Source organism: Pseudoalteromonas sp. 2CM28B (genome assembly GCF_023161935.1).
Genome location: NZ_JALNTH010000002.1, coordinates 1 through 115,343 on the forward strand (window position 1 = coordinate 1; position 115,343 = coordinate 115,343).

The window sequence follows — 115,343 nt, forward strand, 5'->3', positions numbered from 1 at the left end:
CGGGTCATTAGCTCAGTTGGTAGAGCAGTGGACTTTTAATCCATTGGTCGATGGTTCAAGTCCATCATGACCCACCACTTCTAAAAAATCTCAACATTCCCCTTATTATATTTAAATTAGTTTGTTATTTTTATTTATAAACAGCATGCCCAGATAGCTGTTATTTACCTGCGTATTCTCGTATAATTTGCCGTAATTAATGCACTGTAGATGAAGTGGTCGAGAACATGAGTCTAGCTCAAACTATTATGCCTGAAGGTTATATCTTTCCTCCTAAGCCAGCGCCGTTAACTAAAGACGAGCAAGGCGAATATAAAGCACGTATTAAGCAACTACTGCAAGATAAAAATGCAGTGCTTGTAGCCCATTACTACACAGATCCTGAAATTCAGGCACTTGCCGAAGAAACAGGGGGCTGTGTTGCCGACTCATTAGAAATGGCACGTTTTGGTGCTCGCCACGATGCCGATATGATCATCGTTGCAGGCGTACGTTTTATGGGTGAAACCGCTAAAATTTTAACCCCCAATAAAACTGTGGTTATGCCAACACTTGAAGCGACTTGTTCATTAGATATTGGTTGCCCTGTGGATGAGTTTTCAGCATTTTGTGATCAACACCCAGATCGCAAAGTGGTGGTATACGCTAACACCTCTACCGCGGTTAAAGCGCGTGCTGATTGGATAGTTACCTCATCGTGTGCACTTGAAATAGTAGAGCACTTAGATGAGCAAGGCGAAAAAATTATTTGGGGCCCAGATAAGCATTTAGGTAGCTACATTCAAAAAAATACCGGCGCCGATATGATCATGTGGAACGGCGCATGTATCGTACACGATGAATTTAAAACCAAAGCGCTTAAAGATATGAAAGCCCTACACCCAGACGCAGGTGTATTGGTTCACCCAGAGTCACCTGCCGAAATAGTAGCACTGGCAGATGCGGTGGGTTCAACAAGCCAGCTAATTAAAGCTGCGCAAACTATGCCTAATAAAAAGTTTATTGTAGCCACCGATCGCGGTATTTTTTATAAAATGCAGCAACTATGCCCAGAGAAAGAGTTTTTTGAAGCGCCAACGGCTGGTAGCGGCGCTACGTGTAAAACTTGCGCTCACTGCCCTTGGATGGCAATGAACGGCTTACAAGCGATTGAGGAAGCACTGATTGATGCTAGCGGCAAAGAAGTATTTGTTGATATGGACTTACGCGAAGGCGCACTTAAATCATTAAATCGCATGCTTGATTTCACAGCCAACATGGCAAAGTAAACATCACTTTGTATAAAAACGGCTAATCCTACTGGGTTAGCCGTTTTTTTATGTCTAAAGTAAATTGCTGATTGATTATTAGGCACTTAGCAGCACAAATTTAAAAATGCCTTGCACCTATGTAACCTATTTCATATTATAACGCGCTGTTGCAATGCAACACCGTGGAGGAATGGCTGAGTGGCTGAAGGCGCACGCCTGGAAAGTGTGTTTAGGTTAATCCCTAACGAGGGTTCGAATCCCTCTTCCTCCACCATTATTCAATATTAGGACGCTTTTTAGCGTCCTTTTTTGTGCCTGTCATAAAGTTTAGCCTGTTAGCCTATCGCTTGCGCGACTCGATTATTTTTATGCCGATGTTTTAACGTATACATGCTCGGCTAAGGTTAAACAGGTTGGGTAAGTGGGGGCGTTCGTTTTGCTGCTGGGCAATTATTAATACCCATAAAAATGGCTGAGGGGCGTTTGAAGTTTAATGTAATAGCATAAAGCAGAGCTTAATGGCTATGTAGCCATCAAGCTCTACTAACAGCTTGTTATTCAACCGTGGCTGTTAAACCACGACGTTTAAGTAAGGCTGATGTATCTGGCTCTTGGCCACGAAATGCTTTAAACGATTCCATCAGGTCACGCGAGTTACCGACTTCTAAAATTTCTTTACGGTATTTGTCACCTAGTTCACGTTTTAAGCCACCTTGCTCTTGTACATAAGCAAAAGCGTCAGCTGCTAAAATTTCACTCCACATGTAGGCATAGTAGCCTGCAGAGTAACCGCCCCCCATTGAATGAGAAAAGAATGCAGACTTATAACGCGGCGGCACAAATGGCACGTTAACGCCGTGTTTTGTTAAAACATCTTGCTCAAATTTTTCAATATCTTGCAGTGGGGCATCTGCCGGTAATGAATGCCATTCCATATCTAATAAAGCGGCAGATACATATTCTAATGTATCAAAACCTTGGTTAAAGCTTCTTGATTTAATTACTTTTTCAAGTAATTCATCCGGAATCGGCTCGCTTGTTTGATAATGTTTAGCATAGTTAGCAATTACTTCAGGGTGCATTGCCCAATCTTCTTCAAACGTAGACGGGAATTCAACAAAGTCTCTTGATACTGACGTACCAGATAAGGTTGGGTATTTTACTTTTGAAAGCATACCGTGCAAGCCATGGCCAAGCTCATGGAACATAGTGGTTGTTTCATCGTAGCTAATAAGTGTTGGCTCACCTTTGGCGCCTTTTTGAATGTTCATAACATTCACGACAACAGGTTTTTGCCCATGCAAACCAGACTGTTTAACAAACGAGCTCATCCATGCGCCGCCACGTTTACCTTCACGCGCAAAATAATCAGCAAAAAAGATAGCTAGGCTTTCACCATTTGCGTCAAATACTTCATATGCTTTTACATCTGGGTGATACACAGGTAGATCGTTACGTGGCTTAAATGTAATGCCATACAAACGATTCATGGTAAAGAATACACCGTCTTCTAATACACGGTTAAACTCAAAATATTCTTTTACTGCTTTTTCATCAAGGTTGTACTTATCTTGACGTACTTGCTCGGCGTAATATAACCAATCCCATGGTTTAAGTTCGAACTGCTCTGCAGATGCATTTATTTTTTCTTGAATATCGGCAGCTTCTAACGCTACATTTTGAGTTAGCCTTGGCACCATGCTAGCAAACATATCAAATACAGCTTGTGGTTTTTTAGCCATTTGCGACTCTAAACTAAATTCAGCCCAGCTGTTGTAGCCAAGTAGCTTTGCTTTTTGTGCTCTTAATTTAACTAGTTGTGCAACAATGTCGCGATTACTAAATTCACCATCTAGCGCGCGCTCTGAAGATGCACGCCACACTTTCTCGCGTAAATCACGGTTTTGTAATGAAGCTAAAACAGGCTGGCGAGTGGTATTGGTGATTTTAATTAAATACTGCCCTTCGTGGCCGGCTTCTGTAGCTGCATTAGCAAATTGTTCAATTTGACCTGCCGATAAGCCAGCTAACTCTTTTTGGTCTTTTACGATGACAACATTACTTTTACTTAGCGCAAGTAAGTTTTGTGAAAACTGTGTCGTTAAGGTTGATAGCGATGAGTTAATATCACGTATTTGCTGCTTTTGTTCATCATTAAGCTGAGCGCCTGAGCGCACAAAACGTTTATAGTAAACGTCTAATAGTCGTGTTTCTTGCGCTGTTAATGCTAAAGAGTCTATTTTATCAAAAAGTGTGGCTACTTTTTTAAATAACGCATCATTTAAAAAGATGTTGTCTCTGTGCGCTGCAAGCTTTGGTGCAAGTTCTTTTTGAAGCTCACGACGCGCTGGGTTTGAGTTAGAGCCCGCAAGGTTGTAAAAAATGCTGCTTGCACGCGTTAATAACTCGCCACTTTGCTCAAGTGCCACGATGGTGTTTTCAAAAGTCGTAGGGGCTGTGTTATTAATAATGTTTTGTACTTGCGCCATTTGCTGCGCCATACCTTGATTAAAGGCAGGTAAAAAATGCTCATCTTTGATGACTGCAAAGTCAGGGGTTTCGTACTGTAGTGTGCTTTTTTCTAATAATGGGTTGGTAGCTTGTTGTGCTTGCGCTGAAACACTTTGCGCAGTAGTTTGCTGTTTGTTGTCAGCGTTTACATTTGGCTCAGAGCAGCCCGAAAGTAATAACGCAGAGCTGATTGCCGTGGCGAGTAAAGTTTTCATATTTACATTCTCTTATTATTGTAACCTGTCGTTACCTTGTCATTAATCATGTAAGAGTACGTTGACTTAAATGTAACTACACTTAGGTTGCGATAAAGTCTTAATTAACTGCGACGAGCTGTTAATTTATATGCCCCATAGTACATTTTTTGACGAGCGAGTAAAATATAAAGCAGTAAATAGGAGGGGCGTTGAGTGACTTAAATACGCCAGCGATGCTTAATTTATTTACCTATCTAGTTATTTATCGACGCACGTCTTTTGGTGCACCACCTTTTGGCCAGTCATCCGCTTTATTGGCAAAAATAGGGCGTTCTAAATGTGAAAAGTAATAAGCAATATCGACAGCTTGTTGCTCGGTTAACATGCCTTCTTGGCCCAATGGCATATTTCCTTTAATAAATGCCGCTGCGGTGTAAGTGCGTGCCATACCTGCACCATCATTAAACGACTGACTGCCGGCAATGGCTGGGAACATGTAAGTATTATTAGGATATAAGCCTTGACCGTCTAGTTGGTGACAGCTTGCACAGTGCTGAACGTAAAGAGTTTTTCCGTTATCGGCGTTTGGTACTAGCTCTTTATTAATAGTGACAAAACCTGTGTTGTCTTGCAGATCGTTTTTGTTTTTATATTTTGTGATAAAAAGTTCATGTAGCTGACAATAGCCTGCATATGCACTGAATTAGTAGGCAGTGGCTGACCGTTCATTGAGCGTTGAAAACAGCCATTAATTCTGTCTTCAATGGTGTTTATTTTTGCATTACGAGAACGATACTTTGTATATACCACATTCATGCCCACATAAGGCGCGGCTTTGGCTACACGCCCTGCATTAAGATGGCAAGTGCTACTATTGAGCTTATTATTTACGTTATTGGGAAGTTGTTTATAGGTATCAATAATTAATAAGCGCCCATAATGAATTAAATCCGACTTTTGATTATTGAACAGCATTGCTTAGGTGGAGGTGTCATTAGTTTGTGATTAATTTATATAAGTTTGGTATGCATAGCCAAATGATTTTGAATCATAACGCTATGCAAAGTGAGGTTTTTTTGACTATTTTATTTACAGTTATAATCCATAATTTTGTGTGATAAAGCGCTAAGTGTGTCCACTACTTTAAAACTTGCTTGCTCCATAAGAGATACTTTTTCTACAGCAGTATTGATATCGCCTAATTGGAATGCTTCTAAAGCAGCAAAGCCATTCTTATGGACATCTTCATGTGGTTGCTCTAATGCTTTAAAGTCGTTAATGCTTGAATATTTTAATGCACCTTCACCTTGGTAATACCATTTACCTAAACGACACATGGTATGATCAGAAAAGTCTTCTGCAGTCTTATTTGATTGGCCTAAAATGACTTTATAAATATCGTATTTCCATACAATGTGATCCATTTTTACTGTTTGAATAAATGCATCGGCACTTGAATTAACAATAACGCTATACATATTTTGTGATAGTTCAACCACCTTTTTAGCGGTAGCATCAATTTCTGATGAGCTATTTGCAATGCCATTACTTTCTTCGCTAACGCTAGTAATGTTAGTTACAACGCTTTGCATTTGCTCATTGACCTTAGCTATTAAATTAGAGATCTCGTTAGATGCATCAGAAGAGCGCTGAGCGAGCGTTCTTACTTCATCTGCCACAACAGCAAAGCCTCGTCCTTGTTCTCCGGCTCTAGCGGCCTCGATGGCCGCATTAAGTGCAGTAAATTTGTTTGATCAGAAATCCCTTTAATTATGTTTACAAAATCATTAATTCCGGTTGTTACTGACTGCAATTCTTTAACGGATTTAGTGGCTGATTTTGTATCTCTTGAGATATTATGTGTTGACGATGAAGTCGTTGCTAACATATCTAAAATTGTATCAAGTAATTCTTGGGATGACTTAAATGACGTAATATCATTAATTAGTTTATGTGAAGTTGAGGCTAAGCTTTCTCTGATGTCACTCATTAAATAAGATGACTGTAATGATAAGGTGTTTAATTCACGCTGTTTTACAAAGGCTGTATTGTTTGCTATTTCATTGTCGTTTTGTTGTGATTGCTCGCTGTTTGCTGCTAACAATTGCGCCTCAAGTTTTTCATTGGTTTTTTTTAATTGCATTAACTCGTTATTTAACTCATTAATTTTGTTTTTATATTTTGTATTGACAGCATGTAGACCCCAATTTAAACACAGAAAATAAACGTATATTTTTTATTAAATTTACCTGAACATTGATTACTTTATTCGATTTTTTACAGGGGTGGAATTGACGTCCACCCAGGTCGATTTTTATAAAAGTAAGTTACAACACTATAATAAATGCTTTATAACCTTTTGGTAAATAAACTTTTCTTTTAATGCTTAAGGGCCTGTTTATCTTTCGAGGTTGAATTTTCAGCAGTCTGTTTGGTATTTAGGCAAGGCAGAGCCTATGTGGTGTGGTTATTCCCCATAAATAGGCGATAACGCAGCATCAATGCCAAACAGGCGCTGCCCGAAGGGTTTCTGCCTAGGGGTCATTTACTCTTTGTTGCCTACATGGATGTAGGTAAGGGGCGTGAGCAGGACGCGGAAGCTTTGCTCGGTTTTTACTTAGCCCACTAGGTTACAAACCTCGCGCCGCGATTAAATGGCCCCTAGATTGAACAAATTTTAATCCTGAAAGGTCAACAGGCCCTAAAATTTAGTACTTTCTAATTGATTTACTCAACTGGGCTTGAAACTCATCAGGGAATAAAATTGTGCCGTCGTCTTCTTCGGTAGGGAACACGGCCACCAGTAAGTCGTCTTCTTCAAGGCCAGGTGTCCAGCGGCTAAACCAATCTGCAGTTGGAATTGCTTTAGGTGTACATCCTTGCCATTCGCCGGTTGCCCAGGCTTGTGCGAATTCTCGTGTTGGCCATACCGGCACGCAATCGTCGTCCTCGTTAGTGAGCATTACGCAGCCGTCGTCATCGTTTAAAATCCACACTTGCTTAAATTGCTGCACGGTTTCGTACATGTATGCGAGTCGTTTTTTTGCGCCAAGGCCTAAAATTACGTCGTCTTGCTTTGATAAATTGTCAGTGGTCATTTTTGGCTCTCTCTCACTGTGGAGTATACAAAGAGCAGCGAGCTGCTGCGCTTTAAAATTTAGTTTAGCTGATGGCTGCTAGTAGCTCATTGGCTAGTTGGTTTAGTGCGTCGGGGTCTTGGTTTGTTAATGCGTAGGTGCGTAATCCATATATACCCATAACACAAAATCGTGCCAGCTCTATGGCACTTCGGCCATTGGTAATTTCTTTATTATCAATTGCTTTTTGTAACTGCTGCGCAAAAGCATGCTCATATGCAGTTAAATTAGTACGCAATACGTGGCAAATTTGTGGATCGTTACCCTCTACCTCGCTAATGCTTTTTGTGAGTAGGCACACTTTGGTTGCTTCACCGTCAACGCATTCTTGCACAATGATATTAAGGTATTGTTTCAGCGTATCTAAAATACAACTGCTGTGCTCAAACAGCGCCGTAAACTGTGTATTGCGATCGGTTTGGTATTGCTCAGTAGCGGCTAAAAAAATGCCTTTTTTACTTCCAAATGCCGCGTATAACGAGCCCGGATGTAAATGGGTGGCTTGAGTCAGTTTTTGCATACTGGTTTTTGCATAGCCATGAAGCATAAACATGGCCATAGCTTGGCGCAGTACAAACTCTGTATCAAATTCTGCAGTTCTCATAATGACTCTTTTAGTGGAGAGAGTAGTAATGAATAAATTTATTTTTCTTAGGCCTAGGTGGAGTTTACGCAATCTTAAACAAAGTTTCAAAATTATACTTGAATATTCATTCAAGTGACCTTATCTTGAATGTACATTCAATAAAGGATAAATATTATGTCGATTGACTTACTTTCACCTTTTAAATTAAATAACAGCATAGAACTGCAAAACCGCGTACTTATGGCACCAATGACCCGTTGTATGGCAGATGACAATTTAGTGCCAACACAAGCCATGGTTGATTACTACGCTCGCCGTGCTGATGTAGGCTTAATTATTAGTGAAGGCATTATTATCCGTGCTGATGCTCAAGGTTATCCAAATACACCTGGGCTTTTCACTAGCGAACAAATTCAAGGTTGGAAAAAAGTCACTGATGCAGTACATGCCAATGGCGGAAAAATGTTTGCACAACTATGGCATGTTGGCCGTGTTGCTCACCCTCACTTTTTTGGTGGTGATGTTTTGGCGCCATCTGCAATAGAGGTTGAAGGTTCAGTACCGCGTATGCGCGAGCTAACTTATATTACGCCAAAAGCTGCCACTAAAGATGATATTAAAGGCTTAGTGGCCGATTACGCTAAAGCCGCAGAAAATGCGATGGAAGCGGGTTTTGACGGCGTGGAAATTCATGGTGCTAATGGCTATTTAATTGACCAATTTTTACATTATGCGGCAAATAAACGTGATGACGAGTACGGCCAAACACCAGAAAACATGTCGCGCTTTGCACTGGAAGTAACCGATGCAGTTATTAATGTAGTAGGCAATGAACGCACCGCAATACGTTTAACGCCAGGTGCTTATTTTAATATGAGCGAAGACAATCGCGATAAAGCAGTATTTGACTACTTATTACCAGAGCTTGAAAACCGCAAGTTAGCTTATTTACATGGCGGTATTTTTGACGACAGCATGCGTTTTGATTCACTAGAAGGTAAATCAACCTCTGAATTTTTACGAGCTGGTTATGCAAGTACCTTAGTGGGGGTAGGTAGTTATAGTTTTGAAACTGCCAAAGAAGCGATTAACGACAATAAATTTGATTTAATTGCTATTGGTCGTCCGCTAATTGCTAACCCAGATTACATTAGCAAAATTAAAAACGGCGAAGAAGTCACAGCTTACAGTGATGAAATGCTAGCTGAATTGAAATAGCAGCTAATTTAGTAAAAACCATAGGACACTCATGGACAACTGTGAGTGTCTTTTTTTATACATTTATTTGCCATAATTTACTCATAATTGTTTAATCTTGCTGTCAATAAAATTGCCCCTCGTTGTCATATTTAAAAAATAGACTGTGCCCGCTTTCATCATTACCTTTTATAATTAGAAACAAACGGGACAACAATGTGCGCTTTAAAAAATAAATCGATTTTGAGCATGGCTGTGGCCATGGCGGTATCAACATCTGCTTATGCTAACGATGACGTGATAGAAGAAGTAACCGTTACTGCAAAACCAACCAGTTATGCAAACAACGTTATTGAGCCTGCCATGCTTGAGCAACAAAGCTCGGTATCGAGCGTGTTATCAGTAATAGATAACTTACCTGGCATTAGCATAAACGAAGGCGACGCATTTGGCGGCGACGATTGGTCAACAACTATCACCATGCGTGGTTTTAGTATTGACTCTAACCAACAGCAATTAGGTATGACGATAGACGGCATTCCTAATGGTGGCTCTAATTATGGTGGCGGGGCTAAAGCGAATCGTTATCTCGATAGCGAAAACTTGGTGACAGTGGAAGTTGGCCAAGGTACCTCAGACATTAAATCGGCCTCATTAGAGGCATTAGGCGGTACCTTTAATTTTGTAAGTAAAGCACCGAGTTTAGATAAAAGCACCACTTTTGCTTATACCTCAGGCAGTCACGACGCTTCGCGTTATTATGTTAAGCACGAAACTGGCACCATTTTCGAAAATACCCAAGCGTACGTGAGTTACTCACAAACCGATACCAGCCGCTGGATTGGCTCAGGCAGCAATGGCGGAAAAGATAACCAACACGCTGAAGCGAAATTTGTTACCACCTTGGATGAGTTAACTATTACAGGGCGTTTATCGTACGACGATGTAAGCGAGACCAACTACAATAGTGTGAGCCTAGAGCAATTTGAACAAACCCCTAATTGGGATCAGTTAACATGGAACTGGACAGGCGTTCCGCACTTTGACCAAATGTTTGCAGAAGGTTGGGGCACCTTGCGTGAAAATACCCTAGGCTATTTAAAATTTGAATACGCGATTTCTCCAACATCATTATTAACCGTTAGCCCGTATTATCATAAAAATTCTGGTCGTGGCGATTGGATCCCACCTTATTTAACGTCCCCTGTAGATGAAAATGACAACCCAACCACCGAGGGGGGCACAAACGCAGGCTCTTATGGCTTTACAGATAGCAACGGTAATCCACTTGCACCGAACGCAGGTTGTACCGCAAGTTTAAATTGGCCGTGGGAGTCGGGCCCTGAGCTTAATCCTGCGTGTTACGACGCTGATGCAACGCCTGTTATGTCTTATCGTCATACTCATTACAATAAAGATCGTTTAGGGGTAACTGCTAATTATCAGGCTAGCTTTGGCATGCACGATATAGAAGCGGGTTTTTGGTATGAGCAAAGTGACCGTGATGAGTCGCGTGATTGGCATAAAGTAATCGATGCCCGTATTTATCATCATTTTGATAACACCCCATACTGGACGCAATACAAAAACACCTTTGAGACTGATACGCTTAAATGGTATGCACAAGACTCAATGACACTAGGTGACCTTACCTTAAACCTAGGGGTAAAAAAATACTTAGTGGATATAGAAAAGTATGACCACTATAAAAACGCCACAACAGCTAAAGTAAACAGTGATTCAGACCTACTATTTAGTGGCGGCATTTTGTATCAGCTAAATAGTAATACTGAGTTATTTACCAGCTATAGCGAAAACTTTGCCGCCATTAAAGACGGTGTGCTTGAACGCGATAGCTCTGACTTATCAGCTATTAAGCCAGAAACCGCTGAAAATATTGACCTGGGTGTACGCTATCAAAATAGTGCACTTAAATTAACAGCAACGGCCTATTCAATTGAGTTTGATAACCGCATCACCTTTATAGCACCTGGCAGCGATACCGGCGGTATAGACTACACCATAGGCACAAACGGCTCATACCTCAATGTGGGCGGTATTGAGTCCAAAGGTCTAGAGCTGTCAGCAAGTTATATGCTTAATAATGAGTGGAATGTATATAGCTCATACACCAATAATAGCTCTGAATACAAAGGCGATGCGCCAGGCTTTGAGGCAGGAGGCAAAGTAATTGACTCAGTGGATGATTTATTTGTGCTATCAACCGATTACTACAGTGGCGATTTCCGCTTTGGTTTATCGGCTAAATACACCGGTGAGCGCGGCGACGTTGATGGCTATACCGTGCTTGATTTAAACGCAGGTTATTCAGCCGAAGTTAACGTAGGCCCGTTTAAAGCCGTTGATATTGCCTTTGTGGTTTATAACATTACAGATAAAAGTTACTTGGCAGGTGGTACGGGCAATGGGAGTACTTACTTTATTGGCGCCCCACGCACAGCAGCCGTGACGTTAACGGCTACTTTTTAAACCTAAAGTAATCTTATATAAGCCCATCATCGATGGGCTTTTTACTATATAAAGTTGATGAGAACACCATGAAAAGCATGATAAAAATTATCGGGTTAAGTTTAATTTTATTGTTTAATAATGTGGCATTGGCTGCACCGCAAAATGTAGTGTTAGTCACCCTTGACGGCGTGCGCTGGCAGGAAGTATTTAATGGTGCCGATAAAAACCTGCTCAATAATAAAGAGTTTGTTAAGCAACCAGCACAGTTAAGCAATGAATTTTGGGATGAAAGTGTGCAACAGCGCCAACAGTTGTTAATGCCATTTTTAACTCAAACTATCGCAAAACAAGGCGTTATTATTGGCAATAGGGCTAAAGGCTCAACTATGTCGGTGAGTAATCCGTGGTATTTTTCATACCCTGGGTATAACGAAATTCTTACTGGTGAAATGGATGAAAGTATCAACAGTAACGACAAGGTATTCAACCCAAATAAAACTATTTTAGAGCGTTTAAACGCCCAACCTGAATTTAAAAACAGCACCGCATTATTTGGTAGTTGGGATGTGTTTCCTTACATTGTAAATACTAAGCGTAGTCATGTGTATGTAAACGCAGGATTTATGCCTATTGCCGATGATTTATTTGCCGATGCGCCCCTGTTAAACGCATTACAAACAGAAATACCCAGCCCATGGCACAATGTACGGCTTGATAGTTTTACCTATCGTTTTGCCAAAGCGTATATGCTGGCGAAAAAACCAAGACTACTGGTGATTAGTTTAGGAGAGACTGACGACTTTGCTCACGATGGGCATTACGATGCCTATTTAAAGTCGGCCAAACAAAGCGATGCATTTTTAAATGATTTGTGGCAAACCATTCAAAGTACCCCAGGTTATAAAAATAATACTACGTTAATTGTTACCACCGATCATGGGCGTGGCAGCTACGCAAACGATTGGCAACATCACAGCTCTAAACGGGCATTAGCAAAGTCGGAGCAGGGTAAAAAGGCATTTCCTGAGGGAATTATTGGCTCTGAGCATATTTGGCTGGCAGCTATTGGCCCTGCAATTAAAAATAACGGTTTAATGAAAACTAAAAACGAGCTTAAACAAGCGCAAGTTGCCGCCACCGTTTTAAAAGCACTTGGGCAAAATCCACACATAATTAACCCTAATATGGCACCGGCTATTAACGAGATTTTAAAATGAAACAGTTACTAAAAACCCTTACCTATTCTGCACTGTCACTGACTATTGTGATTAGCAGTGGAGCAATGGCTGCGCCGTCTAAAATATTATTTGGTTCTTGCGGGCATCAAGATAAAGACATTCCTATATTTAATGCGATAAATAAAGAGCAGAGTGATTTATTTATTTTTTTAGGCGATAACATTTATGGCGATACTAACGACATGGCTGTACTTAAAAATAAATACCAACGCCTTGGGGCAAAGCCTGGCTTTAAAGCACTACGCGCAAAAACACCAATAATAGCCATGTGGGATGATCACGATTATGGTCAAAACGATGCGGGTAAAGAGTATCCGCATAAAGAAGCATCGCGGCAAATTATGCTCGACTTTTGGCAAGAACCTGCTAATTCAAAACGCCGTACCCGCCCTGATGGTATTTATACCTCGTACATGTATGGCAAAGGCGAGCAAACCGTGCAGGTGATCATGCCTGACTTACGTTTTAATCGCGATAAGCTTAATTCAGTGAGCGAACTTGAGTATTTTACAAAGCGTAAAGCAAATAACCAAGGCCCGTACAGTCCAACTGAAGTTAAAGGCGCATCAATGCTAGGAGAGGCACAGTGGCAATGGCTTGAAGCCGAGCTTAAAAAGCCAGCGGCAATAAAGCTAATAGCGTCAAGCTTGCAGTTACTGCCTGATTTTACCGGTTGGGAGTCGTGGGCAAATTTTCCTGAGGATCGAAACCGTTTATTTGAGCTAATTAAAAAACACCAAGTAAATGGCGTGGTGATCATCAGCGGCGATACCCATTGGGGCGAGATTTCAAGGTATCAACACAATCTTGATTACCCGCTTATTGAAATGACCAGCTCAGGCCTGACAGAAAAGTGGAAAGACGTTAGCCCTAACCAGCATCGTGTCGGTGATTACACACATAATGTTAACTATGGTGATTTAAGTATAGACTGGCAACAAGTCGACCCTGCTATTTCATTAAAGCTTAAAGGCATTGATGGGCAAGTTATTATGCAAAGTGACTTTAGTCTTTCAAGTATTAGTCCTTATAAATAGCATCACCATTTAAATAATAAACGCACTGCGGTTAAAGCTGTGCGTTTAAAAGTTCATCTATCGGCGGGCTAACTTGCTGATTTATTAACGCCAATGTCTCCTTAGCGCTACCGCTTAAATTGAAAATATCTTACACTGGCTTTATCTCAATTAAGGCTGGTATCGTATGCTCAATATTATTCAATCAAACCGTATGGAAGCCCTGCAAGCGCAGTTTCATCAGCTATTAAAAATAAACCCATTGCAAAGCCCATTTGATAAAGAAGTGGTGTTAGTGCAATCGCCGGGTATGTCGCAGTGGCTAAAAATTGGTTTAAGTGAAAATTTAGGCGTGGCTGCGCAGGTAGACTTTCCGCTGCCGTCGAGCTTTATTTGGCAGTTGTACCAGCAACTATTGCCAAACGTGCCTAAAGAGTCGGCGTTTAATAAACCGAACCTTGCTTGGAAACTGTTTGCAATTTTACCTACTTGTATTGACGAGCCACTGTATTTACCCCTAAAAACCTATTTAGAGGGGGATATTGACGGCCAAAAAACCTTTGCCCTATGTGAAAAAATAGCCGATGTGTACGACCAATATTTAATGTATCGCCCCCATTGGATAGCCAAATGGGATACCGGCACCGATGAGCTTGATGATGTTGATATAACGATTGCTCCTTGGCAACCCGATTTGTGGCGCCGCCTTGTCAAATTAAGCAAACAGCTAGGGCAAAGCCAATTTCACCGCGCCAACATGCAAGGACAATTACTCAGCGCCCTTGAGAGTATGGATAGCAGCTTATTGCCAAAGCGTATTAGCCTATTTGGTATATCTGCTATTGCCAGCTCACAGCTTGACGTGTTTGAAGCCTTGAGTAAAAAAACTGAGGTGTTTTTATTCTTTTTTAACCCCAGCGAGCATTATTGGGGCGATATAATCGATGAAAAAACAGCGGCTAAAATAAACGCTAAATACGCCAAAATGCCGCTGGTGGAAGCGCAGCAAAAAAAGCAAACGAATCCTGATGAAGAATACTATTTTATTGGTAATCCGTTGTTGTCGTCGTGGGGTAAACTCGGCCGCGATTATTTTGAGCAACTGGTGCAGCTTGATGCCCGTTGGATTGATGGTTTTATTGATGCGTTTGACGATACCTTACTTGGGCAAGTGCAAAGCGAAATATACCAACTTGCCTTTAAAGGTGAATCGCTTACCGATAACAAAGAATGGTTTATAAACGATGAGGGTAAACTGCCCATAAGTGCACACGATACCAGCATTACGTTAAGTGACTGCCACACACCATTAAGGGAAGTCGAGCGCCTGCACGACTACTTACTCAATTTGTTTAATCAAAACCCAACGCTTACCCCCAAAGATATCATTGTGATGATGCCTGATGTAGGTACTTATAGCCCTTACATTGAGGCCGTTTTTGGTGGTGCGCAGGGCAGCCGATTTATACCATACGCCCTTGCCGATTTAGCCATAGAGCAAGAAAAACCAGTACTGAGCTCGTTTGCCAGTTTAGCTAATTTACCGTTTTCGCGCTTTGGCGTGTCGGATATTCTTGATTTATTACAGGTTACGCAAATTGCCGAAAAATTTGGCCTAGAGGCCCATGAATACGAGCAAATACATTATTGGCTTGAGCGAGTAGGGGTAAAGTGGGGTATAAACGCTGAGCATAAACAAAGCTTTGATTTACCCGCCATTGATTTAAATACCTGGCAACATGGCTTGAACCGTTTATTACTGGGGATTGCCATGCGCGACGAACAGTGCCCATTTAATGGTATTTACAGCGCCGATGAAGTAGAAGGTATGGCGCTTGATACTCTCAATAAGCTGGTGCATTTTATTGATGTGCTTCAAGACTTTAAAGCGAAACTCACCCCTGATGATACGCTTTCTAATAAAGCCCATATATTAAGTGAATTACTCAATGCCGTGTATGAGAGCGAAAGCGATGATAGCTGGGATTTATTACTGCTGCAAAAGGTGCTCGAAGACATTGCGAAGCACCACGACAACGGTGACTACAGTAAAGCCGTTTCGCAGCGCATAGTGAGCTATCTAATAAAACAAGGTATACAAGAAAAAGGTGTAGGTCAGCGCTTTTTAGTAGGACAAGTGAACTTTTGTACTCTCATGCCTATGCGCGCCGTCCCTTTTAAAGTGGTGTGTATGCTAGGCTTAAACGATGCCGATTACCCGCGCACGGTGCAGCCAATCGGATTTGATTTAGTGCCGTATTCTAAAAAGCAAAAAGGTGACCGTTCACGTAAACTCGATGACCGTTACCTCTTTTTAGAAGCGCTCTTAAGTGCTCGAGATAATTTATATATGAGCTACATTGGTCGCTCATGTTTTGACAACCAGCCGCGCATGCCATCAACGCTTGTCAGTGAGCTTTTAGAATACATAGGCCGCAGTTTTAAACTTAGCGAACCCAGTGATAAATCCTTGCCAGATTGCCTTATTAGCCAACAACATTTACAACCTTTTAATAGTCAGTATTATTTGCCAGCTAGCACTGAACAGGCGGGAGTAAATAATCACAGCTATAACCCAATTTGGCTGCCTAGCGAGGCTATTGAGCCAAAAGCAATCACTGCGCTTAATGTAACGCCCCCAGAGCTACTTGATCTTGATGTGTTTATTCGTAGTGTATGCCATGCCCAAGAGAGCTTTTATCAACAAAGTTTAGGGTTACGCTTGCCGCAATTTAACGATATAGCGAAAGACGAAGAACCGTTTAGCTTAGATGCGCTGCGCCGTTATTTTTACCTTGACGAAATACTTGAAGCAAACATTAACAATACGCCGCTCAGTACCGAGCAAATACTGCAGCGCGGTGAGTTGCCCCAAGCCAATGTAGGCAGCTTAATTTATGAGGGTATGCAGCACCGAGTTGATGCGCTTGCAGGGCAAGTAAAAGAGCAAATAAAAGCCGGTAAAAGCGAACCGATAGAAGTGTTACTTGCGCTTGAAAATACCACCATTGAAGGCTGGCTTAACCATGTGTATATGCAAAAACAAGTGTTTTACCGCAGTGCCAGTATTAAAGCCAAAGATTTAATAAAAGGCTTTCTTTATCACCTGGCAGCTCAAAGCATGCAACAAGAGGTTGAAACCTTATTACTGGGTTTAGATAAACAAATTAGCTTTGCCCCTATGAGTAAAGCCAATGCTGACTTGCTGCTTGCAGATTGGTTTGAACTATACAAAGCACTGCGAAATGCGCCGGTGGCGTTTTTTCCGGTGAGCGGTTATGAATACGTGAAAAGCGGTGGCGACATGGCAAAAGCTAACAGTAAATTTAGCCCACAGTATATTGGCCGAGGTGAAGGGGAGAATCCCTATATTCGTTTAACGGTGCAATCGCTCAATGATTGCCAAGAGGAGTTTATTAAGTGGAGCGAAAAATTACTCGCCCCGTTATTTGAGCATGCCAAGGAGAGTGACTATGCAAGCGCTTAACCCACTCACTATGCCTTTATCAGGCCAAAGTTTGATAGAAGCCAGTGCGGGTACAGGTAAAACCTACACGATCACGGGTTTGTATTTACGCTATTTATTAGGCATGCAAATACCCGGTGAGCTGAGTACGCCATTGAGTGTTGAGCAAATTTTGGTGGTTACCTTTACCGATGCTGCAACACAAGAAATTAAAGACCGGGTACGCAGCCGTATTATTGCCGCGCGCGATGCCTTATTGGGGCAACAGCCAAACGATGAATTAATAGAAGGTATAATAGCCGCAGTAGATGATAAACATCGTGCGTTTGACTTACTCGATGCAGCAGCTAAATCAATGGATGAGGCGGCTATTTTTACCATTCATGGTTTTTGTCAGCGGATGCTAAAACAACACGCGTTTGAGTCGGGGGTCGCGTTTAACTTAGAGTTTATTTTAGATGAGCGCGAGATACTGCTTGAGACCATAAAAGATTTTTGGCGCGCGTTTGTCTACCCGCTTAATAAGCAAAAAACAGATGCGATTTTAGAGGTGTTTGCCGCACCTGAATCATTATTTAGCCAAGTAAGCAGTATTTTAAATAAAGCTAACGCCGAAATAACGCCGCAAATAAATTTAGAGGATGTGTGGCAAGCGCGAGATGAATATTTAGAGCTTATACCCGCTTTTAAAAAAACGTGCCTAGAGCAAGAGTTTATTGGTGCTGTTAAAGCATCTGATTTAAGTGGCTCAAAAACACCCGGGCGAAAAGGCAGTTTAGCGGCGCTTGAAGCATTTTGCTTAGGCAATGATGACTTTTTTGAATTTGGTACTAACAAATATTCGTTTGAGGTTTGGAGCAGCGAGAATTTAAGTAATACCGCTAATTATAAAAAAAATGGCACATTACTGACTCATCCACTTATTAGCCAATTCGATGCCTTAGCCGCACTTAACAATACCATTAAACAAGGGCTAAAAATTGCGATAGTGCAATATGCGGCGAGCTGGGTAAAAGCGGCCATAGTTAAACGCAAACAAGAACAAAGCGTGATCACCCCTGATGACCTACTCACTAATTTACATACAGCCCTTAATAGTGAGCAGGGTGACGTATTGTCGCAAAAAATTGCGCAGTTATTTCCGGTGGCAATGATTGATGAGTTTCAAGACACCGACCCTATTCAGTACGGTATTTTTAGTAAAATTTATGCTCAAAGCAATACCACTTTAGCCATGATAGGCGATCCCAAACAAGCTATTTATGGCTTTAGGGGCGCAGATATATTTACCTACATTGGTGCCAAAGAGGCCGTAGAGCAGTCGCAACAATTTACATTGGGCACTAATTTTCGCTCCAGCAGTGATATCGTCAACAGCGTAAATAGCTTGTTTGGTAAATACGACAACAGCTTTATTTATAACGATGCCATTCCTTTTAATAAAGTGAAAGCCAAGGGTAAAAAAGCCGAAGATACATTTTTAATTGCTGGCAAGCCGGCCACCGCCTTTGAGTTTAATGTGTTTGTAGATGAAGCCGGCGATGAAAAAGGCAAACCGACCAGTAAAGGCTTAGGGCAAGCTCATTTAGCCACCCATTTTGCCAATAAAATTGTTACTTTACTTGAGCAGGCAAACCAAGGAATAGCCTGTATTGGCAGTACGCCGGTAAGCGCTGCTGATATTTGTATTTTGGTGCGCGACCGCGTTGAAGCGCAAATAATGAAGCAGGCCTTGAGCAAAGCCAATATTGCCAGCGTGTATTTGTCTCGTGATAGTGTATTTAGCCAAGAGCTAAGTCACCATTTACTCAACTTTTTAACCGCATTGCACGGCCAGTACGACGAGTCGCTTCTACGAGGTGTACTCGCAGGGCCATTATTCTGTTTAAGTTATAACGATATTTTTGCTTTGGCCGATGATGAAAATGCATGGCAAGAACACTTAAACTTTTTTGCTCAACTTAGTCATATTTGGCACAAGCAAGGGGCTATGGCCATGCTTGAACGCTTACTGAGTCATAATCAACTCAGTGCCAAATGGCAAGGCTTGGGCTATAACGTAGAACGTTGGCTTACCGACTTTAGACACCTTGGCGAAATACTGCAGCAAAAACAAATAGAGCTTGAAGGGACACTTCGTTTATTGCGTTGGTTTGCGCAAAAGGTGAGCCAACAAGATGGCGAAACTGTGCAAGTACGTTTAGAGAGCGACGCAAACTTGGTTAAAATTGTCACTATGCATGCCTCAAAGGGGCTTGAATATCCATTGGTATTTATGCCCTTTGCTAGTGGCTATCGTGAAACTAAAGACGCGCTTTATCACCATAACGGCAAGTTAATTTTTGATTTAAGTAAAGACGAAGACGCCTTGCAACAAGCAGAACAAGAGCGTCTAGCCGAAGATTTACGCCTATTGTATGTCGCATTGACCCGTGCAGTGCATTTTTGTGCCTTGGGTGTATATAACATCGGGCAAGGGCAAAGTAGCCGCTTAGCGATTCAAAGTAGTGCGCTTGGGCATGTGTTGTTCTCAGGGTTAGCGTTAACCAGTAGCCAAACATGGCGCACTCATTTAAGTGAGTTTTGTGATGCCAATGATTCGATGGAATATCTGCAATTTACCTCGGGTGAATTACTCGAGCAGGGCATACTTCGCTTTAATAATGAACACGTTGAAAAGCAGGCGCTGAGTATTAATACTGTAACCACGCAGATTGAACGCGATTGGCGGGCAACCAGTTTTAGTGCCTTGAGCTTTAAAAAGCATACTGACCAACTGGCACCTGGGCGCAGCGATGAAGATCATCAAAGAGATGAATTTGCAGTGCAACAAGATGAACTTCTCTCACCGTATAGTTTTCCAAAAGGTGCAAAACCAGGAAGTTGCTTACACGAAATATTCGAGCAACTTGATTTTATCAGCCCGATTGTTCACCCCTCAAATCCAGAGCAAAACTTATCGGCAGTAATTAAATGTGCCTTTGAAAAATACCATATTGATGAGCAATGGCAGCAAATTACCGAGCAATGGATACTCGATGCGCTTAATTGCCCGTTAAATAGTGAAAATAATTTAAGCTTGAGTCAATTATCACCGAGTGATTGTCTTGTTGAAATGGAGTTTAACTTACCGCTTGCTAGCCTAAGTGCGCCTAAACTCAACGAAATGCTGATTAAACACTTTGGTTTTAGCCAAAGCAAACTTGAATTTGCCCATGTAAAAGGCTTACTAAAAGGCTTTATAGATTTAATTTTTTGCTACCAAGGCAAGTATTATATTTTAGATTATAAATCGAATTATTTGGGCAGTACCCCCGCAGATTATGAGCCAGAGCAGCTTGAGCAAGCCATGACCAGCCACCAATATCATTTACAGTATTTAATTTATACCGTAGCGCTGCATCGATTACTTAAACAACGTATTCCTGACTATGCCATAGAGACGCATTTAGGCGGCGTGTATTATACCTTTTTACGCGGTATGCCAGCGGGTGAAGGGGTGTACTTTAAACAGTTAAGTACAGAGCAAGTTATTATTTTAGATGGTTTGTTTAGCCAAGGAGCGATGCTATGAGTGATTTAAACCAACAACCCGGTTTGTTTGATGACTTTGACGACGCGCTTGTTGATGAGTCGGCGCTACTCAATGAACAACTAGCGGACTCTGTTACTCAAACACCTAAAGTTGTGCCGCTGCTTAGCTATTTAACTGAGCAGCATCGCGTACGTGTTGTGGATGTAAAGCTGGCCGAATTACTCAGTGGTAACAATACTGAGCATGATTATGACGAATTATTTTATATTATTTTAATGCTGTGTTTATCACAGCAAAGCCAGCATAGTTGTTTAACTCTAACAGAGATTGATTGGGCTAATCCGTTTAATTTACGCCAAAGCGACTTTACTAAATTAGAAGGCACCGTACCTGACACTCTCACCCCATTTAGTGACGATTTTACGACTGAGGCAGCAATAAGTTACTTACACGCGCATCATAGTGTGGGGGATCACAAGCCGCTGCAATTGTTTAATCAGCGGTTGTATTTTTCGCGTTTAGCAGGGTATGAGCAAACTTTAGCGCAGCGATTACTGGCAATGAGTGAGCGACAACTCAATATTGATGATGCAGTACTTGCTCAGTTATTAACTCGCTACTTTCCTGATAATCCAACGCTTGATATTGATTGGCAAAAGGTCGCTTGTGCCATTGCTGCAACAAAGGGCTTTAGTGTGATCACAGGCGGGCCTGGCACAGGTAAAACCACCACGGTGACAAAGCTGTTAGCGATTTTACAATCGTTATATCAAGCGGCGCCATTGAGCATAAAATTAGTGGCACCGACCGGTAAAGCAGCGGCGCGACTAACCGAGTCAATTTTAGGGGCTAAAAATAAGCTCACAGAAATACCGGCTGATATTAATGCGTTGATCCCGCAAAGTGCGCAAACTATTCATCGTTTGTTAGGAGTTAAGCCATTTACCAATAAATTCAGGCACGATAAAAGCAATCCGTTGCATGTTGATGTATTGATTATTGATGAGGCCAGTATGGTCGATTTATCGCTCATGGCTAAATTAATTGAGGCCTTGCCAGCGCATGCCCGATTGATTTTACTCGGCGATAAAGACCAACTCGCCTCGGTTGATACTGGCAGTGTAATGAGTGATTTATGCCAAGGTTTAGTACTTGGGCAAACACCGCAGTATTCAAAAGCACGCTGTGAGCAATTAAATAAGGTGTGTTTTAATGGCGCAGCTAAACTTGGCGCGCAAAATCAGAGTGAGTTTAAACTGGCTGATTGCATTGCCTTTTTACAACATAGTTATCGCTTTGATGCCCAAAGTGGCATAGGCCAATTGGCTTTGGCTGTTAATACCAATGATCGGGGTATTTTAAATTATGTTGAACAACACAGTACGCAAGGGCATTTTAGCGATGTTATTTTAGACTACGATTTTGTCTCTACACCGATTGAAAAGCTTATAAACAGCGCAGCAAGTCATTACGGTGATTATTTAACACTGATTGCTCAAGGGGCTAGTGTTGCCAAAGTGCATGAGGCTTTTGCCCGCTATCAATTACTTGCCGCGGTGCGTGAAGGCGATTACGGCGTTAATAGTTTAAATCAACGTATTGAGCGGGTATTGCAACAGCAAGGGTTAATTAGCGTTAACCCTAATCAGCGGCATTACACGGGTATGCCTATTATGATTAGCCAAAACGATTATCAACTTAAACTTTTTAACGGCGATATAGGTATTTTAATGCCTGATGACAGTGGCCAACTCAAAGCACTGTTTATTGATGAGCAGGGTAATGAACGTGCATTTTCACCTGCACGACTCCCAGCGCACGATAAGGTGTATGTTATGACCATTCATAAATCGCAAGGCTCAGAGTTTAGTTACACTGCTATGGTATTGCCACCACTTAAGCAAGCGAGCGTCGGTATTAATCGGCAATTAGTGTATACCGGTATTACCCGCGCAAAGCAGACCTTTGAGCTGGTAGCAGATAAAAAAGTGCTGCAACTGGCGATGGGTAAAAGTGTGTCACGGGCATCAGGACTCTATGAGCGATTAGTGTAACGCAATGCTTATACTAATCGTTTATTTTTGGTGTTCTTTTTCTAAATAGATTGGGCTGCCAGCCAAAATGGAGCGCGCCCAATCTTAAAAAAACACTGACCAACAGCGAACCAAGAATGCACCATAAATAAGGGGTTTCTAATAAAAATAGCGCGGCATAGGTCAAGCCTCCTGCAAAACAGGCGGTGGAGTAGAGCTCTTCTCGCATCACCAACGGCACTTCTCGACAGATCACGTCGCGTATTAAGCCACCAAATATCCCCGTAGTCATGCCCATTGTAAGTGCAACCATCATGGTGGTGCCTTCAATTAATGCTTTTTCGATACCGACCACATTAAAGATAGCCATACCAATTGCATCAACCAACAACATGTAATAGTTAGACACATCGGGTAAGTGGCGAATAAACATAACAGTGACAAAAATAGCGCCATAGGTGACATATAAAAAATCGGGGTTGGCTATCCAAAAAACGGGTTGGTTAAGAAGTATGTCTCTGAGCGTGCCACCGCCAAGCGCAGTGACTGAGCCAACAACCACCACTCCAAATCCGCCAATATCTTTATCATGGCCTAATAACGCACCTGAAATTGCAAAAAAAGCCACACCAATTAGGCTTAAAAAATTAAAATATTCTGCTGTCATTAAGGTGTCCTTACCTGATTGAGAATTTATATAATTAAAGGTAAGCGAAAGGGGATTTATATTAGCTGAATAACACTCTCTAATAAAACAAGCACAAGGTTATTACCCCTGTGCTTGTTACGTTGAGTTGTTATTGTAAGTAGTCAACAACCAGTTGAGATAATGACTCTACGCCGAGTTGTAAGGCGCTTTCGTCAACATAAAACTGAGGTGAATGATTACTTGCTGCCGTTTTAGCGTTTTGATCTTTTGGAGTGACGCCTAAAAAGTAAAACAGCCCAGGGGTTTCAAGCGCATAGTAACTAAAGTCTTCTGCGCCGGTAATTAAATCGGTGGTAATAATATTGTCAGCACCAGCAATACGGGCAAGCGTTGGGGTCATTTTTTGGGTGAGTGCTACATTGTTTACTGTGACAGGGTAGCCGTGATCTATATGCACATCGGCTTTAGCACCAGCGGATTCGGCAACCAGCTCAGCGGTTTTAGCTAAACGTTTTTTAATATCGGCGCGCATAGTTTGATCAAAGGTTCTAATGGTACCAATCAGCTCTACATTATCAGGGATTATATTTGAGCGTATGCCGCCATTAATTGCGCCAAACGAAATGACTGAAGGTGCTTTAGTTACATCAACTTGGCGAGAGGCGATTGTTTGAGTTGCCATAATAATTTGTGATGAAGCAACAATTGGGTCTACGCCATTCCATGGACGTGAACCATGTGTTTGACGCCCCGTTACGTTAATTGTGAAAGAATCTTCACTGGCCATTAGTGGCCCTTCACGAAAGCCAATTTGCCCTGTATTGAGTGAGCTCGTGACATGTAAACCAAACACGGCCTCAGGCTTTTGCTTAAATAAGCCTTCTTTTAACATCAGCTCAGCGCCACCTTCTTCGCCCTCGGGGGCACCTTCTTCAGCCGGTTGAAATACAAACAGTACTTCGCCCGCTAACTGATCTTTTATTTTTACCAGTGACTCTGCCACGGCCATTAAAATAGCAACATGAGTGTCGTGCCCGCAGGCATGCATAACGCCTACTTCATTGCCACGATAGGTTGATGTTTGTTTAGAGGCAAAGGGTAAATCAACTTGTTCGGTAACCGGTAAAGCATCCATATCAGCACGCAATGCGATTAGAGGGCCTTTTTTACCGCCACTTAATTTAGCCACAACACCGGTATGCGCAACACCAGTTTGCACTTCAAGACCTAGTGATTTTAAATGTTGAGTAATGTACTTGGCGGTTTCAAATTCGCGATTACTCAGCTCTGGATATTGATGTAAGTGACGACGCCATGTAATGACTTTTTCACTCACACTTTGTGTTGCTTGTTCAAGTTGGGTGTTAACACTCGCGGCAAAACTAGGGGCGGAAATGGCGGTTAATAAAAAGCCACCACATATTATTTTTTTTATCATTATGATTCCTCGGTTGTTCGTATGTAACTAACTTACGCTATTACGCTGATAAAAAGTAGTGCAGTGCGATAGTTAACAAAAAAGCTCACGGTGTTTTCAATGGCGGTTTATAAAGCCCATAAACTGTTCCAAATAGCACAATAGTTTAGCGCTTTTGTCGTATTTTAACGCAGATATTTAGCCTTAACAGTGAAAATGATAACAAAATGTTGCATTTTTTAACTTTGTTCCCAATACTGGTCAATGCGTTGCTTTTACCATGCACCGACAACAGCGTGTAACAAGCTAAGCATAATAAAAATATTGAATCAGTTAAGGATTAATATGAACAACACACACATATTTAAACGCGTCTCTTTATTTGCAGCAGCATTAAGCCTGCTAATGAGTTTTTCTGCGCTCAGTAAAGAGTATAAGGTAATTTTAATTCATGGTTTGCAGGTATCACAACTTACCAATAGAGCAGCCAGTGATGTGGTAAACGATGGACAAAGCTATTGGCAGTCTTATTGGGTGAACCGCGCAGACGAGCGCATCGATTGGCCTGCATATGAACGAATAGAAGGAAAAATCACCACCGATTGGATATGGCCTAAACTACAGCAAATTTCTCGCTCAAATCTATGCGAGCCAGGCTGTGTATTTGTGACTCATTCAACCGGTGACTTAGTTGCCCGATATATTATAGATAACCAAGAAAACTGGCTTGCAAATGCCGGATTACAGCCGCTTAATATTATTGCCACCTTTGATTTAGCCGGTGCTGGTGGCGGCAGTGAATTGGCCGACTTAGCGGTGAGTACATTAACAGGCGCATCGTGGAATTTTGCTGTAGATGCCGCGCTAACGTGGTGGTTAGGCAGTGAAGTTAATGAGGCGGTAGGCGTATTGCACGATTTAAAAGTAAATAATGCACGCAGAATTGCGCCATTACCTGATGCACGCACACCTCGTTTACGTTTTGTAGCCGATGGTAATGCTTACTTAGGTTTAACGGCTGGATTTTTACGCGGTAATGACGACTCGGTGGTGGCTACTCACTCATCATGTGGTGCAAGCTCGGTAAACTCATTTGGTAGCTGTAGCACCAATATTGACACTAATGGGCGTTTAAAATCGCAAAGTGATGCTGTTAATAGTTTTATGCCATATCATTATCCATTAATGATGACTAACAGTTACAGTCATAATGAGATTCAACAAGCGCAGCGCCAAGGAAATGTAACGATTGCGATGAATAACATTACGGTAGCTGACGACACGCTAGGGTTTGAAACCGTAGATGAAACCACAGGTAGTTGGTTTTGGAAGAAACAATATCGTTATGTAAAAGACTCAGATAATTTGAGTGCATCGGCACTTATATATAATGTGATCCCGTGATATAAGCATACTTAAAACATCGTGTAGTATACGTACTACACGTTTTATATAGGATAACTAACCGATGAAAAAGTCCTACGTGATTGGCTTTGTTATCAGCATGGGCCTACTTATGTGGTTTTTAATTGATGAGGGTCATGCAAGTTACCCCCTAAAACAAGCCCCTCTCAATGATAAAAAGCCGATATCGACACCTCCAGCTCAGCAGCGCACGCTAAGCCAACCTGTGACAAAGGCAACAACAAAAACCAGCTCAGTAACTCAGTCAGCATTTGATGAAGACTTAGCCAAAGCGGCATCGGCGGTGGCACAACAGTATCAACAAAGTTTGGCGTTTCCGCCTTATTCACAACCATTAACGGTATATGATGAGGACAGACTTAAGCCAAATCAGTTCTTTCCTGTTAGCAGCCCAGTGGGTGAGCAAGGAGGGGAGTTAACAGTGAGCTTGTCTCAATATCGGTATGTGTATCCACAAGCTATAGAGCTAACCGTAAGCGCCCCAAATTTAGGTAAGGCGGTAGTAACACTCAGTAATACAGACACCAAAAAGTCGCTAAAAACGCAAAGTGGTGTGGCTCGTCAAAATGAGCTGGCAATGACATTTAAAAGTGAAGAAGACTATCCACGTAATTTACAATTATTAGTTGAAGCCGATATCGCGGGTAAAATAGTCCCGGTGGTGGCACAAATACATTATATGCCGCCTAGTGCAACCTTAACTGGTTTTGAAAACGCCTATCCACGTAATGAAAACATGATAGTACCGGCCAATTTAACAGTTATAAAAAGTGGCTTATACCGTTTAAGAGCTAACTTATACAGTGGAACTTCGCCATTAGCACATTTAGTTGCTAAAGCACGTTTAAATGAGGGCAGTCAGCAAATTGACTTTAAAGCGCATTGGTCTGTTTTGCCCAAGCAAACGAATGACTTACGGTTAAGCGATTTTGTTGTTGAGCGTATGTCGCCAAGCCCAGGTGAGCTTAACAGTTTTGGTGAAAGTGAAATTAGCGAGTTTACTATTGATGATTTTGCTTACGACAGCTTACAACAGTTGCCTTATCAGGCAAACAAACAAGAAATGCAGAGTTTAGAGTTTTTACAAGGATTAGCTGCTGGTCAGTAGCAGCATAGAACAAAGTGAAGGGTTTGCATTACTGCAAACCCTTAAAAATTAACTTAAATTAATGGTAACCACGTCGGCTTGGTTTGTTTCATCTTGTTCATGATTAACTGGCACTTTTGGAATATCTGGTTTATCGAGCGCGATATCGCCCCCATCAATAACGTCACCCGTTTGCAAGTTGGTAAAATCAAATAATTGATTATCAGCTAAGTGTGAAGGCACAACGTTTTGCATGGCGGTGAAAATACTCTCTATACGGCCCGGGTGCTCTTTATTCCATTGCTCCAGCATATTTTTAGTGTGTTTACGCTGTAAGTTTTCTTGTGAGCCACATAAATTACACGGAATAATAGGGTAGCCTTGGCTGAACGCATATTTGCTTATATCGGCTTCTTTACAATATGCCAGTGGGCGAATAACCATATGCTCACCGTTATCGCTCATTAGTTTAGCCGGCATACTTTTTAGTTTTCCGCCATAAAACATATTTAAAAACAAGGTTTCTATCATATCATCGCGGTGATGACCCAGTGCAATTTTAGTCGCACCTAACTCTTTAGCCGTGCGATATAAAATACCACGGCGCAAGCGAGAGCAAAGCGAGCAGGTTGTTTTACCCTCAGGAATAATATCAGTAACAATACTGTAGGTATCTTCTTCTACAATTTTGTATTCAATATTTAAATTATCAAGATACTCAGGAAGCACATGCTCAGGAAAACCAGGTTGTTTTTGGTCGAGATTTACTGCAAATAAATCAAACTTGATAGGTGCAACACGTTGTAAATGTTGCAACATGTCGAGCATAGTGTAACTGTCTTTGCCACCCGATAAGCACACCATAATACGGTCACCTTCTTCAATCATGTTAAAGTCCATGACAGCTTGACCTGTGAGGCGGCGTAAACGCTTTTGAAGCTTATTTAAGTTGTATTGAGCTTTGGCTTGAGCAGAATGAGACACTACGCCCCCTTGTAAATAGTACGACAAAATTAATTGCTAAAAATAAAGGGGCGTATTATATGCCATATGTAATATGGGAGCTACTGCAAACGCTAACTTTCTGCAAGCGGGCTTACGTACCCATCAGGTTTAAGTGCAAGTACATCACAATCAAGGCTGTCAATAACATGCTCAGCAGTGTTGCCTACTAAGGCAGCGCTTAAGCCAGTCCGTCCCACAGTGCCAATAACCACTAATTCGCTGTTTAAGCGTTTTGCAACATCCGGTATCACATCTTCTGGCAATCCCTCTTCAATAAAGCATTGATCAGAGGTTAGGTTAAACTCATTAGCGAGTTCATTGGTTGATTCAATATGATGTTTTTTAACTGATTCGTTATATAACCCTGGGTTAAACTCAGGGATCTCTATGGCTATATTAACCGGTGTAGCAGGGTATGCATTGACTAAGTTAAGTTTAGCATTAGCCAGTTCACATAAAAATTGTGCATCTTTAATTATGCGTTTATTAAGTGACAGGTGCTGATCGTTTTCACTGACTGCATTAACAGCCGCTAAAATATTCCCATGTGCTGGCCACGCCATATCTTTTACAAATAATACAGGGGTTGGGCATTTTCTGACTAAGTGCCAGTCTGTTGGCGTGAAAATAACCGCTTTAAGCGCACCATGCTGATGAGTACCTTTGATCACTAGGTCATATTTATCATTAATAACGGTATTAATAATGGCTTCGTAAGGGCGGTTATGCCAAATGACTTGGGTATTAATATTAATGTTTTGATAAGGAGAGACAAGATCTTTTAACCATAGTTCGCGATCTTTTAACACCGCTTTACGCATTGCTTCACGTTCATCACCAGAGAGCATAGTAGTCATTTCGTAAGAGAAATCGTACACCGTCATAAAGGCGGTAATGCTAGCCCCTGATTTTTTGGCTAAATCTATTGAACGCGCGAGGGCATTTTGATCGTCTTTAGTTGGGTCAATAACCGCGATAATACGTTTAATCGTTTCCATTGTGCTACTCCATTCACTTAACAGTTATACCTTGAGTGTAACGCAAATACACAACAGTTAAAGGGGTAGCACTAATATTCTTGTTCTATATCAAGAAATAAAGCTTCTCTAATTTTGAAACCCTTATCCTGCATGAACGTGTGTAGAGCTTTACAAAATTTAATTATTTTCAGGCTTTATTAAAGTGTTGTCTTCCACAGTGAATCCACTCGTTTTTTTCACAAAGTCTACTTCAGGTAGTAAGTTATAAACATTATCTTTGATTGTAGAAAATAGATAACTTTTTCCGTCTCGAGTAAATAAATTAATAAGATCCCAGTATTTCTTTTCAGGATAAACAGTCATATCAATATCAATAAAATGGTTGTTATTGATATGAATGCCTCTTATAAAAATATCGTCGATGAGCTCATCAGGCACATCAGAAAGTATTCTAATTCCCCCTTTAGCACGTAAAACGGTGTTGTGAGTAAAATAAATATTTCCCCAATTAAAAGGCTCGGTCACACTCCTTGGTTTATTTGGGTAAGCATTGAGGATAAACTTATCACTGTCTATAAAAGTGTTAGCAATTATTTTAACATCCGAGTAATAGGTCAGCTCAATTGCAGTGCCTTTAGTTTTTTTAAAGGTATTATATTTTATTAAAGCTTTAGAAACAGGTTTTCTAGTGGCTAGTTTTAAGGAACCTTTCAGACCTTCAAATACATTGCTTTCAACAGTAATATCATGTGTACCACCATAGTTTCCACTCCATGGGTGAGTTGTGGTCACTTGGGTAACATTATTAAAATAATTATTACTAATTTTTACTCTGAAAGAGTTGATAGGGGCATTATATGATGAACGCTTTGAGGACGTTGCTCTTATAGCCGCATCGCCAAAATCAAAAAATTGATTATGTTTAATTGAAATATCTTCGGAGCCGGCAAAAAGGATACCTTGCTCACCCCAAACATAATTAATTTTGTCTGTGGTTAACCCTCTAAAAATAAAACCATTAATTTCTATGAAGCGTGAATTATAAAAGGATAAAATATACTCTCCTTCAAATTGGTCACACTTTTTTAGTATAACGCCAGTATTAGCTGTAATAACAATATTGTTAAGATTTCTAACAATAATAGCTGAGCAGATGTCATAAACTCCTGGCTTGTCTATTTTAAGCTCAGAATTTTCTGCAGTGTTTAAAATCAAGTCTTTTAGTGCTTCTGAGTCATCAATGCCGTCATCGGGGATCATTGAGCTCGATGCTTGGCAACTAAATAAAATACTTAAAGAAAGAGCGATAAATAGAAATAAAGATTTAGGCATAAGATTGTCCTTCTATGTAAGAGTTTAATAGGACGTAGTTGCTTTTATATTAAAAAATGAGCCAGACAATTCATTCATCGACTCTTAAAAGTGAATGGTTAATACCTCTACTCAAAGTGTTAGTAGAGATAGAGCATAATTGCAATAATTACGCTCCAATTCAGGGTAGGATTAATTTTAAAATGAGAAATGATTATTAACGAGGCTTAACAATCGCAGCCGTTTTGGCTAAAGCGTCATTATCTAAAATAGTAATAAATTTACCTTCTACTTTAATTAAGTCGGCTTTTTGAAAACGGCTTAATAAACGGCTGATAGTTTCTACGGTTAAACCTAAGTAGTTACCAATTTCGCCGCGAGTCATAGTAAATCTAAATTCTTTTCGTGAAAAACCACGCTCACCAAAACGCTCTGATAAGTTATAAATAAAGCTAGCAAGACGTTCTTCAGCTGACTTTTTATTAAGTAATAATAGCATTTCCTGATCGTAGGTTATTTCACTACTCATTAAACGCATTATTTGTTGGCGCAATTTAGGCAGTTTACCGGCTAGTTCGTCAAGAGTTTCAAAGGGAATTTCACATACCATTGAGGTTTCTAGTGCTTGAGAAAAACTTTGATGTTGCATTTTATTGATGGCGTCAAAGCCAACAAGGTCACCCGCTAAATGAAAGCCTGTAATTTGTTCATCGCCTTGCTCTGACAAGGTATACGATTTAAACGACCCCGAACGAACTGCATAAATTGCATTTAAAGGTGCGCCCGACTCAAATAAGTAGTCACCCTTGTGTAATGGTTTTTTTCGCTCAATGATCTCATCAAGTTTATCCATTTCTTGGCCATTTAAAGAAAATGGTAAACATAACTGGCTAATACTGCAGTTATTACAGCTAATGGCACAATTACCTTTAGCACGACTTTGAGAAAAATCCATAAGTTCAATCCGTTAAATTTCTATGCACAACATTTACCAATGTTAATGCACTAGCTTGTCTGTTGCAATGATCAGAAGGTAGATACCATACCAAATGATAACACTGCCTAATATTATTCGCGTCCAAGGGTGATTAAAAAGCGTATTGAGCTTTTGTGCAGCCACACCTAAGGTGATCATGGCAGGGAACGTCCCTAGGGCAAATGCCAGCATAACCAGAGCACCATTTATGGCAGTGCCACTGGTCATCGCCCATGTGAGCGCAGAATATACTAAGCCGCACGGTAACCAGCCCCATAGTGCGCCATAACCAAGCGCTTTTAATGGGGAATCAATGGGCATTAAATATTTATTAAGTTTAATTAAGTGCTGCCAAATGAGGGTTTTGCCGAGTTTTTCGAGCCATTGTAATGTCGCGGCTAAGCGCATGATATAAACGCCGACCAGTAACATAAACACGCCCGCTAAAAATGATAAAAACAGCGCAAAGGCCGAGTTTTGTGTGGCAAATTGACTACTAATACCGGCGACTAGGGCACCAGCAAGCATATAACTTAGCGCTCTGCCGCTATTATAGGCTAGAGAATACAACCAAGTTTGGCGCTTGTTACTGGCTAACTGTAATGAGCTGGCAATGCCGCCGCACATAGCAATGCAATGGCCACTGCCAATCAACCCCATTAAAAAAGCACTAACAAAAATTGGATCAATCATTACTTTTATTATGTTGCTCTTTATCGTCTTCAAACAAAATACTGTGGCCTTGCTTGTTTAAATCAGAGAATTGCTCGCCTTTTACTGCCCAAAAAAACACGCCAATGGCAATTAGTACAAACAAGATAGCGATAGGAACTAAAATATAAATTATGCTCATAACTTTAATAGCCTTAGTGAATTACATATCACAATAATAGAGCTGGCAGACATACCAATTACCGCCATCCAAGGCGCAACTAAACCCATAGCAGCAAGCGGTAATATAGAGCCATTATATAATAAAGAAAGCGCTAGGTTTTGCTTAATTATACGCCGTGTTTGCTTAGCAATCGTCAACAAATGATCAATAGAGGCTAAATCACTGTTAAGCAGCACAACATCGGCACTGTTTTTAGAGATATCAGCCCCTGTTTCCATGGCGATTGATAAGTGGGCGCTGGCAAATACTGGGCTGTCGTTTACGCCATCGCCAACCATAGCAACAACTTCACCTTGAGTTGACCAATGATCAACGGCGTCTTGTTTATCTTTTGGACTACAACTGGCTTGTATTGAATCAAGCTTTAATTTTTTTGCCACCTTGGCACCGGCATCTGAGGCGTCACCTGTTAGCATATGACAACTTAGATTGGCAGCCTTTAACGAGTTAATGAGTTTATCGGCATCTGTTTTTACTTTATCAACAAAGTAAAAGCGTGCAACGGGTTGCTTGTTTATGTAAAGGGTAGCTTGCGCATTGGTTTTTTTGGTATCAAACCAGCCACTTTTACCAATGGCGTAGTGCGTATTATCGTATTGAGCGCTGATCCCAACCCCTGGATGGAGCTGTACATCGTCAAATTTACGCTGACCTTTAAACTCTTTAAAGGCACTAGCAATAGGGTGCTCAGAATAGCTCTCAAGCTGTGCTGCAATATCAAGAATTTGCTCTTTGCTGTAGTTATCATCAAGTATGTCAACAACATCGAGGCTAAATTTACCTTGCGTAAGCGTACCGGTTTTATCAAAAGCAACTAAAGTAAGCTTTGAGAGTGTTTCGAGCACATGTGCTTGCTTAATTAATATTCCTTTACGAGTTAAGGTAGCCACAGCACACGTTAACGCGGTTGGAATAGCTAAACTCAATGCGCACGGGCAAGTGGCCACTAACACCGATATAGTGATCCAAAAAGCGACATCAGGGTCAATTTGATACCAGCCAATGGCGGTTAGAGAGGCAAATACCAGTAATACGGCAACAAACCACTGCGCGACTTTGTCGGTAATTTCTACTAACCGTGGGCGTTTTGTTAGGGCATTATGTTGCAGGCGAATAATTTGATTAAGCAGGGTATTTTGGCCCAGCTTATTGATTTTTATTTCAATAATACCATCATGATTAACCGTGCCCGCATACACGTTATGATCAATATACTTTCGTACTGGCTGATGTTCACCAGTCATCATAGACTCATCAACACTGGTGCTGCCTTTGACTAAGATGCCATCGGCAGGGATAGTTTCGCCTGCTTTTATTAAAACGATATCGTTAAGCTTGAGCTTTTTAGCGGCAATTATGTGCTCTTTGCCGTTTTCATCGAGTGTACGGGCTGTCAGTGGCAGTAGCTTTTGTAAGTTGGCTGTAAATTCACTGGCCTTTAAGCGCGCTCTAAATTCTAAGTATTTACCTAATAAGAGTAAAAAGGTAAACATACAAATAGATTCAAAGTAAACTTCACCGACTTCCATTACGGTGGCGTAACAGCTTGCACCATAGGCACCAAAAATCGCCAATGATACCGGTAAATCCATATTCAGTTGTTTTGCTTTTAAGCCGTTAATTGCATTACTTAAAAAGGGCAGGGCGCTGTATAAAATAACGGGCGTTGCAAGGATCAAGCTGATCCATCTAAAGTACTGTTCAAAGTTGCTGTCCATCCCAGAGAACATGCCAAAGTACATAGCAAAGGCAAACATCATCACTTGCATGGTCATTAAGCCTGCCACGCCGAGGCGGCGAATATAGGCTTTAGCTGTTTGTTGTTTTTGCTGGGCTTCTACATCTGATTGGAATGGATAGGCTTTGTAGCCTATTTCAGCCAGTGAGGTGATTAGCTCACTTAAAGGGGTTGCGCTTTTATCCCATTGGATCATAGCGCGATTAGTTGAGGTGTTTACATCAACGCGCTTTACCGATTTAAGGTTAAGTAATTGCTTTTCAATAAGCCAGGCACAGGCGGCGCAGGTAATGCCCTCAACACTGAGAAGCACCTCAGAGTTGTCGTTATGCGTACTGATAAACTCATCTTGAATATCTTCATTGTCATAGCTTTTAATAAAAGCGAGTTGTTCAGGGACGAGTTGCTCTACTTTACCGGCACTAACAGTGCGATATTTGTAGTAGTCGGTCATCCCTTGGTCAATGATATTTTGTGCAACAGCTTGGCAGCCAATGCAACACATTGGCTCAGCGGTATTGTCTATAACAACATGTGCGCTAAATCCAGCAGGCACACTTTCAAGACAATGAAAGCAATTTTTAGACATACTAAATACTACTTATAGTTAGGAGTCACTAAAACGGTGGCGGTGGTTGGTAAACTAACGTTTTCTTTCATTTTCCAACTGTTATCAACGGGTTCAATAAACACCGAATATGCGCCTGGTGTATAGCTTTCTAATAATGCAGTGAACTCTTGATTAGCATTTGGGGTGAGAGTGGCCTCAAAATCGTGCGCTTTTATAGTACGGTGAAAAAACGACAATCTTAATGCGTGTATATTACTGGTATCGCCTTTGGTAAATTTAAAGCTTACACGCTCATCTGATACATTTAGGTCGCCATGTAAATACAACGCTTTTGCTTTATCAAACTTAACGAGTTCTAAGTTGATTGCTTTGCCTTTTTTATAGTAATCATCTACAACCATATCTGGGCCGTTACCAATGGCTGTAATAAATAAACTAATGCAGCCAATAATTGCAGCTAAAGGAAAGAAGATTAAAAACCAAGGCCAAAAATTTTTATACCACGGAGTCGGTTGCATAGTCGCTCTAAAATTAATTAATGTGCGACTATATTATAATAAATAGAATGAAAAGACTAAAAAAAAGCCTCCGAGTGGAGGCTTTTTTGATCTGAATTAATCTACTGAAATAAAAAGATTAAAACTGAAACGTTTTGTTAACTTTATCGTTATTTATCTTGCGATAAGCTGTAAACGTAAGCAGTTAATAGGTGAATTTTATCTTCGCCTAAAATCTCTTTCCATGCAGGCATTACACCAGCACGGCCATGGTTAAGTGTTTCTTCAACAGCGCGTTGAGAACCACCGTATAACCAAATGTTATCAGTTAAGTTTGGTGCACCAAACGGTAGGTTATGGGCAACTGAACCTTTACCATCTGGACCATGACACGCAGCACACATAGCAAATTTTGCTTTACCTGCATCGGCATCTTTTTGGTTAACAGTACGACCAGATAGGCTAAGTACGTAAGCCGTCATTTCTTTCACGCCTTGCTCACCTAATGCATCACCCCAAGGTGGCATTGCTGCAACACGACCTAAAAGTAATGTTTCTCTGATCTTGTCAGGAGAACCACCGTACAACCAATCGTTGTCAGTAAGGTTAGGGAAGCCAGTACCACCACGAGCATCAGAGCCATGACATTGTGCACAGTTTTGTGAGAACAAACGTTGACCAATTTCAACTGCGAGTTGACCTTGAGTTTGCTCATGTTTAGTGCCGTTTTCTAGCGCAACTTGCTGTGCTGCATCACCAGCAAATTTAGACTCTACTAAATCTAGAACAGGTATTTGAGCCAATTCATTAAAAATAGGACCAAAACGTTCTTCAGCAGCGCGGTATTCAGCATCTAGCTTTACAAAACGGCCATCTTCTTTCGCTTCAATGACTGCTTCTTTCGATTCAGTTAAAGAGGTAATACCTTGGTTTGAGCTTGTCCATTTTGCTAAACCTTCCCAATTACCTAAACCTGGGTAGGCTGCTAAGTAATAAACAGACCACACAAACGTTGCGAAGAACATGTAAGTCCACCATTTCGGTAGTGGATTGTTTAATTCTTGAATGCCGTCAAACTCATGTCCACAGCTTTCACCTTCTTTTACACCTACATAGTTTTTTAAGTTCCAAACTAGTAGACCAAAGATAATGATTAAGCATGCAAGGGTTAATACAATAACCCATATACTCCAAAAGCTAGTCATTTCTCAGACCCCTTTTCCTCGTTAGAGAGTGTATTGTTGTGTTTTTTTTCATCTTCAAATATGACATTAGCAGCGTCTTTAAAACGACTTTTACTACGCTTGCTATATGCCCATCCAACAATCACAATAAATAATACTAAAATTACCAGAGTCAAAATGCCTCTGTATGTCCCGTAGTCCATAATAATCTACTTCAAATGTGTGCCAAGTTGTTGCAAATAAGCGATAAGGGCTTGCATTTCTGTTGCACCTTTACCGTCATTCATTGCATCAACCTTAGCAATGTCAGCGATTAATTCCTCGTCACTGCCATAACCTAGACCCGGGTGTTTTGGGTTTTCTGGATTAATAGCAAACGTGTCACGGAAAATTTGTAGTTTTTTCAGAGTCAGACTTGTATCAAGCGTGTTCTCTGCTAACCAAGGGAAACCTGGCATATTAGACTCAGGAACCACGGCACGTGGATCCATTAAGTGCGCATAATGCCAATCATCTGAGTAACGTTTACCTACTCGTGCTAAGTCAGGGCCAGTACGTTTAGAACCCCAAAGGAAAGGGTGATCCCATACTGACTCGCCTGCTACAGAGTAGTGACCGTAACGCTCAACTTCATCACGAAATGGACGGATCATTTGAGAGTGACAGTTAGCACAACCTTCACGTACATAAATGTCGCGACCTTCAAACTCTAGTGCGTTTAACGGGCGTAACCCATCAACTGGCTTGGTTGTATCGTCTTGGAACATTAGCGGCGTAATTTCTACTAATGCACCGAAGCTGATTGCGAAAACAGTCAAGATGGCCATGAGGCCAATGTTTTTCTCGATAATTTCGTGTTTGTTTTGTGAATTTTTATTGCTCATTATCTAACTCCGTTATGCTAACTGCGCTTGTTCATCAAGTTCTAACGAGTTATTTTTCGCTGAAACTGTACGATAAACGTTATAAGCCATAACCAGCATACCTGTAACGATGAATACACCGCCTAAGAAACGCATAACATAGAAAGGATGAGAGGCTTCTAACGACTGTACAAAGCTGTACATTAATGTACCGTCAGAGTTAACTGCACGCCACATTAGACCTTGCATTACACCTGAAATCCACATTGCAACAATGTATAAAACAACACCCACTGTGTGTAACCAGAAGTGTGTATTGATTAATTTAATGCTGTACATACGACCTTGCGAGAATAACGCAGGGATAAGGTGGTAAATAGCACCGATAGAAATCATCGCAACCCAACCTAATGCACCTGAGTGAACGTGACCTACAGTCCAATCTGTGTAGTGCGATAACGCATTAACAGATTTAATTGCCATCATCGGGCCTTCAAACGTCGACATACCGTAGAAAGACAATGAAACCACTAAGAAACGTAAAACAGGGTCAGTACGTAGCTTATGCCATGCACCTGAGAGCGTCATAATACCGTTGATCATACCACCCCAAGACGGTACGAATAAGATAATAGACATCACCATACCTAAGCTTTGCGTCCAATCAGGAAGCGCAGTGTAGTGAAGGTGGTGAGGACCTGCCCAAATGTAAAGAGAGATAAGTGCCCAAAAGTGAACAACCGACAAACGGTATGAATAAACAGGGCGACCCGCTTGCTTTGGTACAAAGTAATACATCATACCCAAGAAACCCGCAGTTAGAAGGAAGCCTACTGCGTTGTGGCCATACCACCACTGAACCATTGCATCTACGGCACCTGCATAGATTGAATATGATTTAGTCAATGAGACTGGGACTGCCATGCTGTTAACAATATGTAGAACAGCAACGGTAATAATGAAACCAGCATAGAACCAGTTAGCTACATAAATATGCGCTACTTTGCGTTTTGCAATAGTGCCCATAAATACAATAGCGTAAGTTACCCAAACAACAGCAATTAAGATATCGATTGGCCACTCAAGTTCTGCATACTCTTTAGAACTTGAAATACCCATAGGTAGAGTAATTGCTGCTAGAACAATAACTAACTGCCAACCCCAAAAGGTAAAGGCGGCTAATTTGTCTGAAAGAAGGCGCGTTTGACATGTACGTTGTACGACGTAATAAGACGTCGCAAAAAGTGCACTTGTACCAAATGCGAAAATTACTGCGTTCGTGTGTAACGGACGAAGTCGAGAGTAAGTTAACCATGGTGTGTCAAAGTTAAGAGCTGGCCAAGCTAATTGGGCAGCTATCAGAACCCCAATACCCATGCCAACGATGCCCCAAATCACTGTCATAATAGCGAATTGGCGTACAACTTTATAATTGTACTCAGTTTGTGATGCTACTGTTTGGCTCATTTTCTGGCTTCCGCTGCAATAAATGCGTTTAGAAATGAATTACCTACTTGTAAAAGTAGGACCTACTATTATTCCAAAGTATACTATCTAAAACCCACAATATGTGGTTGTTAAAGATAATAATCTCAAGAAATACTTGTTTTTTTTGCGGTTGAAATGATAAATTTTTTGGCCTTAAAAAGATAGGTCAATTGCGTAATAATATGACATCAATCAAACTTTATTAACTTGCTGTCTATTTTTTGAGGTGATTTGTACCTTACTTGCCCATTAAAGCCGATAATCAACCAACGTGCCCAAATGTTGGGCTAATACATTAGATACTTTGAGAACCTGCATGTATATATATAGAGTATGTTTACTTTCTTTTCTACTATTCTTACTAGGTTGTGACTTTTCTGGATCAACATCAACACCAAAAGTAAATCAATCACAAACAGAGTGTAAAAATAACAACCCGTGTATTTTTCCAAATCAAGTTAAAGTTTGGCTAAGCGAAGAAACCCTATCACCAGAGACACCGTTTTCAATTTACACTCAGTTACCGACTGGTGTAACAATAACTGCAGCTAAATTAGAAGGCGTTAGCATGTATATGGGTTACATTCCCGTACAATTTAAAAATCAGGGCAGCGTTTGGGTAGCTAATACTATGGTAGGGATTTGCTCAGAAAAAAACATGGTGTGGAAGCTTATTCTTACTACTGTCGATACAAACACTGGCATAAGTGAAAATGTTGAATATTTTTTTAACGTTACCTAATAAAGGCTTTCTACTCAGGCGTGGTTTTTAACTGCGCCATTCCCGTAAAATTATAGCGGCAAAGCCAAATGCCTCACATTTAATAGTTATCTGCAATTAAAGTCTATCTGATAAAATAACCATTCTTAATATAGCTTTTACATATCCATTTACCTTCCAAGTTTATAACTTAAGCTCTGCTTGGCTTACTTATTCAATTGTGCTCATACGTGCAATAAAGCACCCATGTCATTAATATGTAGATTTATCTAATGGATCCACTTTGATAGCCGTTTTTAGTTTAATTGGCAGCCCGTCTTAAACCTTCAATACACATAAAATTTGCATGATTAAAACTTATAACAAAAAAAATCAGACTAAATAAACAATCTACTTGCATAAATATGGTTAGTAATTAACACCTAGTTTTACCGTTTTAATAACGAGCTGTGATTAACATGTTAATTTTCCTGTTTAGGGCACATTATTGTAATAATTACATTTGATTACAAACTCTACTCATTTGATTTCAGCTGTGTTTTTTATGTGATTGCTTGGTCTTTAGTTTATGATTTCTAAATGTTTTTATTAATTAACAATGAAACATACTGTAACCTTTGTTCCTTTCGTGGGACGTCTTAATTTTCATTGATTGCATAGTGATCGTTCGTTAAGTTTTCGTTCAGTTAAAGGCGCCTAAGTTGCTCCCGCTCACTCAAAATTCTCATAAAAGTGAGCATTACCAATTTAGGTAAATTTTCAACAAGTAGGGTTCATCCATGAAAAAATCAACTCTTGGTTTAGCTGTAATTGCAGCGATCCCAATGTTCTCAAGTGTTCAGGTTTTAGCTGCAGACGAAGCAGCAAAGTCAATTGAAAAAATTCAAGTAACGGGTTCTCGTATTAAGCGTTCAGATATGGAAACTGCTAGCCCAGTTACACTTATCGGTGCCGATGAAATTAAAGCATCAGGTGCAACATCTGTAGATAGCGTATTACAACAAATGACGGCTACGGGTGGTGCAATGACAAACCCTGGCGTTAATAATGGCTCTGGCGGTGGTGCATCTATAGATTTACGTGGTTTAGGTTCACAGCGTACTTTAGTACTTGTTAATGGTCGTCGTATGATCAATTCAGGTACTGGTGCGGCTTCAACGGTTGATTTAAATACTATTCCAGTATCAATGATCAAACAAATTGAAGTACTTAAAGACGGTGCTTCTGCTGTATACGGCACAGATGCTGTAGCGGGTGTAGTAAATATTATCCTTAAAAATGACTTTGAAGGTTTAGATTTAAACGTCAACACAGCCATGACTTCAAAACATGATGCGTCAGAAACATCAATCGACTTTACCTTAGGTACAACATTTGACAAAGGTAATATGGTTTTTGGTATTCAATACACTGATCGTGGTGAAGCAAGTCAAGGTGATCGTGGTTTCTCATCATGTCCTTTATTTGAAGGCGAAAATGGACTTTTCTGTGGCGGTTCTTCATTCAGCGAAGGCGGCCATATTTACAATGTTAATACAGCTAATATCATCAACGATAAAGGTGAAATCGAGAAGCAGGGTGTTGCTGACGATGCTGGTTTAAGTGGCCTTGGCGGTAACTTACACCGCTATACCGATGAAAACGATGCATACAACTATGCGTCTAAAAGCTACCTATACACACCTATGGAACGCTTAAACATCACAGGTTTAGGTAATTATGAACTAAATGATGACACAATGCTTTTCAGCGAGTTTACCTATACTAAGCGCTGGTCAGAGCAAAAGTTAGCACCACAGCCTATCAACTTTGGCTTTAAATATACCGAAGATATGGGTGACAGCTTACTGTCACAAACTTATGATAAGCGACAAGTCGTTAACGGTGCATTTGTAAAAGATGCTAATGATAATTACGTTACAACACCGACTAATTACGCCTATGGTGATGAAATAAGCTACCGTCGTCGTATGGCTGAAAGTGGTACTCGTGACTTATCGCAAACAGTTGATACTGTTCGTGTTGTTGTGGGTGCTGAAGGTATTATTGGTGATTATTCATGGGATGCATCAGCAAACTTTGGTCGCAATGATTCTGTTGATAAAATGAGTAATCTGCACAACGTTTCTGCAATCACAGAAGACTTAGCTGCAGGTACATTTAAGCCTTTAAATGAGGCATCTTGGTCACAAGAAAACATTCAAGATTATATATACACAGAGCAAAACTCAGGTGGAAGCCAGTTATTTATTTTGGCAGCTTCATTATCTGGTGAAATGTTTGAGCTACCTGCAGGTTATGCTGCATTTGCAGCGGGTGTAGAGCGTCGCCAAGAAAAGGCATGGTATAATCCTGATTCAATTGCTGCTCAAGGTCTAGGTAACGATCCACGTGTAGATCCAACAAGTGGTGGGTTTGATGTGAATGAGGCTTATGTTGAGTTTGCATTACCCTTACTATCTGAGCTTCCATTTGCAGAATATGTTGAATTAAGTGCGGCAATCCGCGCGTTTGATTACAGCACTTTTGGTTCTGATGAAACATGGAAACTTGGTTTTACTTGGAAAGCAAATGATGAATTGATGTTCCGTGGCGTACGTTCAACCGCATTCCGTGCTCCAACGGTAGATGAGCTTTACTCAGGTAATGCGCCATCTTATGAGCAAGTAAAATACCCAGGTGCTGATAGCCAGGCAGAAGTAACTGTGGGCGGTAATCAAAATCTAACACCAGAAGAAGCTGATACTTTAACGTTTGGTGTGGTGTACGAACCACAATGGTTTGAAGGTTTCTCAATGACCGTAGATTACTACGACATTGAAATCGAAAATGCTATTTCAACATACAACAACCAATTCGTTGTTGATCAATGTATTGGTAATTCAAACAGCAGTTCAAACGAACTTTGTGCAAGCACAGGTGCAATTTTACAAGCTGATGGTCGCATTGTTTTCAATAATCAGCTTCGTAATATTGGTTCTGAAAAAACATCTGGCATTGACTTAAATCTGAAGTATTCATTTGATGCATTAGGCTTAAGCTGGAGAGCTGGCCTTGATACAACATATTTAGATGAATACGTTGTTGATACGGGTGCTGTTGTAGATTACGCTGGTTACATTACGGGTGGAGCTGGTAGTTACGCAGATATCAAATCAAACTTTAACTTAACAGTTAAAGGAGATAACTGGGATGCAACTTATGAAGCACGCTACATTGCTGGCCTAGATAGCTTCGCATGTATTGATGGTGAGACATGTTATGCACCTTCAACGCCTTCAGTTGTGTACCATGACATTAGTGGATCTTACTTAATTAATGATACAGTGACATTGTCTGCAGGTGTTAATAACTTATTTGATAAAGAGCCACCGTATTACTCAGGTAATAACGATTCAAACACTGACCCGTACACGTTTGATACGTTAGGTCGTCGTTTATTCGCTGGCGTAAACGTTAAGTTCTAATTTTAATTCATTAGAACTATTAAAAGGCCTAGTTTTTACTAGGCCTTTTTTGTTGAACAAAATTAAAGAGGCACGTAAACTCAGGTAGATAACCGAAGGAGGCATCATTGTTAAAGCAAGACGAAAATTTATCGTTTGTTATTGAACCGCAACTATCACCGCGTGCAGAGCAGCGTCTCGATCTTTATTTTTCTATCCCAAACGAAATGGGTATTAACGCGCAAACACTCAGCGAAGAGTCTTACTTTAATAACCAATTTAAATCTTTTGTAGCCTATAACGCGAATAACATTCATCTTCCATTGGTACGAAGCCGTTTTGTTAGTAAAAACAAAGGTGAGCAGCAAGATTACCGACAAAATTTAAATTTATATTGCTATCAAGTGCGTCTGGCAATTGATGCCGATATTAAAGATGCGTTAAAAATTCAAGAAAGCGATGAGTTTTATCAACGAGCCATGGAACTCTGTGAACAAAGCCAAAGCCTACTTAGAAAACTCAGACGTTACACCCCAGATAACGAAAAGCTGATCCCGTTTTATACCAATGCTGATAACTACCTAAGCTGGCAAGTTGAACAAACTTTTTTAAAGCTACTTGATGAAGGCCCGCGTAGTAGCGATCACGCTAAAGAGCGAAATGACTTATTAAACTTTTGTAAGTCAGAGAGTGAGTATCGAGCAGAGCAGCAATATAATTCTGATTCAACGCTTAAAGACGCCAACAGAATTACTAATAAGATGCGTTTACTCCAGCGTTTAATAGAGCATGGAGTGATTTTACAGCGCCAAACACGCTATCTTAATAGCTATTTAAAGCGGTTGGTAAAAGGCTCTGTAACAGCTGTTATAATGGCTTTTGTGATGGTGGTAATACTCAATGCGCGTTCTACCTTCACTGAAATAACCGCTTCATTAATTCTAATTTTAGGGGTTATTTACGGGCTAAGAGAAATATTTAAAGAAGATATTACCCGTATTATTTGGCGTGCTATTGTGCGAGGGCGGCCAAAATGGCGCTTTATTTTTAAAAACAGTATCACAAAAGATAAAGTGGCGAGTCAGTTTATTTGGTTAGAGTACACCCGGTTTAAAAAAATCCCCAAAGAAGTGAGGAAAATTTTTTCTAAGCGTCGTCAGCAAAACAAACAGGCGGCGCAATGGCTGCATTTTGCTAGTGAAACCCGGGTAAGTGCGAAAGAATTTTTGCCAGGCTACGATAGCTTGCAGCAAACGCTGCAATTTAATCTCGCGCCGTTTGCACGTTATTTAAAAAAAGGGGAAGGGAAGCTCTATCATTTAGAAAACAATAAAATTTCTAAACAGGGAGTAGAAAGGCGCTATCAGTTAAACATGGTATTGGTTCTAACCGAACCGGATAAAACGCTCTATCAGCGTTACAAAATCACTTTAAACCGCAGTAAAATAGTCAACATAGAGCTTATTTACACCAGCGATGCAAAAAAAGAGGAATAACATACGTTATTCCTTTGTTGTCCTTATTTATCCGTTAGCCCTTTTTTGCTGTAAAGCGTTACTTTGTCTGATACCAGGGTAATTTCGATGTTTTTAGCGTCATCACCCCAAGTACAGCTAGTATGTAATGTTTTTTCTACACAGTTATCAGCACTGCCTAAAAGTGCTTCAACTTCTGTTTTGTCCATACCAATTTTAATTTTTTCGTAATTTTCCATGCTTACTTTTGAACAAGCAGCAAGACTCAGTGCTGCAGCAATTATTAGGAGCTTCTTCATTATTATTTTCCTACTGTTAATGGTTAAATTTTCGAATTTGTACAATCATACCCATATGAGGATGATCAAAGTAATGAATATCTTCGCTGAAAACGCGTCTAAATTGTGAAAAACGGGCTGATTCTAGCTCACCATTATCTTGCTTTTCACTAATATCGAAATCCGCATTAATGTATAAATAATGGCGTAAATGTATTTTCAATAAGCCATCTAACTCCCATTTCATGGTCGGAGACTGTGCTTCATTAAACAATGGCTCAGGAGTATCAAGTAAGCTAATAAAGTCGGAATTGGCGTAACTAAAACCGGTGTTCATATTGTTTTTTAATTGGTTGCCTGCAAATAAGTGCATACTAGGGGAGCGTGATTTACTTGCGCCTTCAAACCGCCAGCCGGTATGTAATATAGGGGTGAGTCCTTTTCGGTCTAAAGCTTGGCGTTGTTGTTCAAACTGCAGTTGTTCAGGAGCGAGCAGGTAAGTTTGCTCCATCGTATCTTGTACTGGTGCTTGAGGGGTTACTGGCAGCACATCGTAACTTTTTACATAATCAATGCTGTCGTTACACGCTGCAGACTGTGGGTTTGAATTAACCAAAGTGTCAGCAAATGTACGTGTTTGAAAGCGTGGGTCACCGTTTATACACGCGTCCATTGCTTGGTTTTTATAAGCAGAGGCCAATAAATCTAAGGTGTTTTTATCTTCAATGGCGTCATGCTTTAAGCTAAAGTCTTCTTGTAAGTAAGGAGCAGGGTGCTGTTTAAATATTAACACCTCTACTTCAAACCAGCGCTCTGCAAATGCAGTACTGCTAAATAAGCAGAATAAAATAACCAGCGATTTTTTCAGCAACATTAATGGCTAACCTTTTTTTCGAAATCTGCAATCATAGCAGTGATCATTTTTAAGCGTTCACGGGCATTCGCCTCGCTAATGGCAAAGCGTAATTTATTTGCGCCATCCATTTTATAAATGTGTGGCGCACTTTGTATCAAACCAATAATGAAGCTAGGATTAACCTTGGTATTTTGACTAAACTCAAAGTAGCCTCCTCTCGGGTTAGCTTCTATTTTGGTTATGCCCAAATTGCTCGCCTGCATTTTTAGTTGTTGTAAACTAAATAGGTTTTTAGCTGCATCAGGTAATAAACCAAATCGATCTATCAATTCTACTTGCAGTTCATCAATATCAGCAAGGTTAGCACAACTTGCTACACGCTTGTACATACCTAAACGCGCGTTAACATCATGAATATAATCATCAGGTAACAAGGCAGGTAGCTTTAAATCAACTTCGGTTTGTTTTTGTAATAAATTTTCAAGGGTTGGCTCTTGACCATTTTTAAGCGCGTTAACAGCCTGTTCAAGCATTTCCATGTATAAATTAAAGCCAATGGTTTGCATTTGTCCAGATTGATCGTCTCCTAATAGCTCACCGGCACCACGAATTTCTAAATCGTGGGTTGCTAAGGCAAAGCCTGCGCCTAAATCTTCTAATGAGGCAATGGCATCTAAACGCTTTTTCGCATCTTTAGAGAGCGCTTTAGGGTTACCTGTGAGTAAATAAGCATAGGCTTGGTGATGACTTCTACCAACACGTCCGCGTAATTGATGCAGCTGAGCAAGACCGAGTTTATCGGCTCTGTCCATAATAATGGTATTTGCTGTGGGTACATCAATGCCGGTTTCAATAATCGTAGTACATACCAGTACATTGTATTTTTGGTGATAAAAATCGGTCATGATCTGCTCAAGCTCTTGCTCTCGCATTTGCCCGTGGGCTGAGGTAACTGTTGCCTCAGGCACCCATTCGCTAATTTCCTGAGCAACACGCTCAATGGTTTCTACATTGTTGTGTAAAAAGTACACCTGGCCGCCGCGTTTAATTTCACGCAGTACCGCTTCGCGAATAAGCTCTTCTTCGCGTTGGCGCACAAAAGTTTTAACAGCTAAGCGTTTAGCCGGTGGGGTAGCAATAATAGATAAATCGCGCATACCACTCATGGCCATATTTAAAGTACGGGGGATAGGGGTTGCGGTCAGGGTGAGTATGTCAACATCAGCTCTCAGGGCTTTAATTTTTTCTTTTTGGCGCACCCCAAATCGGTGTTCTTCATCAACAATTAACAGGCCTAAGTCTTTAAAATTGATGTCTTGTTGAATTAGTTTATGCGTGCCAATAACCACATCAAGCTTGCCATTACTCATTTTTTCAAGGGTTTCTTTTTGCTCTTTGGTCGAATTAAACCGAGACAATACGCCCACTTCAATTGGAAAATCAGCAAAGCGGTCTTTAAAGTTATCGTAGTGTTGTTGAGCAAGTAGGGTGGTAGGGACTAAAATAGCAACTTGCTTATTATCGTTAACCGCAACAAACGCTGCACGCATTGCTACTTCGGTTTTACCAAAGCCTACATCACCACAGACTAAGCGATCCATGGCTTGTTTTGATTGCATATCACCCAGTACAGCTTCAATAGCGTTACGTTGATCATCCGTTTCTTCAAACGGGAAGCTATCACTAAATTGACGATAAGCTTGGCCATCCAGCGTAAATTTATTACCCGGCTTTGCTTGGCGCTGAGCGTAGATATCGAGCAATTCAGCAGCGACATCGCGTACTTTTTCAGCGGCGCGTTTTTTTGCCTTATCCCACGCATCAGAGCCGAGCTTATGCAGTGGGGCACTGGCTTCTTCACCGCCTGAATAACGACTGAGCATATGAAGCGCTGATACCGGCACATAGAGCTTTGCTTCACCGGCATAAATAATGGTTACAAATTCAGTAACCACACCGGCAGCATCAATTGTTTGCAGTCCTTGATAACGGCCAACACCATGGTCAAGGTGCACAACCGGTTGGCCTTCTTTTAACTCTGCTAAGTTACGAATTAGCGCATCTTGGCTTGCTTCATACTTGTGCTTACGGCGTCTGCGTTGTGATACTTTAATTCCAAGCAATTCTTGCTCAGTAATAATGCTCAGGCTAGGTTTTGTGCTAAGCACGACACTTTGTTCAAGTGGGCTTACAATTAAACCAACGTCACTACTGCTGTTGGTAAATTGCTCAAAAGTATCAAACTCTTTAAATTTTAAGCCGCTGGGTTTTAATATACTCAGTAATGATTCACGTCGACCATCCGACTCAACACTAATGACAACTCGGCCTTTTTTCTTTTTTTGTTCTGCCACATAGCTAATGAATGCGTTGTAGGGTTCATGTTGTTTATGATCAATGCGGACATTGGGTAATTCATTAACGGCAAGGTTTTTATTGCCTGCTTTAGTGCCCAATTTTGCTTGCGATAAACGAATGCGGCCATAATTACCTAAGTTTGAAAATAGCTCATTGATTGGCTGGTACAATTCATCCGGTGGTAAAAGTGGGCGCAAGGGGTCCACACGGCGGTTTTCATAGCGTACATTAACATCGTGCCAAAAGTTATCCGCCGCATGTTCTAAATCGCCTAGCTCCATCACGGTTGTTGATTCAGGCAAATAGTCAAAAATAGTCGCCAAGCCATCAAAAAATAATGGCATGTAGTATTCAATACCTCCAGGCCAATTACCTTTACTAACTTGCATATAGACAGAGTCTTGCTCTGCGCTTGCGCCAAACTTTTCACGATAGTTTATTCTAAAGCGTTCAATATCCGTGTCGTTAGTGGGGAATTCATGGGCTGGAAGTAACTCAATTTTTTCAACTTTTTCGTCTGAGCGTTGTGTTTCCACATCAAATAAGCGAATGGTATCAAGCTCGTCATCAAAAAAATCGAGCCTAAATGGGTGTTTACTGCCCATCGGGTATAAATCAACAATAGAGCCACGTATTGCATATTCGCCATGCTCCATAACTTGTTGCACGTGCATGTAACCCGCTTGCTCTAAGTTTTCACGCAAAGCGTGGGTGTCTAATCTATCGCCCACTTTAAAATTAAGCGTTGAACCGTATATAAACGAAGCAGGGGCTGTGCGCAGCATCAGCGTTGATACAGGCATAATAAGCACGCTTTGTTGCTCGTTTTTCAGGGTATTAAGCGTTGCTAAGCGTGCTGAAATAATATCTTGATGGGGAGAGAAATGATCATAAGGCAATGTCTCCCAATCCGGAAATATCATTACCGGATTATCAGGAAGCAAATACTCTAATTCGGTTTCAAGGCGCAAAGCACTTGGTGTATCTGGCGTAACTATTAACACTAAGTTATCTTGTTGTTTTACACCTTGTGCAATGGCAATGCTCAAGCCACTGCCTAAAAGCTCGCCCCATTGAATTTTATCTTTTTGAGATTTTACCCAAGGCAAGGCTGCCCATTGCTCAAACGCCATTAATTACTCCATTAAATTAGGCTCTTAGCTGCTAAGAGCCATACTATTATTTAGTCGCGATAGATTTTTGTTAAATCTTGATAATGATCAATTCTGCGGTCGCGTAAATACGGCCAGATACGTCTTACGTTCTCGCTGCGTTTTTGATCAAGTTCAACCATTAATATTTGTTCACTTTGATTATCGGCCTCTGCCAATATTTCGCCTTGGGGACCTGCAATAAACGAGTTACCCCAAAATAGAATGCCGTCACTTTGTCCACTCGGGTCGCGCTCAAGACCAACACGATTACAGCTAATCACTGGAACGCCATTGGCTACCGCATGGGCTCGCTGTGAAATAACCCAAGCATCTTTTTGGCGGGTTTGCTCGTCTTTATCATCGCGTGGATCCCAGCCTATGGCCGTTGGATAAATTAAAATCTCGGCACCTGCCATCGCCATTAAACGCGCCGCTTCAGGAAACCACTGATCCCAACACACCAGTACGCCAAGTTTGCCCACTGAGGTTTGAATAGGCTCAAAGCCTAAGTCGCCTGGGGTAAAGTAAAACTTTTCATAAAAGCCAGGGTCATCCGGTATGTGCATTTTACGGTATTTACCGGCAATACTGCCGTCTTTTTCGAGCACCACTGCGGTATTGTGGTAAAGGCCTGTAGCGCGCTTTTCAAATAAAGACGCGACAATCACAATACCAAGCTCTTTAGCAAGTTCACCTAACGTATTACTACTCGGCCCAGGTATTGTTTCGGCTAAATCAAAGACGTCGACATCTTCGGTTTGGCAAAAGTATAAACTACGGTGTAACTCTTGTAGCACAACAAGTTGTGCACCTTGACTGGCTGCATCGCGAATGCCAGCAATTGATTTTTCAATATTGTGTTCAGCGTTGTCACTGTTGCTTTGTTGCACTAAGGCAACTGATAAATTTGCAGGGCTTGTCATTGTGCTGCTCCAGCTAAAAATCCACGAGGTAATTGCATTGTAATGCAGTGAAGACTGCCAAATTGCTCAATAATAGGTAAACAATTTACCCCAATAATTGTGTGATCTGGGTATGCTTTTTGAACCTGTGCTAACGCGCGTTGGTCGTTTACATCGTTATAAGTAGGCACTAATACCGCATTGTTAATAATTAAGTAATTTGCATAGGTGGCGGGTAAGCGCGTGTTTTCATCATCGTACACGGCTTTTGGCCATGGCAACTCAATTAGCTTATATGGGGTGCGATCGGCAGTTTTAAAGCTTTGTAGTTGCTTTTGCATGGCATTAAGCGCGCTGAAGTGCTCATCGCTTTTATCGTCACATTGCACATACACTAGGGTATTATTTGGTGCAAAACGCACTAAGGTATCAATGTGGCTGTCGGTGTCGTCACCAGCTAGATAGCCATGATCAATCCATAAAAAGTCTGTTGCGCCCAAGTGCGCTTTTAAAAGCGCTTCTATGTCACTTGGGTTTAAATTTGGGTTACGGTTTTTATTAAGCAAACATTCGCTGGTTGTTAGCAACACACCATGCTCGTTTATTTCAATACCGCCTCCTTCAAGTACCATATCGAGCGCTTGATAGTGGTTGTTTTTGCTACTTAACTCTTTTACCAAAGTACGATTAATTTGATTATCTAATGCGCTTTCAAATTTATTGCCCCAACCATTGAAAGTAAAATCATATACTTTTAGTTGCTCGGGTGAGTCAATAGCGCTACAAGTAAGCGGGCCATGATCGCGAGCCCACGTATCATTGGTAGGGGTTACTACAAAATGAACACGATTCAAAGAGATGTTAGCGCTATTTAGCAATGCTGTAATATGCATTTTTAAGGCACTATTATGCGCCACAATAACAAGCTTTTGCTGCGTTGTTATATGCTTAGCAAGCTCAATATATACAGGTTCTACACGGGCTAAATTATCAGCCCAATCTGTGTCTTTATGCGGCCATGTAAGCATAACAGCGTCTTGCTCGGCCCATTCAGGTAAAAGTCTAAAGTTCATGGATTTTTAATACAAATAAAGATGGGGCTAGTTTAGCAGTTCAATTACTGCTAAGTCACTTCTAAATGAGCGTTTGGCTCACAATTTTAAAGCGATTTGAGAAGTAAATAAACGCTAGCTTTTATCGTTTGTACTCTCTTTGGCTTTTTCAAGTTGCTGGCGCTTTTTAAGCTGGCGAGTTTGCGCATGTAAGCTGGCTCTTACAACCAGCTCTTGGTCGCTGTCTCTTATTGATACAAATAACAGAGTATATTGGTAGTGCTCATTATCTTGTTTTTCAATGGCAACCACTTCGCTATAACAATACACCGCAGAGGCCTCGTGTTGTAAAAAAAGTTTAGTACGAAACTTTTGCCCTAATGTATACAAATGTTCACTGGTAAACTTAATGCCGCCACCGCCGTAACTGTCGCAATAGATAGAGTTATCTTCTGGTTGTTCAGAGGCTAAAATATGACTCATGATCAAATCTATTTTGTGCGACTGAGCTTGTAAAAAAGTAGTTAGTTCTTGGGCAATATCACCTAAATTACGCAAAGGGCCTAAGGCGCTTTGCTCTAAACTGCTTACTTCGTTAGCAAGTTTAAATAAAGGCGGAATATCAGCGTCAAGTTCAGCTAAGCTTTTTGGCACAGCCGAATCATCCACGGCAAACAGATTGACGCGATTACTTTCCTCAATTTGAAAGTAAAGCTCAAAATCTGATAATTTTTGATTATTCATATGTAACTCCTATCCGTTAATAGTAGCGTTGCGACTACTAAATTACTACACAACACGCCAATAAAATTAAGCTAAATATCTGTTTGCCCTCATTATAAAAAGCCAAATCAACTAAAATTGCGCGAACTTTCAATATTTACCAAACAGGCATAATGATTAAAAAAGTTTTAAAAGGTAATACGTTTACATTGCACTATGTATGTTAGCAACTAATAAATAACCAATAATTAACAAAACTCCTTGTAATTAGCCCTAAAACTCGTAATCTTACGGTAATAATAATAACAAGGGACTACCCACGTGGCTCGAGGACTTAAATTAGCCAGTACATTCTCAGACATATCCACGCAACTGCGGCGTTTCGTGTCTAAAATTGTGTTGCCTGACGATGTTGATGATATTGTTCAAGAAACCTTTGTTAAAAGTTATGAAGCTGAATTAAAGCAAGATATTCAATACACCCGTAGCTACATGTTAAAAACAGCTAAACACCTAGCACTTAATCATATAGCTAAATGGGATAATAAATTTAGTACCCCTTTGAATCACGAAACTGAACTCCCCAAATTGCTTAAATCAATGCAATTAGAAGACGAATACACCTCTAAAGAGCGTTTTTTATTATTTTGTCGGGCGACTGAGCAATTAAGTCCTGTTGTAAGAAAGTGCTTTATTTTAAAAAAAGTCTATGGAATGAGCCAAAAAGAGATCGCACAGCAAATGCAGCTAAGTCAAAGTACGGTAGAAAAACACATTGCCAAAGGGTTATTAAATACCATGCTATATATGCGCGAACAGTCACACGATGAGAGCGACCATTGCCAACAAAGTGCGGACATAATGAGGGCAGCAAAATGAATAACATCCATCAATTTACCTCAAAAGAATTAATATTAGAAAAAGCATCGCAATGGATCAGTGCTATTGACCGTGGCCTTACAAAAGAAGAGCAGGAACAATTTAAACTGTGGATGCTACAAAGTACTGCTCATCAAAATGCGGTGTATGAATTAGCTCAGCTTTGGGATGACCTGAGTGTACTTAACGAACTCAGCGTATTATTTCCAAATAAACAATCGGCTAATAGCAAAACAAAGCCTGCGTATGTATTTGGCATGGCAGCAAGTATTGTTGCTGCATTAATGATGTGCAGCTATTTATTGCTAAATATAGATAGCAATTTCAACAAAAATTTAGCCAAGGTAAATTATAAAAAAATTTATAAAACAAAAGTTGGTGAGCAAGCAACCTATGTTTTACCAGATGGCACAATTGTACAACTTAATACCAATAGCTCATTGGAAGTCGCTTATAGCCAAGGCCGTAGGCAATTGTTACTAAGTCGTGGCGAGGGCCGTTTTAATGTTGCTAAAGATGCATCACGCCCATTCAGCGTGATGGCCGGTGATAAAAGCTTTACCGCTCTCGGTACTGTATTTAATGTGCAGCGCAATACTTCGTCAGATCTCGAGCTGGTTGTTACTGAGGGTAAAGTGATGATCACCGATCCTAGCGTTGCTGTTAATGCTGATGATTTTAAAGCGTATCAACAAGCTGATAATAACAATCATGAAATTCGTCAAATTAATGCCAATATTGTGATTTCCGGTGAAAAAGCAATTATTGAACAAAGCGTTACCAAACCAATCACACAGTTATCGGTTGATGATGTGCAGCGTGACTTAGCTTGGCAAAATGGCATGTTGATATTTAATGGTGAGCAACTGGTTGATGCCTTAAACGAAGTTAGCCGTTATACCGCTACGCGGTTTGAACTATCATCTGATGAGTTAGCCCGTATAAAAGTGGCCGGTGTTTTTAAAGCGGGTGATGTGGCAGGGCTGTTAGAGAGCTTACAAAATAATTTTTCGATTGAACATGAACGTTTAGGCGAGCATGTTGTTAGCCTAAAATATCAAAAAAAATCATAGGTAATCGTAATGAAAATCACACCATTGTTAATCAATGTTGCTCGTAAGGGTGTAAAAAGTAATTTAAAGATTAAAAAAATGATAAAAAACTATAGAGGATTTTTGTTTGCTAACTGTTTATATAAGTTGCGCAGTAACCATACGTGCCATTTAACTCAATTTGGCCTTGTTGCACCGCTGTTTTTAAGTATCAGTGTGTATGCAAGTCAAACCGAGGGGAAAATGATGCAATTTGATATAAAAGCGCAACGAGCAGACAAAGCCTTAATAGAATTTGCTAAGCAAACAGAACAAACTGTGGTTTTTTCGTATGAACTTGCCAAGCAATACGAAGCAAATTCGTTGTATGGATTTTATTCTCAACTTGATGCACTAAAAGCATTACTGGCTGAGACACAGCTCGATGCGGTTGTTGATCAAAATGGTTTACTGAGTATTAAACTCAAACAAATCAATAGGAAAGATAACAACATGATGAAGCTTTCAGGAGTTAGTGCAGCTGTATTACCTGCTTTACTTGCAGTTAATTCACAAGGAATCAAGGCCGCTGAACAAAGCGCAGAACAAAACATCGAAAAAATTGCTATTGTAGGTAGTCGTGTGGCAGGGCGCTCAGTTGAAGACTTACCTGTCCCCGTTGATATTTTAAGTGCAGAAGCACTCGAAAATACCGGCCAAACAGAAGTTGGCCGCATGCTTCAAGCTATTGCACCTTCTTTTAACTTTTCAAGTTCATCTATCAGTGATGGTACTGACGCATTAAGACCAGCAACGCTACGTGGCCTTGGGCCAGATCAAACGTTGGTATTGATCAATGGTAAGCGTCGTCACCAAGCCAGTATTATTCATATTAATACTTCGGTGGGGCGTGGTACGGCGGGTACCGATATGAACGCTATTCCAGCCTCAGCAATTAAACGTATTGAAGTACTGCGTGATGGCGCTGCGGCTCAATATGGTTCTGATGCAATTGCCGGTGTTATAAATATTGTGCTCAAAGATGGCAGCGAAGGTGGTAAAGCCGCTATTAACTACGGTGAGTATTCAGAAGGTGATGGCGAAACTGTTAACATCGACTTTAATAAAGGCTTTGCTTTAGGTGACAATGGTTATTTAAATACAACTATAAACTACCGTGACCGCGCACCAACTAACCGTGCAGGGCTTCATGGTTCATGTCAATTTTATGGTTGTACTGAGCTCAGTGACGGCACGTTACTGGCAGGCGACCCGCGTGAACTAACCGCGCCACGCGATACATTTAGAATTGGCGATGCCGACTCTCAACAATTTGGTTTAACGGTTAACACCGGCTACGAATTAGGAGCGGGTGAACTATACGGTTTTATTACCTATTCAACGCGTGATAACGAATCAGCAGCATTTTTCCGTCATAATGCCAATGCCGGTGGTAACCCAGTATTACAAGATGGTGATGCGACAGTTCCGGCTGGCTTTTTACCAAAAATAAACACTACGATTGACGATATTTCATATAACTTTGGTTATAAAACGCAGTTTGATAACGACTCAAGCTTAGACTTATCGTACACCTATGGTGAAAACAGCATTGATTACACCACTAGCGATACGATTAATGCCTCTTATGCCAACTTCTTACGTTACGACCAAGGCTTAAGCGCCGCAGATATTCGCGCCACTATTCCACGTGAAGGTTACGCGTATGGTATGGAGCTATCACTGCAAACGATTAATCTTGATTTTACTCAAAATTTTGATGATTACTCATTAGCAATGGGCGCAGAAATACGCACCGATGAGTACCGTATTTTAGAGGGCAGCGAATACGCATACCGTGATTACGATACCAACAATGGTGTTAATATTTATGATGGACTAAGCGGTGGTATTGGTAGCGAAAATGCATCAGGTGGCACACAAGGCTTTGGTGGTTCATCGCCAGCATCGTCGGTTGATGAGTCGCGCGATGTGATCTCGTTTTATTTAGACGCTGAAGCTTACGTTATTGAAGATGTGATTATCTCAGGGGCGTTACGTTACGATAATTACAAAGGATTTGGCGATACAGTTAACTTTAAACTCGCGGGTAACTGGTCACTAACCGAAGATATTTCACTTCGTGGTGCATTAAGCTCAGGCTTTAGAGCGCCTTCAATGCAGCAGTTGTACTTTAACAATATCAGCACGCAGTTTGTTGTTGGTCCTAATGGCAATTTAGTGGCTGAAGAAGTGGGCACGTTTAGAAACGATTCAACCTTGGCGCAAAGTTTAGGTATTCCTAAGTTAACAGAAGAGAAATCTCAAAACCGCAGTTTAGGTATTGTTTATAATGTAAGCGATAATATTAATGTAACGCTTGATTACTACTCAATCGATATTGACGACCGTATTGTAATTAGTAATCGCTTAGGCAAAGGTTTATCAAACAGTCTTGATGCCGCGTTATTGAGCTCGGGTGCTGGTGCAGGACAGTTTTTCTTAAATGGGGCTGACACAGAAACGCAAGGTATCGACTTTGTGGCTACATGGAATACAGAAGGCCTAGGCGGCACACTTGATTTTACATTAGCGGCCAACTTTACCGAAACCGATGTTGTGTCGTTATTTACACCTGCAGGTTCTGGTCTTGAAACCGTGCCAGTCGATGATGTGTTTTCTGATCAAGAAATTTCTATCATTGAAGAATGGCAACCAGAAGATCGCATTAACTTAAGTGCGCTTTATCGCCGTGACGATTGGACTGTTAATTTATCACTTAATCGTTTTGGTGAGTATACAGTTGAAGATGGCGGCCGCCAGACTTACGGTGCTGAAATTTTAACTGACATTAAAGTTAATTACTTTGTAACTGATAATTTATCGGTAAATATTGGCGCAAATAACTTATTTGATGTTTATCCAGATGAAAACACCATAGGTAATTCACGTTCAGGCACTATTGTAGATGCTCAAGGTAATACCATTGTCAGCAGTGATGGGGTATTTAAGTACTCTCGTCGTTCAGCGCCATTTGGTTTTAACGGTGCTTACTACTACGTAGGTGCAGAATACCGCTTTTAATTAATAACTCTCCTATTGTTATTTAACAACCAAAGGGCCGCAAGGCCCTTTTATAGTTTTTAAACTTAATGTTTTTGCATTTTACTCATTTCAGCATGACAGCTTTGCATGGTAAGCAATACCTTTGACAGCGCCGCTTCACAATCATGTGATTGAGGCTTTTTTAACGCTGTTTTAATTTCTTCTAAGGTTTTATCTTCTACTTCTTCAAGCTCTTTAATGTAGGTTTGGTCGTTATCGCTAGTGAATGTACTGAGCAAAGCGGTAAATGCTCTGCGTGCTTCTACCGCGAACGAAGAGCCATCTTCACGTGCACCTTGTTGATTAATTGCATAGGGTTGTAAGCTTTCAACACTTACTTTGCGGGCGTCGATCATGCGCTGAAATAATGCACTTACGCTAGGATCTTGTACTTTATCTTGTGCTTTTTCGTAAAAGTCGATACCGCTATTCATTACTTGGATAATGTCGGTGATATGATTTATCTCTTGTCCTTGATGGGTGCTCATAATAATGACCTCTGTTAATTTAAAATACATAGATAACTAAGCAAGCGGCATTCCAACGCGGTTTTATTTTTTAACTAATTGTTTTTCATGGTTTTATTATTATGGGGAGGTCTAGGCAAGCTTGCTAACATGCTGCTAGCAAGCAAAATTTACATAAAAGCATGTAAGAAGGTTATTTAAGCTCTTCAGCTACTTCGGCTACTTTTTGACGTAACCAAATATGGCTAGCATCTCTGTGTAACAAAGGGCTCCATATCATATCAAGTTCAAATGGTGGAATTGGAAAGGGTGGTTCAAGTATTTTAAGCCCCGGATCGTCTACATAAATATTGGCCGCTTTTGAAGGTAAAGTCGCCACGAGGTTTTTTTCTTTCGCTAAATGAATCGCAACATGGTAGTTACGAGTAAAGGTGGCAATATTTCGATGCTTCCCAAAATGTGCGAGCGCTTCGTCAACCCAACCCAGCTTTTGCACATCTTTAGGATCCATGCCAACCCCAACACCAAAGCCTGTTTTACTTACCCAAATATGGCGGGCTTTTAAATAGCTATCTAGGCTAAAGTTTTCAATAATAGGGTTGTCGGATCTTACTAAACAGCAAAAGCTATCTTTCCAAATTCGCTTATGATGAAACGATTGCGGTAAGTTCTCGAAGCGGTTAATTGCCATGTCTACTTTACCGTTTTCTACATCATGAAAAGTTACATCGCTGGGCGTTAAAATATCTAATGTGGTGTCTGGGGCTTCTTCATGTAATTTCCCTAACAAACGCGGTGCCATGGTACTGGCTGCATAGTCACTGGCCATAATTCTAAACACGCGTTTACTTTGTTTAGCTTCAAATTCGCGATTAGGTGCTAGCGTTTCTTCAAGCGTCATCAAAATACCGCGAATAACAGGCTGTAACTCAATAGCACGCTCGGTCGGCACCATACCATCGCTGGTACGCACTAAAATAGGATCGTTAAAAAGGTTACGTAGGCGTTTAAGTCCATTACTCATTGCCGGTTGAGTAATACTAAGCTGGTTAGCAGCACGAGTAACGTTACATTCGCGCAGTAATGTATCGAGGTAAACCAGTAAATTTAAATCTATTTTACTTATATTCATTGTGTGTCCTTAACGTTTACCAGTAATGGATAAAACGCTGTGCTGTAGGATAGGGATAAATATGACTCACCTTTCCATTTTTTATATTTTGTTGTGCTTGTTTCCAAAAGCTCACATCAAGTAGTTCAGGGTGCGTACTGGTTAAAAATTGTTTATATGTTGGGTTAGGCATTACAAAGGTACATAATTGCTCTGGAAATACATCTTGCGGAGCAACCGAGTAACTTTGTTCATCCATCAAATAATCATCATAACTTTTTGCTTTGGGTAGTGCTCTAAAGTTCATGTCTGTTAAATATTGCACTTCATCGTAATCATAAAAAATAATACGTTTGTGCTTACTTACACCAAAGTTCTTTAACAGCATATCGCCAGGGAAAATATTCACGGCAATCATTTCTTTAAGCGCCTGGCCATACTCTTCAATGGCATCGGCGGCACTTTTTTCGTCTGCATTTTCTAAAAACAAATTAAGCGGTGTCATTCGCCGTTCAATGTATAAATGTTTTATGATTAACCAGTCACCCTCAATCACCATCGATGAGCCAATGGTTTTGTGCAACTGTGCTAACAAGTTACTATCAAATCGTGCCAAAGGAAATACGACGTTTGAATACTCTATAGTGTCAGCCATTCGGCCAACACGGTCATGACTTTTAACCAGTTGATAGCGTTTTAATACCGTATCGCGACCAAACGGCTTACTTTCGCCAAATTTATCTTTAATAACTTTAAATACATAACCAAACGAGGGTAGGGTAAATACCATCATCACCATACCCGGTGTACCGGGAGCAATGGTAAATTCGTCATTAGAATGGGTTAAATGATTCAAAAACTCGCGATAAAACTCGGTTTTACCTTGTTTATGAAAGCCTATGGCGTTGTAAAGCTCGGCGAGGGTTTTATTAGGCATAAGTTGATTTAAAAACCGCACTAACGCTGAAGGAGCATGAGTTTCTACCATAAAATAGGCACGCGCAAAGCCAAAAATAACGCGCATTTGTGACGACTTTGTAAGTAAGGCATCTAAATAGAGGCCTTTATCTTCATGGTGTAACACGGCAATAATAAAAGGCTGAACGCCACTTTGTGATACAACGCGCCCCACAATGTAAGCGGCTTTATTACGATAAAACGGGGTATGTAATATATCAAAACGCATTTGCCAATGCTGGTGGTGTGTATCGGGTGCTTGTTTATAAAAGGCTTTAACTAATAAACGAATATCACGTTCTAGATTGACAAAGTCGGCTTTAAAATCAAAGTGATTAATAATGCGCTTAATGGTGGGCTTTAAACCATCTACAACAGGAAAATAACTACGGTATTCAGCTTCAACAGGCACAGAAGGCGCATCTTTGAGCGTGGCTTCTACAAAAATAAAGTCATTGTGAAAATAGCGGCGGTGGTACAGGCGGCAGAATACTGAATTATAAAATGTTTCAGCAAGTTCTGCTTGCGGATGAAAACATAAAAAGTGTTGGTAAAGCTTTTTCACTTCAAGCCATAAGCTCTCGTTTAGCGCGTCTGTTTGCTGGCGTTCTCTTAGTGTTTTTGTTGTTTCGTTTACCCGATCATCGTAATAGCTTATACGCAGGCGACTTATATCATTAATAGCTTGCCAGTCTCTTTTAGCAAAAGCGTAGGGAGCCTTGGCTGTTGTTCTTTGAAACAGCAAATAATGTTTTTTAAAACCGGTTAAAATTAATTCAGCAATTTGGCGTGGTTGCATCAGTACTCCTTAATAGACGCCTTTAGGTGTTTAGGATAATGCCGGTGGTTATACCAATTTTATTAAAAACATGATCATTCTAGCGTTTTAAATAATCCGCTAGCTGCGTTAAAAATTATTTATATAGAACAACTATGTATCATAATTTTCGCCTTGTTATCGACTTATTTCTTTGTCGCTATAATAGATCACTAATTTAATGCAATTGGTATTAGTATTAAATCCGAAAAAGGTGGTCAAAGGAAATTACACCACTAAACACACAATAGAGTTTATGCTCTATAGATGTTAAGGGTATGTTATTTTATATTTAAAACCAAGCTAATTAAGATGATATTTATTGAAGTTAGTCTGATTAAGGTTGATAGGCATCAATCTTTTTTTGTAACTTTTTAATACGCTTTTCAATCAATGCTTTATCTTTTTTATATTGCTTATCTAATTTTTTCTGTGTGTTTCTAATATCTTTGCTAATACGCTTTTTATCATCTGCGCTCAATATATGATTTAAACGCTGCTGTTGTTTAAAATCAGCCCTGTCTTTTTCTCGTAAAAGTATTGCTAACTTATGCTGATTACTGCGCAGCTCTGCTTCTAGGTTGGAAATAATCGTATCTCGTTCCAGCTCGTTTAACTGTTTGGTATAGTTTATTTCTTTACCGGTTTGCTTAGGCTCAGTGGCGGTTATTGTGTGTGAGGTAGCATTATCACTACAGGGAAATTGAGAGAAAGTGGTGCCTTTGGGAGTGACGCACTTGAAATAGGTGGTTTGAGCTAATGCAAGAGAGCTAAAACATAAAATACAGACAGTAATGATCAGATTAATAACGCTGAACATAATGATTATCCTTTGTATATTCTGATCGAGTTAATAATTTTTAATAATAAAAACTATAACCTAGCTTGGGGGGATAGCAAGTGCAAAAGAGTAATAACAGAAACTAAGCGAGTCAGTTTTAATGACTCGCTCGTATTATGAGGTGCTATTGAGAAAATGTTTTAAGCTTTTTAATACCATGCACTAAGAATGGAATATCAAGCCCTTGTTCAATTGAAAACCCTTCAGCGGCAGAGATATTTCTAAAATTTCCATCACGATCAATAAGCGTGATTCTATCTTTTTTATAAGCAATCACCACGCCTTGCGAGTAATTAACCCCAATATTATTACTTTTACTGTACAAGTTTTCACCCAGCATAGTTTGCTGCGCAAGCGCATTACAGTTTAAGTATTGGCCAAGGCTCGTAGCGATAATATCGCTGGGCTGAATTAAACCGTTCACCTTAGAAATAAATTTATCGGAGCTGTACAATGTTGACGTGGTTACAATTTCATTGCTATTTTGCGAGATACTAAAAGCAAAAAATTCAGTAGCGTCATCACGTACAGTGGCGTTTTCAGCCCCTTTGACAATTCTTATTGCACTGTCTTTGTGTGCTTGCTCGTTAATAAAGCTCAGCTCATCAATACCGGCCACTTCCACACTACGACGTTGGCTTTGCCAAACGGGTAAAGTTTGCTGCTCAATAATGTTCGTTTTGTAAAATGCTGGCAAGCCGTACACAAGCCCAAATAACATATCACTATGATCGGTGGGTTGTAAAAATTGCGTGTTTTTATAAATACTTTGTTGGCTGGCAACAAATTTTGCTAGCTGCTCGTCATTATCAAACACCAAGATATCAACTTTTGCTGCGCTGTAATCTTCACATTTTTCTAATGGAGCAGGTGCTTGATAATTAATACCTTGGTTATTAATTTTAACGTTGTGCGCTTGCTCGTAGCTTTCAACATCCAGCAAATCGTTTTTAGCGAGTAAGCTTTTTGCCGTAGTCGGGTACGAAAGCGGTAGTACATTATCTTGTTTAGTGATATCAAATTTTAAATTGGCATCAGCCCAAATATGAATGCTGTGGCTTAGCGCAAAACAAATCACTAAAAATGAACCAGCATAACGGGCAAATTTAAACTGTTTCAAACGCCCTAAATGATGCCAAGTAAAATTACTAACAGTCAATTGAAACGCTAATATTGCTAACACTATGCTGCCTGCTAGCAAGGTAGTAAGTGCGGGTGAGTTTGTTACACGATGCCACAACAGTGAAATAATTTCAGGCAGTGCAGAGGCATTTAAATGATAACCTAAGTTAAAGTAGACGTAAGCGTCTAAAGTCAGTATTGAGGCCCCGACAGTTGCAATCACTGCTGCCATACCACGTATATGCCGTGGGTAGGGGAATACTAAACTCAAAGGGAAAACCGTCAGCACAAACGCTAAAAATGCAATAAAGCTAGTGTGGCTTAGCCAAGTAACCATCATATAGGTTATACCCATATAAGTGGTCGGTGGCGAATCGGCAAATAAATAGCTTAAGCTAATTAAAAGCGCTAAGCCAATATTGGCAAATGTAAACCAATGACCCCAACTTAATAATTGACTCGCTTTCGATGAAAACTGGTTGTGCTGCGATAAATTCATAGAGTTTACTTAACCGACTGCGCGAGTGCTTTTGCAAAGTTCTCGGTAACGGCTTGTCTTTTCCCTGTTGGTACATGCTCTTTTAAGATATGCGTGATAGAATTTCCTAAACACATAAGACTTAAATCAACCGGCGCATTATGTTTTGATAAAACATCAATAAGCTGATCGACGATTTGTTCTACTTCTTCATTAGAGTATTTTGATAAGATTGGCATCAGTTGGTTCAATAAAAAGAGTTATATTCCCGTATTTTAACACCAGAGGCGTGAAAAACAAAGATGGCAATAGATGTTAAAAAATTAGTCGTTCACTATGTAGACAAAAAAGACGACGACACTCAAATTCACCTTCGTAACGACGAAATGACTATCAACGATAAAGTGGCTGTATTCATTGAGCAATTACACCATGCCTACAATGGCAAGCCAGGCAAAGGGTTTTGTGCTTTTAGTGGCGAAAAAAACAGTATTGTAGCCTCTACCATGCAAAGCTATCGCAATAATGAGCTTGGCTTTTGGCACATGACCGAGCAAGCATCAACGGTATTAAAAGAAGAGTTAGATAAATACGCCTTTAATGAAACCGGCTATTTAGTATTTTGTCATTATCAGTACGTGGCGACTGATTATATGTTGATTGCCATGATCAATATCAAAGAGCATTACTCAATGACCTCTGAGCTTGATTTAGCCGCATCGCGTCATTTAGATATTTCGCGTATGCAATTGGCTGCTCGTATTGACTTAACCGCATGGGATACCCAGGCAGACGACAATCGTTATATTTCATTTATTAAAGGTCGTGCAGGGCGTAAAGTCGCTGACTTTTTCTTAGACTTTTTAGGTTGTGAAGAGGGCATTGATCCTAAGCAGCAAAGTCAAGTGATGCTCAATGCGGTAGAAGACTACTTATCAGAGCAAGAGTTTGATAAATCTGAAAAAGACGAGTTACGTAAGCAAGTATTTGATTACTGTAACGACTGTGTTACCACGGGTGAAGAAGCTAATGTGAGTGAACTTTCAGCAACGCTTACTAAAGGCGACGACAACCCGTTTGAAAGCTTTTGTAAAGAGCAAAGCTATGACTTAGAAGAGTCATTCCCGGTTGATAAAAAAACGGTAACCAGCATGGTTAAATTTTCAGGCTTAGGCGGTGGAGTCAGTATCAGTTTTGAGCGTAAGCATTTAGGCGAGCGTGTAACTTATAATGAAGCCACTGATACGTTAGTGATCAAAGGTATTCCACCAAACCTAAAAGATCAACTACAGCGCTATATGGAACAACAGCAAGATTAAACTTCGTTAAACACTGTTTGATTAAACCAAAATCACGATATTAATGTCGTGCTTTTTTGTGTCTAAAGTAGAGCTTAGAGCCTTCTAATAAGTGGGTATTTACCTTGATTTTTTAATTCAAACGCGGGGTGAACCCGCTGCTACAAGGTTTAGGTGTAGCAGCGACTTTATGTCGCGTCATTAAAGATAGTTTTGGCGGGCAACGAGCTACGGGAACAGGCTCGAAGCCCGATCCCCATAGCTCGCTAGCTTTTTTGCCTCTAGTCTTTGATTTTTAATCACAGAGAACACCGAGACGCTCCGAACTGCACTGAGAATACAAAACAAAAACTAATATCCCCCTGTGTCAGGGTAGTTTTAACCTTTAACCTTCAGTCTTTAATCCTTACCCGATCCTCGTAACCCGATCCCCGTTGCCAGTTACATAAATGCCAGACAAAAAAACCGCGTTAAAATAAATTAACGCGGCTTTTTTATGCATTGAGCTAAACTCAGTGCTTATTCAGCACTCAGCGTTTTAGTCATTGCTGAGCTTGCACGACCGGCAGGTTTTACCGAGCCAGGGCGAAGGCCGCTGTCAGGGATTAACTCACGTTTGTCATGTGCCATTGCAACCGATGTATGCTTGGTTTCGCTATCGGCTACAGGCGCAGGCTGTGCCATTGGCGCACTTGCATGTCCTGCTGTAATCACTGTTTTAGCGTTTACATTAGCTGAACTCGTTTGCGAAACTGCCTTAGGTTTATTTTCAACCACAGGTGCTTCTTTCGCTTCTACAGGTGTTTCAGTAGCGCTAACCGGTGCTGTTTCAGCTTCAACAGCAACTTCTTCAGCTGGTACTGATTCTTCAGCTTTTACTGGTTCTTCAGCTTTTACTGGTTCTTCAGCTTTTACTGGTTCTTCAGCTTTTACTGGTTCTTCAGTTTTCACTGGTTCTTCAGCTTTCACTGGTTCTTCAGCTTTCACTGGTTCTTCAGCTTTCACTGGTTCTTCAGTTTGCACTGGTTCTTCAGCTTTTACTGGTTCTTCAGCTTTCACTGGTTCTTCAGTTTTTACTGGTTCTTCAGTTTTTACTGGTTCTTCAGTTTTTACTGGTTCTTCAGCTTTTACTGGTTCTTCAGCTTTTACAGGCTCTTCAACTTTCGCTAATTCTTCTTCAACAATGTTTTGTTCAACTGCATCAGAGGCATCAACGGCCGTTTTATGTGCTTTTGCTTTTAGCTCTGCTTCGTATTCAGCAGCGGCTTGATCCGCAACTGGAATGAAAGCAGGCGCTTCATCAGACTTCTCTTGCGTGCCTTCACCTTCAGGACGACGACGACGTTGGCCAGATGCACGAAGATGACGCGGTGAACGACGTGAGCGAGTACGTGTTTGCTCTTGCTCTTCATCTTGTGTTGCCACGTTATCGTTTGCATCAACAACAGCCTCAGCTTGTTCTTTAGCAGGTGCAGGTGCTTTTTCATCAGATACCGGCGCTTGCTTTTCAACAACAGGAGCTTGCTCTTTCACTTGTGGCTTGTCTTCTTTAACCACTGGTTGCTCAACAGCTTGCTCAGTTGTTTGAACTTGCTCTGTGCTTTCGTCTTGTACGCGAACTTTTTTACGTAAATTACGACGTTGACGACGTACCTTAGGCTTTTGCTCTTTTGGCTCAGCATTCTTATCAGATTTAACTGCAGTATCCGTATTTTGAGTTGCCTCTGCTTTTACTTGCGTTTTATCTTCAGTTTTATGCTCAGGACGTTTACGCGTATTTGAATTACGACGGCGCTTATTGCGATTCTCATTCTTTTCTTGCGTATCATTTACAGGCGCCGACTCATTTTTAGCTTCAGCGTCTGCAGTACGTTCGTTACGCGGTTTATTACGAGGGTTATTATTACGACGACGTTGGTTGTTATTACGACGACGATTATCATTACCACGATTATTACTAGGGCGATCTTGCGATTGCTTTTCAGTCTGTTTTTCTGATTTTTGCTCAGTATCAGACCCAAATAACGACTTAATCCATTTACCTAATGCGGCAAATAAACCAATTTCAGCTTTTGCTTCTACTACCGGCGCAGCTTTTGCTGCCGCTTGTGGCGCAGGCGTTGAAGGCATAACGACGCCTTTAAGCTTCGGCTCTTCACGAACAGGTGCCGCTGGCGATTTAGACATTTCAAATGCTTCAGGCTCAGGCGCAACAACTTGCTCGTAGCTTACAGTTTCAAGTGTTTCGTCTTTACGTAAACGCATTACTTCGTAGTGAGGTGTTTCCATGTGTTGATTAGGAATAATCACTACATCACATTTATGATGCTTTTCAATACGGTGAACGCTACGACGTTGCTCATTCAATAAATAAGCGGCAACAGCAACAGGCACTTGAGCATTAACTTGAGCGGTGTTGTCTTTAATCGCTTCTTCTTCAATTAAACGAAGAATAGACAATGCGATTGATTCGTTAGAACGAATAGTACCTTGACCACTACAACGTGGACAAACACCTTGGCTTGCTTCACCTAGTGAAGGGCGAAGGCGTTGGCGCGACATTTCAAGTAAGCCAAAGCGAGAAATTTTACCAATTTGTACGCGCGCACGATCTGGGCGAGCAGCATCTTTTAAGCGGTTTTCTACTTCACGTTGATGACGTGGAGGTGTCATATCAATAAAGTCGATAACAATTAAGCCACCTAAATCACGTAAACGAAGTTGACGTGCAATTTCATCTGCCGCTTCTAGGTTGGTGTTAAGCGCTGTTTCTTCAATATCGCCGCCTTTTGTTGCTTTAGACGAGTTGATATCGATAGAGGTAAGTGCTTCAGTAGGGTCAATTACAATAGAACCACCTGAAGGTAAGCGCACTTCACGTTGAAACGCAGACTCAATTTGGCTTTCAATTTGGTAATGTGTAAATAACGGTGTATCACCTTGATAAAGCTTAACGCGACTCATGAAATCAGGACGAAAACGCTCTATGTGCGCTTTAGCTTCTTCAAAAACACGAGGCTTATCAATTAAAATTTCGCCAATGTCACGACGTAAATAATCGCGAATTGCACGGAAAATTACGTTGCTTTCTTGGTGAATTAAAAATGGTGCTTTAGCACTGTCTGCCGCTTGTTGAATGGCTTCCCAGTGGACTAATAATGCTTTTAAATCGTAGTTTAGTTCTTCAAACGATTTACCAACACCCGCGGTACGTACAATTAAGCCCATACCTTTAGGTAGTTCTAAGCGGCTTAGCGACTCTTTAAGTTCAGTACGCTCATCACCCTCAATACGACGAGAAATACCGCCAGCGCGAGGGTTGTTAGGCATAAGTACTAAATAACTACCTGCCACGCTGATAAAGGTAGTCAGTGCTGCCCCTTTTTGGCCGCGCTCTTCTTTATCAACTTGTACAATAACTTCTTGACCTTCTTTGATCACGTCGCGAATATTCGGACGACCATGAAAGGTGTAACCTTGCGGGAAGTAAGTACGGGCAATTTCTTTTAAAGGAAGGAAACCATGACGATCAGCACCGTAATCAACAAATGCTGCTTCTAAAGATGGTTCAATACGTGTGATTTTACCTTTGTAAATATTGGCTTTTTTCTGTTCGTGACCTGGGCTTTCTATATCTAAATCATATAGGCGCTGGCCGTCAACCAGTGCTACGCGCATTTCTTCTTGCTGCGTTGCATTGATTAGCATACGTTTCATAATGTTACTCTACTAGTTTGTGTCGCTGACATGACGATGTTTTCTCGCCTGTTCAGGTGTTCCTATTTTTAGAATGTGCAGCCTCACGACTGGGTCTTTAACGGAACGGCTCTGTATTTAGTAAGCAGTATTTTAAATGCCGGCAAACAATAGGGTGTAATCACGCTATTAAATTCTAAGGGGATACAAACGTGTCGGCTGTTTAGCCCAATACTCGTTTTATCCAGAAGTTGGCCTGTCATAACAATCTTATTAAATGCATTCATATTAGGTGCGTAGGGCTCTTTAGCTTCAAACCATAGTTTCGTTTTTAAACTACCGTTATCGTTTTTATGAGCAAAAATCGCTACCGATGTTAATGAACGCTTATTTATTAGATTTTTTTAGTTCTAAATAAGCTGCTGTACGGTACTACAATATTTGAGCGAATTCTGAACGGCGTTTTTTTACGCCGCCACTATCAGACAAATTATCTGTTCATTGCTTTTGTTATCACTTTAAAAATCAATTCATGTTCAAACTTAAGCAGCAATATATTACGCGCATTGCCGTTAGTTGTGCGCACGTGTTAACTGGGTATGTATAAAAGCTTTGGAAAACTTAACTCGGATCTGTATGATCGGTTACCCAGAATGTGCATCACGAATGTTTTAATGTGTTAAAAAGCACCGTTGTTATTTGCAAATACGAAATATTTGCGCTGCTGATTATCCCACTATTATAACTGTGTTAGCAACTAAATTATTTTACTTAAATCAGTGATTAGGCAATGTCAGAAAAAACCGGCTTACAAGTAACTTTTGTCACTATCAACGAAGACCACCTAGGTCAGCGTATTGATAACTTTCTTATTACCCATTTAAAAGGGGTGCCTAAAAGCGCAGTTTACAAAATTCTTCGTAAAGGTGAGGTGCGTGTAAACAAAAAACGCATTAAACCTGTGTATAAATTGCAGCTAGACGACGTTATTCGTATACCACCAATCAGAGTGTCAGAGCGTGAAGAGTTTGTCCCTTCAAAACTCGATAAAGTAACTCGCCTTGAAGACGATATTCTATTTGAAGACAAATACCTGATGGTTATTAACAAGCCATCGGGTATGGCTGTGCATGGCGGCAGTGGCCTAAGCTATGGCCTTATTGAAGCATTACGTGTTTTACGCCCAGAAGAGCGTAGCCTTGAGCTTGTGCATCGTTTAGACCGTGATACTTCAGGTTGTTTACTCATTGCTAAGCGCCGCTCTGTGCTGACTGCCTTGCATGAGCAATTACGCGAAAAAACCATGGAAAAAAATTATTGGGCACTTGTTGAGGGGCAATGGGACTCTAAAACAAAAAATGTGACTGAAGGCTTGCGCAAAAACACCCTAAAATCGGGTGAGCGCGTAGTACGTGTTGATAACACTGAGGGCAAACCGTCGCATACCCGCTTTAAAGTGCTTGAGCGTTTTAACGATTGCTCATTAGTACAAGCATCCCCTGTAACCGGTCGTACTCACCAAATTCGTGTGCATACTCAGTGTCAAGGTCATGCTATTGCTTGTGATGACAAATATGGCGATCAAGGGTTTGACGAGTCAATGCGTAAACGTGGTTTAAACCGCTTATTTTTACACGCCCATGATTTAAGTTTTTACCACCCTAAAAACGAAACCACCATGCGAGTAGAAGCACCACTAGACAAAGCACTATCAAGTTGTTTAGTTAAACTTAGAGCAGCAAAAGCGTGATCTCACTCACCATGAAAAACTATAAGCTGGTGATTTTTGATTGGGACGGCACCATTATGGATTCAATTAGCAAAATAGTTAATTGTATCCGCAAAAGTGCACAGTTACTCAATATTGAACCGCCGAGCGATACGGCCAGTAAAAATATTATTGGTTTGTCGCTTGAAAACGCAATAGCGACCTTGTTTCCTGATTACAGTGAGCATCACGAAGCGCTTATTGCAGGTTATAAACAGCAGTATGCGCTTGATACCACCCCAACACCGGTGTTTGATCACGTTGCACAGGTACTCACTGCGTTAAAAAATCAAGGCGTAATATTGGCGGTTGCCACAGGTAAAAGTCGGGTAGGGTTGGAGCGTTTATTGGATGAAAGCCAGTTGCGTCACTTTTTTAGTGCCACGCGTACCAGCGACGACGCTAAATCAAAACCCGCTCCCGATATGCTCTATCAACTACTTGAAGAGCTGGCTATTAGCGCCGACGAAGCATTGATGATAGGCGACACCCAAATCGACATGGCAATGGCAAAAGCTGCAGGTATGGATAGACTAGGGGTAACCATGGGCGTGCACAACGCTGCGCAATTAAACGAGTTTACGCCTATTGCAACCGCTGACAACTATCAGCAGTTGCAACAACTTTTACTTAGTTAGTTTGAGCGCTTAATACATCTAAGCCAAACTCAGCCAATAACTGGCTGAGTTTAATGAGTGGTAAACCAATTAAATTATTTGGGTCATCACCACTGAGCTTTTCAAATAAACAAATACCCAAGCCTTCACTTTTAAAACTTCCTGCACAATTATAAGGTTGCTCTGCATCGCAATAAGCACTTATTTGCGCCGTTGTTAACGTTTTAAAGGTTACATTAAAGGGCTCAACAAGGGTTTTGCTTTGCTTAGTGTGTATATCGTACACACACAAGCCAGTTAAAAAAGTGATCGTTTGCCCACTAAATAAGCTGAGTTGTTTCATGGCGTTTTCTTTATTGTGTGGTTTACCTAATATTTGGCCATTAAATACAGCAACCTGATCGGAGCCAATCGCTAAGCCTTGGTCAAAATGCTCGACCGCAGCTGCGGCTTTTAGTTCGCTTAAACGCTTAACAAGATCGTTAGGTGTTTCGTTGCTGTGAGGCGTTTCGTCAACATCGGGCGAAAACGTTTCAAAAGGCAGATTAAATTTTTGTAATAAAGACTGCCTAAAAGGCGAGCTTGAGGCTAATATAAGAGAGTGCTTCATGGCATGTTTTCCTAGCGTAAATCAGATTGAGTTAGGATAAATCAGATCCGTGAGTAAAACACGTGAAAAACAATGTAAAATTGGTTTTTTACTTTGACTAACCCACTAACTATCTATATGATGCAGCCCCTATGCAAAAGGTGAAAATTCCCATCACCCTTCATCCGGGCAAAGCAGCGCAACACCGTTTAAAGTATGACGGCATTGTACCGCTTGAGAAACTTCCTCGTTTACGAGGGGTTATCCAGGAAGAAGTAGGTGAAATAGCGGTAAAAATTCATTGCAAAAACGATGAGCAAGGTTTAGTTGTGATTAGTGGCAATTTGTCCACACACGTAACTGTCACTTGTCAACGTTGTAATGGTGATTTAGGGTTGGATTTGGATCAAGACTTTGTGTATTCGCCAGTCGGTTTGGATGCAGAGTCAGATGATCTTCCAGAAAGCTACGACGAAGTAACACTTGATGAAAATGGTGAAATAGACGTGTTTGAGTTAATCGAAGACGAGCTTATTTTAGCTGTGCCATTAGTGCCTACCCACAACGAAGCTTCATGCAGTTATACAGCAGAGCCTGCCAGCTTTGGTGTTTTAAAGGCGGAAGATGATAAACCAAATCCATTTGATATTTTGAAACAACTTAAGAAAGATTCTTAGGAGAAGACTATGGCTGTACAAAAAAGCAAAAAGTCTCGTGCAAGACGCGGCATGCGCCGTTCACACGATGCGATCAGTGGTCCAACTTTAACTGTAGACCAAACATCTGGTGAGACTCATCGTCGTCACCATGTGACTGCAGATGGTTACTACAAAGGCGTTCAAGTAATTTCTAACTAAGAGATTGCTTATATGCTGACCAATCTAACCATAGCGTTAGATATGATGGGGGGCGATTATGGCCCCCGTTCATCTATCCCCGCAGCCGTTTCCGCGGTAAATGCTAATGCCAACTTAAAACTCATTTTATGTGGCAACGAGCAAGTAATAGCTAAACAATTAGAATCACTCGATTCACTTTCTCATCCTAGATTAATAATTCGCCATTGTAATGACGTTGTCACCAATGCCTGCGAACCCGCTGTTGCTATACGCTCAAAAAAAGATTCCTCAATGCGTGTTGCCCTTGATTTAGTTAAATCGGGTGAAGCGCAAGCCTGTGTTAGTTCTGGCAATACAGGGGCGCTATTTTTTATGGCGCATTACGTATTAAAAATGCTTCCAGGGGTGAAACGTCCCGCACTTATCTCTGCTGTACCTACTGAACGAAAAAATCCTGTTTACTTACTCGACTTAGGCGCTAATGTGCATTGTGATGCGCAAATGCTGTATCAGTTTGGCATTATGGGCTCAGTGGTTGCAGGCCAAGCACTTGGCTGCAGTAACCCAAAAGTCAGTTTATTAAATATTGGCGCTGAAGATATAAAAGGCCATGAAGAAATTAAGCAAGCCGCGCAGTTAATGCAGCAAAGCGAGCTGATTAATTATATTGGCTACAGTGAAGGTAGTGATATTTTTTCTGGCAAAGCCGATGTTATTGTCTGTGAGGGGTTTGTTGGCAATGTTGCACTTAAAACCTGTGAAGGCATTGCTAAACTTATCATGAAAAAATTCACTCGCGCTCTCGAAAAGCACGTCGTTTACAAGTGCATGGCGTTTATATTGGCACCAATCATAAAAAAACTCTATAAAAGAGTGAACCCCGACCAGTATAACGGCGCTTCTCTGGTAGGATTGCGCGGTATTGTTGTTAAAAGCCATGGAAATGCCTCAGCTAAAGCATTTCATGCCGCAATCGACGAAGCAGTGAAAGAAGTAGAACGTCAACTTCCGGATAAAATTGCTGCTATCTTCGAAAAAACACATTCTAAAGACACGGCGGTTGAATAACAGTTAACGTGCCGTGTTACACATTATTTATTTTGTTTAATTAAAAGAGCAAACTATGGCACAAAAAATTGCACTTCTTTTTCCAGGTCAAGGCTCGCAAACTGTGGGTATGTTAAACGAGCTACTTGAAAGCTCAGACATAGTAAAAGCCACATTTGCAGAAGCATCAACCGCACTAGGATACGACCTAGCAGATCTCGTTCTTAACGGTCCAGAAGAAAAACTAAATCAAACTCACCGTACTCAACCTGCTTTATTAACAGCAAGCGTTGCTATTTACCGTCATTGGTTAGCTGCAAATCCAGATGCAGACGTTGTCATGGCAGGTCATAGCCTAGGCGAATACTCAGCACTGGTATGTAGCGATGTGATCAGCCTAAGTGAAGCCGTAAAACTGGTTGAAAATCGCGGTTTATACATGCAAGAAGCCGTCCCTGCGGGTGTGGGTTCTATGGCCGCTATTATTGGTTTAGGTGATGACGAAATTAAAGCGGCATGTGAAGCATCTGCACAAGGTGAGGTTGTTTCACCGGTTAATTACAACTCGCCAGGCCAAGTGGTTATTGCCGGTCATAAAGATGCAGTAGATAGAGCATCAGTAGCTTGTAAAGAAGCCGGCGCAAAACGTGCGCTACCATTATCGGTCAGCGTACCGTCGCATTGTGAACTTATGAAACCTGCGGCTGAAAAATTAGCCGCTGATTTAGCGGCTTTAACATTTAATTCACCTAAGTGTGATGTAATTAATAATGTTGATGTAAAAGCTGAAGGTTCAGCCGATGCAATTAAAGACGCATTAGTACGTCAGTTATACAGCCCAGTTCGTTGGACTGAAACAGTGCAAGCATTAGTTGCACAAGGCGTAACGCAAAGTTATGAATTTGGCCCTGGTAAAGTATTAACAGGACTTGCAAAACGCATTGATAAAGCGATGGTGTGTGGCTCAGTTAATGACCTTGCATCAATCGATACAGCTAAATAAGAGTATATTATATGAGTAATTTATTTTCTTTAGAGGGCAAAGTTGTCCTGATCACCGGCGCTAGCCGTGGTATTGGTAAAGCGATTGCAAACACCTTAGTGGCACAAGGCGCAAAGGTGGCGGGCACAGCGACAAGCGAGTCAGGTGCGGCTAAAATTAGCGAATACTTAGGTGATAACGGTAAGGGTTATGCGCTTAACGTCACCGATCCTGGGTCAATTGAGGCTACATTAGCAGCAATTAAAGCCGATTTGGGTGATATTGATGTTTTAGTAAATAATGCTGGTATTACGCGCGATAATTTATTAATGCGCATGAAAGACAGCGAGTGGGACGATATTATCGACACCAACTTAAGTTCTATTTTCCGTTTATCTAAAGCGGTACTTCGCCCAATGATGAAGAAAAAGAACGGCCGTATTATCAATATTGGCTCAGTAGTGGGCACTATGGGTAATGCTGGCCAAGCGAACTACGCGGCAGCTAAAGCGGGTGTTATCGGTTTTTCTAAATCATTAGCGCGTGAAGTTGCTTCTCGTGGTATTACTGTTAACGTGGTTGCACCGGGATTCATCCAAACAGACATGACGGATGATTTGACAGATGAGCAAAAAGCAGCAACGCTTGCAAACGTACCTGCGGGTCGTTTAGGCCAGCCAGATGAGATTGCAGCAGCTGTGTGTTATTTAGCATCTGACGCCGCTGCGTACGTATCAGGTGAAACTTTGCATGTAAATGGTGCGATGTACATGGTTTAGCTTCGCAATGCGAAATAGTTAAACCACAAATTACCAATGAGTTTGCTAAAAAACATTGAATTTTTCGCAAACTTGCTTTAAACATACTTGAAATCGCTGTGAAAATAAGCGATAAAAGATAAAATAAACACTCAACAGGTTTGACCAGCAAATTATTTATGGTCAAAAGATTGAATCAGAGAATTATCGGACGTAAACTACGCCGCAATCTGAAAATAACGCATTGGCGTTTTTAATAAAGGAAAGAAGAATGAGCGATATCCAAGAACGCGTAAAGAAAATTATCATCGAACAGCTAGGTGTTAAAGAAGAAGAAGTTAAAAACGAAGCTTCATTCGTTGATGACCTAGGTGCAGACTCTCTTGATACTGTTGAATTAGTAATGGCTCTTGAAGAAGAGTTCGACACTGAGATCCCAGATGAAGAAGCTGAAAAGATCACTACAGTACAATCTGCAATCGATTACGTTACAGCTCACGCTGAGTAATTAATCGCAAATTAAGGGCAGCATTCGCTGCCTTTAATCTTTATATCCAAACCACCTCAAAGTCCATGATTCAATTCCAAACCCTCACTCATCATCAGCAATTAAATTGTTATTGCTCAGCGTTGGTTATTGGTTTGAGACTCGCACTTTGAGGTAGCTTGGGTATGATCATCCCCAATACTAATAACATAACTAGCAACAGCGTTAACGCTGAAATAAACTGAGCTAAGTTAATTGGTATAATAATAATTCCTTATTGGAGGCAAACCGTGGCTAAACGTCGTGTCGTCGTAACTGGCTTAGGAATGTTGACGCCGCTAGGCAATGATGTGCAATCAACCTGGCAAGGCTTATTAGATGGTAAAAGTGGTATTCAAAATATTACCCACTTTGATACATCAAAATTTGGTACTCATTTCGCTGGTTTAATCAATGATTTTGATGCATCGGCTTATATGTCGCCAAAAGATGCTAAAAAAATGGATTTATTTATCCAGTATGGCATTGCAGCGGGTGTTCAAGCTTTTCAAGATTCAGGCCTCGAAGTCACTGAGCAAAACGCAACCCGTATTGGTGTAGCGGTAGGTTCAGGTATTGGTGGCTTAACCCTAATCGAAGAAAACCACATTAAATTACTAAACAGCGGCCCACGAAAGTTATCGCCGTTTTATGTACCGTCTACCATTATTAATATGATCTCAGGTCATTTATCAATAATGCACGGCTTGCGTGGTCCTAATATTTCAATTGTGACGGCATGTACTACAGGCCTGCATAATATTGGCCATGCAGCGCGAATGATTGCCTACGGCGATGCCGATGCAATGGTTGCCGGTGGCGCAGAAAAAGCGTGTACGCCAATTGGTATGGGTGGCTTTAATGCCGCACGTGCGCTTTCAACACGTAACGACGACCCTCAAGCAGCGTCTCGTCCTTGGGATAAAGACCGTGATGGCTTTGTGCTTTCGGATGGTGCTGGTGTAGTGGTTGTTGAAGAATACGAACACGCTAAAGCCCGTGGCGCTAAAATTTATGCAGAGCTTGTTGGCTTTGGCATGAGTGGCGATGCCTACCACATGACCTCACCACCAGAAGATGGCGCAGGTGCGGCTCTTGCTATGGAAAACGCATTAAACGATGCGCAAGTAAATGCTGAGCAAGTTGGCTACATTAACGCACATGGTACGTCTACTCATGCGGGCGACAAAGCCGAAACGTCAGCGGTTAAAACCATTTTTGGTGATTCAGCGAAAGATGTGATGGTAAGCTCATCTAAATCGATGATGGGTCATTTACTAGGTGCAGCGGGCTCTGTTGAGTCGATAGTGTCTATCTTATCGTTGACCGAGCAAAAAGTAACACCCACAATAAACCTAGACAACCCAGATGAAGGCTGTGATTTAGATTACGTGCCGCACACAGCACGAGACGCCAAACTTGATTACGCGTTGTGTAACTCATTTGGTTTTGGTGGTACTAATGGCTCGTTACTGTTTAAAAAGGTATAATCTTTTTTAACAACGAACGACAATAAGAACCCAGTTGTTTAACTGGGTTTTTTTATGTGTAAAAAAATATGCAAACAATAATAACAGCAAGTGAAACCAGTAGCGTAAGTACCCGCGATAGAGGCTTAAACTATGGCGATGGCTTTTTTACAACCGCGATTATTACTGATGGACAGGTTGAACATTGGTCTTATCATAAAGCGCGTTTAATTGAATGCGCGCAGCGTTTAGGGTTTCCAGCGCTTGAGTTTAGCGCACTTGAGTCGCACATTACTCAGCAAATAGCATCAAAGGTTCAAGCGGTTGTTAAAATAGTGGTAACACGCGGCGAGGGCGGGCGAGGCTATGCGTCACTAAGCGAATGTAATTTAAACATTATTGTGAGTGTTTTACCTTATCCAGCGCATTATAACAGCTTACACGAGACAGGAATTAGTTTAGCCATCAGTCCAATTAAACTGGCTTTACAACCGCACTTAGCAGGGCTTAAAACCTTAAATAGACTTGAGCAAGTATTGATCAAAAATGCCCTACAAACCGAGCAAAGTGATGATGCACTTGTACTTGACTACAACAACAATGTAATTGAAACCTCGGCGGCTAATATTTTTGCAATAAAAAATAATAAAGTAATTAGCCCCAGGCTTGATGAGTGCGGCATTAAAGGTGTTTTTCTGCAATCTTTATGTGATAAATTAGCAATTGAATTTAAAACTATCAGCGTTGATGAGCTTACCCAAGCAGACGCGGTATTTGTATGTAATAGTTTAATGAAAATTGTGCCCGTAAAAAGCATAGGCGAGCACTGTTTTGATATTGCTCACAGTCGGTCATTACTAACAGTAGCCAAGGAGGCTTAGTGTTAAAAGTTATTGTATCAGTATTATTGCTGGCTTTTTTTAGCTCAGTGATTGGCTATCAGCAATTACAGGCAACAATTCAAACGCCCTTACAGATAGCCGATAACACCCAATTTGAAGTTAAAAAAGGCACCGGCTTTAATAAGTTGTGCCGTCAATGGCAGCAGCAACAGTGGGTAGAAGACTGTTGGCGGTTTCAAATATTAGCTAAACTCGACCCAACCTTGACCGATTTAAAAGCGGGTTTTTACGAGTTAAGCGCAGATAGCGTAATCAACAATATAAAAAAAATAAACCAAGGCGAGCAAGTTAGTTTTAGTTTTACCATTATTGAAGGCCAAGCACTTAGAGATATATTAAATGCACTAAGTACGGCACCACACTTACAAAACGATTTAAAACGCGAACAACTTGGCGAGCAAATAATAGGTAGGCAAACCCATCTAGAAGGTTGGTTATTCCCCGATACCTATCATTACCATAGCAATGATACTGCCAGCAGTTTACTAAAACGTGCTGCGCAAAAAATGCAGCAAACGTTGGCTGATGCTTGGCAGCAACGGGCAAACGATTTACCTTACGATACCGCCTATGAAGCACTGATCATGGCCTCTATTATCGAAAAAGAAACCGCGCTTGCCAGTGAGCGTCCGTTAATTGCATCGGCGTTTATAAATAGATTAAACACCAATATGCGCTTACAAACCGATCCAACCGTAATATATGGGCTAGGCGAAGATTTTGACGGTGATATTAAACGTAAAGACTTGATAAATTACACACCGTATAATACCTATCGTATTAACGGATTACCGCCCACGCCAATTGCCATGCCATCCAAAGAAGCGATTTTAGCTGCGGTAAACCCGCCTAAAAGCGAGTATGTTTACTTTGTAGCAAAAGGCGATGGCAGCCATCAGTTTTCAACCACATTAAAGCAACATAATGCGGCGGTTAACCGGTATATTTTAAATAAAAAGAATTAGTGTTTATGAAACCAAAATTTATAGTGATAGAAGGCCTAGAGGGCGCGGGTAAATCAACCGCTATTGCCCTGTGCCAAGACTTTTTAAATCATCATCATATTGATTTTATTAATGTCCGTGAACCCGGTGGCACACCACTGGCTGAATCGTTGCGTACCTTAGTAAAAGCAGAGCATCAAGAAGAAATCGCCTTTGAAACTGAGCTACTTATTATGTACGCAGCTCGCTCACAGCTAATGCACAATGTAATAAACCCTGCACTTGAGCAAGGGCAATGGGTATTGGCTGATCGTCACGACTTATCGTCACAGGCGTATCAAGGCGGTGGACGCGGAATAAGTGCAAACACGTTAGCGTCGTTATCCTCTATGGTGTTAAAAGGATTAAAACCCGATTTAACCATTTACCTTGATATTGACCCTGTTATTGGTCTTGAACGGGCAAAAGGGCGTGGTGAACTCGATAGAATTGAACAAGAAGCCATTGAGTTTTTTCAGCGCACCCGTATGCGTTACATAGAACTGGCAAACGATGATGAAAGCATTAAAACCGTTGATGCTAACCAAAGTATTGATAAAGTACACCGTGATATTACTAATGTACTGCGTACGTTTTTTTCAGGGTTAAAATAATATGGCATTGCCATGGCTTAACGATGTAGAGCAACGTTTAGCTCAAAGCTATAAAGCGCAGCGCTTTCATCACGCGCAGCTATTTTGCGGGCCTATTGGGGTAGGCAAGTTTGAGCTAAGCGATCAATTAACTAACAGTTTGTTATGTCACAATACACAATCGCAGTTAAGTGCACCTAATAGCGTGCTAACGCCGTGTGGGCAGTGTAAAAGCTGCTCCTTAAACCTAGCTGGGACGCACCCAGATAAACGCGTTACTCAAGTAGAAGGGCAAAGCATAGGTGTAGACGACATACGCGGCATAAGCGATTTTATGCACCAGTCGGCGGCGCAAAATGGCAACAAAGTGGCGATTATTGAAAACTGCGAAAAAATGACAACGGCGGCAGCAAATGCATTATTGAAAACCTTAGAAGAGCCCAGTAACAGCCGATTTTTAATTCTTACAACCAGCCAAGTGGCACAATTACCAGCGACTATTTTAAGCCGCTGTGCTAAAACTGAGGTCAAAGTAACCAATAGCCAGCTAGCACAGCAGTGGCTAAGCTCTTTAGATGTGCCTAACTACCCATGGTTATCATTGTTTTACAGTCAACCCCTGCAAGTAAAGCAGTGGCAACAGCAAAATCAGCTAGAAAGCATTGATACACTCTATAAATTTGCAACTGAGTTTAAACAAAGCCATAATTTCAATGCGTTAGTCGATATAATAAATAAACAGCCTGAGCTTGTTCGTATTTTTACCTTATTTTTAAGTGAGCAGTTAAAACAGCAGCTTTTAAATGGCATGAGTTTTGAAGCCTACCAAGTTGCACAGCAAGCCTTGAATGATTTTTTACAAAATAACATACAAATTCTTGGGCTAAACTTACCGCTTGCGGTATCACGACTAGCGTATACATTACGCAACCAATAAAAAGGATTAGATATGCAAGAGCTATTAGTTGATATAGATGACCTTGACGAACTATATCGCTGCTACATGCCTTTTTTAAAAAAAGGGGGGCTATTTGTACGCACCAATATGCGTTATGAGCCTGGGTATTCACTCGCTTTACGCGTAACCTTACCTGATGCCTTAGAAGACGATGTGGTCACCGGCAAAGTTACGTGGATCACTCCGCAAGGTTCACAAAGCTCAAACCCTCCGGGGATCGGCATTAGCTTTTTAGATGATAAAACAAACCTAAACGCGAAGATCGAAAAACTGCTGGGGACTATGTTAAACTCCGGCAATCCAACTTATACCATGTAGTAAAAACAGGCCTTATTTTGATTGTAGATTCTCATTGCCATTTAGACCGTCTTGATTTTGATAAACTCGATTTAAACCTAGACCAAGTACTTGATAACGCTCGCGCCAAAAAAGTAGAACACTTTTTATGTGTGAGCGTCACACTTGATCAGTTCCCTAATATGCTAGAGCAAATTAAGCATTACGACGACGTATCTGCGTCATGTGGTGTACATCCGCTTGATCAAAAAGACGCGCTTAATAAACAGCAATTAATTGATTTAGCCTCGCACCACAAAGTAGTGGCGATTGGCGAAACTGGGCTCGATTATTACTATGCAAAAGACACCCATGCCGTACAACAAGCCAGTTTTGTTGGCCATATTGAGGTGGCAAATGAATTACAAAAGCCGCTTATTATTCATACCCGTGACGCCCGTGCCGACACCATTAACTTAATGCGTGAACACAAAGCAGAAAATTGTGGTGGGGTACTACATTGTTTCACCGAAGATTGGGATATGGCCAAAAAAGCCATTGATATGGGTTTTTATATTTCTATTTCAGGTATTGTGACCTTTAAAAATGCGGTAGAGCTTAAAGAAGTGGTAAAACAAATTCCACTTGATCGACTGCTTATAGAAACCGACTCGCCGTATTTAGCACCAGTCCCATATCGTGGTAAAACCAATCAGCCAGCGTATGTTGAAGACGTGGCTTATTACATTAGTGAACTCAAAGGCATTAGCTTTAACGAGTTGGCAAAAGCCACCACCGATAATTTTTATTCTTTATTTAAATTAGCAGCTAAAGGCTAACCTCATGACGACTCTCTCGGTGCAACACCCGCTGTTACTTATGGGGCCCATGGTGCGCCGAGCAGAAAAAACCGCAGTCTGTATTCAGTTTGCTACCTCAAAGCAGGTAAACGGCCGTATAGAGCTAATGGGCTACGAATGCTATAGCGAACAAAACAGCGTTAGACTGGGTGAACATTTATTTTTACAGTTCATAGTTATTAAACCCATAAACAGCCAGTTCCCGCGCGATATATTACTACAATATCAGTTATTTTTTGATGACAGCCCCGTTGATTTATCAGCGTTTAGTTTTAATGATGGTGCGTTACCTGCGTTTGTGATCCCCAAAAGACTGACGCAAATATTACATGGCTCGTGTCGCAATGCACATCATCCCGCAAAAGACAGCCTAGTTAGTTCAAGTCAGTGGCAAGCTACTCAACGCAGTAATAATCAGCAAGGGGCGCAGTTGCTATTGCTCTCGGGCGATCAGGTATATGCTGACGATGTAGCAGGGCCTATGTTATTAGCTATCCATCAACTCATTGAGCAACTAGGTATTTACAAAGAGCAACCGCTTGCACTGGATTTACCCGACGATATTAGCCAACAGCTTTATGGCCGCCATCATTTATTACCCACCACCTCGTGGAAAAAGCGCTCTAAATTAGGCATAGGTTATTGGTTAAAAAAAGACGAGCCACATTTTTCTAGCGTAAAAGCGTATAACCACCTTATTCATTTTGAAGAGTTTGTAGCGCTGTATTTACTTAATTTTAGTAGTACCGCGTGGCAATATGTTGACTTATCAAAGCTAAATTACTCAGGCGGTAACGAAAAAAGCCAAGCATTGTTTAGCACAGAAAAAGCCACACTAATTGATTACGCTAAAGGCTTAGCTGAGGTAGAGCGATTATGTGCCAATGTGTCTACCTTAATGATGTTTGACGATCACGATGTCACTGATGATTGGAACCTCACCGCCGGGTGGGAGCAAGCCATTAACCAAAACCCCAGTAGCAAACGTATTGTAAATAATGGCTTAGCAAGCTATTGGCTGTTTCAGGGAATGGGTAACGACGCACTACAAAAAACCGGTGCGCTACTTACTCCATTTACAACAAGTCTAGCTGGGGATAAGCAATGGCAATTCAAAGCATTTGATAAACATCTAAATGATTTTAACCATTGGCATTATGAGCTAACAACTATTCCTAAAGTGGTGGTGCTTGATACCCGAACACACCGCTGGCGTAACGAGCAGAACTTTAATGAACCCTCAGGCTTGTTAGATTGGGAGCGTCTTACTGAGCTTGAAGAAAGCCTACTCAGTCATGACCAAGTCATTATTGTATCGCCCGCTCCGGTGTTTGGGGTTAAATCAATAGAGGCGATTCAAGCGGTGTTTAATATGTGTGGGCAACCGCTTATGGTTGATGTAGAAAACTGGATGGCGCACGAAGGCTCAGCTAAAAAACTGCTCGACACATTTAGACGTACCGACACCCCAAATGAAACGCTGATTTTATCAGGCGACGTGCATTATTCGTTTTGTTTTTCAGTGCAAAAGCGTTTTGGCGATCATCATAATAGAATTTGGCAGCTCACAGCCAGTGGCATTAAAAACGAGTTCCCGCGTAAGCTAATAAATGTGCTTGATAAGCTCGACTCCATTTTATATGGCCCTAAAAGTCCGCTTAACTTTTTTACCAAACGCTGGCACATGGAAGTAGACAAACACCAAACCAAAGGCAAAGGGCAAAAGTACTTAGTAAGCGATTCAGCTATTAGTTTGGTTACCCTCAAAGGCGGTAATTTAGTCCGCTACCAGCTCATACACGGCGACGGCCACACCACCGAATTTGATTTAGAAGAGCAGTAGATTAAAAACAGATATTAGGTGCTAGGTATCAGGTCGATATTATTGCCGACGTGTAGCAGCGACTTCATGTCGCGTCATTTTTAATGTCGTGAGCGACGGGCGACGGGCGACGAGCTTCGAGTTGCGGGCTAAATATCTAAAAGCGCAGCGTCTCATAGCCCTCTTTGTGCATAATTTTCTTAAGATCTTATTGTAATGATATAACTGGATGAAGTGTTAGGTGTTAGAGCTTGCTGACGGCGGGTTGCGAACTACGGGTTTCGGGATTAGGCTCGTAACCCGCTTCCCGCTTCCCGCAGCCCGTTAACTTTCGCTGCGCCGTTTTTTAATCCGTTTTGGTGCCGGTAACTTGTTGGTTAATAAAGCTAAACATAACACCACTATAAACAACATCGAATTAGCCCCCGCCTGAAGCGAATAATCAACCGACGAATGCAGCATCATTGCTACAATAGCTGTAGCACAACCAAACGCCACCCCCTGATAAAGGGCCGTTTTGCGCGTTCGCATAGTATTAATACATAACCATAAACAATAAAGCACCAGTAGTCCCAATAACGCCGTTGCAGGAATACCCAGCTCAACTGCAAATTGCACATAATCGTTATGCGCATTGTCGTAGTAGCCAGAGTAGGGCTCAGACTGATACGCAGGAAACGCAGTGTAAAAAGTACCGCCGCCCGAGCCTAATAACGGGTTATCTAAAATCAACGGGATTGAGTCGCGTACAACTTCATCGCGAGTTTCCGATTGTAAACTGGTTTCGCTAATACGTTGTTTTACCTTTTCTACATCGAAAATGGCACCAATGATGATTAAATCGATAATAAAAAAGCTCACAATCAGTAACTTAAATGCTTTAGGCTTTTGCTTATAAACAAACAGCGCCAGTAAGCTCACTATAATTAAGGCAATAAAAAACGCCGAGTTACCCATACGGCTGCGAGTTAAAATAAGCGCCACAATAATAATAATTAACGAAATACGTAAGATTATTTTAGAACTTAATATAATCTCAGCCCAAGCACGTAAGGTTTGTTTTAAAGTAGGCTTGTAGCCGTTGTTAGTGCGTTTTAGTTCGCTAATTAACACACCAATGCCTAAGCATAAGCACAGCGCTAAATAGTTAGCTAAAAAGTTAGAATAGGTAAAAGTACCAATAGCTCTGTCGGTGTGTTTGTAGCCAAATAAAGGGCTAACAATATCGGGCGATAAGTTTAAGTAACTAGCATACAAAGCCTGAAAAACACCGGCACAAATGACGGCGTAAATTAATTTTTTAATACGATTTACATTATTACAGTAATTAAATATTAACCAGCTCAATATTATTAAAAAGCTGGTTTTTAATAACATTTGTTTGGTTTGAAAAGCATCAACACTCACGCCAAATAACTGAACTCCACACACTAAAGCAACAATGCCTAAGGCAGTAAATAACGGCCAAGTATATCGAGGAGGTAAGAGTGCTTGTTGGTTATTTAAAACACTGTTTGCCAAGTGAGTAATAAAGGTAAAGCTAGTTAAAATACCAATAGCTAAAATTGCCCAAGGCCTGTAACTACCTAAAGGAAGGGGAAGCAAAAAAAGGATCAGACAAACAAGAAAAAATATAAAACGATTCAAAATAAACTCAAACAAAGTAAAAACGCAGCCAATTGGCTGCGTTTAAATATACTAATAGTAAAAACTAGTTACCTACTTCAGATATACCGTTATCACCGCCTGTACCACCAGAACCTGGAGGTGTTGGTAATGTTGGTAAGCTGCCTACTGGCGGAGCTGGCTGGCCAGTACCCGGACCTGCAGCAGTTGCTTCAGAAGCGGTTGTAGCATCAACACCCGCAGTAATTGCTGCCAGTGTAATTGCATCAGTATCTAAGCCCGCAGCTGTAAGTGCAGCTAAAAAGTCAGAAATTAATGGGTTATCTGCACCAAAACGTGCCACAACAGCAGCAACCATTGCATCAATGTCTGCAGCGCCACATGCGCCATTTAGTAGCTTTTCGTCTAGCTTGATTTTTTCTTTATTTTTACAAATACGTTTAATAGCTTCTACTAAATCTTCGCGTAACTGCTCTGTTGTAGTATCTGCTGTTACGTTGTTAAGAATATCAATTATGCTATTTATGTTCACTTCTTGAACCACTGCAGCATTGTCCGTTTGTGCATAGGTTGGAAGAGCAGTAAGAGCCGTTGCGCTAGCGACTAAGCCAGCTAAAAGTAATATTTTCATTTCTCGTCCCTTGGTTGAGTACTAATTGCAAAATTTTAGCGCATCGGTGCAAAAAGTAAACTCTTTATTTACGCCATTTTCATTAGATTTAATGATTTTTGATGGTGGCAATATTAAATTACCTTGTACCCCATCACATCCTAGGTATTCAAGTATTTCTAAAGTCTCGGTTTTTTCAATTAAACAGGCTAAAACTTTAATACCAAAACCATGACAAATATTATTAACTGTTTGAATATAAAATTGGCTTTGCGGGTTGACCACTAAGTCTTGAATATAACTACCATCAATTTTAACGTACTCAATATCAAGGCCTTGTAAATACCTAAACGACGTTAAGCTAGTACCAAAGTGTTCAATACACACATTAATACCCAGCTCTTTAATTGCATCTATATGTAAAGACGCAATATGCACGTTATACAATAAGCTTATTTCATGTAGTTCAAACACTAAGTTTGTTTTAATGACTGGTTTAGTGTGCGAGTAAAGCGTAAGCCATTGTATAAAGTTGGCTGAATACAAGGATGCCTTACTAATATTCAGGGCAAACACTTCATTTGGGTATTGTTCTTTAATATCCACAAAATTGCGTATAATTTTTTTATCGAGTTCTTCAGTTAAATTTAACTTTTCGGCCATGGCAAATAAGTGGCCGTTATTTACTTTTTCGCCATCATGAATAAAATGTGCAAACACTTCAAAGTAACATTGAGAATTAACTTTATTAGCTTGTTTAACAGGTTGTACCGAAAAACTCACTTCGCCAGCACTTATAATTGACTTAATAAGCTTACGCCATTGGTTAACACTAAATAAGGATTCTTTATCGTTTTTATCAAACGTAGTGTCTTCACCTATAGTGCAACCAGTATCAAGTAGCGATAACACTTCACCTAAACTCGCTCCTTGCTCAACGCCAACAATGGCTAAATTAGCGTAACCGTTTATATGTAAGCTGTTTTCTTTTTGACTTAAATTATCAATGAGGTCTAGGCGGGCTTTATTTAAAAATAAAACGTCATACGGGGCCAGTAATACAAACGTGGCGCCGTTTAACCTAAAAACGGTTGAATTTGGTAACTCATCGGCAACATGCTTAAGTATTTTAGCTGCATCTAATACATGCTGGTCACCATCTTGGTAGCTTACTATTTGGTTTATATTATTTAACGAGGGTAGGGTCAGCATCATTGCAGTAATGGGCGCATCGTCAGAAATGTTATTGACCACAGAATTAAAGTGGTTTTCAAACGACTTACGGTTACCCAACCCCGTTAACGAATCTATGTATACTTCTTCAGTAAGCGCTTGTGTTTGTTTGGTCAGTGAATCAAACGTACTTTGTAAATTCATAACCATGTTATTGATGGCTTGTGTAACAGTACGAAGCTCCCGTGCTACTGGTATTTCTTTATTTAAGGTAAAGCGTTTTCGAGTCACTAAAGTGGCTTGATTTTCTACGGCTTTTAACGGCTTAAATACGGCGCGTAAAATTAAAAATGCAATAGCCAGCGATGCTGCTAATAGTAAAAACGAGCTATATAAACTGCGGAGTGTGTGTTGCCATAAGGTAAGGTAAGATTGCCCAGTATGGCTGGTTACATCAAGTGTACCTGCCATCATCCAACCATTATTTATTTCAGAATGCATAGTGGGCGCACTCAGTTTAACAGCACTAATAAACCAACCAGGAACAGATTCAACGCGTTTAGGGTTTTGTAACTCAAATACAGTATTATTTTGTACATCAGTAAACTTAATTTCACTGTAGTAACCAGAGTCAAAAATAGCGGTTGCCATCGTTTCGGCAATCATTAGGTTATCGTCTTCTAAATAGGGAGATATAGAAAGCCCTAAACTGGTAGCGGTGTCTTGCGCATGGCTGGCCATTTGTGTTTGTAAATAATTACGGGTTGTATCCACATCGGTAATAACGCGTACACAAAATGAAATAACCGAAATTAATATGATCAAGCCATATACTTGAGTTTTTAAACTCAATCCATATTTAAATATTCGAGACATAACTACTAGTTCCTTTATTGTTACCAGCGGCGGGGGCAAGCTCACCTTGTTCAATTCGTTCTAGCATAGTGTTCCAAGCAGAAACCCCACGGCTATTTTTAACCTTATTACCTAACCCTTTCGATTTGGCTAACCATAAACCTTGGCCATTAAAACTGTATATAGGTTTTAAATCGCCCCGATTGCTTGCAGGCACTAATTTTGTATTAAAGTTATCAAGCACCAACGGTATTTGGTTAGGCTGTTCAAAGTATATAAGCACCATGTGTGGTTGATTAACCGTACGCTGGCGTACATACATAAAGCGTATTTTATCTTCGGGGATACCTAAAGCGATTAAAGTAAAATATTTAGCAATAACATAATCTTCACAGTCACCCATGCCAACACCTAGGCTTTCTAGCGGGGTGGCCCAGTAATCTTTTTTTTGCCAAAGATCGTCATCGGTTTTGTACTTTATATGCTTATTAAAAAAGTCATTAACCAAATGAATTTTTTGCCATTCGCTTTTGTCGGCAGAGTCATCTATAAAACTCAGCCATGTTTTTATTCGTTGGTGGCCTGCATCGCCGTAAAACTGCTTTGCACGGGTAATTATATCGCTATTACGCAAATGTAAAAGCATGTCTTGTGCACAAGCAAAAAAAGACACTAATATAATTATGCAAATTCCTACGCGCACAAATCCCATCCCTTAAAAGTTAACCGCACTATTATATTCCCATTGAAAGTAAATTGATAGATTACAAAAAAGGCAAAATAACTGGTTAACAAAAAATTAACACAAAACAATCAAAAAGGCTGCTTTTTATATTGAGCGATTATATGTGTTGTGTATAATAACCGCCCATAAGGGTTAGTAGTGCTTAAAACTCGCTATTCGCAGCGACATTTATAAACAGCTACGTTATAACCAAAAGAAACTATAAAAGGAATTGAAGTGAAAGTATTAAAAGCAGTCTTGCCTGTTGCAGGCTTGGGTACCCGTATGTTACCAGCTACCAAAGCAACGCCAAAGGAAATGCTTCCATTAGTCGATAAGCCCCTCATTCAATACGTTGTAAACGAAGCAGTAAAAGCCGGTATTAAAGAAATTGTACTGGTTACTCATGCTTCTAAAAACGCGATAGAAAACCATTTTGATACCAGCTTTGAGCTAGAAGCCACCCTAGAAGCGCGCGTAAAACGCAGCTTATTAGAAGAGGTGCGTTCAATAATCCCAAGAGATGTAAGCATTATATCGGTTCGTCAATCGGCGCCGTTAGGCCTAGGCCATGCAATACTTGAAACCCGGCCAATCATTGGCAATAACCCTTTTGCTATTTTATTGCCCGATGTAATTATCGATCAATATAAGTCAAACCTTAAGGTAGATAACTTAGCGCAAATGATCGCCCAATTTGAACGCACGCAACATAACCAAATTATGGTTGAGCCCGTCCCACAGGCAGAAGTGCACAACTATGGTGTGGTTGATTTAGCTGGTAAAAATATTGCGCCTGGCGAAAATGCAGCCATTACCAATATGGTTGAAAAACCAAATAATGACGAAGCGCCCAGTAATTTAGCCATAACAGGGCGCTATGTTGTATCACCCGCTATTTGGGATTTACTCGAATATACGCCTCCAGGGGCTGGCGGTGAAATACAATTAACAGATGCATTACTGCAGTTACGTCATCTTGAAACAATTGAAGCGTACCATCTAAAGGGTAAGTCACACGACTGCGGTTCAAAACTAGGCTATATGCTTGCAAACGTAGAGTATGCAATGCAGTCAAGCATAATGGGTGAAGAGTTTACTAAACGTGCTAAAGCACTACTAGGGTCTTAAAGGTTTAAAATGAAAGTTACATTTTATGGAATTGGTTATGTAGGCCTTGTACAAGCGGCTGTGCTGGCAGATGCAGGACACGATGTATGCTGTGTTGACATAGATGAAACTCGCATAGAAAATCTAAAAAAAGGCATCATTCCTATCTATGAGCCAGGTTTAATACCGTTAGTTGAAAAAAACTTCGCGGAAGGGCGTTTAACTTTTACAACAGATGCTCAATTTGGTGTTGAATTTGGTGAACTGCAGTTTATTGCAGTAGGTACTCCGCCAGACGAAGACGGCTCTGCAGATCTAAAATACGTATTAAAAGTAGCAGAAACCATTGCTACATATATGGAAAGTCCAAAATTAATTATCGACAAGTCAACCGTACCTGTTGGCACTGCAGATAAAGTTAAAGCGACAATACAATCTGTACTTGATAGCCGTAAAAGTGATTTAACCTTTTCAGTGGTATCAAATCCTGAGTTTTTAAAAGAAGGGGCTGCAGTTAATGATTGTAAACGTCCTGATCGCATAATTATTGGTACAGATTCAGCTGATGCAGAAGACCAAATGCGCGAACTATATGCGCCATTTAATCGAAATCATGAAAAAATTATTGTAATGGATATAAAAAGTGCCGAGCTTACTAAATATGCTGCTAACTGTATGCTTGCTACCAAGATCAGCTTTATGAATGAAATGGCGAATATCGCTGAACACGTAGGTGCTAACATAGAACATGTACGCCACGGTATTGGTTCAGACCCGCGTATTGGCTACCAGTTTATTTACCCTGGTTGTGGCTACGGTGGTTCATGCTTCCCAAAAGATGTACAAGCACTTATACGTACAGCAGATACTATTGGCTACGAATCAAAAATTTTAAAAGCGGTCGAAGCCGTAAACTATGCTCAAAAAAATAAGTTGTTTGAATATATAAGCAAACATTTTGACTTAGCAAACAACCCTGACGCAATAAAAGGTAAAACCTTTGCATTATGGGGGTTAAGCTTTAAACCTAATACAGATGACATGCGAGACGCGCCAAGTCGTGTCCTCATGGAACAGCTGTGGAAAGCGGGTGCTAAGGTACAAGCATACGATCCTGAAGCGATGAATGAAACTCAACGTATCTATAGAACGCGTTCAGATCTAAGCTTAATGGGGACTAAAGAATCTGCGCTAAATGGTGCTGATGCTCTTATTATTTGTACTGAATGGCAAAATTTCAAAGCACCTGATTTTTCTTTAATTAAGCAGCAACTTAGTGAAGCTGTTATTTTTGATGGTCGAAATTTGTTTGACCCTACCAGCATGCAAAAGAAAGGCTTCGTTTATTGGTCCATAGGGCGTTAAATTTAATGACTTATCCTTCACATGGCCGCGTACTGGTCAACTCACTAGCAAAAAGCATGGGCGGTAAGTACAGCTTGTATTTAATACAGATTCTGTCAATGGTTGTGTTAGCTCGGATGTTTACACCCGAACAATTTGGTGTTTTCGCTGTAATTCAAGTATTCGCATTGTTCTTTGCGTTGTTTAGTGAAGTTGGTTTAGTGCCAGCTTTAGTCAATGAAAAACATGTTTCGGTGCGGATGAGAAATGGTGTCTTTGGGTTTACGATAGTTTTAGGTTTTTCTGCATTTATTCTTTTTCTCATTTCTTCACCTCTAATAGCATTGTTTTATGAATATAGTGCATATCAGTATTTAGTTATTCCTGTGGCCATTTCAATAATATTCAATGCTTGTTCTATCGTTCCAATTGCAGCATACAGTCGAGAGAAAAAATTTCTGCACATTGCTAGGGCTGAAATTATAGCTGAAATTGGTTCGCTTCTATTTGTAATATTTACATTTATGAAGCTTGAAGCTGTTTTAGTGTTGGCAATTAAACCCCTTGTCTTTTCAATTTTTAAGTTTTTTCTTCTTTGGTTTGGTAGTAAGAAAACTATTATTGGTAAACCTAATTTTTCAAACGAGTTTGGTCAGGTAAAGCCATTATATAGATTTTCTCTATACCAGTTTATGTCTAATGTAATGGTGTATTTTTCACGTAATTTGGATAATTTGTTAGTAGGTAAGTATTTTGGTGTAGTTAGTCTTGGTGTTTACGATAAAGCCTATCAACTTATGCGCTATCCCCTCATGTTGTTAACTTTTGCTATGGCTCCTGCAATACAACCTGTACTAAAAGAGTTAAATGAAGATGTACTAAAATTCACTGAACTACATAATAAGCTAGTAAAGTATTTAGCTGTTGTAGCAAGTTTTGTTGGGCTTGGGATCTACTTATCATCTGAACTAATCGTTTGGGTTATGCTGGGTGAACAATGGGAAATGGTGGGGGAGTTGTTAAAAATTTTGGCAGTTTCAATACCTATTCAAGTTGTATTGAGCTCAAGTGGTGGTTTTTTTCAAGCTGCAAATAGAACTGATCTACTATTTAGTGCAACTGTTTTTTCGACTATAACAAATGTGACTGCTATCTGCTTTGCAATTTACTTTGGTGACTTATATGTGCTTTGTTGGGCTATAACAATATCATTTACGATTAATTTTTTCCAATGCTACTATTTGTTGGGAAAAAATATACTCAAAGGATTTGATTTGAAGCTTATCGGCCCTTTACTTCTTGTGTTGGTTTCATCGGCTTCATTGGCTTTGATGAACCTTTTTAGTATTTAAATAATCTATAGAGCTTTTATGAAAATTAGTATAGTTGTTCCTGTATATAATGTTGAAAATTATTTAGAAGTAGCGTTAGATAGTATACTTGCACAAACATATCAACATTATGAGGTCATAATAATCGATGATGGTAGTACTGACAGTTCCCCATCACTTTGCAATAAATATTTGACGGACAAAAGGTTTAATTACTATAGACAGGCTAATCAAGGTCAGTCGGTAGCCAGGAATAATGGTTTCGAAAAAGCAACAGGTGAAATCGTATATTTTTTTGATTCGGATGATTTGCTAAGAAAAGATGCATTTAGTGCTTGGATCTCTGAATTTTCAAATGAAGATGTAAAGGCTATATTATTTAATGCTGATGTATTTTATGACGGCGGAGCTAATGAATTTAAGCCTAGTTATCATAGGCAAAAAACAAATGAAACGAAAATATATAAATCTGATGAGTATTTTGCCAAATCATTAGGTAAGGGATGTTATTTCGCATCACCTTGCTGTTATGTTGCTCGAAAAGCTATTTTAGAAGAAAATATTTTCTTACCAAATATAATTCATGAAGATGAATTATATTATTTTCAAATTTTTGCAGCGAACCAACATAGCATAAGTGTGATGAGTGAATCCTTTTTCTTACGTCGAGTCAGGGATGGCTCGATCATGACTTCTTCGAAGATAGAAAAACGAATAGATGGTTATACCGAAGTGTTGCTGGGTATGGTGAAGTCGCAAAGTAACGTGAAAAATAAGAAAGTAAACTTGGTTATGAGTAATATTCTTAGACAGATAGTTTTATTGTACGCAAATGCTAGTAACAATGACTCGGCTCGATTTGTTCCATTATCATCAAGATTGAATATTTGGAAACTTTACTTTAGTGCAGTAAGGTTTGTTCCGATTGATTTTAAATTGATGATGTTAGCTACTTTCCCAGATTACTATATATATAAATTTAACCGAAAAGTTAAATAACACATTCGTTATTGTTGATAAGTATAATCATCCAAGTTTTTTCGATAAATTATTAGTGTGGTTTTTTATTTGGCAATAAGGTGTAGTCGAGTCTTTTATTATAATTTATGTAATTCCAACTGCTTATCGTGCCTTGAGAAGGCTTACGTGATCAGTGTTTATATGTAATCTATGATTTTAATGTTATTAAAAGTTAGGTTGTTGGAAGGGATTTTCAATTTTTGATGTAGGGTGGATAGGGTTTTGCAAGTTAATCGGTTGGTCACAGTTTATATCACCACATACAATCGCCTTTCTCTATTGGAAAGAGCTGTCAATTCTGTTTTGAATCAAACCTACTCTCTTATCGAGATTATAGTTGCAGATGATGGTTCAACCGACGGTACCCATGAATATCTTGCTGCGATGGAAGCTAGGGGAGTGTTGAAAAGTACGATTAATCGTTCTGGTGTCTCTAAAGGTGCTTGCTATGGTCGGAACAATGCAATATCTATGGCCCAGGGCTATTTTATAACAGGTTTAGATGACGACGACTATTTTGAATCGTTTAGGGTTATGGAGTTTATTAGGGCTTGGCAAGAGTTGGAGAGCGCTGGGAATAATATTTCAGGGTTATTTGATGGTGTTGTTGAACTGCGAGATGATGGTAAGTTCCATTACAATGAAGCAACAATCGTTAATTACAAGATGTTGCGAGAATCTAACTTTATAGGTAATCAAGTATTTACCACGAGAGAAAAATTATTAGACGTTGGCTCTTTTGATGTAAACATGCCTGCTTTGCAGGATTGGGAAACATGGATAAGATTAAGTAAAAAACATGGTAACTTTATTAACATTAGTAAATTTTCCTACATTGTAGATCAAACTCATGGTGGCGAAAGGATTTCTGAAAAAAAAGCGAAAAAAATTCGATTGGCTTTTTATAAGCTTGCAGAAAAGAATGCCCCCCTCTCTTTTAGGGAGAGGGTATCTCATCTAGAGTCACTTTATGCATATAAGCAAGTTGATATTGTGGGCACTGAGGTATTAACTCTACTGTTTGCAGGTAAAGTTCGTAAGTTCATGCAGGTTGTAAAAAGGTTTATAAAAAATGCTAAATAGTAGATTATATGCATTTTCATCTATTCTATTTTATATTCTCTTTTTTAGGGCCTCTCTCGATCCATTATTGAATCTAACTAAGATTGGCGGTATCGGCCTAGGGGCTTTACTTAATCTTCTTGTATTTATGATGTTTATTATGGTTTGTTTTAAGCAGCGCTTATTAATACCTAAAACTTTTATCTCGGTGTGGGGTAGTTTTCTGCTTGTTGGCTTAGCATCGATTGTGCTTTCACCTGATAAGGTTACTTCATTACGTTCATTTTTTTCGGTACTTACATACTGGTCTGTGTTTTGCTTGAGTTACTTCTTTATAAAAAATAAGAATGATGGTGAATTTTTCATTAGGTTTGTTATATATTCTGCCGTTATACCTATCTCATCTGTTTTTTTTGAATTCTTATTTCCTGAGTCCAGTACTACGAGAAGTGGATTTCGATTGTTTGGTAGTTTTTCTCATCCCAATATTTTTGCTTTCTATTTAGTGTTAATTGGTACTCTTTGTATGTATGCAATTAAGTCTAATATTTTTTGTTTTAGTCGAGCATTTTTAACTCACTCTAAAGTAATATTTATAATTAGTATATGTTGTTTATTACTGACTCAAACACGTAGCGCATGGCTAGCTATGATTGTGGTTATTTTTATCTATGGCTTACTAGCAGAAAGAAAATACCTGATTTATCTATTTTCTCTAGTCTTATTGTCTTTACTTATTCCTTCAGTTCAGGATAGGGTGTTTGACATCTTTAGTGGGCCATCTGCTGCAGACTTAGCGGTAGGAGAGAGTTTGAACTCTTATGAATGGAGGAAAGTTGTGTGGCTAGCTTCATGGGATTATATTGCTAGCAAGCCTTTTTTAGGTCATGGCTATGATACATTCTCTTATTACTTCTTAGAGTTCTTTCCTTTGCAGGAAAGTACAAAATTTGATGCACACAATGCCTATGTTCAAATTGCTTTTGATATGGGTTTTTTAGGTTTAACCTCATACTTAATAATTTTTTTTCTACTTACTGTTCGTTTTGTAAAGTTTTTTAGGGTTGATAATAAAGGGGCCTCGTTAATCCTTGGGCTTATTGCCTCTTACATGGTTGCTGGTTACTCGGATAATATGTTGTTTTACTTATCTTATAATTGGTACTTTTGGTCTGTTATGGGATTCTTTTACTTCTATTCACTGAATGTATCGCAAAACAATAGTGTTTGACATTTTCAGTTTATCAAAGCTTGATGTCTCTATTTTTTAAGAGGCGTTTAAATTTTTGCAATTATTGCAGGACACTTACATTGGCTAGGAGCACCTGGGGAGGCTTATTACCTTATTTTTTATCAGAATTTTATTTAGTAGGCCAAAGGATAATAATTTAATGGATGATTCAAGTTGTTTTTTACCGTCAGAGTTTTACTCTATTTACTTTTCTTTCTTATGGAAGTTATTGTTAGCTACAGTGCTTTACGTTATGTTTTTATACACTTTTTTGGGTGAATTTTTTATTGGTGGCTTGTTTATAGTTTCAAACTTTTACGAACCCATGTATGCAAATGGTCTCAGCTTCTTATTTACGGAAGCAGAAAAATTAGCTTTATTAATTAGGGAAAAACAATGATTGGTTATTTAGACTACCTATTAGGTGGTGTTGTTTTTCTGATTATATTTATACCTTCAATATTTTTAAGCTTGGAATTGTTGTTTGGCATTTTCTTTAAACAATCACAGCATAACGTTAGTGCCGATGTATCACTAGATGGTGTTTTTGTCATTATTCCGGCTCACAATGAAGAACTTATTATTGAAGATACATTAAAGAAGCTTCAATTTGAGTTAGGCTGTTTGAATAATGTTGTTGTTGTTGCTGATAATTGCAGTGATATGACTGCCAGTATTGCTAATGGTCTTGGCGCTCAAGTTGTAGAAAGGCAAAATGAAGCCCAAAGAGGAAAAGGTTATGCACTTGATGCGGGTGTAAACCATATCCGAGATCTATCACCCGAGGTCGTCATTATTTTTGATGCTGACTGTGAATTCGTTTCTGGTAGTTTTTTTAATCTGGTGCTTTGTTGTAAACATAACAATTCAGTGGTTCAGTCTGAATATTTAATGCAAGCGCCAGCTTCAGCTTCAGTTAAAACGCGAGTCGCTGAGTTTGCCTGGCTAGTTAAGAATAAAATTCGACCTCAAGGTTTGTCATTGTTTAATATTAATTGCCAATTGCAAGGTTCCGGAATGGCCTTTCCTTGGCGAGTGTTTGAGCATATCTCTTTTGCATCCGGCAGTATTGTTGAAGATTTAGAGCTTGGCCTTAAACTAAACTCATTATCTGAACGTGTTGCTTTTGATTCTTCATCCAAAGTGATTAGTTATTTTCCCGAATCAGAAATAGGTACTCAAACGCAACGCACTCGTTGGGAACATGGTCATTTAGCATCGATAGCCATGTTGCCAAAGGCAATGTTAGCGGCGTTATCTAAAGGCAATATCCGTAGCTTATTCACCTCGCTTGATGCGATGATTCCTCCTACTGTGCTCTGGCTTATGCTTGTGTTTACTTGCTTAGTCGCTTCTGCTCTTGTTACATTCTTTGGGATGTATTTGCCTTTCTATTTGTCATTTATTGCTTTTGGTAGCATCTCGCTATGCTTATTCCTTAGTTGGTTTTGCCTTGGGCGTAATATTTTACCACTGAGGGACTTTAGCGCGATATTTATTTATGTATTAAGTAAATTCAATGTTTACGGTTCTTTTTTACGTGGGCGAGAAAAATCTTGGGTAAGAACCGATAGAGGGAAGAAAAATGACGATAACTGAGATACTAAAAAAAGTTAACTATTTTGATGAACCAGAGTTAGCATCTTTTATATCCGATGTTGTTTCTACTGACAAGCCTATTTCGATAGGTTTTGTTAACCAGCATGGTATTAACTTAATGCTTAATGAGCGTGAGGTTTTTGAAAACTTTATGGGTATAAACTGTTTACTAAGGGATGGTATCGGCGTGAAATTAGCCTGTCGCTTCAAAGGTATTGAGCCAAAGTTAAATTTGAACGGTACTGATTTTATCCCAAGATTGATTAGCAGTATTGAACTATCAAAGCGAGAAGCCAAATATTTTGTGTTTGGAACAGAAGAGCCGTGGCTTAGTAACGGTGCTGAAAATTTAATTCTTGGTAATAGTGCCAGTTTAAAGACTGGTTTCTTCGATGATGATGACTATATTCATTACTATTCCGAAAATATTGATGTGAACTGTCTTAATGTTGTGGTTTTAGCTATGGGGATGCCTAAGCAAGAAAGAATCGCTTTAGCTCTGTCAAAGCTTGATGTGGCATCGGTAATCATTTGTGGTGGTGCTATCATTGACTTTCAAGCGGGTAAAACGAAGCGAGCGCCAGCGCTAATGCGAAAGCTAGGATTTGAATGGTTTTATCGCTTAACTCAAGAACCAAAGCGCATGTTTCACCGTTATGTCATTGGTATCCCAAAATTTTTCTTCCACTTGATTCATTAACTTTGTTATTAAGGGATCAGGTCTGTAAATAGGTATCTGTTGTATGACATATCCTCAGTGTTTTTTCACAATGCTCGTTTTTCTTATTTTTGGCCTACTCTTTCCAGCTGTAGCGGCGCCACAGTGTAATTCTTTTGATCAGGATTTATCTTGGTCTGGTGGCGGAGCTTATCCACAAATTCTCAAAAACAATGGTCAATTATTCGTTATTTCAGATGTAGCAGGTGCTTGGAAGTCTGATATTAGTGATAATTATTGGCATAAATCGAATAATGGCCTTGGCAACTTAAGCCTTGCTAGTCTTACTTTTAGTGCCGCAGCCTCCAATGTTGGCTACGCAGCCACCGCTAAGGGGATTTATCGCACAGAAGATAATGCAACAACGTGGCATTTTTTAGACAAAGTGGGTAGTGATAAATCATTTATTCGTTGGGATAACTACCGTTCACTTTCAATAGACTCTACTGATCCAGATAAGTTTTACTTTGGTACTCAGGGTGGGGAGGTATTCGCTGCCAGTACAGAAGGGGCATCACTGATAGGTCAAACCCACAATAATGAACCAGTGAAATCTGTTTTAATTCATAGTTACAATCGGTTATTAACGGTTGGCTCAGCCGTTGAAAGGGTTTTGTTTCAAAAAATTAACGATGCTTGGCAGCTTGTTGAAAGAGCTCCTATATCTGTTATGGATATGACATCGATTCACTCTGATAATAAAGAATATATCTTTACGGTTGGTAATAAAACCTTGCGATACTCAACCGATGGCGCAAATGAGTGGAGTGATATTTATCTTGCTAGTTATTTACCGAGCCAAGCAAAATTACATCGTGTTGCAGTTGCAACAACGAGTAAGAGTTCTATAAGAGTATTGGTTGCATGGTTTGATGGTTGGAAGTCTGGCATGCTTTATACTGATGATGTTGGCGCTACTTGGCATGCTTTACAGTTAAGTGACCTTGATTTTTCAACTGAAAACCCTACACGAAGATGGAAAAATACGGTTTTAGATCGAATTTTGTCTATCTACATTGATCCGGAAAACCCCAATTCATTTTTTATGACGACTTACTGGGGGATATGGAGAACGAATGACAGTGGTTTAACATGGCAAGAAGACTCTCTAAAAGGGGCTTCCAATCGTGCTGGCTCAAGTGTCATATATTCTGAAAAAGGTGATTTATTAACAGCATCTATGGATGTTGGTATAATCCGATACCGGTCGCAATTATTAGCCGATACGGTTACGGTTTCTCAGCCTTTTTCTCTTCTTCCAAATTCACCAAACTATAACGTGCATCGTTCAGTTGCTGGTCACATGTGGAATATTGTAAGCATTGGCGACCATATTGTTGCTACGAATAGCCCTTGGGATAGTGAAGCTAATCAAATTGTTATGAGTTCAGATTATGGGTTAAATTGGACTATTGTCACAAGCGGCCTGCCAATTGATTATAAGACAGACAATACTGTTTGGCATAAAGGTTTTGCTCGTGCTTTAGAGTTTGAGCCAAACAGTATTAATACTGATAATGATTTTAATCGATTATATTTAGGGATCGATGGACATGGCTTATATGTTTCTATCGACGGGGGGGTTAATTGGCAGCGCTCCACTGGTCAACCACAAAGCAAAAGGATTTATAACGCTTTATCCATAGACCCTATAAATGCAGGTGTCATTTATTGGGGGGCTCATGCAGTTGGTATGTTTGTTTCTAATGATTCAGGTAATACTTGGCATCTTGACGGGCTTGAGTCTATGGGGATATTTGATTCAGCTTTTTCTTCATCTGGAATGTTATATGCTGGAGTGCAGCGAGGGAAATCCCCTGAGCTTTACGTTAAAAGCTCTTTTGATGAGTCTTGGGAACTATTAAATGTGTTTCCGGGTGAAGGAACTGTTGAAGGAATTACCGTTCATCCAACCCAGCCTTCAGTTATCGCTGTCGGCGTAAACGGGTGGAGTAATAATAATACAGGTAAAGTTTATATTACTTTTGATGCTGGAGTCACTTGGCAAGAAGTTCTTGTTGATGTTGGTGTTGGGGTTGCCGATATGGCTTTTTCTCCCTGTAATAATGAGCTAGCTATGATTGAGTATGCTGGTGGGCTTAAAGTTGTTAATCTCGATTCACTAAAAGCTGACTCAGGAATGACTACTTTAGATTATATTACACAGTTTCTTAGTGGGTGGACGCGACTACCCGCACAATAATGCTGTAATTTTTACTCAGTTGCCTTGCAGTGGCGTGGTATATTGAGCTTTAACAGAAACCTAAAATTGAGTTGTCTTTAAAGGTAAAAATCATTCTCTTTCTCGAGTTTTACCCGTTAATTATCCATTTCTTAACGTTGATGTTTTTGTTTATAGTGTTAGTAAAGGTGTCTGAGTATCTTAGCTTATTTATGGATAAGATTAGAAGGCATTTGCCTAAATGTGCTGGTAAAAAATTAACATAAAGGTTGGCGCTTTAGTATTACTTTATAATTGGAGGATTGGAGACTACAGTCAAGCTGAAATAAAGCTTAAAAAGCATGTTTGTATTGAGATAAACTTATCAGCGTTTATAACATTCTGTATTTATAGGAGTTATCCATTTGGGATGGCTCACATCCAGTGTTTGTATTATTCTCTTTGTCAATCGGCGCTATTGTTTTTTGTGCATATAATTAACAGCTGAATTGCTGCAGTTACGTCATCTTGAAACAATTGAAGCGTGTCATTTAAAAGGTAAGACGCAAGACTGCGGCTCAAAACTAGGCTACATGCTCGCAAATGTAGAGTATGCAATGCAATCAAGCCTATTAGGTGAAGAATTTACCCAATTAATGGCAAATGCATAAAGTTATGCAAAACCGGAGAATAAAAAATTAAGGGAAATCATGGCTATTAAAATATTAAGCGTATTTGGCACTCGCCCTGAAGCAATTAAAATGGCACCGCTAGTTAAAGCACTAAACGCGGCAGGCGGGATTGACGCTAAAGTATGTGTTACAGCCCAGCATCGTGAAATGCTTGACCAAGTTTTAGACCTGTTTGAAATTGTACCAGAGTACGATTTAAATATTATGAAACCTGGGCAAAGCCTTTATGATGTAACAACAAATATTTTATTAGGCTTAAAATCTATTCTCGAAGAGTTTAAACCCGATTTAGTGCTTGTTCATGGCGATACCTGTACCACGTTATCAGCAAGTTTAGCTGCGTTTTATCAGCAAATTCCAGTTGGGCACGTAGAAGCAGGTTTACGCACAGGCAACTTAAGTTCTCCATGGCCGGAAGAGGGTAACCGTAAACTCACCAGTGTAATTGCCAAGTTACATTTTGTACCAACGCAAACATCGCAGCAAAACTTACTCAATGAAGCAGTTAATACTGACAGTATCGTAATTACTGGAAACACCGTTGTTGATGCATTATTACAAGTGGTTGATAAGGTAAAAACCGACACGGTTTTAATCTCAAAACTAAAAGCTAAATTTCCAGAACTCGATGAAACTAAAAAGCTTATTTTAGTTACAGGGCACCGCCGTGAAAGCTTTGGTGGCGGTTTTGAGCGTATCTGTGAGGCGCTAGTAGAAATTGCAACCGCGCACCCAGATACACAAATTTTATACCCAATGCATTTAAACCCAAATGTACGCGAACCAGTAAACCGCATATTAAAAAATGTTGATAATGTGCATTTAATTGAGCCGCAAGATTACCTACCATTTGTGTACTTAATGAATCAAGCACACATAATAGTGACCGATTCAGGTGGTGTTCAAGAAGAAGCGCCAAGCCTAGGTAAACCTGTACTTGTTATGCGTGACACCACAGAACGCCCAGAAGCTGTAGAGGCCGGAACAGTTAAATTAGTAGGTACAGACAAAGCCCGCATAGTGAGTGCGGTAAATAACTTACTAACGAATGCTCAAGAATATCAATCAATGAGCCGTGCACATAATCCTTATGGCGATGGTAAAGCGTGCGAACGCATAATTGATAATATCTTGAAAGAGTTTAATTAAAATAAGCTGAGATTATAGCTAAGGTACCTAAAAAAAGTTTATAGTTATTACAACTTTTCTTAAGTTTCATCACTAAGATGCGGTGTATTTACAAACTATAATAGGGCTGTAGGTACTATATTGAGTTATACTAACTCTTAATTATATACCAACATATTGCTGAATGAGTTTCTGATGTGTATGGGCCTTAAATTTTTATATGATTTATACGCAAAACTCAATTTTTTGAGTTGGGGCTAACCGTTTTGAAGCTTGCTTAACTGTGGGCTTTTGAAAACTTTCTGATTATAATGAGCTTAATTATTTCAGTTATTACTTTCTTATTTTTCAAATTTAGATGAGGGGAGCTCATGCGAATTATTCACTTACTGTTCATCTTATTTTTTATTAGCTATAACATAAGATTAATGTCTTATTTGATTGGAAACTTTGGCTTATAATTTTTTTGTATACATGGAGGTCATCGAAAGGTGAATATTTTATATGTAATTAATCAATACCCTAAAATTTCACATACTTTTATTCGCAGAGAAGTACTAGAAATGGAAAGTCAGAATGAAACAGTATTGAGAGCGTCAATAAGACGGCCACCTGAGGGGCTAGTTGATACCACTGACTTAGAGGAAGAGGTAAAAACCCACTATATTATTAGTAACTTTAGTGAGGTTTTTTGTTATTTAATTAAGGGTTTAACGGCTAAAGGGATCTGGGCTAGTATAAAGCTTCTAATACCTTATTCTTTAAAGTCAAGGCGAAAGCTTAAAACCATAATTTATTTTGTTGAGGCTATTTGCTTAGCTGGAAAATATAAAAAAGAAAATGTTAATCATGTTCATGCGCACTTCGGGACTAACTCAGCTGATGTTGCAATGTTTACAGCTAAAATGCTGAAATTACCTTTTTCATTCACTATACATGGTGCAGATGAGCTCGATAACTTTGAAGACTATTCTATAGCTAGGAAAGTAGAGCAATCTTTTAAAATATTTTGTGTTTGCTCATACATTGCTGCACAGGTTAAACGAAAAGTACCGTTCAAAGAACATTATAAAGTAATTGTCTCAAAATGTGGTATTGAAGTAATCGAGCATCAAGCTGAAGTTGTTTTGCAGAATAAAGATGCTACTTTACTAAATCTCGTAATTGTAGCGAGGGCTTGTCCTGAAAAAGGGTATTTCACCCTGCTAGAATCTTTAAAGTATGTAAAGCTTAACTCATCATGTCAATTCTACTTACGTATTATTGGGGGAGGTGAAGAACTTCAAATAGTTAAAGAACAAGCCAAGGAATATGGATTAACCAAAAATATACTTTTTATGGGCTGGAAATCCACAGACGAGGTGCTGGATATTGTAGCTCAGTCAGATTTATTTGTTTTACCTAGTTATATGGAAGGACTACCTATTTCAATAATGGAAGCAATGATGGTTAAGACACCTGTACTATCAACTTATGTTTCCGGTATCCCCGAACTAATCAAGCATGGCATTAACGGGATGTTAGTACCTGCAAATGACCACATTAAGCTGGCCGAGGAAGTTATTAGTTTTTCAAAAATGTCGAAGACATTAAGAGCTAACATTGCTGATGAAGCAAGGTTAAGTGTAGTAACGAATCATAATTTAGTAAACGTTGTTGGGAATATGCGAGAGGAACTAAAATGTGACTGTTGAATCGGTATTAGTTTGGTTATCACTCATACCTGGTATAATTTTATTGGCTGAGCTTGCAATTTCACTCATTAAAAAAATAGAACCTCAGGCTAATGTTAGTAGTCAGGTTACAAAATATGAATGTAGTTTAGCAATAATAATGCCTGCACATAACGAAGAAGCTGTCGTTGAGAAATCTGTTCAATCTGTCCATTCTCAACTATCCATAGGCGATCTTCTTGTTGTTGTTGCAGATAATTGTACAGACGATACTGCAAAAGCTGTTCGCTCTCTAAATTTAGAGGGTGTAATTATATTAGAAAGATTTGATTCAATTCATAAAGGGAAAGGTTTTGCTTTAAGCTATGGGTATAATTACTTGATACAAAAAGAAGAAGCATACGATTTAATAGGTATTATCGATGCTGATTGCCTGTTTGCTGAGCAAGGCTCTATTGATCTGATTAAACAAGAGTGTAAATACGAAGATTTATTTCAGGTTAGATATTTAATGAAGTCTAATGAGAATAACTCTTTAATGTCTGCTTTTGCTTGGTATTTAAAAACTTCAGTTCGTTCAGTTGGTATGAATAAATTATTCGGCGCATGTCATATTCAAGGGTCTGGATTCTTTTTTTCGTCCAGAGTCATGAATCTGGTTGACTTTGCTTCTGGTAGTATTGTGGAAGATTTAGAGCTTGGTTTGAATATGGCAGAAGAGAAAGTTTTTTGTAAATATCTTTCTAATGTCACATTGCTTTCAGTAATGCCTTCTGACTTTTATACGCTTCAAATACAGAAGTCTCGATGGGAAGTAGGCCATTTAAATGTTTTGCTTAATGAATCCTTTCCTAGAGCCCTGCGAGCAATAAAAAATCTTAATCCTCGTTATTTTTTTTTAATTTGTGATCTTTCTATCCCACCATTAGTTACATATTTAATATTCTTAACAATTTTTATGTTTACATTGCTAATTATGGGAAGCGTAATTTCAAGTATTTATCTAGTTTATTTTCTTGCTATTTTACCCTTAATCTATCTCCACTGGAGAAGGTTTTGCAAATCTTTTAATGTTAATTTTGAATTTATTCAGTTAGTTACTTATTCAAAGATCAAACTGAAAGTAGTCATTAATTATTTCAACAAAAAAGCAAGAGTTTGGAACAAAACTAAAAGGTAATTATAAATGATAAAACACACTGTATTTGGTTTGAAATATCATGTGTTTACTCCTGATGAAAGTATTGACTTGATCTTCGAAAAAGTAGGAACTAAAGCTGCCTTGGTCCGAGCTGATTTAAATGTGGGCACAGTAGTTTCAGCTCAAGAAAACATTGATATTGCAAATTATATAAATGACTCAGACTTAGTAAATATTGATGGTATGGGAATTTTATTTTATTTGCGCTTAAGAGGGGTTAAGGTTGAGCGATATACTGGTGTAGATATATTTATTGATGTACTTAAACGTTGTACTCAGTCTCATAAAAAGGTTTTTGTTTTTGGAGCTAAACCTGAAACATTAAATAAGGCAGAGCATCGTATAAAAAGTGAGCACGGGGATGTTATTGCAGGAGTGCGCCATGGATATATTGACTTTACTAGTGAAGGTGCATGTAAAAAGGTGGTCGAAGACATTAACCGTTCAGGAGCTGATTTCTTATTTTTAGGCATAAAGTCACCAGAAAAAGAATTATTCATCACAAATTATCGATCTGAGATAGAGGTTTCTTGGATATTTGGTGTTGGTGGTGCCATAGATGTTGTTGCAGGTGAAGTGCAGCGTGCTCCTCAGTGGATTCAAAACATTGGTTTCGAGTGGTTATATCGAGTTTCTCAAGAGCCTAAAAGAATGTGGAAGCGATACTTAGTCACAAACTCTAAATTTGTATACCTTTTAATAAAGAATAAGTTTAGTAGCTAATCTATTAATATTTACTAAAAGTCCTTCCTCGAAAAGAATCATCCATCAAATCTTCAATATAATAATATAGGAGAAGCAAACCTTACTCTTATATTATTACCTAACTATTATTTTTAACATCCTGTTAACTATATTTGGTTCTTTAGGTTGTTTTTTAGGGTTTTTGAAATTAATTTTGATTTTTTCTCTGCTATAACTCATTGATATTGCGTTTCCGTTCTTTTCTAGGTACTAAAAATTAGTACTTTCGTCGTGTTTTTCATTCCTTTTGATTTTATTTGTGTATATAATGTTCACCAAGCACTTGATGAATTAACTTTCATTAAACAAATGACTCAAACTTGGTGCCTATAATGCACTTTTCATTTTCGAGGAAAAAAATGACTAACTCATTACTTAAATTTAAAAAGATAAGTGCAGTGATCGCACTTTCTTTAGCCAGCTCTACAACACTGGCTGCAGACTTAGGCGTAGCCAATAATTTTTCAGCATTTGTTTTTGACGATTTTAAATCACACTTTGGCCGCGCTGATGGCGCAATAGCCGCTGGCGAAATCGATCTTCAAGGTTATAGCGTAGGTTATACTCGCCCTTATAATCGCGATGAATACTATTTAATTAGTGAATCAAGCATAAAATTTAAATACGGCCGCCAATATGTAGGTAGTATGATTGCTGGTGGCGGTACTGACATTCATTGGGGTGTACGCTGGGGTATGGAATGGGGTTCTAAAATCCTTTCTAACCAAGATGAATCGGCCATGCCATTTAACTTTGATGAACAAGAAGAGTATTATAAAAGTTTAAGCGCCGAGTTAAACCAGTTAAACCAAACAGGTACAGTTTACCGTAAATGGGGTGGTTTATACCTTCAAGGTGACGGCAGCTCTGATAGACAAGTGTTTAATATTGATGGCCGTGATTTTGCCCGTGCTCATACCTTTAAAGTATGGGGTATACCAAGCGATGCAACTATAATTTTTAATATTACAGGTGGTGCTGATTTACATGTGCGCGGAAAAGGTTTTTGGCATTTACGCCGCCACGCAAGTAAAACCGTATTTAACTTCCCTGATACGCAAAACCTTGATATCAAGGGTAACCGTTGGAAGGGTGTAATACTTGCTCCTTATGCTGACATTAAAGGCGCTTACGGTACTGCTAAAATGCCAATTATTGGCCAAAGCTTTAAAGGCTCTATGGCATTGCTAGGTGGCGAATTCAATGGCGATCTTCCATCTGTTGCTGAGCCAATAGCTCCATTTTCAATGCAACAAAAATGGCAATGGAATTCAAGCGATTTTATGCCGGAACATAATCAAGTAATATCTACTCCAGTTGTTGTCCAGTTAAATGACGATAATGGAGACGGAATTATTAACAATAACGATGTTGCAGATGTTCTTGTTACTACCTTTAGTGGAAGTAATTATAGTAATGCTGGTTTAGTAAGAGCGTTAAGTGGAATTGATGGGACTGAATTGTGGGCATACGAAAACGGTGGCGTCTTTAGTGACTCGCGTAGCTCTTTAGCTGCAGCCGACTTAGATAGTGATGGCGTTGTTGAAATTGTTTTAAGTGATTTCTCGTCATCTACTATACAAATAATTAACCACTTGGGTGAAGTGAAAAAAGAACTTACTAAATCAGGCAAGCCTCTAGGTGCTAGCTCATTGAGTGACATAAATAACGATGGACTAGTTGAAATAATCTCAAGTAATAACACATTTAGTTACGAAACAGGCTTATTATACAAAACGAACTGGTCTATAGATCCGATTACGTTTGACGCAGATGACAATGACAATCAAGAAACATTTGCTGGTGGAGGCTTGTATGATTCAAATGGTGTTAAGTTATGGCAATATGGTGCACCTGAAAGTATGTGGTTTAGTGCAGTCGCTAATTTAGATGACGATTTAGATCCTGAAATTGTTGTCAGTAACCCGAGCACTAATTTAGAAGATAGCGTATTTGCGGTACTTGAGCACAATGGTAATGTTAAATGGGAAGTGACTAATCCAGACAATCTAGGTGGCGGAGTTCAAGCAATATCAACTTTCCTTGGTACCGATTTACTGGGAATTGTTTACGCTGGTTATACGGCAGTTGACATGTACGACCAAGATGGTCAGTTAGTATGGTCCGTTGCTAATGATGATGAGTGGAGCGGTAAGATTGGTTTAAGTGCTTATGACTTTAATGGTGATGGTATTGATGAAATAATCGTTCAAGATCATTATACAGTAAGAGTGCTTAATGGCGTGAATGGTGAGGTGTTATCTACAGTTGCAAATTCTACTGCATCACTGTGGGAGTATCCTATTGTTGTTGATTTAGAAGGCGATGATAATGCTGAGCTAATTACTGTTTCTAACAATTTTGACGGTCGTTACAGCATTAACAATGGTGTAACAGTATATGGTGCTGCAGATAACAGCAAGCCTTGGAAAAATGCAACTCGCATTTGGAACCAACATTCGTACCATCAAACAAATATTAACCAAGATGGTACAGTACCAACAGTTGAGCTACCAAGCTGGTTAAATAATAATTCCTATCGCTCTAGTACCCTTAAATAACAGTATTTATAGCAAATAAAAAGCCAGTTAAGTTTTAATTGGCTTTTTTATTAAATAGTTGTTTACAATAATTGGTAAATAATAATCACGATATATTGAGGCTTTTTTGTCGAATTTACAGCAAGACCCAGCTATTAGAAGTTTGCTGGAGCGAATGCCTAAAAACGTTCAAACTACATTTACCGATGAGCAGTTAGCTCATTTAAAAATAGCCATTGGTGCAAGGCAGTGGGGTAACCATGCTGTTGATTGCAGAGGCGTAGTTAAGCTTTTTAAATATCGTTATTACTATGTGCTATTGGCAGGGCGAAATAGGCGTGAATTAAGCACAAAAGAGCAAAAAATAGCAAGATTTACTCAAGCATTAATTTTAAGCATCGCAGCTAATTTTATTATTCTATTTATATTGCTGGTTTTATATTTGTTTAAATCGACATTAGGCATTGATATTTTTGAAGGATATTCGTTTGGTGTCTGGAGTTGGTTTAAAGGATTATTTAATTAATCCTCACTAAAATGCGAGTATTCTTTTTGATACTTAATGAACAAAACAAGAGTTAGCTAAAAAGATATAAACATGAATTTTAGTACTTTTGTCGGAATCAGCAATTGAACAAAATTGGCTAATACTATATCATCCCCGTGGATTTTGTGAGGTGCCACTCACACTGAATTAGCTATAAGGAATTAAGCAAAATGACATCTCCAAGGACTTTTAAACCCTCAGGTTCCTCTGATGCCAATTTTTACCGATTGTTTGATATATTTGCGTTGTTTTTAGCGTTTCAGTGTGCAGCCCTAATTTATGATTTTAAACTCACTCCTATTTATGCTACTTCTGCACTAACCGTTGCACTTAGCTACTTGTACAGCGCTGAGTTGTTTTCTACTTATCGCTCTTGGCGTGCAGGTAAATTTAAAAGCATGGTGATGTGTGCATGGGGTAGTGTACTCATTGCTTTTGCATTTTTATTAGTTGTGTCATTTTTATTTAAATTTACCGAGTCACTTTCTCGCGTGGGAATAGCCATTTGGTTTGTTTTAAGCGTAGTGTATTTATATATCTGGCGTTTGGGTGTGTATTTATACAAACGTAACCGCCGTAAGCTAGGGCTATCGCAACGTAAAGTTGCCATTATCGGTGCTACCGAATCTGCTGCATACTTACATGCTGAAATTGTAAAACACGACGAATTAGGGTTTAATTTTAAAGGCTTTTACGACGACAGAAACCCAGAACGCCTGTTTGAACAACTCGAAAAACAAGGCGTTGAGGGCCGTATTCAAAGTGCGGTTGATTCTGCACGTAACGGTGAAATAGATATTCTTTACATTGCACTCCCCATGAAAGCGCAAAAACGTATAGCCGATATTTTATTACAGTTAGGCGATACTACCGTAGATGTGCATATAGTCCCCGATTTTTTACTCTCGAACTTAATACATGCTCGTATTGAGCATGTCGGTGATGTAGATACGTTAAGTGTGTTTGAAGCACCTTGTATTGGTACTCACGAATTTATAAAGCGAACAGAAGATATAGTTGTTTCGGCTATTATTGTTACCTTAATTGCCCCCGTTTTAGTGATGATAGCGGCCGCAATAAAGTTGACATCCAAAGGGCCTATTATATTTAAGCAAGATCGCTATGGCTTAGATGGGCAAAAAATAAAAGTATGGAAGTTCCGCTCGATGACGGTAACCGAAAACAGCGATGTGGTAACTCAGGCAACTAAAAACGATGCCCGCATTACCCCCTTAGGTGGCTTTTTGCGGCGTACAAGCCTTGATGAACTTCCGCAATTTATAAATGTTTTAAAAGGCGATATGTCTATTGTTGGGCCAAGGCCCCATGCGGTAGCACATAATGAAGAGTACCGCCAAAAAGTAGAATTTTACATGTTTAGGCATAAAACCAAACCGGGCATTACCGGTTGGGCACAAATAAACGGCTGGCGTGGCGAAACCGATACACTTGATAAAATGGCCAAGCGAGTTGAATTCGACCTACATTACATTAAACATTGGTCTTTATGGTTTGATGTGAAAATAATTTTTATGACAATTTTTAAGGGATTTAAAAGTGAAAATGCGTACTAATACAATTACTACTTTACTTGTTGCGTTAGGCTTAAGTGCACCTGCTTTAGCAGTAGAATTACAACCAGGCAGTGTAATGACCAAAGACGGTGCTGAGGTTACACCTACGTTACAGCTAGGCGTAAGCAGCAACGATAACTTTTTTATGACTCCGTCTGCCACTCAGTCACGTTTAATATGGAATATAGCGCCGAGTTTAAATGCATTAATTGAAGACGGCCCTGATAGCTATAAATTTGATATTGCATCAAGCACGTCGTTTCATAATAAAGACACTACCGATAACTTTACTCAAGTAAACTTGGGCGCAGGTGTTCACAAAGAGTTTACTAGCCAACACCGCTTAGATATTACAGGCGATGCTGATTGGTTATACGAGCCACGTGGTGCGGGTTTAACTGAAGGGCAAGGAGCTGCTATAAGCGAGCCTACACACTACCAACAACAAAATTTAGAAGCTCGTTATGAATATGGTGCTGTTAGCTCTAAAGCAATGCTTGCTTTAACTGCAGGTTATTATAATAAAAATTATCAAAACTTTACTGCAATATCGCAGTTTCGTGATTACGATAAGCCTATGCTGGGTATTACAGGTTATTATAATACCCAAGCTGGTACCCGTGCTTTTTTAGAAGTAAAGCAAGAAAACTACCAATACGATGTAATTGATTCAAACGGTATTACTCGTGACTCAGACGATGTTAAAGTATTGTTAGGTATGGAGTGGGAAGCTACAGCCGTTACTACTGGTTCATTTAAAATCGGCTACCAAAATAAAGATTTTGAGTCAAGCCAGCGCGATAACTTTAGCGGCTTAAGCTGGGAAGGCGCTGTTGTTTGGAAGCCGTTAACCTATTCAACCTTACAACTAGTTACTAGCCGTGCGGCTAAAGATCCGTTATTAGAAGGTGATTACATCCGCGAGAGTGTTTACGGTGTAACGTGGCAGCATGATTGGAGCGACTACTTAAGCTCGGTAGTGAGTGCCAATTACGTTGACCAGCAGTATTCTGGTAACTTTAACCGTAAAGATAAAGTTAAAAATGCTCGCTTAGGCTTAAATTACCTAGCCACTAATTTTGGTATGGTAACAGGCTATGTTGATTTTATTGACCGTAATTCGACTCAAGCGGATATTGAATTTGACCGTGTAATTGTTGGCCTTAATTTTACATTTGCACTAAAGGGAAATGAATGAAAGTGAGAGTTTTAACTGGCTTAATATTGTTACTCAGCTTTTGTAGTTTTGCGAACGATTCGCAAAACTACATTTTAGGTGCGGGTGACAAAATTGAAATTAAAGTATTTGGCCAGCCCGACCTAGATGTAACCTCACTGCTTGGTAATAGTGGTGAGATTAATTACCCATTTTTAGGTAAAGTTAAACTAGTGGGCTTAAGTGTTTCGCAAGTTGAGCAAACCATAAGCGAAGGACTACAGCCTGGTTATTTAGTTAACCCTAATGTGTATGCCCAAGTAGTAGAATACCGCCCTTTTTATATACATGGTGAAGTTAAAAAGCCAGGTGGGTACCCTTACCAACCAGCTATGACGGTTAACCAAGCTATAGCATTGGCTGGCGGATTAACTGAGCGAGCCTCAGAAGATAAAATATTTATTTTTAAAGAGCAAACCAAACAGCAGCAACAAAAAGGTAGTTTAAACAGCCAAATTGCAGCGGGTGACACCATAAAAATAGAACAGCGCTTGTTTTAAGCAGTTTAAGGCAGTAATTAAAAAATGAATACACACTTTGAAAAACCTAAAAATAACGAGGAACTTATTGATTTAGGTGCTTATTTTAATATTATTAAGCAAAGTAAATGGAAAATATTAGGTTTTGCTGTTGTCGTTACCTTGCTCACTATAATGGTTGCGTTAACGTTAGTGCCAAAGTATAACGCCACAGCCACTTTATTGATTGAGTCGGAGCAAACCAAAGCGGTTAGCTTTGATGAAATATATGGTTTAGACTCCACAAAAAAAGAGTATTATTTAACCCAGTTTGAAGTAATTAAGTCTAATAGTATTGCTCGTGAGGTAATTACTAAACTTAATTTAAAAGATCACACAGATTTCATAGGTAAACCATCGCTTACAGGCGAGTTAAAAGGCATGATAAAACAGTTACTGCCTTTTTTAAATAAAAAAGAGGGCTCTGTTATTACAGAGGAAGAACAAGCTGAGCGTGAGATGTTGGGTTTGCTTGCTGCATTTAAGTCACGCTTAACTGTGTCTCCTATTCGTAAAACACAATTAGTGCAAGTGAGCTTTGAGTCGAGCGACCCTAAGTTAGCTGCTTTAGTGGCTAATACGGTAGGTGAAGTTTACATAGAAAGCCAAATGCGCGCTAAAATGGGTATTACACAGCAGGCGTCAAGTTGGTTAAATACGCGTTTATCTGAATTACGTATACAACTAGATAGCTCCGAAGTGCGCTTACAAGCTTACCGAGAAGAACAAAAGTTGGTTGATATAGAGGGCATAGCAGGGCTTGTTACCCAAGAGCTAGAGCAAACCTCGAAGCAGCTAGTGGATGCGCGTGCGACTAAAAATAATCTTGAAAGCATAAATCGTGTTATTAACGAATATGGTAATGACAACATAGAATTACTTGGCAGTATGCCTGAAATTACCTCGCACCGTGTTGTACAAGATGTTAAACGCGAAGTTGTATTGGTTGAGCGTAAGGTGAGTGAGCTTAGTGAGGTTTACGGCCCTAAACACCCGAAAATGATTTCAGCTAAATCTGAACTTGCTACAGTTAAAACTAACCTTAATAAGCAAATTAAAGGGTTAATTACCGGTATAGAAAAAGAGCTTAACAGAACAACGCGAACTGTAAATGCGCTTGAGCGCGACTTGGCTAAAATTCGTGCTGAATATCAAGATATTACCCGCAAAGAAACCCAATATAACCAGCTTAAGCGTGAAGTTGAAACAAACCGTAATATTTTTAATACCTTTTTGTCACGTTCTAAAGAAACCGAAGTAACCAGTGACTTTAGCTCAGCTGCCGCTCGTTTTACAGACCGTGCTTATGCACCAAAAGACCCAAGTAAACCTAACAAAAAGCTGATTGTTATATTAGCCTTTGTTGCTAGCTTTGGTTTTGCGGTAGTAATGACTTTTGTTTTTGATGCCTTAAACGACACAGTTAAAAATAAAAATGATGTCGAAAATAAACTTGCGCAGCGCATGCTTGGTTTATTGCCGCATGTTGCAGTTCCTAAAAAGAGCTTTTTCCCGATACATGCTTATTTAGAAGATACCTATCGTCGCTTTGCTGAGTCGGTGCGTACCTTGCGTACTAGTTTATTATTAACGCATTTAGATAGAGCGCATCAGGTTATAGCGGTTACATCTACCTCTCCAGGGGAAGGTAAAACCACCACCTCTGCCAATTTAGCGATGTCGTTGGCGCAAATGGGTAACGTGTTACTAATTGATGGTGATTTACGTAAACCAACGCTGGCTAAACGCTTTGATATACCGGTATTTCACCCAGGTTTAAGTAACTTAATGATGGGCACAGATAAATTAGCTGAGTGTGTGCATGTTGATACGCAATCGGGTGTCACTATTATGCCAAGCGGGCAAATACCGTCGAATCCACTTGAGTTGTTGTCAAGCCCACGCTTTGCTGAGCTACTTAGCGAGTTAAAAGCGCAGTACGATCACATTATTGTTGATACACCGCCTACACAAGCAGTAAGTGATGCATTGGTAATTGCACAAAGTGTTGATTCAGTTGTTTATGTTGTTAAATCTGATATTACCCGTATTAAACCAATTACAGCGGGCCTTGAGCGTTTATTTGAAGTAAAAGCGCACGTTGCTGGTGTAGTACTAAACAAGGTAGATATGAGTAAATCTAAAGATGAGCATAGCCATGGTTACTATGATTATTACGATTACTCACAGCAACCTGAAAAGCCACAAGTGTAATTAAGTAATTTATGATTGATATTCATACGCATATTTTGCCGGGTATTGATGATGGCGCTAAAGATTTAACTGAATCTTTGGCGCTTTTGAAATTGGCCGAAAGCGATGGTATTACTCATATGGTGGCAACGCCACATATACATGTGGGGCGCTTTAATAATGCGACGGCTCAAATAAAAAACGATTTAAAGAGTTTAAAGCGAGAGGCAAAAAAAGAAGGTATTAATGTAAAGTTGGCTGCCGCTGCTGAAGTACGTTTAGACGTAGAACTGATGGCAATGGTGATGGCTAATAAACTACCTTTTATTGGTAAAATAGCAGACAAAAGCGTGTTGTTATTAGAGTTACCGCATTCACACATGCCGCAAGGCTATGATAAGTTTATTCAGTGGCTCGCTAAACAAAATATACGCGTTATTATTCCGCACCCAGAGCGTAATCGCGATATTCAGTCAAACCTTTATTATATTCAACACTTAAACCAATTAGGTTGCGACTTTCAATTAACAGCATCGAGTATTGAAGGTGAGTGGGGCGAAAGCGCTCAAGCAATATCGTTGCAAATGTTAAAAGATGGGTTAGTGAACTATGTTGCCTCTGATGCGCATTCAGTAAAGCGCCGACCTCCTATATTGAGTCAAGCTAGAAAAACAGTAGCGCAATTAATAGGTGAAGAGCAGGCCACAATGCTTTTTATAACTAACCCGCTGCAGCTAACCGAGTGCTTATTTAATGACTAAATTAAACATGTTCAAGGTAGTTCCTGCTGCTATATTAGCCATGATAGTACTTGTTATCGCTTATACCAGCATGCAAAGTATGCGTGCAAATGCGTGGTACTTTAATGCACTTAATATTGTGCAAGAGTCGGATGGTGCTTTGTCTGGCTCATCGCTTCAAGCGGCAGAAAATGCGATTACATTGGCTACGAATATGGATCCTGACCATCCTCATTATTGGCATTTTTTAGCCCATATAAAAATGCTAGGTTTAGCCGGTATTGATACCACATCAAGTGAGCAGTCAGATAAAGTAAAGCAAACATATCAACAAGCTGAGCAAGCGTTATTAAAGTCGGTTGAGTTAAGGAAAACTTGGGCACTAACCTGGATTAGCTTAGCACAGGTTGTCAGCTATCAAGAGGGGCCTACCGAGCGGGTATATAATTATATTCAGCAAGCTAAAAAAGTTGGCCCATATAAGTTAGATGTTCACTTAGGTATTATTCAAATTGCGTTAATGCACTGGAATGAACTACCACCCACCTACAAAGCCCTTTATGTGAACGAGCTTAAATTAGCCTCTAAATATGGTTATAAATTTTATGATGTGTTTAGTATGGCTGAGCAAATGAATCGTTTGCCAATAGTGTGTTTATCGCTTCAATTTGGCTCTCATTATGAGGCTATTAGAAACAGTTGGATGTTTAATAAATACTGTGGTTAAAATACGCGCTTCGAGCAACGAGATATGGGCTGTGAGGTACGTGCTAAGGTCCAGAATTTAGGGTTGATTGTAGACGCATAGCTTGCTCGCTTAACAAACGCAGCTTCTGGTTTTGAGTATTTTTATCTTCTAAATGCTAAGTGTCTATAACTTCTTTTTTTTAAATAATTCACCAAGACCAAATTGCACTGAGAGAAGCGAATGAGAAGTAAATGAGAAAACACTAACGACTAGGCCTAGTTATTAATTAAAGTATTCTGTACTTGTCACTTCCTCTAAAAGCGCAGCGTCTCATAACCTCTTTGTGCATAATTTTCTTAAAGATCTTATTGCACTGAGAGAAGCGAATGAGAAGTAAATGAGAAACCAAAGCCACTAACCTAAGTACTAATTATTTTGTTACTACCTCTAAAAGCGAAGCGTCTCATAACCTCTTTGTGCATAATTTTCTTAAAGATCTTATTGCACTGAGAGAAGGGAATGAGTAGTAAATGAGAAACCAAAGCCACTAACCTAAGTACTAATTATTTTGTCACTACCTCTAAAAGCGCAGCGTCTCTTAGTCCTCTTTGTGCATCTTCACTTAAGAGAATATTAACTATCAAGTTGATTGAAAAATCATAAATTAAAGCGCTTGATACCATCAACCAACTTTAGTGTATTAAAGTTAATTAGTAAGCCCGTATTTATATTTGATAGCTTCATATATGTAATCAATTGCGCTGAGTGAATAGGTTGTAGTTTATCAACGGCCTTCAGTTCAATTATTAATTCATTTGGTAATAAAATATCCAATTTATAACCTG

94 protein-coding genes, 2 tRNA genes and 2 pseudogenes (1 of these 98 running past the window's edge) are annotated in these 115,343 nt (G+C 39.9%); 58 read left to right on the forward strand and 40 right to left on the reverse strand.

Annotated features, from left to right (window positions below; translation table 11 throughout):
• The first annotated feature begins 1 nt into the window (after window position 1).
• The 3 genes from MTN96_RS02540 to MTN96_RS02550 all read left to right on the forward strand — a co-directional run bounded on the left by MTN96_RS02540 (window position 2) and on the right by MTN96_RS02550 (window position 1,524).
• Window positions 2–77: transfer RNA gene (locus MTN96_RS02540), tRNA-Lys, on the forward strand.
• 150 nt (window positions 78–227) lie between these two features.
• Entirely contained in the window at window positions 228–1,268 is a 1,041-nt protein-coding gene (nadA, locus tag MTN96_RS02545) for a quinolinate synthase NadA (protein ID WP_036983045.1), read from the forward strand.
• Between the two features lie 166 nt (window positions 1,269–1,434).
• A tRNA-Ser gene (locus MTN96_RS02550) sits at window positions 1,435–1,524 on the forward strand.
• Window positions 1,525–1,804: 280 nt separating this feature from the next.
• Here the strand turns inward: MTN96_RS02550 and MTN96_RS02555 are convergent.
• The 7 genes and pseudogenes from MTN96_RS02555 to MTN96_RS02585 form a co-directional block, all read right to left on the reverse strand.
• Entirely contained in the window at window positions 1,805–3,976 is a 2,172-nt protein-coding gene (locus tag MTN96_RS02555) for a M3 family metallopeptidase (protein WP_248530663.1), read from the reverse strand.
• A 244-nt stretch (window positions 3,977–4,220) separates the two neighbouring features.
• A complete protein-coding gene (locus MTN96_RS02560) occupies window positions 4,221–4,619 on the reverse strand; it encodes a c-type cytochrome (RefSeq protein WP_308200561.1) in 399 nt (132 codons plus the stop codon).
• Window positions 4,550–4,933 (reverse strand): c-type cytochrome, encoded by a 384-nt coding sequence (locus MTN96_RS02565; protein ID WP_248530664.1) that lies wholly within the window; start codon window positions 4,931–4,933, stop codon window positions 4,550–4,552. The genes MTN96_RS02560 and MTN96_RS02565 overlap by 70 nt, the downstream gene beginning before the upstream one ends.
• A gap of 110 nt (window positions 4,934–5,043) precedes the next feature.
• Window positions 5,044–5,436, reverse strand: coding sequence for a CZB domain-containing protein (locus MTN96_RS37240; protein ID WP_374274746.1), 393 nt, complete (start codon window positions 5,434–5,436; stop codon window positions 5,044–5,046).
• Window positions 5,437–5,484: 48 nt separating this feature from the next.
• Window positions 5,485–5,723, reverse strand: a pseudogene (locus tag MTN96_RS37245) (methyl-accepting chemotaxis protein); the annotation flags it as partial.
• Window positions 5,724–6,666: 943 nt separating this feature from the next.
• Window positions 6,667–7,056: a DUF2750 domain-containing protein gene (locus tag MTN96_RS02580; RefSeq protein WP_036983040.1), complete on the reverse strand. Its 390-nt coding sequence runs from the start codon at window positions 7,054–7,056 to the stop codon at window positions 6,667–6,669.
• A gap of 64 nt (window positions 7,057–7,120) precedes the next feature.
• Window positions 7,121–7,699, reverse strand: a complete 579-nt coding sequence (locus MTN96_RS02585; protein ID WP_013464648.1) for a TetR/AcrR family transcriptional regulator — start codon at window positions 7,697–7,699, stop codon at window positions 7,121–7,123.
• 156 nt (window positions 7,700–7,855) lie between these two features.
• On the opposite strand from MTN96_RS02585, the gene MTN96_RS02590 reads away from it, so the two are divergent.
• The 7 genes from MTN96_RS02590 to recD all read left to right on the forward strand — a co-directional run bounded on the left by MTN96_RS02590 (window position 7,856) and on the right by recD (window position 22,659).
• Window positions 7,856–8,899 (forward strand): alkene reductase, encoded by a 1,044-nt coding sequence (locus MTN96_RS02590; RefSeq protein ID WP_248530665.1) that lies wholly within the window; start codon window positions 7,856–7,858, stop codon window positions 8,897–8,899.
• A gap of 195 nt (window positions 8,900–9,094) precedes the next feature.
• Window positions 9,095–11,368: a TonB-dependent receptor domain-containing protein gene (locus MTN96_RS02595; protein ID WP_248530666.1), complete on the forward strand. Its 2,274-nt coding sequence runs from the start codon at window positions 9,095–9,097 to the stop codon at window positions 11,366–11,368.
• A gap of 68 nt (window positions 11,369–11,436) precedes the next feature.
• Window positions 11,437–12,567: an alkaline phosphatase family protein gene (locus MTN96_RS02600; RefSeq protein WP_248530667.1), complete on the forward strand. Its 1,131-nt coding sequence runs from the start codon at window positions 11,437–11,439 to the stop codon at window positions 12,565–12,567.
• The gene (locus MTN96_RS02605; protein WP_138627626.1) at window positions 12,564–13,625 is read left to right on the forward strand and encodes an alkaline phosphatase D family protein; all 1,062 of its coding nucleotides are present in this window, start codon (window positions 12,564–12,566) and stop codon (window positions 13,623–13,625) included. Before MTN96_RS02600 ends, MTN96_RS02605 begins: the two co-directional genes overlap by 4 nt.
• A gap of 166 nt (window positions 13,626–13,791) precedes the next feature.
• Window positions 13,792–17,091, forward strand: a complete 3,300-nt coding sequence (gene recC, locus MTN96_RS02610) for an exodeoxyribonuclease V subunit gamma (protein ID WP_248530668.1) — start codon at window positions 13,792–13,794, stop codon at window positions 17,089–17,091.
• On the forward strand, window positions 17,078–20,644 hold the full coding sequence (recB, locus tag MTN96_RS02615; RefSeq protein WP_248530669.1) for an exodeoxyribonuclease V subunit beta: 3,567 nt from the start codon (window positions 17,078–17,080) through the stop codon (window positions 20,642–20,644). Before recC ends, recB begins: the two co-directional genes overlap by 14 nt.
• Window positions 20,641–22,659, forward strand: coding sequence for an exodeoxyribonuclease V subunit alpha (gene recD / locus MTN96_RS02620; protein ID WP_248530670.1), 2,019 nt, complete (start codon window positions 20,641–20,643; stop codon window positions 22,657–22,659). The genes recB and recD overlap by 4 nt, the downstream gene beginning before the upstream one ends.
• Window positions 22,660–22,672: 13 nt before the next feature.
• On the opposite strand, the gene MTN96_RS02625 is transcribed toward recD, so the two are convergent.
• Both MTN96_RS02625 and MTN96_RS02630 read right to left on the reverse strand, forming a co-directional pair.
• On the reverse strand, window positions 22,673–23,305 hold the full coding sequence (locus tag MTN96_RS02625; protein WP_248530671.1) for a trimeric intracellular cation channel family protein: 633 nt from the start codon (window positions 23,303–23,305) through the stop codon (window positions 22,673–22,675).
• A gap of 130 nt (window positions 23,306–23,435) precedes the next feature.
• A complete protein-coding gene (locus MTN96_RS02630; protein WP_058154440.1) occupies window positions 23,436–24,725 on the reverse strand; it encodes an amidohydrolase in 1,290 nt (429 codons plus the stop codon).
• A 324-nt stretch (window positions 24,726–25,049) separates the two neighbouring features.
• Between MTN96_RS02630 and MTN96_RS02635 the strand changes: the two genes are divergently transcribed.
• Together MTN96_RS02635 and MTN96_RS02640 are read left to right on the forward strand one after the other, a co-directional pair.
• Window positions 25,050–26,108, forward strand: coding sequence for a hypothetical protein (locus MTN96_RS02635; RefSeq protein WP_058154441.1), 1,059 nt, complete (start codon window positions 25,050–25,052; stop codon window positions 26,106–26,108).
• Between the two features lie 64 nt (window positions 26,109–26,172).
• Window positions 26,173–27,237 carry a hypothetical protein gene (locus tag MTN96_RS02640; RefSeq protein ID WP_248530672.1) on the forward strand — a complete coding sequence of 355 codons (1,065 nt, stop codon included), beginning with the start codon at window positions 26,173–26,175 and terminating at the stop codon, window positions 27,235–27,237.
• 48 nt (window positions 27,238–27,285) lie between these two features.
• Here MTN96_RS02640 and ttcA read toward each other — a convergent pair whose 3' ends face one another.
• The 12 genes from ttcA to ccoN form a co-directional block, all read right to left on the reverse strand.
• Window positions 27,286–28,200: a tRNA 2-thiocytidine(32) synthetase TtcA gene (gene ttcA / locus MTN96_RS02645; protein WP_058154443.1), complete on the reverse strand. Its 915-nt coding sequence runs from the start codon at window positions 28,198–28,200 to the stop codon at window positions 27,286–27,288.
• Between the two features lie 92 nt (window positions 28,201–28,292).
• Window positions 28,293–29,219: a universal stress protein UspE gene (gene uspE / locus MTN96_RS02650; RefSeq protein ID WP_036983022.1), complete on the reverse strand. Its 927-nt coding sequence runs from the start codon at window positions 29,217–29,219 to the stop codon at window positions 28,293–28,295.
• A gap of 159 nt (window positions 29,220–29,378) precedes the next feature.
• The gene (locus MTN96_RS02655) at window positions 29,379–30,533 is read right to left on the reverse strand and encodes a right-handed parallel beta-helix repeat-containing protein (protein ID WP_058154444.1); all 1,155 of its coding nucleotides are present in this window, start codon (window positions 30,531–30,533) and stop codon (window positions 29,379–29,381) included.
• A 196-nt stretch (window positions 30,534–30,729) separates the two neighbouring features.
• Window positions 30,730–31,467, reverse strand: a complete 738-nt coding sequence (locus tag MTN96_RS02660; RefSeq protein WP_013464664.1) for an FNR family transcription factor — start codon at window positions 31,465–31,467, stop codon at window positions 30,730–30,732.
• Window positions 31,468–31,509: 42 nt separating this feature from the next.
• Complete coding sequence (locus MTN96_RS02665) at window positions 31,510–32,181, reverse strand: sulfite exporter TauE/SafE family protein (protein WP_024601376.1); 672 nt, start codon at window positions 32,179–32,181, stop codon at window positions 31,510–31,512.
• Window positions 32,174–32,341, reverse strand: a complete 168-nt coding sequence (gene ccoS / locus MTN96_RS02670; RefSeq protein ID WP_008109812.1) for a cbb3-type cytochrome oxidase assembly protein CcoS — start codon at window positions 32,339–32,341, stop codon at window positions 32,174–32,176. The genes MTN96_RS02665 and ccoS overlap by 8 nt, the downstream gene beginning before the upstream one ends.
• A complete protein-coding gene (locus MTN96_RS02675) occupies window positions 32,338–34,710 on the reverse strand; it encodes a heavy metal translocating P-type ATPase (RefSeq protein WP_058154445.1) in 2,373 nt (790 codons plus the stop codon). Before MTN96_RS02675 ends, ccoS begins: the two co-directional genes overlap by 4 nt.
• A gap of 8 nt (window positions 34,711–34,718) precedes the next feature.
• Entirely contained in the window at window positions 34,719–35,210 is a 492-nt protein-coding gene (locus MTN96_RS02680) for a FixH family protein (RefSeq protein ID WP_013464667.1), read from the reverse strand.
• 149 nt (window positions 35,211–35,359) lie between these two features.
• On the reverse strand, window positions 35,360–36,394 hold the full coding sequence (gene ccoP / locus MTN96_RS02685; RefSeq protein WP_013464668.1) for a cytochrome-c oxidase, cbb3-type subunit III: 1,035 nt from the start codon (window positions 36,392–36,394) through the stop codon (window positions 35,360–35,362).
• On the reverse strand, window positions 36,391–36,576 hold the full coding sequence (locus tag MTN96_RS02690) for a cbb3-type cytochrome c oxidase subunit 3 (protein ID WP_010389598.1): 186 nt from the start codon (window positions 36,574–36,576) through the stop codon (window positions 36,391–36,393). Before MTN96_RS02690 ends, ccoP begins: the two co-directional genes overlap by 4 nt.
• Window positions 36,577–36,582: 6 nt before the next feature.
• Complete coding sequence (gene ccoO, locus MTN96_RS02695; protein WP_013464669.1) at window positions 36,583–37,257, reverse strand: cytochrome-c oxidase, cbb3-type subunit II; 675 nt, start codon at window positions 37,255–37,257, stop codon at window positions 36,583–36,585.
• Window positions 37,258–37,269: 12 nt separating this feature from the next.
• Window positions 37,270–38,703 carry a cytochrome-c oxidase, cbb3-type subunit I gene (gene ccoN, locus MTN96_RS02700; protein ID WP_013464670.1) on the reverse strand — a complete coding sequence of 478 codons (1,434 nt, stop codon included), beginning with the start codon at window positions 38,701–38,703 and terminating at the stop codon, window positions 37,270–37,272.
• A 337-nt stretch (window positions 38,704–39,040) separates the two neighbouring features.
• On the opposite strand from ccoN, the gene MTN96_RS02705 reads away from it, so the two are divergent.
• The 3 genes from MTN96_RS02705 (at window position 39,041) to MTN96_RS02715 (ending at window position 44,387) form a co-directional block, all read left to right on the forward strand.
• The gene (locus tag MTN96_RS02705) at window positions 39,041–39,466 is read left to right on the forward strand and encodes a hypothetical protein (RefSeq protein ID WP_058154446.1); all 426 of its coding nucleotides are present in this window, start codon (window positions 39,041–39,043) and stop codon (window positions 39,464–39,466) included.
• Between the two features lie 758 nt (window positions 39,467–40,224).
• A complete protein-coding gene (locus tag MTN96_RS02710; protein ID WP_013464672.1) occupies window positions 40,225–42,912 on the forward strand; it encodes a TonB-dependent receptor in 2,688 nt (895 codons plus the stop codon).
• 107 nt (window positions 42,913–43,019) lie between these two features.
• The gene (locus MTN96_RS02715; RefSeq protein ID WP_058154447.1) at window positions 43,020–44,387 is read left to right on the forward strand and encodes a hypothetical protein; all 1,368 of its coding nucleotides are present in this window, start codon (window positions 43,020–43,022) and stop codon (window positions 44,385–44,387) included.
• A gap of 23 nt (window positions 44,388–44,410) precedes the next feature.
• Here the strand turns inward: MTN96_RS02715 and MTN96_RS02720 are convergent, their stop codons facing one another.
• The 6 genes from MTN96_RS02720 to MTN96_RS02745 form a co-directional block, all read right to left on the reverse strand.
• Window positions 44,411–44,665 (reverse strand): hypothetical protein, encoded by a 255-nt coding sequence (locus tag MTN96_RS02720; RefSeq protein WP_013464674.1) that lies wholly within the window; start codon window positions 44,663–44,665, stop codon window positions 44,411–44,413.
• Window positions 44,666–44,681: 16 nt separating this feature from the next.
• Window positions 44,682–45,518 carry a peptidoglycan binding protein CsiV gene (locus tag MTN96_RS02725; RefSeq protein WP_058154448.1) on the reverse strand — a complete coding sequence of 279 codons (837 nt, stop codon included), beginning with the start codon at window positions 45,516–45,518 and terminating at the stop codon, window positions 44,682–44,684.
• Window positions 45,518–48,991: a transcription-repair coupling factor gene (mfd, locus tag MTN96_RS02730; protein ID WP_138687011.1), complete on the reverse strand. Its 3,474-nt coding sequence runs from the start codon at window positions 48,989–48,991 to the stop codon at window positions 45,518–45,520. Before mfd ends, MTN96_RS02725 begins: the two co-directional genes overlap by 1 nt.
• A 50-nt stretch (window positions 48,992–49,041) precedes the next feature.
• Window positions 49,042–49,935 carry a carbon-nitrogen hydrolase gene (locus MTN96_RS02735; protein ID WP_138687012.1) on the reverse strand — a complete coding sequence of 298 codons (894 nt, stop codon included), beginning with the start codon at window positions 49,933–49,935 and terminating at the stop codon, window positions 49,042–49,044.
• The gene (locus tag MTN96_RS02740) at window positions 49,932–50,987 is read right to left on the reverse strand and encodes an agmatine/peptidylarginine deiminase (protein ID WP_248530673.1); all 1,056 of its coding nucleotides are present in this window, start codon (window positions 50,985–50,987) and stop codon (window positions 49,932–49,934) included. The genes MTN96_RS02735 and MTN96_RS02740 overlap by 4 nt, the downstream gene beginning before the upstream one ends.
• Before the next feature lie 114 nt (window positions 50,988–51,101).
• Window positions 51,102–51,710, reverse strand: coding sequence for a PilZ domain-containing protein (locus tag MTN96_RS02745; RefSeq protein ID WP_248530674.1), 609 nt, complete (start codon window positions 51,708–51,710; stop codon window positions 51,102–51,104).
• Window positions 51,711–52,010: 300 nt separating this feature from the next.
• Here MTN96_RS02745 and MTN96_RS02750 point away from each other — a divergent pair, with 300 nt between their 5' ends.
• The 3 genes from MTN96_RS02750 to MTN96_RS02760 are packed head-to-tail and all read left to right on the forward strand — an operon-like array spanning window position 52,011 to window position 56,683.
• On the forward strand, window positions 52,011–52,568 hold the full coding sequence (locus MTN96_RS02750) for an RNA polymerase sigma factor (RefSeq protein ID WP_013464680.1): 558 nt from the start codon (window positions 52,011–52,013) through the stop codon (window positions 52,566–52,568).
• On the forward strand, window positions 52,565–53,641 hold the full coding sequence (locus MTN96_RS02755; protein WP_248530675.1) for a FecR family protein: 1,077 nt from the start codon (window positions 52,565–52,567) through the stop codon (window positions 53,639–53,641). Before MTN96_RS02750 ends, MTN96_RS02755 begins: the two co-directional genes overlap by 4 nt.
• Window positions 53,642–53,650: 9 nt before the next feature.
• A complete protein-coding gene (locus MTN96_RS02760) occupies window positions 53,651–56,683 on the forward strand; it encodes a TonB-dependent siderophore receptor (RefSeq protein ID WP_248530676.1) in 3,033 nt (1,010 codons plus the stop codon).
• Between the two features lie 65 nt (window positions 56,684–56,748).
• On the opposite strand, the gene MTN96_RS02765 is transcribed toward MTN96_RS02760, so the two are convergent.
• The 6 genes from MTN96_RS02765 to MTN96_RS02790 form a co-directional block, all read right to left on the reverse strand.
• Entirely contained in the window at window positions 56,749–57,192 is a 444-nt protein-coding gene (locus MTN96_RS02765) for a PA2169 family four-helix-bundle protein (RefSeq protein WP_024601388.1), read from the reverse strand.
• A gap of 172 nt (window positions 57,193–57,364) precedes the next feature.
• A complete protein-coding gene (locus tag MTN96_RS02770) occupies window positions 57,365–58,303 on the reverse strand; it encodes a LysR family transcriptional regulator (protein WP_028835763.1) in 939 nt (312 codons plus the stop codon).
• A 16-nt stretch (window positions 58,304–58,319) separates the two neighbouring features.
• Window positions 58,320–60,038, reverse strand: a complete 1,719-nt coding sequence (aceK, locus tag MTN96_RS02775) for a bifunctional isocitrate dehydrogenase kinase/phosphatase (RefSeq protein ID WP_013464685.1) — start codon at window positions 60,036–60,038, stop codon at window positions 58,320–58,322.
• Window positions 60,039–60,393: 355 nt separating this feature from the next.
• Complete coding sequence (locus MTN96_RS02780) at window positions 60,394–60,876, reverse strand: DUF4124 domain-containing protein (RefSeq protein WP_013464686.1); 483 nt, start codon at window positions 60,874–60,876, stop codon at window positions 60,394–60,396.
• Between the two features lie 145 nt (window positions 60,877–61,021).
• Window positions 61,022–62,518 (reverse strand): DUF3413 domain-containing protein, encoded by a 1,497-nt coding sequence (locus MTN96_RS02785; protein WP_013464687.1) that lies wholly within the window; start codon window positions 62,516–62,518, stop codon window positions 61,022–61,024.
• Between the two features lie 5 nt (window positions 62,519–62,523).
• Entirely contained in the window at window positions 62,524–62,736 is a 213-nt protein-coding gene (locus MTN96_RS02790) for a DUF1414 domain-containing protein (RefSeq protein ID WP_008109847.1), read from the reverse strand.
• 63 nt (window positions 62,737–62,799) lie between these two features.
• On the opposite strand from MTN96_RS02790, the gene yejK reads away from it, so the two are divergent.
• Window positions 62,800–63,816 (forward strand): nucleoid-associated protein YejK, encoded by a 1,017-nt coding sequence (yejK, locus tag MTN96_RS02795; RefSeq protein WP_248530677.1) that lies wholly within the window; start codon window positions 62,800–62,802, stop codon window positions 63,814–63,816.
• Between the two features lie 498 nt (window positions 63,817–64,314).
• On the opposite strand, the gene rne is transcribed toward yejK, so the two are convergent.
• On the reverse strand, window positions 64,315–67,512 hold the full coding sequence (gene rne / locus MTN96_RS02800; protein WP_248530678.1) for a ribonuclease E: 3,198 nt from the start codon (window positions 67,510–67,512) through the stop codon (window positions 64,315–64,317).
• Window positions 67,513–68,281: 769 nt separating this feature from the next.
• Here rne and rluC point away from each other — a divergent pair.
• Both rluC and MTN96_RS02810 read left to right on the forward strand, forming a co-directional pair.
• On the forward strand, window positions 68,282–69,241 hold the full coding sequence (gene rluC, locus MTN96_RS02805) for a 23S rRNA pseudouridine(955/2504/2580) synthase RluC (RefSeq protein WP_036982979.1): 960 nt from the start codon (window positions 68,282–68,284) through the stop codon (window positions 69,239–69,241).
• A gap of 11 nt (window positions 69,242–69,252) precedes the next feature.
• The gene (locus MTN96_RS02810; protein ID WP_250653920.1) at window positions 69,253–69,897 is read left to right on the forward strand and encodes an HAD-IA family hydrolase; all 645 of its coding nucleotides are present in this window, start codon (window positions 69,253–69,255) and stop codon (window positions 69,895–69,897) included.
• Here MTN96_RS02810 and MTN96_RS02815 read toward each other — a convergent pair.
• Window positions 69,890–70,486: a nucleoside triphosphate pyrophosphatase gene (locus tag MTN96_RS02815; RefSeq protein WP_248530680.1), complete on the reverse strand. Its 597-nt coding sequence runs from the start codon at window positions 70,484–70,486 to the stop codon at window positions 69,890–69,892. The genes MTN96_RS02810 and MTN96_RS02815 overlap by 8 nt on opposite strands.
• A gap of 131 nt (window positions 70,487–70,617) precedes the next feature.
• Between MTN96_RS02815 and yceD the strand changes: the two genes are divergently transcribed.
• The 14 genes from yceD to MTN96_RS02885 all read left to right on the forward strand — a co-directional run bounded on the left by yceD (window position 70,618) and on the right by MTN96_RS02885 (window position 82,501).
• Window positions 70,618–71,142, forward strand: a complete 525-nt coding sequence (yceD, locus tag MTN96_RS02820) for a 23S rRNA accumulation protein YceD (RefSeq protein WP_036982975.1) — start codon at window positions 70,618–70,620, stop codon at window positions 71,140–71,142.
• Between the two features lie 9 nt (window positions 71,143–71,151).
• Complete coding sequence (rpmF, locus tag MTN96_RS02825) at window positions 71,152–71,322, forward strand: 50S ribosomal protein L32 (protein ID WP_008109865.1); 171 nt, start codon at window positions 71,152–71,154, stop codon at window positions 71,320–71,322.
• 12 nt (window positions 71,323–71,334) lie between these two features.
• Window positions 71,335–72,372, forward strand: a complete 1,038-nt coding sequence (gene plsX, locus MTN96_RS02830; RefSeq protein WP_036982974.1) for a phosphate acyltransferase PlsX — start codon at window positions 71,335–71,337, stop codon at window positions 72,370–72,372.
• Window positions 72,373–72,427: 55 nt separating this feature from the next.
• Window positions 72,428–73,354 (forward strand): ACP S-malonyltransferase, encoded by a 927-nt coding sequence (gene fabD, locus MTN96_RS02835; protein ID WP_036956225.1) that lies wholly within the window; start codon window positions 72,428–72,430, stop codon window positions 73,352–73,354.
• Window positions 73,355–73,365: 11 nt separating this feature from the next.
• Entirely contained in the window at window positions 73,366–74,112 is a 747-nt protein-coding gene (fabG, locus tag MTN96_RS02840; protein WP_036982969.1) for a 3-oxoacyl-ACP reductase FabG, read from the forward strand.
• A 250-nt stretch (window positions 74,113–74,362) separates the two neighbouring features.
• Window positions 74,363–74,599 carry an acyl carrier protein gene (gene acpP, locus MTN96_RS02845; protein WP_008109873.1) on the forward strand — a complete coding sequence of 79 codons (237 nt, stop codon included), beginning with the start codon at window positions 74,363–74,365 and terminating at the stop codon, window positions 74,597–74,599.
• Window positions 74,600–74,868: 269 nt separating this feature from the next.
• Window positions 74,869–76,107: a beta-ketoacyl-ACP synthase II gene (fabF, locus tag MTN96_RS02850; RefSeq protein ID WP_008109876.1), complete on the forward strand. Its 1,239-nt coding sequence runs from the start codon at window positions 74,869–74,871 to the stop codon at window positions 76,105–76,107.
• Between the two features lie 68 nt (window positions 76,108–76,175).
• Window positions 76,176–76,967 carry an aminodeoxychorismate lyase gene (gene pabC / locus MTN96_RS02855; protein WP_248530681.1) on the forward strand — a complete coding sequence of 264 codons (792 nt, stop codon included), beginning with the start codon at window positions 76,176–76,178 and terminating at the stop codon, window positions 76,965–76,967.
• Complete coding sequence (gene mltG, locus MTN96_RS02860; protein ID WP_248530682.1) at window positions 76,967–77,953, forward strand: endolytic transglycosylase MltG; 987 nt, start codon at window positions 76,967–76,969, stop codon at window positions 77,951–77,953. The genes pabC and mltG overlap by 1 nt, the downstream gene beginning before the upstream one ends.
• A gap of 5 nt (window positions 77,954–77,958) precedes the next feature.
• The gene (tmk, locus tag MTN96_RS02865; RefSeq protein ID WP_016899838.1) at window positions 77,959–78,585 is read left to right on the forward strand and encodes a dTMP kinase; all 627 of its coding nucleotides are present in this window, start codon (window positions 77,959–77,961) and stop codon (window positions 78,583–78,585) included.
• A gap of 1 nt (window position 78,586) precedes the next feature.
• Window positions 78,587–79,501: a DNA polymerase III subunit gene (locus MTN96_RS02870; RefSeq protein ID WP_248530683.1), complete on the forward strand. Its 915-nt coding sequence runs from the start codon at window positions 78,587–78,589 to the stop codon at window positions 79,499–79,501.
• A gap of 12 nt (window positions 79,502–79,513) precedes the next feature.
• Entirely contained in the window at window positions 79,514–79,840 is a 327-nt protein-coding gene (locus MTN96_RS02875) for a PilZ domain-containing protein (RefSeq protein WP_069439324.1), read from the forward strand.
• A 17-nt stretch (window positions 79,841–79,857) separates the two neighbouring features.
• Window positions 79,858–80,637: a TatD family hydrolase gene (locus tag MTN96_RS02880; protein ID WP_013464702.1), complete on the forward strand. Its 780-nt coding sequence runs from the start codon at window positions 79,858–79,860 to the stop codon at window positions 80,635–80,637.
• A gap of 4 nt (window positions 80,638–80,641) precedes the next feature.
• A complete protein-coding gene (locus MTN96_RS02885; RefSeq protein WP_248530684.1) occupies window positions 80,642–82,501 on the forward strand; it encodes an alkaline phosphatase D family protein in 1,860 nt (619 codons plus the stop codon).
• A gap of 303 nt (window positions 82,502–82,804) precedes the next feature.
• Here MTN96_RS02885 and MTN96_RS02890 read toward each other — a convergent pair whose 3' ends face one another.
• From MTN96_RS02890 to MTN96_RS02905, 4 genes are all read right to left on the reverse strand, one after another.
• Window positions 82,805–84,127, reverse strand: coding sequence for an O-antigen ligase (locus tag MTN96_RS02890; RefSeq protein WP_248530685.1), 1,323 nt, complete (start codon window positions 84,125–84,127; stop codon window positions 82,805–82,807).
• A 64-nt stretch (window positions 84,128–84,191) separates the two neighbouring features.
• The gene (locus MTN96_RS02895) at window positions 84,192–84,737 is read right to left on the reverse strand and encodes a hypothetical protein (protein ID WP_248530686.1); all 546 of its coding nucleotides are present in this window, start codon (window positions 84,735–84,737) and stop codon (window positions 84,192–84,194) included.
• Window positions 84,738–84,758: 21 nt separating this feature from the next.
• Entirely contained in the window at window positions 84,759–86,765 is a 2,007-nt protein-coding gene (locus MTN96_RS02900) for an EAL domain-containing protein (RefSeq protein WP_248530687.1), read from the reverse strand.
• Entirely contained in the window at window positions 86,749–87,447 is a 699-nt protein-coding gene (locus MTN96_RS02905) for a transglutaminase-like cysteine peptidase (protein WP_248530688.1), read from the reverse strand. The genes MTN96_RS02900 and MTN96_RS02905 overlap by 17 nt, the downstream gene beginning before the upstream one ends.
• A gap of 258 nt (window positions 87,448–87,705) precedes the next feature.
• Between MTN96_RS02905 and galU the strand changes: the two genes are divergently transcribed.
• From galU to MTN96_RS03020, 23 genes and pseudogenes are all read left to right on the forward strand, one after another.
• On the forward strand, window positions 87,706–88,599 hold the full coding sequence (galU, locus tag MTN96_RS02910; protein ID WP_248530689.1) for a UTP--glucose-1-phosphate uridylyltransferase GalU: 894 nt from the start codon (window positions 87,706–87,708) through the stop codon (window positions 88,597–88,599).
• Between the two features lie 9 nt (window positions 88,600–88,608).
• Complete coding sequence (locus tag MTN96_RS02915) at window positions 88,609–89,943, forward strand: UDP-glucose/GDP-mannose dehydrogenase family protein (RefSeq protein ID WP_248530690.1); 1,335 nt, start codon at window positions 88,609–88,611, stop codon at window positions 89,941–89,943.
• Between the two features lie 5 nt (window positions 89,944–89,948).
• A complete protein-coding gene (locus MTN96_RS02920; RefSeq protein WP_138596552.1) occupies window positions 89,949–91,274 on the forward strand; it encodes a lipopolysaccharide biosynthesis protein in 1,326 nt (441 codons plus the stop codon).
• A gap of 18 nt (window positions 91,275–91,292) precedes the next feature.
• On the forward strand, window positions 91,293–92,252 hold the full coding sequence (locus tag MTN96_RS02925) for a glycosyltransferase family 2 protein (RefSeq protein WP_248530691.1): 960 nt from the start codon (window positions 91,293–91,295) through the stop codon (window positions 92,250–92,252).
• A gap of 243 nt (window positions 92,253–92,495) precedes the next feature.
• Window positions 92,496–93,356, forward strand: a complete 861-nt coding sequence (locus tag MTN96_RS02930) for a glycosyltransferase (protein WP_248530692.1) — start codon at window positions 92,496–92,498, stop codon at window positions 93,354–93,356.
• Window positions 93,346–94,566, forward strand: coding sequence for an O-antigen ligase (locus MTN96_RS02935; protein WP_248530693.1), 1,221 nt, complete (start codon window positions 93,346–93,348; stop codon window positions 94,564–94,566). The genes MTN96_RS02930 and MTN96_RS02935 overlap by 11 nt, the downstream gene beginning before the upstream one ends.
• 160 nt (window positions 94,567–94,726) lie before the next feature.
• Window positions 94,727–94,966 (forward strand): hypothetical protein, encoded by a 240-nt coding sequence (locus tag MTN96_RS02940; protein ID WP_248530694.1) that lies wholly within the window; start codon window positions 94,727–94,729, stop codon window positions 94,964–94,966.
• Window positions 94,963–96,165, forward strand: a complete 1,203-nt coding sequence (locus tag MTN96_RS02945; protein ID WP_248530695.1) for a glycosyltransferase family 2 protein — start codon at window positions 94,963–94,965, stop codon at window positions 96,163–96,165. Before MTN96_RS02940 ends, MTN96_RS02945 begins: the two co-directional genes overlap by 4 nt.
• On the forward strand, window positions 96,152–96,865 hold the full coding sequence (locus MTN96_RS02950; protein ID WP_248530696.1) for a WecB/TagA/CpsF family glycosyltransferase: 714 nt from the start codon (window positions 96,152–96,154) through the stop codon (window positions 96,863–96,865). The genes MTN96_RS02945 and MTN96_RS02950 overlap by 14 nt, the downstream gene beginning before the upstream one ends.
• A gap of 43 nt (window positions 96,866–96,908) precedes the next feature.
• Complete coding sequence (locus tag MTN96_RS02955; protein WP_248530697.1) at window positions 96,909–99,086, forward strand: hypothetical protein; 2,178 nt, start codon at window positions 96,909–96,911, stop codon at window positions 99,084–99,086.
• Between the two features lie 455 nt (window positions 99,087–99,541).
• A pseudogene (locus MTN96_RS02960) lies at window positions 99,542–99,715 on the forward strand (UTP--glucose-1-phosphate uridylyltransferase); the annotation flags it as partial.
• A gap of 39 nt (window positions 99,716–99,754) precedes the next feature.
• On the forward strand, window positions 99,755–100,885 hold the full coding sequence (gene wecB / locus MTN96_RS02965; protein WP_248530698.1) for a non-hydrolyzing UDP-N-acetylglucosamine 2-epimerase: 1,131 nt from the start codon (window positions 99,755–99,757) through the stop codon (window positions 100,883–100,885).
• 470 nt (window positions 100,886–101,355) lie between these two features.
• Window positions 101,356–102,558 (forward strand): glycosyltransferase family 4 protein, encoded by a 1,203-nt coding sequence (locus MTN96_RS02970; RefSeq protein ID WP_138596534.1) that lies wholly within the window; start codon window positions 101,356–101,358, stop codon window positions 102,556–102,558.
• Entirely contained in the window at window positions 102,548–103,717 is a 1,170-nt protein-coding gene (locus MTN96_RS02975; RefSeq protein WP_248530699.1) for a glycosyltransferase family 2 protein, read from the forward strand. The genes MTN96_RS02970 and MTN96_RS02975 overlap by 11 nt, the downstream gene beginning before the upstream one ends.
• A 6-nt stretch (window positions 103,718–103,723) precedes the next feature.
• Window positions 103,724–104,461 (forward strand): WecB/TagA/CpsF family glycosyltransferase, encoded by a 738-nt coding sequence (locus MTN96_RS02980; protein ID WP_138596530.1) that lies wholly within the window; start codon window positions 103,724–103,726, stop codon window positions 104,459–104,461.
• Between the two features lie 380 nt (window positions 104,462–104,841).
• Window positions 104,842–107,043 carry a choice-of-anchor A family protein gene (locus tag MTN96_RS02985; protein ID WP_248530700.1) on the forward strand — a complete coding sequence of 734 codons (2,202 nt, stop codon included), beginning with the start codon at window positions 104,842–104,844 and terminating at the stop codon, window positions 107,041–107,043.
• Between the two features lie 106 nt (window positions 107,044–107,149).
• Window positions 107,150–107,548, forward strand: coding sequence for a 3-phosphoshikimate 1-carboxyvinyltransferase (locus tag MTN96_RS02990; protein WP_248530701.1), 399 nt, complete (start codon window positions 107,150–107,152; stop codon window positions 107,546–107,548).
• A gap of 191 nt (window positions 107,549–107,739) precedes the next feature.
• Entirely contained in the window at window positions 107,740–109,143 is a 1,404-nt protein-coding gene (locus tag MTN96_RS02995; protein ID WP_248530702.1) for an undecaprenyl-phosphate glucose phosphotransferase, read from the forward strand.
• Window positions 109,127–110,341 carry an outer membrane beta-barrel protein gene (locus MTN96_RS03000; protein WP_248530703.1) on the forward strand — a complete coding sequence of 405 codons (1,215 nt, stop codon included), beginning with the start codon at window positions 109,127–109,129 and terminating at the stop codon, window positions 110,339–110,341. The genes MTN96_RS02995 and MTN96_RS03000 overlap by 17 nt, the downstream gene beginning before the upstream one ends.
• Window positions 110,338–110,859, forward strand: a complete 522-nt coding sequence (locus MTN96_RS03005) for a polysaccharide biosynthesis/export family protein (protein ID WP_248530704.1) — start codon at window positions 110,338–110,340, stop codon at window positions 110,857–110,859. The genes MTN96_RS03000 and MTN96_RS03005 overlap by 4 nt, the downstream gene beginning before the upstream one ends.
• A gap of 24 nt (window positions 110,860–110,883) precedes the next feature.
• The gene (locus MTN96_RS03010) at window positions 110,884–113,091 is read left to right on the forward strand and encodes a polysaccharide biosynthesis tyrosine autokinase (protein ID WP_248530705.1); all 2,208 of its coding nucleotides are present in this window, start codon (window positions 110,884–110,886) and stop codon (window positions 113,089–113,091) included.
• 11 nt (window positions 113,092–113,102) lie between these two features.
• Window positions 113,103–113,831 (forward strand): tyrosine-protein phosphatase, encoded by a 729-nt coding sequence (locus tag MTN96_RS03015; RefSeq protein WP_248530706.1) that lies wholly within the window; start codon window positions 113,103–113,105, stop codon window positions 113,829–113,831.
• Entirely contained in the window at window positions 113,824–114,537 is a 714-nt protein-coding gene (locus tag MTN96_RS03020) for a VpsP family polysaccharide biosynthesis protein (RefSeq protein WP_248530707.1), read from the forward strand. Before MTN96_RS03015 ends, MTN96_RS03020 begins: the two co-directional genes overlap by 8 nt.
• Before the next feature lie 618 nt (window positions 114,538–115,155).
• On the opposite strand, the gene MTN96_RS03025 is transcribed toward MTN96_RS03020, so the two are convergent.
• Window positions 115,156–115,343: the 3' portion of a GxxExxY protein gene (locus MTN96_RS03025; RefSeq protein ID WP_193051445.1), read on the reverse strand. Its footprint extends 184 nt past the window's final position; only the last 188 of its 372 coding nucleotides appear in the window; its start codon lies off the right edge, out of view; it ends in the stop codon at window positions 115,156–115,158.

Bases quoted from the DNA above. Each gene is read 5' to 3' on its own strand.
- nadA (WP_036983045.1), top strand. From the start codon at position 228: ATGAGTCTAGCTCAAACTATTATGCCTGAAGGTTATATCTTTCCTCCT.
- MTN96_RS02555 (WP_248530663.1), bottom strand. From the start codon at position 3,976: ATGAAAACTTTACTCGCCACGGCAATCAGCTCTGCGTTATTACTTTCG.
- MTN96_RS02565 (WP_248530664.1), bottom strand. From the start codon at position 4,933: ATGCTGTTCAATAATCAAAAGTCGGATTTAATTCATTATGGGCGCTTA.
- MTN96_RS37240 (WP_374274746.1), bottom strand. From the start codon at position 5,436: ATGTATAGCGTTATTGTTAATTCAAGTGCCGATGCATTTATTCAAACA.
- MTN96_RS02580 (WP_036983040.1), bottom strand. From the start codon at position 7,056: ATGACCACTGACAATTTATCAAAGCAAGACGACGTAATTTTAGGCCTT.
- MTN96_RS02585 (WP_013464648.1), bottom strand. From the start codon at position 7,699: ATGAGAACTGCAGAATTTGATACAGAGTTTGTACTGCGCCAAGCTATG.
- MTN96_RS02590 (WP_248530665.1), top strand. From the start codon at position 7,856: ATGTCGATTGACTTACTTTCACCTTTTAAATTAAATAACAGCATAGAA.
- MTN96_RS02595 (WP_248530666.1), top strand. From the start codon at position 9,095: ATGTGCGCTTTAAAAAATAAATCGATTTTGAGCATGGCTGTGGCCATG.
- MTN96_RS02600 (WP_248530667.1), top strand. From the start codon at position 11,437: ATGAAAAGCATGATAAAAATTATCGGGTTAAGTTTAATTTTATTGTTT.
- MTN96_RS02605 (WP_138627626.1), top strand. From the start codon at position 12,564: ATGAAACAGTTACTAAAAACCCTTACCTATTCTGCACTGTCACTGACT.
- recC (WP_248530668.1), top strand. From the start codon at position 13,792: ATGCTCAATATTATTCAATCAAACCGTATGGAAGCCCTGCAAGCGCAG.
- recB (WP_248530669.1), top strand. From the start codon at position 17,078: ATGCAAGCGCTTAACCCACTCACTATGCCTTTATCAGGCCAAAGTTTG.
- recD (WP_248530670.1), top strand. From the start codon at position 20,641: ATGAGTGATTTAAACCAACAACCCGGTTTGTTTGATGACTTTGACGAC.
- MTN96_RS02625 (WP_248530671.1), bottom strand. From the start codon at position 23,305: ATGACAGCAGAATATTTTAATTTTTTAAGCCTAATTGGTGTGGCTTTT.
- MTN96_RS02630 (WP_058154440.1), bottom strand. From the start codon at position 24,725: ATGATAAAAAAAATAATATGTGGTGGCTTTTTATTAACCGCCATTTCC.
- MTN96_RS02635 (WP_058154441.1), top strand. From the start codon at position 25,050: ATGAACAACACACACATATTTAAACGCGTCTCTTTATTTGCAGCAGCA.
- MTN96_RS02640 (WP_248530672.1), top strand. From the start codon at position 26,173: ATGAAAAAGTCCTACGTGATTGGCTTTGTTATCAGCATGGGCCTACTT.
- uspE (WP_036983022.1), bottom strand. From the start codon at position 29,219: ATGGAAACGATTAAACGTATTATCGCGGTTATTGACCCAACTAAAGAC.
- MTN96_RS02655 (WP_058154444.1), bottom strand. From the start codon at position 30,533: ATGCCTAAATCTTTATTTCTATTTATCGCTCTTTCTTTAAGTATTTTA.
- MTN96_RS02660 (WP_013464664.1), bottom strand. From the start codon at position 31,467: ATGGATTTTTCTCAAAGTCGTGCTAAAGGTAATTGTGCCATTAGCTGT.
- MTN96_RS02665 (WP_024601376.1), bottom strand. From the start codon at position 32,181: ATGATTGATCCAATTTTTGTTAGTGCTTTTTTAATGGGGTTGATTGGC.
- ccoS (WP_008109812.1), bottom strand. From the start codon at position 32,341: ATGAGCATAATTTATATTTTAGTTCCTATCGCTATCTTGTTTGTACTA.
- MTN96_RS02675 (WP_058154445.1), bottom strand. From the start codon at position 34,710: ATGTCTAAAAATTGCTTTCATTGTCTTGAAAGTGTGCCTGCTGGATTT.
- MTN96_RS02680 (WP_013464667.1), bottom strand. From the start codon at position 35,210: ATGCAACCGACTCCGTGGTATAAAAATTTTTGGCCTTGGTTTTTAATC.
- ccoP (WP_013464668.1), bottom strand. From the start codon at position 36,394: ATGACTAGCTTTTGGAGTATATGGGTTATTGTATTAACCCTTGCATGC.
- MTN96_RS02690 (WP_010389598.1), bottom strand. From the start codon at position 36,576: ATGGACTACGGGACATACAGAGGCATTTTGACTCTGGTAATTTTAGTA.
- ccoO (WP_013464669.1), bottom strand. From the start codon at position 37,257: ATGAGCAATAAAAATTCACAAAACAAACACGAAATTATCGAGAAAAAC.
- ccoN (WP_013464670.1), bottom strand. From the start codon at position 38,703: ATGAGCCAAACAGTAGCATCACAAACTGAGTACAATTATAAAGTTGTA.
- MTN96_RS02705 (WP_058154446.1), top strand. From the start codon at position 39,041: ATGTATATATATAGAGTATGTTTACTTTCTTTTCTACTATTCTTACTA.
- MTN96_RS02710 (WP_013464672.1), top strand. From the start codon at position 40,225: ATGAAAAAATCAACTCTTGGTTTAGCTGTAATTGCAGCGATCCCAATG.
- MTN96_RS02720 (WP_013464674.1), bottom strand. From the start codon at position 44,665: ATGAAGAAGCTCCTAATAATTGCTGCAGCACTGAGTCTTGCTGCTTGT.
- MTN96_RS02725 (WP_058154448.1), bottom strand. From the start codon at position 45,518: ATGTTGCTGAAAAAATCGCTGGTTATTTTATTCTGCTTATTTAGCAGT.
- mfd (WP_138687011.1), bottom strand. From the start codon at position 48,991: ATGGCGTTTGAGCAATGGGCAGCCTTGCCTTGGGTAAAATCTCAAAAA.
- MTN96_RS02735 (WP_138687012.1), bottom strand. From the start codon at position 49,935: ATGACAAGCCCTGCAAATTTATCAGTTGCCTTAGTGCAACAAAGCAAC.
- MTN96_RS02740 (WP_248530673.1), bottom strand. From the start codon at position 50,987: ATGAACTTTAGACTTTTACCTGAATGGGCCGAGCAAGACGCTGTTATG.
- MTN96_RS02745 (WP_248530674.1), bottom strand. From the start codon at position 51,710: ATGAATAATCAAAAATTATCAGATTTTGAGCTTTACTTTCAAATTGAG.
- MTN96_RS02755 (WP_248530675.1), top strand. From the start codon at position 52,565: ATGAATAACATCCATCAATTTACCTCAAAAGAATTAATATTAGAAAAA.
- MTN96_RS02760 (WP_248530676.1), top strand. From the start codon at position 53,651: ATGAAAATCACACCATTGTTAATCAATGTTGCTCGTAAGGGTGTAAAA.
- MTN96_RS02765 (WP_024601388.1), bottom strand. From the start codon at position 57,192: ATGAGCACCCATCAAGGACAAGAGATAAATCATATCACCGACATTATC.
- MTN96_RS02770 (WP_028835763.1), bottom strand. From the start codon at position 58,303: ATGAATATAAGTAAAATAGATTTAAATTTACTGGTTTACCTCGATACA.
- aceK (WP_013464685.1), bottom strand. From the start codon at position 60,038: ATGCAACCACGCCAAATTGCTGAATTAATTTTAACCGGTTTTAAAAAA.
- MTN96_RS02780 (WP_013464686.1), bottom strand. From the start codon at position 60,876: ATGTTCAGCGTTATTAATCTGATCATTACTGTCTGTATTTTATGTTTT.
- MTN96_RS02785 (WP_013464687.1), bottom strand. From the start codon at position 62,518: ATGAATTTATCGCAGCACAACCAGTTTTCATCGAAAGCGAGTCAATTA.
- MTN96_RS02790 (WP_008109847.1), bottom strand. From the start codon at position 62,736: ATGCCAATCTTATCAAAATACTCTAATGAAGAAGTAGAACAAATCGTC.
- yejK (WP_248530677.1), top strand. From the start codon at position 62,800: ATGGCAATAGATGTTAAAAAATTAGTCGTTCACTATGTAGACAAAAAA.
- rne (WP_248530678.1), bottom strand. From the start codon at position 67,512: ATGAAACGTATGCTAATCAATGCAACGCAGCAAGAAGAAATGCGCGTA.
- rluC (WP_036982979.1), top strand. From the start codon at position 68,282: ATGTCAGAAAAAACCGGCTTACAAGTAACTTTTGTCACTATCAACGAA.
- MTN96_RS02810 (WP_250653920.1), top strand. From the start codon at position 69,253: ATGAAAAACTATAAGCTGGTGATTTTTGATTGGGACGGCACCATTATG.
- MTN96_RS02815 (WP_248530680.1), bottom strand. From the start codon at position 70,486: ATGAAGCACTCTCTTATATTAGCCTCAAGCTCGCCTTTTAGGCAGTCT.
- yceD (WP_036982975.1), top strand. From the start codon at position 70,618: ATGCAAAAGGTGAAAATTCCCATCACCCTTCATCCGGGCAAAGCAGCG.
- rpmF (WP_008109865.1), top strand. From the start codon at position 71,152: ATGGCTGTACAAAAAAGCAAAAAGTCTCGTGCAAGACGCGGCATGCGC.
- plsX (WP_036982974.1), top strand. From the start codon at position 71,335: ATGCTGACCAATCTAACCATAGCGTTAGATATGATGGGGGGCGATTAT.
- fabD (WP_036956225.1), top strand. From the start codon at position 72,428: ATGGCACAAAAAATTGCACTTCTTTTTCCAGGTCAAGGCTCGCAAACT.
- fabG (WP_036982969.1), top strand. From the start codon at position 73,366: ATGAGTAATTTATTTTCTTTAGAGGGCAAAGTTGTCCTGATCACCGGC.
- acpP (WP_008109873.1), top strand. From the start codon at position 74,363: ATGAGCGATATCCAAGAACGCGTAAAGAAAATTATCATCGAACAGCTA.
- pabC (WP_248530681.1), top strand. From the start codon at position 76,176: ATGCAAACAATAATAACAGCAAGTGAAACCAGTAGCGTAAGTACCCGC.
- tmk (WP_016899838.1), top strand. From the start codon at position 77,959: ATGAAACCAAAATTTATAGTGATAGAAGGCCTAGAGGGCGCGGGTAAA.
- MTN96_RS02870 (WP_248530683.1), top strand. From the start codon at position 78,587: ATGGCATTGCCATGGCTTAACGATGTAGAGCAACGTTTAGCTCAAAGC.
- MTN96_RS02875 (WP_069439324.1), top strand. From the start codon at position 79,514: ATGCAAGAGCTATTAGTTGATATAGATGACCTTGACGAACTATATCGC.
- MTN96_RS02885 (WP_248530684.1), top strand. From the start codon at position 80,642: ATGACGACTCTCTCGGTGCAACACCCGCTGTTACTTATGGGGCCCATG.
- MTN96_RS02895 (WP_248530686.1), bottom strand. From the start codon at position 84,737: ATGAAAATATTACTTTTAGCTGGCTTAGTCGCTAGCGCAACGGCTCTT.
- MTN96_RS02900 (WP_248530687.1), bottom strand. From the start codon at position 86,765: ATGTCTCGAATATTTAAATATGGATTGAGTTTAAAAACTCAAGTATAT.
- MTN96_RS02915 (WP_248530690.1), top strand. From the start codon at position 88,609: ATGAAAGTTACATTTTATGGAATTGGTTATGTAGGCCTTGTACAAGCG.
- MTN96_RS02920 (WP_138596552.1), top strand. From the start codon at position 89,949: ATGACTTATCCTTCACATGGCCGCGTACTGGTCAACTCACTAGCAAAA.
- MTN96_RS02925 (WP_248530691.1), top strand. From the start codon at position 91,293: ATGAAAATTAGTATAGTTGTTCCTGTATATAATGTTGAAAATTATTTA.
- MTN96_RS02935 (WP_248530693.1), top strand. From the start codon at position 93,346: ATGCTAAATAGTAGATTATATGCATTTTCATCTATTCTATTTTATATT.
- MTN96_RS02940 (WP_248530694.1), top strand. From the start codon at position 94,727: ATGGATGATTCAAGTTGTTTTTTACCGTCAGAGTTTTACTCTATTTAC.
- MTN96_RS02945 (WP_248530695.1), top strand. From the start codon at position 94,963: ATGATTGGTTATTTAGACTACCTATTAGGTGGTGTTGTTTTTCTGATT.
- MTN96_RS02950 (WP_248530696.1), top strand. From the start codon at position 96,152: ATGACGATAACTGAGATACTAAAAAAAGTTAACTATTTTGATGAACCA.
- MTN96_RS02955 (WP_248530697.1), top strand. From the start codon at position 96,909: ATGACATATCCTCAGTGTTTTTTCACAATGCTCGTTTTTCTTATTTTT.
- wecB (WP_248530698.1), top strand. From the start codon at position 99,755: ATGGCTATTAAAATATTAAGCGTATTTGGCACTCGCCCTGAAGCAATT.
- MTN96_RS02980 (WP_138596530.1), top strand. From the start codon at position 103,724: ATGATAAAACACACTGTATTTGGTTTGAAATATCATGTGTTTACTCCT.
- MTN96_RS02985 (WP_248530700.1), top strand. From the start codon at position 104,842: ATGACTAACTCATTACTTAAATTTAAAAAGATAAGTGCAGTGATCGCA.
- MTN96_RS02995 (WP_248530702.1), top strand. From the start codon at position 107,740: ATGACATCTCCAAGGACTTTTAAACCCTCAGGTTCCTCTGATGCCAAT.
- MTN96_RS03005 (WP_248530704.1), top strand. From the start codon at position 110,338: ATGAAAGTGAGAGTTTTAACTGGCTTAATATTGTTACTCAGCTTTTGT.
- MTN96_RS03010 (WP_248530705.1), top strand. From the start codon at position 110,884: ATGAATACACACTTTGAAAAACCTAAAAATAACGAGGAACTTATTGAT.
- MTN96_RS03015 (WP_248530706.1), top strand. From the start codon at position 113,103: ATGATTGATATTCATACGCATATTTTGCCGGGTATTGATGATGGCGCT.
- MTN96_RS03020 (WP_248530707.1), top strand. From the start codon at position 113,824: ATGACTAAATTAAACATGTTCAAGGTAGTTCCTGCTGCTATATTAGCC.